The organism is Pseudophaeobacter sp. C1-32P7 (assembly GCF_041008775.1).
Lineage (GTDB): Bacteria > Pseudomonadota > Alphaproteobacteria > Rhodobacterales > Rhodobacteraceae > Phycobacter > Phycobacter gallaeciensis_A.
On record NZ_JAXGFR010000001.1, the window covers coordinates 171,779 to 287,121 of the forward strand.

100 protein-coding genes, 1 tRNA gene and 1 other RNA gene (2 of these 102 running past the window's edge) are annotated in these 115,343 nt (G+C 61.0%); 49 read left to right on the forward strand and 53 right to left on the reverse strand.

What is annotated here, in order from left to right; all coding sequences use genetic code 11:
- Both SM763_RS00820 and SM763_RS00825 read left to right on the forward strand, forming a co-directional pair.
- On the forward strand, positions 1–987 hold the 3' portion of the coding sequence (locus tag SM763_RS00820) for a trimethylamine methyltransferase family protein (protein ID WP_368997044.1). Its footprint begins 564 nt before the window's first position; the window shows 987 of its 1,551 coding nt (coding positions 565–1,551); its start codon lies beyond the left edge, outside the window; it ends in the stop codon at positions 985–987.
- A 121-nt stretch (positions 988–1,108) separates the two neighbouring features.
- Entirely contained in the window at positions 1,109–1,888 is a 780-nt protein-coding gene (locus SM763_RS00825; RefSeq protein WP_368997045.1) for a hypothetical protein, read from the forward strand.
- On the opposite strand, the gene SM763_RS00830 is transcribed toward SM763_RS00825, so the two are convergent.
- The 6 genes from SM763_RS00830 to pdxH form a co-directional block, all read right to left on the reverse strand.
- On the reverse strand, positions 1,875–2,618 hold the full coding sequence (locus SM763_RS00830; RefSeq protein ID WP_368997047.1) for a glycosyltransferase family 2 protein: 744 nt from the start codon (positions 2,616–2,618) through the stop codon (positions 1,875–1,877). The two genes, SM763_RS00825 and SM763_RS00830, sit on opposite strands and share 14 nt — an antisense overlap.
- 219 nt (positions 2,619–2,837) lie before the next feature.
- Complete coding sequence (locus tag SM763_RS00835) at positions 2,838–6,512, reverse strand: vitamin B12-dependent ribonucleotide reductase (RefSeq protein WP_368997049.1); 3,675 nt, start codon at positions 6,510–6,512, stop codon at positions 2,838–2,840.
- An 832-nt stretch (positions 6,513–7,344) separates the two neighbouring features.
- Positions 7,345–7,421 (reverse strand) — tRNA-Pro (locus tag SM763_RS00840).
- Between the two features lie 43 nt (positions 7,422–7,464).
- Positions 7,465–7,953, reverse strand: a complete 489-nt coding sequence (locus SM763_RS00845) for a DUF192 domain-containing protein (protein WP_370570437.1) — start codon at positions 7,951–7,953, stop codon at positions 7,465–7,467.
- A 4-nt stretch (positions 7,954–7,957) separates the two neighbouring features.
- Entirely contained in the window at positions 7,958–8,503 is a 546-nt protein-coding gene (locus SM763_RS00850; RefSeq protein ID WP_368997051.1) for a cold-shock protein, read from the reverse strand.
- A gap of 118 nt (positions 8,504–8,621) precedes the next feature.
- Positions 8,622–9,227 carry a pyridoxamine 5'-phosphate oxidase gene (gene pdxH / locus SM763_RS00855; RefSeq protein ID WP_368997053.1) on the reverse strand — a complete coding sequence of 202 codons (606 nt, stop codon included), beginning with the start codon at positions 9,225–9,227 and terminating at the stop codon, positions 8,622–8,624.
- A gap of 222 nt (positions 9,228–9,449) precedes the next feature.
- Here pdxH and fabI point away from each other — a divergent pair, with 222 nt between their 5' ends.
- The 5 genes from fabI (at position 9,450) to trpE (ending at position 15,802) form a co-directional block, all read left to right on the forward strand.
- Positions 9,450–10,253, forward strand: a complete 804-nt coding sequence (gene fabI / locus SM763_RS00860) for an enoyl-ACP reductase FabI (protein ID WP_368997055.1) — start codon at positions 9,450–9,452, stop codon at positions 10,251–10,253.
- Between the two features lie 157 nt (positions 10,254–10,410).
- Complete coding sequence (gene gpt / locus SM763_RS00865; protein WP_065270164.1) at positions 10,411–10,914, forward strand: xanthine phosphoribosyltransferase; 504 nt, start codon at positions 10,411–10,413, stop codon at positions 10,912–10,914.
- Between the two features lie 169 nt (positions 10,915–11,083).
- Positions 11,084–12,259: an aminotransferase gene (locus SM763_RS00870; protein ID WP_368997057.1), complete on the forward strand. Its 1,176-nt coding sequence runs from the start codon at positions 11,084–11,086 to the stop codon at positions 12,257–12,259.
- A gap of 156 nt (positions 12,260–12,415) precedes the next feature.
- Positions 12,416–14,260, forward strand: a complete 1,845-nt coding sequence (locus SM763_RS00875) for a peptidylprolyl isomerase (RefSeq protein ID WP_368997059.1) — start codon at positions 12,416–12,418, stop codon at positions 14,258–14,260.
- 30 nt (positions 14,261–14,290) lie between these two features.
- Positions 14,291–15,802, forward strand: coding sequence for an anthranilate synthase component I (trpE, locus tag SM763_RS00880; protein ID WP_274832169.1), 1,512 nt, complete (start codon positions 14,291–14,293; stop codon positions 15,800–15,802).
- Between the two features lie 82 nt (positions 15,803–15,884).
- Here trpE and SM763_RS00885 read toward each other — a convergent pair whose 3' ends face one another.
- Positions 15,885–17,441, reverse strand: a complete 1,557-nt coding sequence (locus SM763_RS00885) for a divergent polysaccharide deacteylase family protein (protein WP_368997061.1) — start codon at positions 17,439–17,441, stop codon at positions 15,885–15,887.
- Positions 17,442–17,635: 194 nt separating this feature from the next.
- On the opposite strand from SM763_RS00885, the gene SM763_RS00890 reads away from it, so the two are divergent.
- The 7 genes from SM763_RS00890 to lexA all read left to right on the forward strand — a co-directional run bounded on the left by SM763_RS00890 (position 17,636) and on the right by lexA (position 23,283).
- Entirely contained in the window at positions 17,636–18,217 is a 582-nt protein-coding gene (locus SM763_RS00890) for an anthranilate synthase component II (protein ID WP_065270159.1), read from the forward strand.
- Positions 18,214–19,236 carry an anthranilate phosphoribosyltransferase gene (gene trpD / locus SM763_RS00895; protein WP_368997062.1) on the forward strand — a complete coding sequence of 341 codons (1,023 nt, stop codon included), beginning with the start codon at positions 18,214–18,216 and terminating at the stop codon, positions 19,234–19,236. The genes SM763_RS00890 and trpD overlap by 4 nt, the downstream gene beginning before the upstream one ends.
- Complete coding sequence (locus SM763_RS00900; RefSeq protein ID WP_368997063.1) at positions 19,236–19,886, forward strand: uracil-DNA glycosylase; 651 nt, start codon at positions 19,236–19,238, stop codon at positions 19,884–19,886. Before trpD ends, SM763_RS00900 begins: the two co-directional genes overlap by 1 nt.
- Before the next feature lie 14 nt (positions 19,887–19,900).
- A complete protein-coding gene (trpC, locus tag SM763_RS00905; RefSeq protein ID WP_274828027.1) occupies positions 19,901–20,713 on the forward strand; it encodes an indole-3-glycerol phosphate synthase TrpC in 813 nt (270 codons plus the stop codon).
- Positions 20,713–21,183 carry a cyclic pyranopterin monophosphate synthase MoaC gene (gene moaC / locus SM763_RS00910; protein ID WP_065270156.1) on the forward strand — a complete coding sequence of 157 codons (471 nt, stop codon included), beginning with the start codon at positions 20,713–20,715 and terminating at the stop codon, positions 21,181–21,183. The genes trpC and moaC overlap by 1 nt, the downstream gene beginning before the upstream one ends.
- A complete protein-coding gene (locus SM763_RS00915) occupies positions 21,184–22,362 on the forward strand; it encodes a molybdopterin molybdotransferase MoeA (protein ID WP_368997065.1) in 1,179 nt (392 codons plus the stop codon). It begins immediately after the preceding gene.
- A gap of 228 nt (positions 22,363–22,590) precedes the next feature.
- A complete protein-coding gene (gene lexA / locus SM763_RS00920; RefSeq protein ID WP_368997067.1) occupies positions 22,591–23,283 on the forward strand; it encodes a transcriptional repressor LexA in 693 nt (230 codons plus the stop codon).
- A 101-nt stretch (positions 23,284–23,384) separates the two neighbouring features.
- On the opposite strand, the gene SM763_RS00925 is transcribed toward lexA, so the two are convergent.
- Entirely contained in the window at positions 23,385–25,397 is a 2,013-nt protein-coding gene (locus SM763_RS00925) for a ComEC/Rec2 family competence protein (protein WP_368997069.1), read from the reverse strand.
- A gap of 79 nt (positions 25,398–25,476) precedes the next feature.
- Between SM763_RS00925 and gltX the strand changes: the two genes are divergently transcribed.
- The 3 genes from gltX to SM763_RS00940 all read left to right on the forward strand — a co-directional run bounded on the left by gltX (position 25,477) and on the right by SM763_RS00940 (position 29,425).
- A complete protein-coding gene (gene gltX / locus SM763_RS00930) occupies positions 25,477–26,877 on the forward strand; it encodes a glutamate--tRNA ligase (RefSeq protein WP_368997071.1) in 1,401 nt (466 codons plus the stop codon).
- A gap of 128 nt (positions 26,878–27,005) precedes the next feature.
- On the forward strand, positions 27,006–28,301 hold the full coding sequence (gene gltA / locus SM763_RS00935; protein WP_065270151.1) for a citrate synthase: 1,296 nt from the start codon (positions 27,006–27,008) through the stop codon (positions 28,299–28,301).
- 251 nt (positions 28,302–28,552) lie between these two features.
- The gene (locus tag SM763_RS00940) at positions 28,553–29,425 is read left to right on the forward strand and encodes a calcium-binding protein (protein WP_368997073.1); all 873 of its coding nucleotides are present in this window, start codon (positions 28,553–28,555) and stop codon (positions 29,423–29,425) included.
- Between the two features lie 64 nt (positions 29,426–29,489).
- On the opposite strand, the gene SM763_RS00945 is transcribed toward SM763_RS00940, so the two are convergent.
- From SM763_RS00945 to SM763_RS00965, 5 genes are all read right to left on the reverse strand, one after another.
- Positions 29,490–30,266, reverse strand: a complete 777-nt coding sequence (locus SM763_RS00945; protein WP_368997074.1) for an enoyl-CoA hydratase-related protein — start codon at positions 30,264–30,266, stop codon at positions 29,490–29,492.
- Positions 30,267–30,380: 114 nt separating this feature from the next.
- Complete coding sequence (locus SM763_RS00950) at positions 30,381–30,821, reverse strand: cytochrome c-type biogenesis protein (protein ID WP_368997501.1); 441 nt, start codon at positions 30,819–30,821, stop codon at positions 30,381–30,383.
- A gap of 50 nt (positions 30,822–30,871) precedes the next feature.
- Positions 30,872–32,839, reverse strand: coding sequence for a heme lyase CcmF/NrfE family subunit (locus tag SM763_RS00955; protein WP_274833972.1), 1,968 nt, complete (start codon positions 32,837–32,839; stop codon positions 30,872–30,874).
- 79 nt (positions 32,840–32,918) lie between these two features.
- The gene (locus SM763_RS00960; RefSeq protein ID WP_368997502.1) at positions 32,919–33,512 is read right to left on the reverse strand and encodes a holin family protein; all 594 of its coding nucleotides are present in this window, start codon (positions 33,510–33,512) and stop codon (positions 32,919–32,921) included.
- A gap of 5 nt (positions 33,513–33,517) precedes the next feature.
- Positions 33,518–34,117 carry a holin-associated N-acetylmuramidase gene (locus SM763_RS00965; RefSeq protein ID WP_368997076.1) on the reverse strand — a complete coding sequence of 200 codons (600 nt, stop codon included), beginning with the start codon at positions 34,115–34,117 and terminating at the stop codon, positions 33,518–33,520.
- A 199-nt stretch (positions 34,118–34,316) separates the two neighbouring features.
- On the opposite strand from SM763_RS00965, the gene asd reads away from it, so the two are divergent.
- A complete protein-coding gene (gene asd, locus SM763_RS00970; RefSeq protein ID WP_368997078.1) occupies positions 34,317–35,207 on the forward strand; it encodes an archaetidylserine decarboxylase in 891 nt (296 codons plus the stop codon).
- A gap of 3 nt (positions 35,208–35,210) precedes the next feature.
- On the opposite strand, the gene SM763_RS00975 is transcribed toward asd, so the two are convergent.
- Entirely contained in the window at positions 35,211–35,633 is a 423-nt protein-coding gene (locus SM763_RS00975) for a PaaI family thioesterase (RefSeq protein WP_274828018.1), read from the reverse strand.
- 58 nt (positions 35,634–35,691) lie between these two features.
- Between SM763_RS00975 and SM763_RS00980 the strand changes: the two genes are divergently transcribed.
- The 3 genes from SM763_RS00980 (at position 35,692) to gluQRS (ending at position 39,021) form a co-directional block, all read left to right on the forward strand.
- On the forward strand, positions 35,692–36,480 hold the full coding sequence (locus tag SM763_RS00980) for an enoyl-CoA hydratase (protein WP_368997080.1): 789 nt from the start codon (positions 35,692–35,694) through the stop codon (positions 36,478–36,480).
- 339 nt (positions 36,481–36,819) lie between these two features.
- On the forward strand, positions 36,820–38,163 hold the full coding sequence (trmFO, locus tag SM763_RS00985) for a methylenetetrahydrofolate--tRNA-(uracil(54)-C(5))-methyltransferase (FADH(2)-oxidizing) TrmFO (RefSeq protein ID WP_368997082.1): 1,344 nt from the start codon (positions 36,820–36,822) through the stop codon (positions 38,161–38,163).
- Between the two features lie 15 nt (positions 38,164–38,178).
- Positions 38,179–39,021, forward strand: coding sequence for a tRNA glutamyl-Q(34) synthetase GluQRS (gene gluQRS / locus SM763_RS00990; RefSeq protein ID WP_368997083.1), 843 nt, complete (start codon positions 38,179–38,181; stop codon positions 39,019–39,021).
- Positions 39,022–39,027: 6 nt separating this feature from the next.
- Here gluQRS and hisI read toward each other — a convergent pair whose 3' ends face one another.
- Complete coding sequence (gene hisI, locus SM763_RS00995; protein ID WP_368997085.1) at positions 39,028–39,423, reverse strand: phosphoribosyl-AMP cyclohydrolase; 396 nt, start codon at positions 39,421–39,423, stop codon at positions 39,028–39,030.
- 58 nt (positions 39,424–39,481) lie between these two features.
- Between hisI and SM763_RS01000 the strand changes: the two genes are divergently transcribed.
- Both SM763_RS01000 and SM763_RS01005 read left to right on the forward strand, forming a co-directional pair.
- Complete coding sequence (locus tag SM763_RS01000) at positions 39,482–39,934, forward strand: iron-sulfur cluster assembly scaffold protein (RefSeq protein ID WP_368997087.1); 453 nt, start codon at positions 39,482–39,484, stop codon at positions 39,932–39,934.
- Positions 39,935–39,992: 58 nt separating this feature from the next.
- On the forward strand, positions 39,993–41,399 hold the full coding sequence (locus tag SM763_RS01005; protein WP_368997089.1) for a methyl-accepting chemotaxis protein: 1,407 nt from the start codon (positions 39,993–39,995) through the stop codon (positions 41,397–41,399).
- A 256-nt stretch (positions 41,400–41,655) separates the two neighbouring features.
- Here SM763_RS01005 and SM763_RS01010 read toward each other — a convergent pair whose 3' ends face one another.
- The 5 genes from SM763_RS01010 to sciP all read right to left on the reverse strand — a co-directional run bounded on the left by SM763_RS01010 (position 41,656) and on the right by sciP (position 47,736).
- Positions 41,656–41,778 (reverse strand): hypothetical protein, encoded by a 123-nt coding sequence (locus tag SM763_RS01010; protein WP_274831152.1) that lies wholly within the window; start codon positions 41,776–41,778, stop codon positions 41,656–41,658.
- A 149-nt stretch (positions 41,779–41,927) separates the two neighbouring features.
- Positions 41,928–44,018, reverse strand: coding sequence for an ATP-dependent DNA helicase RecG (gene recG, locus SM763_RS01015; protein ID WP_368997091.1), 2,091 nt, complete (start codon positions 44,016–44,018; stop codon positions 41,928–41,930).
- Entirely contained in the window at positions 44,015–46,267 is a 2,253-nt protein-coding gene (gene ligA / locus SM763_RS01020) for an NAD-dependent DNA ligase LigA (protein WP_368997092.1), read from the reverse strand. The genes recG and ligA overlap by 4 nt, the downstream gene beginning before the upstream one ends.
- Positions 46,268–46,559: 292 nt before the next feature.
- Positions 46,560–47,285 carry a response regulator transcription factor CtrA gene (gene ctrA, locus SM763_RS01025; protein ID WP_065273438.1) on the reverse strand — a complete coding sequence of 242 codons (726 nt, stop codon included), beginning with the start codon at positions 47,283–47,285 and terminating at the stop codon, positions 46,560–46,562.
- Between the two features lie 172 nt (positions 47,286–47,457).
- On the reverse strand, positions 47,458–47,736 hold the full coding sequence (sciP, locus tag SM763_RS01030) for a CtrA inhibitor SciP (protein ID WP_065273437.1): 279 nt from the start codon (positions 47,734–47,736) through the stop codon (positions 47,458–47,460).
- A gap of 147 nt (positions 47,737–47,883) precedes the next feature.
- Here sciP and mnmA point away from each other — a divergent pair, with 147 nt between their 5' ends.
- A complete protein-coding gene (gene mnmA / locus SM763_RS01035) occupies positions 47,884–49,029 on the forward strand; it encodes a tRNA 2-thiouridine(34) synthase MnmA (protein ID WP_368997094.1) in 1,146 nt (381 codons plus the stop codon).
- Here the strand turns inward: mnmA and lpxB are convergent.
- The 12 genes from lpxB to pyrH all read right to left on the reverse strand — a co-directional run bounded on the left by lpxB (position 49,026) and on the right by pyrH (position 61,465).
- Positions 49,026–50,183, reverse strand: coding sequence for a lipid-A-disaccharide synthase (gene lpxB / locus SM763_RS01040; protein WP_368997096.1), 1,158 nt, complete (start codon positions 50,181–50,183; stop codon positions 49,026–49,028). The genes mnmA and lpxB overlap by 4 nt on opposite strands.
- On the reverse strand, positions 50,180–50,971 hold the full coding sequence (locus SM763_RS01045) for an LpxI family protein (protein ID WP_368997098.1): 792 nt from the start codon (positions 50,969–50,971) through the stop codon (positions 50,180–50,182). The genes lpxB and SM763_RS01045 overlap by 4 nt, the downstream gene beginning before the upstream one ends.
- 4 nt (positions 50,972–50,975) lie before the next feature.
- On the reverse strand, positions 50,976–51,761 hold the full coding sequence (lpxA, locus tag SM763_RS01050) for an acyl-ACP--UDP-N-acetylglucosamine O-acyltransferase (protein WP_368997100.1): 786 nt from the start codon (positions 51,759–51,761) through the stop codon (positions 50,976–50,978).
- 5 nt (positions 51,762–51,766) lie between these two features.
- Positions 51,767–52,231 (reverse strand): 3-hydroxyacyl-ACP dehydratase FabZ, encoded by a 465-nt coding sequence (gene fabZ, locus SM763_RS01055; protein WP_368997102.1) that lies wholly within the window; start codon positions 52,229–52,231, stop codon positions 51,767–51,769.
- Positions 52,232–52,318: 87 nt separating this feature from the next.
- Positions 52,319–52,918, reverse strand: coding sequence for an OmpH/Skp family outer membrane protein (locus SM763_RS01060; protein WP_490363259.1), 600 nt, complete (start codon positions 52,916–52,918; stop codon positions 52,319–52,321).
- Positions 52,919–53,024: 106 nt separating this feature from the next.
- Positions 53,025–55,430: an outer membrane protein assembly factor BamA gene (bamA, locus tag SM763_RS01065; RefSeq protein ID WP_368997104.1), complete on the reverse strand. Its 2,406-nt coding sequence runs from the start codon at positions 55,428–55,430 to the stop codon at positions 53,025–53,027.
- 428 nt (positions 55,431–55,858) lie between these two features.
- The gene (rseP, locus tag SM763_RS01070; RefSeq protein ID WP_368997106.1) at positions 55,859–57,208 is read right to left on the reverse strand and encodes an RIP metalloprotease RseP; all 1,350 of its coding nucleotides are present in this window, start codon (positions 57,206–57,208) and stop codon (positions 55,859–55,861) included.
- 9 nt (positions 57,209–57,217) lie between these two features.
- Positions 57,218–58,387: a 1-deoxy-D-xylulose-5-phosphate reductoisomerase gene (dxr, locus tag SM763_RS01075; RefSeq protein ID WP_368997108.1), complete on the reverse strand. Its 1,170-nt coding sequence runs from the start codon at positions 58,385–58,387 to the stop codon at positions 57,218–57,220.
- A gap of 17 nt (positions 58,388–58,404) precedes the next feature.
- Complete coding sequence (locus tag SM763_RS01080; RefSeq protein WP_274836954.1) at positions 58,405–59,178, reverse strand: phosphatidate cytidylyltransferase; 774 nt, start codon at positions 59,176–59,178, stop codon at positions 58,405–58,407.
- Positions 59,175–59,933 (reverse strand): undecaprenyl pyrophosphate synthase, encoded by a 759-nt coding sequence (gene uppS / locus SM763_RS01085; RefSeq protein WP_368997110.1) that lies wholly within the window; start codon positions 59,931–59,933, stop codon positions 59,175–59,177. Before uppS ends, SM763_RS01080 begins: the two co-directional genes overlap by 4 nt.
- Before the next feature lie 9 nt (positions 59,934–59,942).
- Positions 59,943–60,506: a ribosome recycling factor gene (frr, locus tag SM763_RS01090; protein ID WP_065273426.1), complete on the reverse strand. Its 564-nt coding sequence runs from the start codon at positions 60,504–60,506 to the stop codon at positions 59,943–59,945.
- Between the two features lie 212 nt (positions 60,507–60,718).
- Positions 60,719–61,465: a UMP kinase gene (gene pyrH, locus SM763_RS01095; protein ID WP_065273425.1), complete on the reverse strand. Its 747-nt coding sequence runs from the start codon at positions 61,463–61,465 to the stop codon at positions 60,719–60,721.
- Positions 61,466–61,597: 132 nt separating this feature from the next.
- On the opposite strand from pyrH, the gene miaA reads away from it, so the two are divergent.
- From miaA to SM763_RS01125, 6 genes are all read left to right on the forward strand, one after another.
- Positions 61,598–62,476 carry a tRNA (adenosine(37)-N6)-dimethylallyltransferase MiaA gene (gene miaA / locus SM763_RS01100; protein WP_368997112.1) on the forward strand — a complete coding sequence of 293 codons (879 nt, stop codon included), beginning with the start codon at positions 61,598–61,600 and terminating at the stop codon, positions 62,474–62,476.
- Positions 62,477–62,601: 125 nt separating this feature from the next.
- Positions 62,602–63,423 carry a helix-turn-helix transcriptional regulator gene (locus SM763_RS01105; protein WP_274827999.1) on the forward strand — a complete coding sequence of 274 codons (822 nt, stop codon included), beginning with the start codon at positions 62,602–62,604 and terminating at the stop codon, positions 63,421–63,423.
- A 320-nt stretch (positions 63,424–63,743) separates the two neighbouring features.
- Positions 63,744–65,414, forward strand: a complete 1,671-nt coding sequence (locus SM763_RS01110) for an ABC transporter substrate-binding protein (RefSeq protein ID WP_274833938.1) — start codon at positions 63,744–63,746, stop codon at positions 65,412–65,414.
- A 137-nt stretch (positions 65,415–65,551) separates the two neighbouring features.
- On the forward strand, positions 65,552–66,598 hold the full coding sequence (locus SM763_RS01115) for an ABC transporter permease (RefSeq protein WP_274832137.1): 1,047 nt from the start codon (positions 65,552–65,554) through the stop codon (positions 66,596–66,598).
- Positions 66,599–66,613: 15 nt separating this feature from the next.
- Positions 66,614–68,050, forward strand: coding sequence for an ABC transporter permease (locus SM763_RS01120; protein WP_368997115.1), 1,437 nt, complete (start codon positions 66,614–66,616; stop codon positions 68,048–68,050).
- Between the two features lie 4 nt (positions 68,051–68,054).
- Positions 68,055–70,142, forward strand: coding sequence for a dipeptide ABC transporter ATP-binding protein (locus SM763_RS01125; RefSeq protein ID WP_065273419.1), 2,088 nt, complete (start codon positions 68,055–68,057; stop codon positions 70,140–70,142).
- A 53-nt stretch (positions 70,143–70,195) separates the two neighbouring features.
- On the opposite strand, the gene SM763_RS01130 is transcribed toward SM763_RS01125, so the two are convergent.
- The 3 genes from SM763_RS01130 to SM763_RS01140 all read right to left on the reverse strand — a co-directional run bounded on the left by SM763_RS01130 (position 70,196) and on the right by SM763_RS01140 (position 72,557).
- The gene (locus tag SM763_RS01130; protein ID WP_490363253.1) at positions 70,196–71,368 is read right to left on the reverse strand and encodes a cytochrome-c peroxidase; all 1,173 of its coding nucleotides are present in this window, start codon (positions 71,366–71,368) and stop codon (positions 70,196–70,198) included.
- A 132-nt stretch (positions 71,369–71,500) separates the two neighbouring features.
- Positions 71,501–71,875: a hypothetical protein gene (locus SM763_RS01135; protein ID WP_274833929.1), complete on the reverse strand. Its 375-nt coding sequence runs from the start codon at positions 71,873–71,875 to the stop codon at positions 71,501–71,503.
- Between the two features lie 163 nt (positions 71,876–72,038).
- Positions 72,039–72,557 carry a lytic transglycosylase domain-containing protein gene (locus SM763_RS01140; RefSeq protein WP_425537371.1) on the reverse strand — a complete coding sequence of 173 codons (519 nt, stop codon included), beginning with the start codon at positions 72,555–72,557 and terminating at the stop codon, positions 72,039–72,041.
- Positions 72,558–72,955: 398 nt separating this feature from the next.
- On the opposite strand from SM763_RS01140, the gene SM763_RS01145 reads away from it, so the two are divergent.
- Together SM763_RS01145 and SM763_RS01150 are read left to right on the forward strand one after the other, a co-directional pair.
- Entirely contained in the window at positions 72,956–73,474 is a 519-nt protein-coding gene (locus SM763_RS01145; RefSeq protein WP_065273417.1) for a single-stranded DNA-binding protein, read from the forward strand.
- Positions 73,475–73,577: 103 nt separating this feature from the next.
- A complete protein-coding gene (locus SM763_RS01150) occupies positions 73,578–74,657 on the forward strand; it encodes a site-2 protease family protein (protein WP_065273416.1) in 1,080 nt (359 codons plus the stop codon).
- Between the two features lie 57 nt (positions 74,658–74,714).
- Here SM763_RS01150 and aroB read toward each other — a convergent pair whose 3' ends face one another.
- Entirely contained in the window at positions 74,715–75,842 is a 1,128-nt protein-coding gene (aroB, locus tag SM763_RS01155; protein WP_368997119.1) for a 3-dehydroquinate synthase, read from the reverse strand.
- The gene (locus SM763_RS01160; RefSeq protein ID WP_274839217.1) at positions 75,842–76,435 is read right to left on the reverse strand and encodes a shikimate kinase; all 594 of its coding nucleotides are present in this window, start codon (positions 76,433–76,435) and stop codon (positions 75,842–75,844) included. The genes aroB and SM763_RS01160 overlap by 1 nt, the downstream gene beginning before the upstream one ends.
- 81 nt (positions 76,436–76,516) lie before the next feature.
- Between SM763_RS01160 and SM763_RS01165 the strand changes: the two genes are divergently transcribed.
- From SM763_RS01165 to SM763_RS01195, 7 genes are all read left to right on the forward strand, one after another.
- Positions 76,517–76,666, forward strand: coding sequence for a hypothetical protein (locus SM763_RS01165; RefSeq protein ID WP_197492328.1), 150 nt, complete (start codon positions 76,517–76,519; stop codon positions 76,664–76,666).
- Entirely contained in the window at positions 76,656–78,218 is a 1,563-nt protein-coding gene (locus tag SM763_RS01170; RefSeq protein WP_368997121.1) for a hypothetical protein, read from the forward strand. The genes SM763_RS01165 and SM763_RS01170 overlap by 11 nt, the downstream gene beginning before the upstream one ends.
- A 1-nt stretch (position 78,219) precedes the next feature.
- On the forward strand, positions 78,220–79,179 hold the full coding sequence (locus SM763_RS01175; protein WP_368997123.1) for a site-specific tyrosine recombinase XerD: 960 nt from the start codon (positions 78,220–78,222) through the stop codon (positions 79,177–79,179).
- Positions 79,180–79,279: 100 nt separating this feature from the next.
- On the forward strand, positions 79,280–80,590 hold the full coding sequence (locus SM763_RS01180; protein WP_065273411.1) for an HlyC/CorC family transporter: 1,311 nt from the start codon (positions 79,280–79,282) through the stop codon (positions 80,588–80,590).
- A gap of 58 nt (positions 80,591–80,648) precedes the next feature.
- Positions 80,649–82,271 (forward strand): MFS transporter, encoded by a 1,623-nt coding sequence (locus SM763_RS01185; protein WP_065273410.1) that lies wholly within the window; start codon positions 80,649–80,651, stop codon positions 82,269–82,271.
- A gap of 111 nt (positions 82,272–82,382) precedes the next feature.
- Positions 82,383–84,800, forward strand: a complete 2,418-nt coding sequence (locus SM763_RS01190; RefSeq protein WP_368997126.1) for a GcvT family protein — start codon at positions 82,383–82,385, stop codon at positions 84,798–84,800.
- A 144-nt stretch (positions 84,801–84,944) separates the two neighbouring features.
- Positions 84,945–85,529 (forward strand): nucleotidyltransferase family protein, encoded by a 585-nt coding sequence (locus SM763_RS01195; protein WP_274827987.1) that lies wholly within the window; start codon positions 84,945–84,947, stop codon positions 85,527–85,529.
- 153 nt (positions 85,530–85,682) lie between these two features.
- Here SM763_RS01195 and SM763_RS01200 read toward each other — a convergent pair whose 3' ends face one another.
- The 9 genes from SM763_RS01200 to SM763_RS01240 all read right to left on the reverse strand — a co-directional run bounded on the left by SM763_RS01200 (position 85,683) and on the right by SM763_RS01240 (position 99,811).
- Positions 85,683–88,769 carry a Hint domain-containing protein gene (locus tag SM763_RS01200; protein WP_368997128.1) on the reverse strand — a complete coding sequence of 1,029 codons (3,087 nt, stop codon included), beginning with the start codon at positions 88,767–88,769 and terminating at the stop codon, positions 85,683–85,685.
- Between the two features lie 752 nt (positions 88,770–89,521).
- Positions 89,522–91,957 (reverse strand): DUF3772 domain-containing protein, encoded by a 2,436-nt coding sequence (locus SM763_RS01205; protein ID WP_368997130.1) that lies wholly within the window; start codon positions 91,955–91,957, stop codon positions 89,522–89,524.
- Positions 91,954–92,988, reverse strand: coding sequence for a cysteine synthase A (locus SM763_RS01210; protein ID WP_065273405.1), 1,035 nt, complete (start codon positions 92,986–92,988; stop codon positions 91,954–91,956). Before SM763_RS01210 ends, SM763_RS01205 begins: the two co-directional genes overlap by 4 nt.
- Positions 92,989–93,069: 81 nt before the next feature.
- Complete coding sequence (locus tag SM763_RS01215; RefSeq protein WP_274836924.1) at positions 93,070–94,194, reverse strand: NUDIX domain-containing protein; 1,125 nt, start codon at positions 94,192–94,194, stop codon at positions 93,070–93,072.
- A 33-nt stretch (positions 94,195–94,227) separates the two neighbouring features.
- The gene (locus tag SM763_RS01220) at positions 94,228–94,668 is read right to left on the reverse strand and encodes a TrgA family protein (protein ID WP_065273832.1); all 441 of its coding nucleotides are present in this window, start codon (positions 94,666–94,668) and stop codon (positions 94,228–94,230) included.
- Between the two features lie 162 nt (positions 94,669–94,830).
- Positions 94,831–96,267: a cryptochrome/photolyase family protein gene (locus SM763_RS01225; RefSeq protein WP_368997132.1), complete on the reverse strand. Its 1,437-nt coding sequence runs from the start codon at positions 96,265–96,267 to the stop codon at positions 94,831–94,833.
- 30 nt (positions 96,268–96,297) lie between these two features.
- Entirely contained in the window at positions 96,298–97,521 is a 1,224-nt protein-coding gene (locus SM763_RS01230) for an aminotransferase class V-fold PLP-dependent enzyme (RefSeq protein ID WP_274833904.1), read from the reverse strand.
- A gap of 177 nt (positions 97,522–97,698) precedes the next feature.
- Positions 97,699–98,691 carry an acryloyl-CoA reductase gene (acuI, locus tag SM763_RS01235; protein WP_368997506.1) on the reverse strand — a complete coding sequence of 331 codons (993 nt, stop codon included), beginning with the start codon at positions 98,689–98,691 and terminating at the stop codon, positions 97,699–97,701.
- 16 nt (positions 98,692–98,707) lie between these two features.
- Positions 98,708–99,811, reverse strand: a complete 1,104-nt coding sequence (locus SM763_RS01240; protein ID WP_274867552.1) for a dimethylsulfoniopropionate demethylase — start codon at positions 99,809–99,811, stop codon at positions 98,708–98,710.
- Positions 99,812–100,019: 208 nt separating this feature from the next.
- Between SM763_RS01240 and SM763_RS01245 the strand changes: the two genes are divergently transcribed.
- The 6 genes from SM763_RS01245 (at position 100,020) to SM763_RS01270 (ending at position 104,308) form a co-directional block, all read left to right on the forward strand.
- Positions 100,020–100,757: a FadR/GntR family transcriptional regulator gene (locus SM763_RS01245; protein ID WP_368997134.1), complete on the forward strand. Its 738-nt coding sequence runs from the start codon at positions 100,020–100,022 to the stop codon at positions 100,755–100,757.
- 53 nt (positions 100,758–100,810) lie between these two features.
- Positions 100,811–101,163, forward strand: a transfer-messenger RNA (tmRNA) gene (gene ssrA / locus SM763_RS01250).
- Between the two features lie 88 nt (positions 101,164–101,251).
- Positions 101,252–101,716: an ester cyclase gene (locus tag SM763_RS01255; protein ID WP_368997136.1), complete on the forward strand. Its 465-nt coding sequence runs from the start codon at positions 101,252–101,254 to the stop codon at positions 101,714–101,716.
- A 158-nt stretch (positions 101,717–101,874) separates the two neighbouring features.
- Complete coding sequence (locus SM763_RS01260; RefSeq protein WP_065273398.1) at positions 101,875–102,321, forward strand: ester cyclase; 447 nt, start codon at positions 101,875–101,877, stop codon at positions 102,319–102,321.
- Positions 102,322–102,410: 89 nt separating this feature from the next.
- A complete protein-coding gene (gene chrA, locus SM763_RS01265; RefSeq protein ID WP_425537293.1) occupies positions 102,411–103,712 on the forward strand; it encodes a chromate efflux transporter in 1,302 nt (433 codons plus the stop codon).
- 122 nt (positions 103,713–103,834) lie between these two features.
- On the forward strand, positions 103,835–104,308 hold the full coding sequence (locus SM763_RS01270; protein ID WP_274833897.1) for an SspB family protein: 474 nt from the start codon (positions 103,835–103,837) through the stop codon (positions 104,306–104,308).
- Between the two features lie 140 nt (positions 104,309–104,448).
- Here the strand turns inward: SM763_RS01270 and SM763_RS01275 are convergent, their stop codons facing one another.
- Entirely contained in the window at positions 104,449–105,072 is a 624-nt protein-coding gene (locus SM763_RS01275; RefSeq protein ID WP_368997138.1) for a hypothetical protein, read from the reverse strand.
- 198 nt (positions 105,073–105,270) lie between these two features.
- On the opposite strand from SM763_RS01275, the gene fumC reads away from it, so the two are divergent.
- Genes fumC through SM763_RS01290 form a run of 3 tightly spaced genes read left to right on the forward strand, consistent with a single transcriptional unit; the run spans position 105,271 to position 107,068 of the window.
- The gene (gene fumC, locus SM763_RS01280; protein ID WP_368997140.1) at positions 105,271–106,665 is read left to right on the forward strand and encodes a class II fumarate hydratase; all 1,395 of its coding nucleotides are present in this window, start codon (positions 105,271–105,273) and stop codon (positions 106,663–106,665) included.
- Positions 106,665–106,841 (forward strand): DUF4169 family protein, encoded by a 177-nt coding sequence (locus SM763_RS01285; protein WP_065273394.1) that lies wholly within the window; start codon positions 106,665–106,667, stop codon positions 106,839–106,841. Before fumC ends, SM763_RS01285 begins: the two co-directional genes overlap by 1 nt.
- Positions 106,838–107,068 carry a ribbon-helix-helix domain-containing protein gene (locus SM763_RS01290; RefSeq protein ID WP_274827974.1) on the forward strand — a complete coding sequence of 77 codons (231 nt, stop codon included), beginning with the start codon at positions 106,838–106,840 and terminating at the stop codon, positions 107,066–107,068. Before SM763_RS01285 ends, SM763_RS01290 begins: the two co-directional genes overlap by 4 nt.
- Here SM763_RS01290 and SM763_RS01295 read toward each other — a convergent pair.
- From SM763_RS01295 to SM763_RS01305, 3 genes are all read right to left on the reverse strand, one after another.
- Positions 107,053–108,420, reverse strand: coding sequence for a cytochrome P450 (locus SM763_RS01295; protein WP_368997141.1), 1,368 nt, complete (start codon positions 108,418–108,420; stop codon positions 107,053–107,055). The two genes, SM763_RS01290 and SM763_RS01295, sit on opposite strands and share 16 nt — an antisense overlap.
- Complete coding sequence (locus SM763_RS01300; RefSeq protein WP_368997142.1) at positions 108,417–109,709, reverse strand: hypothetical protein; 1,293 nt, start codon at positions 109,707–109,709, stop codon at positions 108,417–108,419. The genes SM763_RS01295 and SM763_RS01300 overlap by 4 nt, the downstream gene beginning before the upstream one ends.
- Before the next feature lie 70 nt (positions 109,710–109,779).
- Positions 109,780–110,532 carry a cytochrome c biogenesis CcdA family protein gene (locus SM763_RS01305; RefSeq protein ID WP_368997144.1) on the reverse strand — a complete coding sequence of 251 codons (753 nt, stop codon included), beginning with the start codon at positions 110,530–110,532 and terminating at the stop codon, positions 109,780–109,782.
- A 93-nt stretch (positions 110,533–110,625) separates the two neighbouring features.
- On the opposite strand from SM763_RS01305, the gene SM763_RS01310 reads away from it, so the two are divergent.
- The gene (locus SM763_RS01310) at positions 110,626–110,859 is read left to right on the forward strand and encodes a sulfurtransferase TusA family protein (RefSeq protein ID WP_274827971.1); all 234 of its coding nucleotides are present in this window, start codon (positions 110,626–110,628) and stop codon (positions 110,857–110,859) included.
- Positions 110,860–110,907: 48 nt separating this feature from the next.
- Here SM763_RS01310 and SM763_RS01315 read toward each other — a convergent pair whose 3' ends face one another.
- The 3 genes from SM763_RS01315 to SM763_RS01325 form a co-directional block, all read right to left on the reverse strand.
- Positions 110,908–111,315, reverse strand: coding sequence for a DUF4440 domain-containing protein (locus SM763_RS01315; protein WP_368997146.1), 408 nt, complete (start codon positions 111,313–111,315; stop codon positions 110,908–110,910).
- Between the two features lie 58 nt (positions 111,316–111,373).
- Positions 111,374–114,430, reverse strand: a complete 3,057-nt coding sequence (locus tag SM763_RS01320) for an Rne/Rng family ribonuclease (RefSeq protein WP_368997148.1) — start codon at positions 114,428–114,430, stop codon at positions 111,374–111,376.
- 609 nt (positions 114,431–115,039) lie between these two features.
- Positions 115,040–115,343 carry the end of a sigma-54-dependent transcriptional regulator gene (locus SM763_RS01325; RefSeq protein WP_065273386.1) on the reverse strand. Its footprint extends 1,034 nt past the window's final position, so 304 of the gene's 1,338 nt are visible here — the last part of the coding sequence; its start codon lies off the right edge, out of view; the stop codon is at positions 115,040–115,042.

Below are 115,343 nucleotides of genomic sequence, written 5' to 3' on the forward strand. Positions count from 1 at the left end.
ACCATCTACGCCTGCTGTTCGGGAACCTTCAAACACATCGGCACCTCGTTCACCGACGCGAGCTTTGTCGCGCCCGCCGTTGAGATGCTGCACATGATCGCAGGTGGCGAGGAGAAATGGCGCGAACGCCCCTTTGTTTCCAATTCCAACTGCTTTGTGGTGCCGCCGATGAAATTCGCCACTGAAAGCTGTCTGGTGATGGAGGAGTGCATTCGCCATGGCGTTCCTGTCTTGCTGCTGTCGGCGGGAATGGCCGGGGCCACTGCGCCATCAACCATCGCGGGCGCGATAGTGCAGGCAGTGGCAGAATGTCTGGCAGGACTTGTTTACGTCAACGCCGTAAGCCCCGGACATCCTGCGATTTTTGGCACCTGGCCATTCGGGCTCGACCTGCGCACCGGCGCCATGACCGGCGGATCGGGTGAACAGGCGCTGCTGACGGCAGGCTGTGCGCAGATGCACCGGTTCTACGGGCTGCCCGGCGGCGCGGCGGCGGGGATTGCGGATTCCAAACTACCGGACATGCAGGCGGGATGGGAGCAGATGTGCTCCAACGTCATGGCCGGCCTTTCCGGCCTCAACATGGTCTATGAGGCCGCCGGAATGCACGCGTCGCTGCTGGGGTTCTGCCACGAATCCCTGATCCTTGGCGATGATCTGATCGGCCAAGCCCTGCGCTGCGTGCGGGGGATCGAGGTGACAGATGAAACCCTGGCGCTTGATCAAATCGCCGAGGTTTGCCTTGGTGGCAGTGGTCACTATCTTGGAACGGCGCAAACCCTGTCACGGATGCAGGCCGACCATGTCTATCCAATCCTTGGGGATCGCACCTCCCCCAAGGAGTGGGAGGAAAAGGGGAAGCCGGATCTGTTGCACAAGGCACGAGAGCGGAAGGAGGAGATCCTGTCACGCCGAAGCCCGGCGCGCCTTCCCCCGGATCTGGACCGGGTCATAAGGGAGCGGTTCCCCATCCATTTGCCCAGTTGACACAGCGCGAGCACCTGGGGGTCTCAGGCATTCCGGTGCTCGCACCTAGTGTTGGGCTGTCGAATGGTCCATATAGGGGAGCGTCCGCTGCGGAGAAAGCAGCGCCCTGTTGGAGCATACGATGACACCTCCCTCCCAATTATCCGCAATCGTGACCATCCACGATCAGGACCTTCTTCTGCAGTATGAAGCTGAGAACAAATTCCAAACGATTGGGTGCCCTGTCACCTATATGTTCGTAGGCAAAGGGCCGGTAGATAAGGTTCGCGCCATGGATCGCGTCATCATTGCCCGGGAACAGGCTGACAATATTGAGGATTACAAATTCCTAGTAGACTTCACGTCTTGGTACGCCTGCATCAATAACGCTGTCCCCCTAACGGAATTTGTCGCGCTGATTCAATACGATGTAACCGTAAGCGAAAGTTTCTCCAGCAACACGCTGTCCCAGCTTCAAACCGATCCAGACGCGGTGCTGGGATATAGCCCTGCCCCCATGGCAGATCGGAATTTTATCCGTGACAACATGGGTTACGCGCCCCTGCGTGAGGCCGTGAAGAAGGTGTATGGGTTTGACATCAAACCGATCCTGCGCAGCCACATGGCCTCAGCATCCGACAAGAACTGGCCTGCCACAAACAACGTGGCTATGCGCCGCGATACGCTGTCCGATTTCGTGCGTTGGTTTACGCCGCTTGGCCTTGCGATGGGAAACAGCCGCCCGTCCGGCCATGCGTTCGAGCGGGCCATCAAACTGTTTTGCATTTTGACAGGAAGGCACAACCTCTACGACCATGAGGTTTTGCAGCATTTCCAGATGAACTCCCACGAAACGCAGGATTTCAAAAAGGATACCGGGCGTCTGCACCAACTGCTGGCCCGAAACTCTAGAGAGCCTTGATCCTTTGGCGCAGGTATTCAAGATAACCTGAAAGGGATGTGGAGGCGGCGAATTTCTGGCGGACATAGCGCAGCTCTTTTTGGCGCAGCGATTTTGAGACGCTGGCGCTGACCTGCCCCTCATGTATCCGGTTCACCACCAGGGTCTGCGGCAGGATCACCGGATCGCCAAGCGTATCCCACAGCCGTTTGTAGAGGTCCACATCCATCAGCCAGATCAGGTTTTCATCAAACAGCTGCATACGGCTGCGCCGCATTGCCAGCACCGATGGGCTTGAGACGGTGTTTTTGCCAAACTGCAACTTCTCAGTCAGTCGCGGCACCATGGGGCGTTCAACCGCCCCGCCATTGCGGCTGATACCCGAGCCACACAACAGCCAGTCGCCCGCCCCATCCATCGCTTCAACAATATCACCCAAGGCACGGCTTCCATTCAGGAAATCGTCCTGAAAAAGCACTTTGACGATATCACCGGATGCGTGATCCAGGGCATTGTTCACATTGGCCGATGCCTGCCGTGGTGCATCGTGGTTCCAGATGTGGTGTATGGTCAGGCGATCCGAGAAAGCGGCGCAGACATCGGCCACCGCCGTGTCATCGGATTGGTCCGAGACGACAACCTCGAAATCGCGAAAGCTTTGCCCTGTCATGATCTCCAGCGACTGAGCCAGATACTCTGCACCCTTGCCCCCCATGCCATAGGCCGGAATGCAGATACTTATGGCAGGCATGGCGTTTCTCCGGGGCTTGGTGGACTGCACTCTTGGCCTAGCAAAGAGCCGCGCCAAGGCCAAGCGGCAGAACGGGGAAACGGATACCCCACAGGAAAAAGCCCCCTCCGATGCGGAGGGGGCGAGTTTCGCCAATCAGGCTCATTAGTGTACCGCCCGCGTTTTTTTGCCTGGGCCTTCTTGGCGTCCAGGGCGAGCGCACTCGCCCCCGATCTGGTCTCAGCTGCAGCCCGAAGTGGCGCCGCAGGTGTTGCATTTCATGCAGGTGCCGTTGCGCACCAGCGTGTAGTTGCCGCATTCACCGCAGGCCTCGCCCTCGTAGCCCTGCATCTTGGCCTTGGTGCGGGCGTCCATGCCGGTCACCGTAACCGAAGCCGTTTCCGTCACCGTTGCGCTTTCAGTCACCTCCGGCACCAGTGTTTGCAGCGCAGTCACCGGGTCAGCACCGGTGCCAAGCGGCGCGATCCCGTCCAGCACGGTCTGCCCGCCGTTCAGCACCACAAGTTCCTGCGGCAGACGCTTGCGCAAGTACCCGGTCGAGGAGATCTGCTTCAGCACCTCCAGCGAGCGGGTTGCGGCGCTTTCGCTCAGCTCGGTGACGTTGGAGACGCCCTCTTCCTCACCGCGGCCGATATCATCGAATGCGGGGCCTTCGGGTTTCACATGCGCGAGGTCGGTGCGATCCAGGTAGCTGACCGCCAGTTCGCGGAAAACATAGTCGAGGATCGAGGTTGCGTTCTTGATGCTGTCGTTGCCCTGCACCATGCCCGCCGGTTCGAACTTGGTGAAGGTGAAGGCATCGACGAACTCTTCCAGCGGCACGCCGTATTGCAGGCCAACAGAGACGGCGATGGCAAAGTTGTTCATCATCGCCCGGAAGCCAGCGCCTTCCTTGTGCATGTCGATGAAGATCTCGCCAAGGTTGCCGTCTTCATACTCGCCGGTGCGCAGGTAGACCTTGTGCCCGCCGACAACCGCCTTCTGGGTATAGCCTTTGCGGCGCTGGGGCATCTTGGTGCGGTGCGATTTCACCACTTCCTTGATGACCACTTTTTCGACGATCTTCTCGGCCAGGGTGACGGCCTTTTCCTGCTGGCTACCGCTTTCCAGGATCTCGGCCGCCTCATCGTCATCCTCGACCAGCGCAGCCGCCAGCGGCTGGCTCAGCTTGGACCCGTCACGATAGAGCGCGTTTGCTTTCACACCCAGCGACCAGGACAACTCATAGGCCTTCTGGCAGTCTTCGATGGTGGCATCGTTGGGCATGTTGATCGTCTTGGAGATCGCGCCCGAGATAAAGCTTTGCGCCGCCGCCATCATGCGGATGTGGCTGTCAACGCTCAGGTAGCGCTTGCCCTTCTTGCCGCAGGGGTTGGCGCAATCGAAGATGTGATAGTGCTCTTCCTTCAGGTGCGGCGCGTTCTCCAAGGTCATGGTGCCGCAGACGTGATCGTTGGTCGCCTCGATATCGGCCTTGGTAAAGCCCAGGTGACGCAGCAGATCAAAGGTCGGGTCGTTCAGCTTGGTCGCCGGGATGCCCAGAACACCGGTGCAGAACTCTTCGCCAAGGGTCCACTGGTTGAACACGAAACGCACATCAAAGGCGCTTTCCAGTGCGGCGTCGATCTTAGCCAGCTCGTTGGGGCCAAAGCCGTGACCGGCCAGCGAGGTATGGTTGATCCCCGGCGCATTGCCGATGGTGCCGTGGCCGACGGCATAAGCAACAATTTCTTCGATCTGGGCCGAGGTATATCCGAGCCCTTCCAGCGCGGCAGGCACCGAGCGGTTGATAATCTTGAAATAGCCGCCACCGGCCAGTTTCTTGAACTTCACCAGGGCAAAGTCGGGCTCGATTCCGGTAGTGTCGCAATCCATCACAAGGCCGATGGTGCCGGTCGGGGCAATCACGGTGGCCTGCGCGTTGCGGTAGCCGTGCTTCTCGCCCAGTTCCAGCGCCTCATCCCAGGCACCTGCGGCCAGATCGGTCAGGCGTGCATCGGGGCAATTCTTCAGATCGAGCGGCACCGGCGGCACCGCCAGCCCTTCATAGCCGGTTGTCTTCCCCTGCGCGGCGGTGCGGTGGTTGCGCATAACCCGCAGCATGTGGTCGCGGTTCTTTTCAAAACCGGGGAACGGGCCCAGCTCGGAGGAGATTTCGGCCGAAGTGGCATAGGCGACGCCGGTCATGATAGCAGTGAGCGTGCCGCAGAGCGCGCGGCCTTCGTCGCTGTCATAGCCGTAGCCCATGTTCATCAAGAGACCGCCGATATTGGCATATCCCAGACCCAGCGTGCGGAAGTCATAAGACCGCTGCGCAATTTCCTTGGACGGGAACTGCGCCATCATCACGCTGATTTCCAGCGTCAGGGTCCACAGGCGGCAGGCATGCATGTAGTCCTCGGCCTGGAACTCACCGCCCTTGAGGAAGGTCAGGAGGTTCAGCGAGGCCAGGTTACAGGCGGTGTCATCCAGGAACATATACTCCGAGCACGGGTTCGATCCGCGGATCTCGCCGTCTTCGGGGCATGTGTGCCAGTCATTCACTGTGTCATGGAACTGGATGCCCGGATCGGCACAGGCCCATGCGGCGTGGCCGACCTTCTCCCACAGATCACGCGCCTTGACGGTCTTGGCGACGCGGCCATCGGTGCGGTTGATCAGCTCCCAATCGGCGTCTTTCTCAACCGCGTGCAGGAACGCATTGGTGACGCGGATCGAGTTGTTGGAGTTTTGACCCGAAACCGAGGAATAGGCATCGCTATCCCAATCGGTATCATAGGTCGGGAATTCGATCGAAGTGTGCCCCTGCTTGGCGTAATCCAGAACCCGTTTGATATAAGTCTCCGGGATCGCGACCTTTTTCGCTTCGCGGATGGCTTTCTTCAGCCCCTCGTTCTTGCTCGGCTCATAGGCTTCTGCCTCCAGACCGTCCCATTCGCGGATCGCCGCAAAGATGCCGTTCAGCATCTGCTCGTGCATCTTCGAGCCAGCAACGATCGAGGCAACTTTCTGCTCTTCGATCACCTTCCACTGGATGAAATCCTCGATATCGGGGTGATCCGCATCGACGATGACCATCTTGGCCGCGCGGCGCGTAGTGCCACCGGATTTGATCGCGCCGGCAGCCCGGTCACCGATCTTGAGGAAGCCCATCAGGCCCGAGGATTTGCCGCCACCGGACAGAGGCTCGCCCTCGCCGCGCAGGTGGCTGAAGTTGGTGCCGGTGCCGGAGCCGTATTTGAACAGGCGCGCCTCGCGCACCCAAAGATCCATGATGCCGCCGTCATTTACCAGATCGTCGGACACGGACTGGATGAAACAGGCGTGCGGCTGCGGATGTTCATAGGCGCTGTCGGATTTGGTCAGCTTGCCGGTCTTGTAATCGACATAGTGGTGGCCCTGCGCGGGGCCGTCGATGCCATAAGCCCAGTGAAGCCCGGTGTTGAACCACTGCGGCGAATTCGGCGCCGCGCGCTGGGACGCCAGCATATAGCGCATTTCGTCGTAATAGGCGCGGGCGTCTTCCTCGGTCGAGAAATAGCCGCCTTTCCAGCCCCAGTATGCCCAGCCACCGGCAAGACGGTCAAAGACCTGTTTGGAAGAGGTTTCGCCAACAAATTCAACATCAACTCCATCGGGGACCGACCGCCACAGGAATTCTGGCACGCCCTTTTCCCGGACTTTCTTCAGGCGGGACGGAACACCGGCTTTGCGAAAGTATTTCTGGGCGATGACATCGCTGGCAACCTGGCTCCATTCAGCCGGAACTTCGATGTTTTCGAGTCGGAAGACAATGGTCCCGTCAGGATTTCGAATTTCGGATGTAGCCGAGATGAAATCGAGGTCCGCATATGCGTCCTGACCAGATTTGGTGTACTTCCGTTCGATCTTCATGCTCTGCCCCTTCGCATTAGCTCTGTCCCGTCTTTTTGTTGGCCACGTCGCGGCGCAGCCTTGCCATGAAGAAACACAGAAAACAGGCGGCAACTGCTGTCAGAAGCGTGCCAGGGAGCCCTACACCGGCCCCGGTCCTTGGAATCTCTACTAGTGTTTAGTCTTGTTGCAGCGCCCAAAGAACATACAAGATTTAGTGGCGAAGCAACCGGCACCCACAATTTGGCGTAATCACGCCGTGAGGGTCAACGCAAAATTTACCACTTAGATACCATTTTTTTGGTTGACCGGTGAAATCGGAAACGCCCGTGGTTCGCTTCATCGATTCACCGACTGCACCCGCGGGCTGACCGAGCCGCCAACACCACTTCGGCAGCCTAGAATTTTTTTGCGAAACACTAATGGTTTGCCGCAAATACCTTACTCACGGCCCCTTCACCACTTCCTCGGCGACTCCACTAACACCGGCGCGCGGTCCACTTCCGAGACATGACAGCGGACTTTTCGCGCCGACCTGCCACGTTGCACGAAGCGCACAGTCTATCTGCTGAAATCCTGTGCCAAGTTAGGCAAAACCCAGCTGCAGGTGGCGCCAGTTCGCGTCACATGGTTAATAATCGGTTAACACAAGATTTGGTAGCCACCAACATTTCGGGGTCACATTTTGCGCGATTCTAATCCTCGCCCCGATCACATCTAAGTGAGATCTGGATCCCTGATCGCCCTTTCAGTGAAACTGGCTGCTTGCACGCCCGCCTTGGACTTGACCGCCAAAGGACGTCACCCTGACCGGGCCAAACCGATCAGAGCTGGGATTTTTATAAGTGGAAAGTGGTCGGGGCGGCGAGATTCGAACTCACGACCCCCTGTACCCAAAACAGGTGCGCTACCAGACTGCGCCACGCCCCGGACCGTGCGCTTTCCTAGCGGTGTGAAACGGATTTGAAAAGCCCTAACAGGGCCAAACAGACGCATTAGAAGAAAAAACTTCGTGCCGCATCTGGGTGCCCGGCCCAATGCCATATCGGCGCGCCAAACCACCATTGATTTCCAGTACCGCAAACACCCGGTCGCCACCTGGAATGGGGGTCAGATCATGGGGAATGGCATTGGAATGCACCGACGTCACCACGCCGGTTTCATCGAGGAAAATGATATCCAGGGGGATCAGCGTGTTCTTCATCCAGAAAGCCGCCCTTTGAGGATGCTCGTAAACAAACAGCATCCCCGCCCCGCGCGGCAGGTCCTCACGGTGCATCAGCCCCATTGAACGGCTGTCGACAGTATCGGCAATCTCAACAGAGAAGGACGCCTGCCCCCAATCGCCGCGAAGATCGACACGATCCGGGGCGCAGGTCTCCTGTGCCTGTGCAATACCTGCACCAAGGCACAGCATTATGGCGGCACCCCAGCGGACAATTCCAGAGGCGCGCACCGACATGATCTTATTCTTCTTCGGATGCGGTTTCGGAAATGGCCGCTTCCCAGGCCTGGACCTCGACCGCCATGCAGCCCCGCCGACCGCTGATCGATCGCATGGCGATAGCCTCGCCCGGCTGGAGGTCAGCAAGACCCGACTGGCGCAACACCTCGACGTGCAAGAAGACGTCATCTCCGTAGCCGAACAGGTTGGCAAAGCCAAAGCCCTTGCCCTTGTCGAACCACTTCACACGCGCCGGGCGCAACGGAAGTGTTTTCAGCTCCTCGATATCCATATCGACAAAATCGCTGAGAACCGGCGCGTCATCCCGGGCCGGAGGCACGATTGCGACAACCTCCACAGCCTGAACGCCGCGCTCCGTCGCGTGGGTCAGAACGGTTACGCTGGACCCGTCCGCCACCGAGCTCTGCCCGAAGTTACGCAGGATATTCACGTGCAACAGGATGTCGGGACCACCCTCGTCGGACACAACGAAGCCATACCCTTTGGTCGGGTCAAACCACTTCACTATGCCCTGGATTTGCCTGAGACTGCTTTGATCGTCTGCCACTTATCTCGTCCACCGCGTCGTATTTGATTTCTCGATGCTTGATGCGCGATTTTCGCATATGAGTTCAAGTTAAAAAAATTCCCCATTATCACGAAAATGCTATTTTATGCTTAACCCATTAAGGGTTTAGCCGTACCACACTCCATTGGTCATCCGGCGTATTTCGGCGCCAGACAAATCGGTCATGCAGCCTGAAAGCCCCATCCGCCCAGAATTCAATTTCGCTAGGAACGATGCGAAATCCGCCCCAGAATGGCGGCCGGTCTGGGTTCGGGCCTTTCGTGGCCGTGATTTTTGCAACCTCTGCCATCAGGGCCGAACGGCTCTGCAATGGGCGCGATTGCTGCGAAGCCCACGCCCCGAGCCTGCTTTTCAGCGACCGGGAGTGGTAATACTCGTCTGCCTGCGGACCGTCTTCGCGTGTCACATGACCACGGACACGGATCTGGCGACGCAGGCTCTTCCAATGTAGCACGAAGGCGGCCTTGCCGGACTGCTCCAGCTCCTGCCCCTTGGCGCTTTCGTAGTTAGTGAAGAAGACAAAAGCGCCATCTTCGATTTCCTTGAGCAGCACCATGCGGACATTCGGCATGCCATCAGCATCCACCGTCGACAGCGCAATCGCATTCGGATCATTGAGCTCAGTCTCTTCGGCCTCCGCGAGCCATGCCCGCGCAAGTTCAAAGGGGTTATCCCCCGCAAATAATCCCGACCGCTCTGACATGGAAACCTCTTCTTAACTGTACGCGCCAATCTATGCCGCCTTGGTTGGGCATACAAGCCAAGGTGGCTGCGGATTTATGCGTATAAATATGTGCGGCCATGCAGGCCGACATCCAAAACGGGCCGCAAAACTGATAATGCGCCTCAACCGGTACTCTCTTGATGCAGCGGCCCGAGCATATTAAAGGTCCTTCAGTTCATATTTTACAGGCGGAGAACCTGCATGCCCAGTCAACTGCTGTCCGGCAAACGTGGCCTTATCATGGGCCTGGCCAACGACAAATCCATCGCATGGGGGATCGCCAAGGCCTGCGCCGATGCCGGTGCCGAACTTGCCTTTTCTTACCAGGGCGAAGCCCTGAAAAAGCGCGTTGGCCCGCTCGCCGAACAGCTGAACAGCTCCATCGTTCTGCCCTGCGATGTATCCGACGAAGCCTCGATTGACGCCTTGTTTGAGAGCCTCGAAAAAGAATGGGGCAAGCTGGACTTTGTCGTGCACGCCATTGGTTTTTCTGACAAAAACGAACTGCGCGGCCGCTACGTTGATACCAGCCGTGACAATTTCCAGATGACCATGGATATCTCGGTCTACTCCTTTACGGCTGTTGCCCGCCGCGCCGAGAAACTGATGTCCGAGGGCGGCTCGATGCTCACCCTGACATATTATGGTGCCGAGCAGGTTATGCCTCACTACAATGTGATGGGCGTTGCCAAGGCCGCGCTCGAAGCATCGGTCAAATATCTGGCCGAAGATCTTGGAAAAGACGGCATTCGCGTAAATGCGATTTCCGCTGGTCCGATCAAAACGCTGGCCGCCAGCGGAATTGGCGACTTCCGCTACATTATGAAATGGAACGAATACAATTCGCCGCTGCGGCGAAATGTTACAACCGAGGACGTCGGCAAATCCGCTTTGTATCTTTTGTCGGACCTCGGATCGGGCGTGACCGGGGAAAATCTGCACGTGGATGCTGGTTATCACGTTGTCGGCATGAAAGCCGTGGACGCCCCCGACATTACCAAATAAACGATCCGCCCCGGGCCTGTGCTGTTTTTATTTTGAATGGTGCGCCCGGGGCTATATCAACGACGCACTCGTCAGACCAACACTGGTATCGTGCCTGCTTTGCCGCCCGGCACATGACACCGCATCAGACGCTACAATTGCCGGAGCAAATCGCAAGATGACCGACCGCCTGCCGCACGAAAAAGGGTTTCACATCAGCTGGGATCAGATCCACCGGGACAGCCGCGCGCTGGCCTGGCGGCTGGACGGTCAGGGACCTGACGGTGGCGCATGGCGTGCCGTGGTCGCGATCACCCGTGGCGGCATGGCCCCCGCGATGATCGTCAGCCGCGAGCTGGACATCCGCACCGTCGATACGATCTCGGTGAAATCCTACCACCACCAGGACCAGGGTGAGGCCGTGGTGCTGAAAGCACCCGACGCCGAACTGATGGGTGATGGCGAAGGTATCCTGATCATCGATGATCTGGTGGATAGCGGCAAAACCCTTGAACTTGTGCGCCAGATGTATCCCAAGGCGCATTTTGCCACGGTTTATGCAAAACCGAAGGGCCGCCCGATGGTGGACACCTTTATCACCGAGGTCAGCCAGGACACCTGGATTTTCTTCCCCTGGGATATGGCGCTGCAATACGTCGAGCCCTATCGCGGCAAGGACTGACGCCGCCCCGCCCCGTGCGCGGGACGGACCGCAGCCGATTTTCAAAACACCCTGAATGCGCGCCCCTGTTGGAGGCGCGCTTTTTCTTGAGCCTGCCGCGAGGGCGTGCCACAGATAAGGCCCGAATACGCCTGCCCTGGCAGGGCCTTGCGACAACAGGATTGACTGCATGCATATCTCCCGCTCCGAAGCGACCTTTTGTTCTCCGATCGTCGAGTCCCGGCGCTGGACCGAAGGGGTCACTTTTCCGCCGTCGCGCCCCCTGATCAACGTCAGTCAGGCCGCCCCGGCAGATCCGCCGCCCACGGGCTTGCGGCAGGCCATCGCCGATGCGGCCCTGAATGAAACCGACGCGCATCTATATGGCGCCGTTTTGGGCCGCAGCGAGCTGCGTGCAGCACTGGCGGCACAGATCTCGGAGCATTATGACGGCACCGTTGGCGCAGCGCAGGTCGGTATTACCTCTGGCTGCAATCAGGCCTTTGCCGCTGCCATCGCCGCGCTTTGCGGCGAAGGGGACGAGGTGATCATCCCGGTGCCTTGGTATTTCAATCACAAAATGTGCCTCGATATGGCAGGTGTCACAGCGGTTCCGCTGCCCGTAGGTGCTGATATGATGCCGGATCCGCAGGCCGCGGCCCAGTTGATCACACCCAAGACGCGGGCCATCACGCTTGTCACCCCCAACAATCCCACTGGCGCCGAATACCCCTCGGGCCTCGTGAAGGCCTTCTTTGATCTGGCCCGCAAACATGGGCTGGCACTGATTCTGGATGAAACCTACCGCGACTTTGACAGTCGCGAAGGGGCGCCGCACGACCTGTTCCGGACCCCGAACTGGGACGAGACGCTGATCCATCTGTACTCCTTCTCCAAGGCCTATCGGCTGACCGGTCACCGGGTTGGAGCGATCGCGAGTTCTGCAGAGAAATTGTTCGAAATGGAGAAGTTTCTCGATACGATAACGATCTGTCCTGTACAGCTTGGACAGATCGGGGCGCTTTGGGGACTTGAAAACCTCCAGTCCTGGCTCGCGGGGGAACGGCTGGAGATTCTGGACCGCAAGGCGGCGATCGAAGAGGAATTCCCCCGCCTTGCCGAGAAGGGATGGAAGCTGTTGGGCTGCGGTGCCTATTTCGCTTATGTGGAACACCCCTTCGAGGAAGCCTCGTCCGAGCTGGCCAAAAAGCTGGTGCAGGACGCGTCGGTCCTGATGCTGCCGGGCACGATGTTCATGCCCGAAGGCGATCCGGCAGGCAGCAAGCAATTCCGCATCGCCTTTGCCAATGTCGACCGGGCCGGGATCGTCTCCCTGTTCGACCGGCTTTGCGCGTTTCACCCCTAACGCTACGCTGCGCCATCCGAAACCAACAAGCCCGGCACAAGATCTTGCTCCTGTACGGGCGGCAGCGTATGCAGAACACGATTATGACACAGGCACCCTGCCCGCAGCGCCCATCCGGCGCAAAGGGAGCGGGCAACAGGTACGAATGAGGGCACAATGGCCGCAGGCATGAAAAATCTTTCCAGAACCTTTGTTTGGATCCTGATGGGGATGCTGATCGTCGGCCTTGCCGGTTTTGGTGCGGTCAATTTCACCGGCTCGATGAGCGCGGTTGCCCTGGTGGGCGACGAAGAAGTCACCGTCGACGCCTATGTGCGCGAGTTGCAGCGCGAACAACGCGCCATGCAGGCCCAGACCGGTCAGGCAATGCCGATGTCGCAGCTGACCGCAATGGGTTTGGATCAGATTGTGCTCGGGCGGCTGATCACCCTCGCCGCCATTGACAATGAGGTCAGCAAGCTGGGCATCTCCATCGGGGATGAAAACCTGCTGTCCGAACTGACCAAGGTCTCCTCGTTCCAGGACTCCAGCGGCCAGTTCGACCGCGAGACCTACCGCTTTACCCTCGACAACGCCGGTTTCACCGAAGCCGAGTTCGAAGACGATCTTCGCCGCGAGGCCTCACGCACGCTGGTCCAGGGCGCCATCATGTCCGGCACCAAGATGCCCGAAGTAATGAGCGACACGCTGGTGTCCTATATCGGCGAGCGCCGCAGCTTTTCCTACGTGCAACTGTCACCCGACGATGTGCTCCTGACGCAGGAGATGCCCGATGACACTGCGCTGCGTGCCTTCTATGACGACAATATCGCGGATTTCACCCTGCCGGAAACCAAATCCCTGACCTACGCGCATCTCAGCCCCGACATGCTGCTTGACACCGTTGAGGTCGATCAGGAGGCGCTGCGTGGCCTTTATGAAGATCGCGCCGATCAGTACCTGATCCCGGAACGCCGTCTGGTGGAACGCCTTGTCTTTGCGGACAATGACAGCGCCGCAAGCGCAAAGGCGCAGCTTGACGTGAGCGGCACGACTTTTGAGGTCCTGGTGCAGGATCGCGGTTTGGCCCTGTCGGACGTGGATATGGGCGATGTGACCGAAGCTGACCTCTCGGATGCTGGCACCGAAGTATTTGCTGCAGAGGTCGGCGATGTTGTTGGCCCGCTGCCATCGGATCTTGGCCCAGCACTCTACCGGGTGAACGGCCGCCTCGAAGCCCGCGAAACCAGTTTTGAAGAGGCCGAAGCCGAGCTGCGCGCCGAATTGGCGGCAGACCGCGCCCGCCGAGTGATTGAGCAGCAAGCCGAATCCATCGAGGACATGCTGGCTGGTGGCGTCACGCTGGAAGAACTGCCGGATCAGACCGACATGCAGATTGGCACTCTCGGCTGGACGGGACTCAACGCCGAAGGCATCGCAGCTTACGACGGATTCCGCGAGGCCGCAGAGGCCGTGACGGTTGATGATTTCCCGTCGGTCGCCTTCCTGGAGGATGGCAGCCTCTTTGCCCTGCGGCTCGACGAAGTCCTGCCCCCGCGCCCCGAGCCCTTCGAAGACGCTCGGGACAAGGTACTTGCCGCCTGGAACGAAAATCGGACAGCAGAGGCCGTAAACAACCTGGCACAGGATCTGCTGAAACAGACCGAGGCAGACGGAGCCTTCCCCGAAGGCTACGACGTGCAGACCGAGACGGCGCAAACCCGCACCGCCTATATCGACACCACCCCGGTCGAGATGATGATCGAGGTCTTCGATATGAACCCGGGCGAGCTGCGCACCGTGTCCGGTGAAGGCTCCACCGTCGTGCTGCGTTTGGACGAGGTTCTGCCTGCCGAGGACACCAGCGAGGAAATGCAGATGCTGGCCAGCGCGATGCAGACCCAGCTGGATCAGGCATTGTCGCAGGCGCTGTTCGAAGCCTTCGCGCAGGACGCACAGCTGCGCGCCGCACCGCGTGTTGACCAACAGGCCCTGAACGCGGTTCAGGCCAATTTCCAATAAGCGCGCATAGATCAATCAAGGCACCTGACGATGGCTCTGACCCCGGATTTCGACACTTTCGCCGCCGCCTATGAGGCGGGAGAGAACCAGCTGGTCTATACCCGGCTGGCGGCTGACCTCGACACGCCCGTGTCGCTGATGCTCAAGCTGACGGGCGCCCAGAAGGACGCCTTCATGCTGGAATCGGTGACCGGCGGCGAGGTGCGCGGCCGTTACTCGATCATCGGCATGAAACCCGATCTGGTCTGGCGCTGCCGCGGCACGACATCCGAAATCAACCGCTCGGCCCGCTTTGATCCCGAGGGTTTCGAAGCGCAGACGGGCGCGCCGCTGGACAACCTGCGCGCGCTTCTCGCCGAAAGCCGCATCGACCTGCCCGACGACCTGCCGCAGGCCGCGGCCGGGCTGTTCGGCTATCTTGGCTATGACATGGTCCGGCTGATCGAACATCTGCCGGACGTCAACCCCGACCCCCTTGGCCTGCCCGACGCGGTCATGATGCGCCCTTCGGTGGTCGCGGTTCTGGATGGCGTCAAAGGCGAGGTGACCGTGGTCTCCCCGGCCTGGACCGGAGATGGAAAATCGGCCAAGGCCGCCTATGCGCAGGCCGCCGAACGGGTGATGGACGCGGTGCGCGATCTGGAGCGCGCCATGCCCGCCGAAACCCGCGATCTTGGCGATGCGCACGAGGTGGCCCCGCCGGTCAGCAACTTCAGCAAATCCGGCTACATGGAAGCGGTGGAAAAGGCCAAGGAATACATCCGGGCGGGCGACATTTTTCAGGTGGTTCCGGCGCAGCGCTGGAAGCAGGACTTCCCGCTGCCGCCGTTCTCGCTTTACCGCTCTTTGCGGCGAACCAACCCGTCGCCGTTCATGTTCTATTTCAACTTCGGTGGCTTTCAGGTAATTGGCGCCAGCCCCGAAATTCTGGTCCGTGTCTTTGGCAAAGAGGTCACCATCCGCCCCATCGCAGGCACCCGCCCGCGCGGCGCAACACCGGAAGAGGACAAGGCGCTGGAGGCCGATCTTCTGGCCGACAAGAAAGAGCTGGCAGAACACCTAATGCTGCTGGATCTGGGTCGCAACGATACGGGCCGCGTATCAAAGATCGGCACTGTGCGCCCGACGGAAAAGTTCATCATCGAACGCTACAGCCACGTGATGCATATCGTATCGAACGTGGTGGGTGAGCTGGACGAGGACAAGGACGCGCTGGATGCGTTTTTTGCGGGCATGCCGGCGGGCACGGTGTCCGGCGCGCCAAAGGTGCGCGCGATGGAAATCATCGACGAGTTGGAGCCAGAAAAACGCGGCGTATACGGCGGCGGCGTCGGCTATTTCTCGGCCGGGGGCGACATGGATATGTGTATCGCCCTGCGCACGGCCATCGTGCAGGATCAGACGCTCTATATTCAGGCCGGTGGCGGTGTGGTCTATGACAGCGATCCCGAGGCCGAGTATCAGGAAACCGTGCATAAATCGAACGCGATCCGCCGCGCTGCTGCCGATGCCGCGCGTTTTACCGGCAGCCGCAACAGCTGATAACATCAAAGCGCTCCGGGGCGCGGGGACGCATAAGCAACCCCGTGCCCCCGGGCTCTGCCCCGTGCGTGTCTATTACGGGTTATTCTGCCGTTGCAGCCAGATTGGCGCGCAGACTCGCCGAAACCGGCGCCAGCGCCACCCGGCTGGCCCGGTCCTGCAGCCCCCACAGCAACAGTGCTGAAATCGTATCGGGCTGCAGCCGCCCCAGCATGATCACTGCACCTTCCTGACCGGCCCGGAAGGCCGCCTGATCCAGAAAGCGGCGAATGGCACGCGGGTTCTGACCGGCGCCATCGAAATCCCGGAACACCACGCCGGACGGCACGCCGTCGCGCAGCGCCAGTTTCTGCACGGTATTAAGGCCGCTGTTCTGCAGCACCAGCCCGTATCCCCCGGTCCGCGCCACATCCGACACCTGATCCGCCAGCGGCCTGTTGCCCTGCACGCCAGTCTCGACGCCTTCCAGAATTCCCAGCGCCTGCGGCACCCGGTCCAGCCAGACCTCCATCGCAGTCTCCGCGTCCTGCGGCATGGCTTCGCGCGGCAGATCCGACAGGATCAGCACCTCAAAGCCCGCCGCCCGGCGCGCGGCCATTTTCTCAGTTGCCTTGGGATCTTCGGGATCGATAGCGAAGCTCAGCGGATAGGGGAAATCGACCAGCGCCTCAGCGCCGACGGATGTTTCATCATCGATGAGGACAATCGACATCAAGGGCCGCCCATCGCTGCCAGCGAAGGGTTCTGAATAAGCATCAAACGGCTGCTGCGTGGTTTCAGCGCCCGCCGCAGAGGTCTCTTCGCTGTCGCGTTCGGTCAGCGGCACCACGCGGGTTCCGATCTGCGGCGATTGCGACGCGCGGCTTCCGTCTGCGGTTGGCAGCGCGGCGATCCGACCATTTTCCGGCGCATCTTCCGTCTCGGCCTCCTCGGCGGGCGGCATGTCTTCTTCCGGCTCCGCTTCGATTACCTCAGGCTGCTCAGGCGCGGGTTCGGGGGTGGAGAAGGCAATCACCGGCGGCGTGGTCGGATCCGGGGCGCTGCCCAGTTGCGGCACCGGCACCGTAGCGCCTTGCTCCAGCTGAACCGTCTCGGACGCGCCCTGCGGCGCCGTCATTTCAGGCGCGGTGCCAGGCGCCGGGCTGTCGGTCGGGCTCTGCCCCACCTCTGCCGTGGTGTCCGGCGCCTCGGGTGTCGGCGCCGGGGTCATGGACACCTCGACACCGTCGTCGCTCTCTGCTGTTTCGGGCAACATTGCAGGCTCAGCGCCGCTAGCAGCTGTTTCCGCCTCGGACGGGGCCTCTGGCACATCCGGCAGATCGGCATCGCCAGAGCCGCGCACATCGCCTGCGGGTCCGACTTCGGGACGGGCAGCCGGTTCGGTATCCAGAGAGGTCAGGTCATTGAGGTCATCCGCAGGTGCCGTTTCAGGTGCTACCGGCGCGGCCTCGACCAGATCGGCGTCGGGTTGCGGCGTCTCTATGGGCGCCAGCGCGCCCGATTGAGGCACAGTGGCCTTTTCCGGTCCCGTGGCGCTGACGTCGACCTGCCGCGGCAGCGGGGTCGACAACGACCACATGGCAGCGCCGCACACCGCCACCAAAGCTCCGATACTCACGCCTCCCAGAAAGCCACGCATGCCCGCTCGCCCTTTATCCTTGTGTCCGGCCTGGCCGTCAGGACCAGCGGGGCGACACCCTGTCGCCACAGCCCCGCCGAGCCTTCAAAAACGCGCCGCGCTCTTGACGCTGCCTTGCAAGCCTGAACATGTATGTCGCAACAACTATACTGCGGCGCAAGCCCTGCCCGCCACCCATAAAAGAGCCTGCCAAGATGTTGCTGCTGATCGACAACTACGATTCCTTTACCTACAACCTTGTGCATTATCTGGGCGAGTTGGGGGCTTCGATGGAAGTACGCCGCAACGACGCGCTGGATGTCGAGGCCGCTCTGGCCCTGCGCCCCGCCGGGATCCTGCTGAGCCCCGGCCCCTGCGATCCGGATCAGGCCGGGATCTGCCTACCGCTGACCCTTGCTGCGGCAGAGGCCGGTATTCCGCTGCTGGGCGTCTGCCTTGGCCACCAAACCATCGGACAGGCCTTTGGCGGCAAGGTCGTGCGCTGCCACGAAATCGTGCATGGCAAGATGGGCGCAGTGCATCATCAGGGCAAAGGCGTCTTTGCCGGGGTGCCCTCTCCGTTCCAGGCGACGCGCTATCATTCGCTGGTGGTGGATCGCGACAGCCTGCCCGACTGCCTTGAGATCACAGCAGAGCTCGAAGACGGCACCATCATGGGGCTGCAACATCGGGAGTTGCCGATCCACGGGGTGCAATTCCACCCTGAATCGATTGCCTCCGAGCACGGCCATACCCTGCTGAAGAACTTCCTGAATGAAATGAAGGTGCCCGCATGAGCGACCAGATGAAGCCGCTGATCGACGCCGCAGCCGACCGCCCGCTGACACGGGCCGAGGCAGAACAGGCCTTTACCCTGCTGTTCGAAGGCGAAGCGACCCCCAGCCAGATGGGCGGGTTGCTGATGGCCCTACGCACCCGCGGCGAAACTGTCGATGAATATGCTGCTGCTGCCGCCGTGATGCGGTCGAAATGCAACCCGGTGAAGGCGCCCGAGGGCGCTATCGACATCGTCGGCACCGGCGGAGACGGCAAGGGCACGCTCAATATCTCGACCGCGACCGCATTCGTGGTCGCCGGCGCGGGCACGGTTGTCGCCAAACACGGCAACCGCAACCTCAGCTCAAAATCCGGAGCGGCAGATGCGCTGGGGCAGATGGGTATTCAGGTTATGGTCGGCGCAGAAGTGGTTGAAAAATCACTAAAAGAGGCCGGAATTGGCTTCATGATGGCCCCCATGCACCACCCTGCGATCGCCCATGTCATGCCCACCCGGCAGGAGCTTGGCACCCGAACGATCTTCAACATCCTCGGCCCGCTCACCAACCCTGCGGGCGTTAAACGCCAGCTGACCGGGGCTTTCTCCCGCGATCTGATCCGTCCCATGGCGGAAACACTTGGGCAGCTTGGCTCTGAACGGGCCTGGCTGGTGCATGGCTCGGACGGGACCGATGAGCTCACCATTACCGGCGTTAGCTGGGTCTCCGCGCTGGAAGAAGACGGCGGCATCCGCGATGTGGAACTGCACCCCGAGGACGCGGGCCTGCCGGTCCACCCGTTCGAGGATATCATCGGGGGCACGCCGGAAGAGAACGCGATTGCCTTCCGGGCGCTGCTGGACGGGCAGCCTTCGGCCTATCGCGATGCCGTCCTGCTCAACAGCGCCGCCGCGCTGGTGGTCGCCGGAGACGCCGAAGACCTGCGCGAAGGCGTCGCCAAGGCGGCCCACGGCATCGACAGCGGCGCTGCACGGGACAAGATCGCAACCGTCGCGCGGATCACATCCGGGGGCAGCTGATGCCCCTGCCCGATGGTCTTGGCGCCTGGTCCGACCTGCCGTTTTTTCAGCGTGACTGGCCCGCAATCGAGGCTGCGCTTAAGGCAGAGACGCAGCGGGTTCTGCCCCCTGCGGCGCAGCGTTTTGCTGCGCTGGAGCTGACCCAGCCTGCAGACACCCGTGTCGTAATATTAGGGCAGGATCCATATCCAACCCCCGGCCATGCCCATGGGCTGGCCTTTTCCGTGGAACCGGATGTCGCGCCCCTGCCCCGAGCCCTTGGCAATATTTTCAAGGAGTTGCAAAGCGATATTGGTGCAGTGCCCGCCACGGGCGACCTGCGCAGCTGGGCGCGGCAAGGGGTGCTGCTTCTCAATACCGCGCTCAGCGTACCGGCGGGCGCCGCGAACGGGCACAAGGATCTGGGATGGCTATCCCTGATCGAGGAGGTGCTGGCGCGCACATCGCAGCGCCCCACGGCCTATGTGTTTTGGGGAAAACAGGCACAAAGGCTTGAAAAACACCTGAATCCGGGCGATCACCTGATCCTGAAGACCGCGCATCCCTCGCCGCTTTCGGCGCGGCGCGGCTTCTTCGGATCCCGGCCGTTTTCGGCAATAAACACATGGCTGCGCGCGCGCGGCGAAGCGCCCATCGACTGGGCCAGCTGACTGGAGGCAACGCGATGACAGAAAACGTGCTCGACAAGATCAAGGCCTACAAGCTGGAGGAAGTGGCCGCCGACAAGGCCGCCGTGCCGCTGACCGAGGTCGAAGCCATGGCTCGCAATGCGTCCCCCGTGCGCGGATTTGCAAATGCGCTGCTTGGGGCGAGCCGCGAAGGCTACGGTCTGATCGCCGAAATCAAGAAAGCCAGCCCCTCCAAAGGATTGATCCGCGAGGATTTCGACCCCGTGGCGCTGGCAGAGGCTTATGAACAGGGCGGCGCCACCTGCCTGTCCGTGCTGACCGATACGCCCAGCTTTCAGGGCGCCAAATCCTTTTTGACCGAGGCGCGTGACGCCTGCAGCCTGCCCGCGCTGCGCAAGGATTTCATGTATGACACCTATCAGGTGGCCGAGGCACGCGCGCTTGGCGCCGATTGCATCCTGATCATCCTTGCCTCTGTCAGTGACGCGCAGGCGGCCGAGCTGGAAGACTGCGCCACCGAATGGGGCATGGATGTTCTTCTGGAGGTGCATGATGCCGAAGAACTCGAGCGCGCTTGCGCGCTTAAATCGCCCCTGATGGGAATAAACAACCGCAATCTCAAGACCTTCGAGACCACTCTGGACACCACGCGTGAGCTGTCGCGCATGGTTCCCGCAGATCGCACCATCGTCTGCGAAAGCGGCTTGTTCACACCGCAGGATCTGTCGGACATGGCGCGCTATGGCGCCCGCAGCTTCCTGATCGGGGAATCCCTGATGCGCCAGGAGGACGTGGCCTCCGCAACCCGCCACCTGCTCGCCAATCCCCTGACACCGGGAGCGATGTGATGCCCCTGACGCATTTTGACGGCAAGGGCGACGCCCATATGGTCGATGTCTCGGACAAGGCAGTGACCGCGCGCATCGCCACCGCCGAAGGCCACATCACCATGGCCCGGGAAACCTTTGATATCATTTCCGAAGGTCGCGCAAAAAAGGGCGACGTTCTAAGCGTCGCCCGGCTGGCTGGCATCATGGGCGCCAAGAAAACACCCGAGCTGATCCCGCTCTGCCATCCGCTGCCGGTGACCAAGGTCGCGGTTGAGCTGACCTTGGATCCCGACCTTCCGGGCGTGCGCATCGAAGGCACCGTCAAGACTACCGGCCAGACCGGGGTTGAGATGGAAGCCCTGACCGCGGTGTCGACTGCGGCGCTCACCGTCTATGACATGGCCAAGGCCGTGGACAAGGCGATGGAAATCGGCGGCATCCGCGTTACGCTGAAAGATGGCGGAAAATCAGGACGGTACGAGGCTTAAATGATCTCTGTCAGCGAGGCACGCGCGCATCTTCTGGAGCTGGTTTCCCCGCTTGGAACCGAACTGGTCCCTCTCGCTGAGGCTGCGGGCCGGGTTCTGGCCGACGACGTCGCCGCCCGCCGGGATCAACCGCCCTTTGCCGCATCGGCGATGGACGGGTACGCGGTAAAATCTGCCGAGGTCGAACTTCACGCCATGTTCAAGGTGATCGGCGAAGCCGCCGCCGGCCACGGATTTGACGGCACCGTCGGCGCGGGTCAGGCGGTGCGTATCTTCACCGGCGCACCGATCCCCGACGGAGCCGATTTCGTCGTCATTCAGGAAGACGTCACCGCAAAAGGTACCCTGATCACCATCACCGACGCACCCGGCGACAATCCCAACGTTCGCCCCCGCGGTGGTGATTTCAAAAACGGCCAGACCATCTCGGCGCCGCGGCTACTGACACCATCTGACATCGCCCTTCTCGCTGCGATGAATATTGCCGAGGTCCCCGTTGCCCGCAAACCCGATATCGCCCTGATCTCCACCGGGGATGAATTGGTGATGCCCGGCAGCACTCCTGGACCGGATCAGATCATCGCCTCCAACACATTTGGATTGAAGGCAATGCTGGAGGGTCTGGGCGCACAGGTCCGGATCCTGCCCATCGCGCGGGACACCCACAGCTCTCTGCGCACCGCCTTTTCGCTGGCCGAGGGCGCTGATCTGATCGTCACCATCGGCGGCGCCTCGGTTGGGGATCATGATCTGGTTGGCGAGGTTGCCGCCGACCTTGGCATGGAGCGGAGTTTCTACAAGGTGGCGATGCGCCCCGGCAAACCGCTGATGGCTGGCCGCCTTGGCACCTGTGCCATGGCCGGACTGCCAGGTAATCCAGTGTCGGCCATGGTCTGCGGCCATATCTTCCTGGCACCGATGGTGCGGGCGATGCTGGGGCTGCCGCCCTTGCAAGAGGTTATTCTCTCCGCTCCGCTGGCGGCACCGCTGGAACAGAACGGTCCGAGAGAGCATTACATGCGCGCCACCCTGACGGAGGACGGGCAGATCCGCGCGTTCGAGCGGCAGGACAGTGCGCTGCTGACGGTACTGGCAGAGGCCGACGCCCTGTTGATCCGCCCGCCGCATGATCCGCCCCGCGAGATCGGCGAAACAATGTCCTATCTGCGCTTGATCTGATGTTTCCGGCGCCGGGACGGCTGCCGTATCCCAACCGTCTCTCAGGTTGACCGCTCCTGCGGTCTGCCCGCGCGCCACACGCCCCTTGCCCCTTGTGACACCCCGGCCGTTCGGTGCGTCGCCACAACGCCACCGGGAAATTCGCATGGGGTCCGTTGACACAAAACGGGAACATGACTAGAACAAAGGGAAACATGGCAAAGCGTCATAGGGCGCAGAGGGGCGGACATGCTGACCAAGAAGCAATTGGATTTGTTGGAATTCATTCACACGCGTCTGCAAAAGGACGGTGTCCCGCCCAGCTTTGATGAAATGAAGATCGCACTGGATTTGCGGTCGAAATCCGGCATCCACCGCCTGATCACTGCTTTGGAAGAACGCGGTTTCATCCGCCGCCTGGCCCACCGCGCCCGCGCCATCGAAATCCTGCGTCTCCCTGACAGTATCAGCGGCGGATCCACCGAAACGGGCACGGATCGCTCCGCCAGTGCAGATGCGGGACCGGCTGCGGCCAACACCGACCGAGCGATTGGCTCCGCAATGGACTTGCCCGTCATGGGGCGCATCGCTGCAGGTGTGCCGATCGAGGCAATCAGCCAGATGGCCAGCAAGGTGACCGTGCCCAGTTCGATGCTGACCTCATCCGGCAGCCACTACGCCCTTGAGGTGCGCGGCGACTCGATGATCGACGCGGGGATCAACAACGGCGATATCGTGGTGATCCGCGAAACCGACACGGCGGACGATGGCGACATCGTGGTCGCCTTGGTTCAAGGCCATGAGGCCACACTGAAAAAGATCTATCGCCGCAACGGCGCGATTGAACTGGAGGCCGCCAACCCGGCTTATGAAACCCGCGTCTACCCCTCCGATCAGGTCGAGGTACAGGGGCGGCTGGTTGGCCTGATCCGCAGCTACTGACCGCCCGCACCGCTGTTTGGTGGGCGGAGTGTCGGCCAGTTGTCATATGCGGCGGACACCGGCCCGGTTCGGATGAGCCTTACCAATCGCGGTCAATGGCCCTAGCGGGTCCAGATGCGCTGCCCTGACAGGTCCCTTGCCGTGGTCAATTTACCTTGCTGATCGATCGCAATACTGCCCATACGCCGCAATTGCTGTAGCCCCAAAATGATGCAGCCGCCCTCCGGCTTCAGATCAACCGTCGACACCAGAACCTCCCCCTCAGCACATGAGGTCAAACGCTCGGCAGCCCTGCTGCCTACCGCATGCACCAGAGTGTAGGGACCAACCCTGGCGCGGCGAAGGCTCGGGTCGTTGACCTGAGACCGCCAGCGGTTTGCTGCAATGACCTGTCTGACGGGATCACCGTCATTTTCCAGCCAGACCCGCGCCGCAAAGCCCTGCCCCTTGCTGCGGGACAAGGCCCGGCCCTCTGGCCCCATTACCCCGACCAAGCCGCCATTCGATGAAATCAACGCCAGCGGCCGCGTGTCTTGCGACCAAAGCGCGAAGGCCAGGGCAATCGGCATCACCCCGAGAAGGCGCAAACGCCCCTGCCAGATCAATAGGAACACCCCGCCGACCGAAAGCGACGGCAACACCCACTGCCCTGGCTGCATCACCGTGCCCTCTGCTCCCGGCAGCTCCGCAACCGCGCGGGCGACGGTCAGGATCCAGTCAATGCCCGCTCCCATCACCGCCAGACCGAAGCCCTCCAAACCGAGGGGCAGCAGGCAAAAGGACAGAACTGCGGCGGGCACCACAACAAGGCCCATCACCGGCACCGCGAGCAGGTTGGCCAGCAGCCCATAGTGCGACAGGGTGTTGAAATGCGCCGCGCCAAAGGGCGCCGTGGCCAGCCCAGCCACCAGCGAGGACAAAACCAAGGCGGCCACAGGGCGCAGCCATTTTGGCCCGAGGGTAAGACCGCCATCCCGGATCGCCCCAAACACCCCCACCAGCGCGGCCGTGGCAGCAAAGCTCATCTGGAAGCCCGGGCTGAGCAGCGTTTCGGGGCGCCGCAACAGAACCAGAACCGCAGCAATGGCAACCGCGCGCAAGGATATCGCCCGCCGGTCCAGCAGCACCGCGACAAACATCACCGCCACCATGATAAAGGCCCGCTCGGTTGCGACATTTCCCCCGGACAGCGCCAGATATGCCCCCGCCGCCAGCAAGGCCGCAGCCGCTGACAGTTTCTTCACGTTCAGTCGCAGTGCGATGGGCGGCACCATGCACAAGGCAAACCGTAAAGACGCAAAGACAAATCCGGCCACCAGCCCCATATGAAGACCGGAAATGGCCAGCAAATGCGCCAGATTGCTGGCTCGCAAATCCTGCAACGTTGACTGACTGACACCGCTGCGGTCGCCGGTGGTGATGGCGGCGGCGATGGCGCCGGTCTCGCCGGGCAGCCGCTGCCGCAGCGCCAAAGACAGGTCCCGCCGCAGCCCGGCCAGCGTTGGCCCCGGCGGGCCGGGATCAAGAGTCAGCACGGCAACGCGGGTGTAGCCATTCGCGCCCAGTTGCAAAAACCAGGCATGGCGCCGGAAGTCGAAACCGCCCGGCTCAGCCGGGCCCTGCGGCGGCATCAGATGTGCGGTGGTGGCCACCCTTGCGCCGGGACCGGGCAACCCGCTCTCCACCGGCACCGAGACACGCACCCGCGCAGGCGTTCTACTCGGCGCTACCTGCTTCAGCCGCACCTGATCCAGCGTAAGACGCAGCATATCGCGCGCGGAGCGGTCGATAGTGGCGACGCGCCCCTCCACAGGACCGTAGTAGCGAAAGCCGAGTACTGGAGCCGCCACAGAATGGGTCCGCCACCCCGCAACCATGAACCCAAGAACACAAAGAAGAACCGCCCCTGCCAGCAATCCGCTGGCGCTGCCCCGCAACGAGAAAGCAGCGCACACTCCACCAAGAACCAGAGCGCAAAGATAGGTCACCGCCTCCGGCTCGACCGGGAGCGCAAAAAAGACCCCTATTCCAAGCCCCAGAAACACCGGCACCCAGGCCAGCAAATGTCCCCTTTGAACCTGTAGCAGCTGGTCCAGGATAGGCATCATACGCATGCTTGCTCCTGACCCTTCGGGTGGGTAGACAGGCAGAAACGCTACTCCTCTTATGGTTTCCAAAAGGTAAATCACCTCCATGTCCAAACCGGTCGTCACCCGTTTCGCCCCCTCGCCCACCGGCTTTCTGCATATCGGCGGCGCCCGCACCGCGCTGTTCAACTGGCTGTATGCGCGCGGACGCGGCGGTAAATTCCTACTCAGAATCGAAGATACCGACCGGGAGCGTTCCACCCCCGAAGCCACCGCTGCCATCCTGCAGGGGCTGGACTGGCTGGGCCTGGATCACGACGGTGAGGTGATCAGCCAGTTCGAACGCGCCGACCGTCACGCCGAGGTTGCGCATCAGCTGCTGGCCGAAGGCAAGGCCTACAAGTGCTTTGCCACCCAGGAAGAAATCGCCGCCTTCCGCGATGCCGCCCGGGCCGAGGGAAAATCGACGCTCTACCGCTCGCCCTGGCGCGATGCCGATACCTCCACTCATCCGGATGCGCCTTACGTGGTGCGCATCAAGGCGCCGCAGGAGGGCACGTCGGTCATTCGTGATCAGGTGCAGGGCGATGTTTCGATCCGCAACGATCAGCTGGACGACATGATTCTGCTGCGGTCCGATGGCACGCCTGTTTATATGCTGGCCGTGGTCGTGGACGATTACGACATGGGCGTCACCCATGTGATCCGGGGCGACGACCATCTCAACAACGCCGCCCGTCAGATGATGATCTACGAGGCGATGGGCTGGGACATTCCGATCTGGGCGCACATCCCGCTGATCCATGGCCCCGACGGCAAGAAACTGTCGAAACGCCACGGCGCCCTTGGCGCGCAGGAGTATCAGGCCATGGGATATCCCGCGGCTGGCATGCGCAACTATCTAGCCCGTCTCGGCTGGAGCCATGGCGACGATGAGTTCTTCACCGACGCGCAAGCACGCGAATGGTTCGATCTGGATGGAATCGGCAAAAGCCCGGCCCGGTTTGATACCAAAAAGCTGGAAAGCCTCTGCGGGCAGCATATCGCCGTTAGCGATGACGCTGCACTGCGGCAGGAGATCGAAGCCTATCTTGCCGCAGCCGGTGAGCCTGCCCTGACTGACGTTCAGTCAACTGATCTTGAACGGGCCATGTACTGCCTGAAAGATCGCGCCAAGACTTTCCCTGAACTTCTTGAGAAAGCGCATTTTATCCTGACGGCACGCCCCATCGAACCGGATGCAAAGGCGGCCAAGGCGCTGGCATCTGTATCCGATAGTATACTGAATGAATTGACGCCGCAGTTGCAAAGTGCTAGCTGGACGCGTGACGATCTGGAGGCGCTTCTCAACCAATTCGCGGAAGCACAGGATACCAAGTTCGGCAAGCTGGCCGGCCCGCTGAGAGCGGCCCTGGCGGGCCGGGCGGTAACGCCTTCGGTGTTCGATATGATGCTGATTTTGGGCCGTGAGGAAACATTGGCCCGTTTGACCGACGCTGCAGGCTGATCCCGCCTCTTAACCCTTGGGTAAGTCTGCTTCGATACGACCTCACCTGCGCAGTCCACGCGCAGGTGCTGCCTGCACGAAGCCCGGATTTCTCCGGGTTTTCGTGCCTGTAACAGGAAGGGACATCTATGACCGATACCAATAAGACAGCCCAGCTCAGCCTGAATGGCGAAACTTACGAGCTTCCCATCTTCTCTCCGACAGCCGGGCCCGATGTTCTCGACATCCGCAAACTCTACGCGCAGGCCGGTGTCTTCACGTACGATCCGGGCTTCACCTCGACCGCAAGCTGCGACAGCACCATCACCTTCATCGATGGTGGCAAGGGCGAGCTGCTGCACCGTGGCTACCCGATCGACCAACTTGCAGCCAATTCGCACCACCTCGAAGTCTGCTACCTGCTGCTTTACGGTGAGCTGCCGACCGCTGCTCAGCTGGAAGATTTCGAAGCGCGTGTGACCCGTCACACCATGGTGCACGAGCAGATGCACAACTTCTTCCGTGGTTTCCGCCGCGATGCGCACCCGATGGCGACCCTGGTTGGTGTGGTTGGCGCGATGTCCGCCTTCTACCACGACTCCACCGATATCGCCGATCCGTGGCAGCGCGAGGTCGCCTCGATCCGCCTGATCGCAAAACTGCCGACCATCGCCGCGATGGCCTATAAATATTCGATCGGTCAGCCCTTCGTCTATCCGCGCAACGATCTGGATTACGCCGCGAACTTCCTGCACATGTGTTTCTCGGTTCCGGCCGAAGAATATCACGTCGACCCGATCCTGGCCCGCGCCATGGACCGGATCTTTATCCTGCACGCGGACCACGAACAGAACGCTTCGACCTCGACCGTGCGTCTGGCGTCCTCTTCCGGTGCAAACCCGTTCGCCTGTATCGCAGCTGGTATCGCCTGCCTCTGGGGTCCGGCCCATGGCGGCGCCAACCAGGCTTGCCTTGAGATGCTGAAAGAAATCGGGACCGTCGACAAGATCCCCGAGTTCATCGCCCGCGCCAAAGACAAGAACGATCCGTTCCGCCTGATGGGCTTTGGTCACCGCGTGTACAAAAACACCGACCCGCGCGCCAAGGTTCTGAAACAGTCCGCGGATGAGGTTCTGGAACTGCTCGGCGTCGAAGACAACCCGCTGCTGCAGGTTGCCAAGGAGCTGGAACAAACCGCGCTCAACGATCCTTACTTCATCGAGAAGAAACTGTTCCCGAACGTCGACTTCTACTCGGGCATCATCCTGGAGGCGATGGGCTTCCCGACCTCGATGTTTACGCCGATCTTCGCGCTGTCGCGCACCGTCGGCTGGATCTCCCAGTGGAAAGAGATGATCGCAGACCCACAGAACAAAATCGGTCGTCCGCGTCAGCTGTACCTCGGCGAAACCGCCCGCGATTACGTGGATATCGAGAACCGCTGATCGGCATAACAGCCTTGATTGGACGCCTCGCACCTTCTGGGTGCGGGGCGTTTTTTTGGGCGTGGCGGTCACCTCCGGCTTTGCGTGCAAAGGCGAAAAAACTCCTGCTCCGACGAATTTCGGGTGCCCACATGAGCATTGTCGCTAGACGGGAAACGGTGGTAAAAGTTTGTTTTCTATTAAAAATTGACTTATCCACCTCTCGGGATTAATTTTCTATAAGTTGTATTAAACAATTTCAGGACGACCCTATGATTGCCCTTTTCGCGCTTGTTTCTCTTGGCCTTTTTGCCGGGCTGATCATGGACTCCAGCGATGATGGAGATAACCTGCCCGATGACGATCTCAGCGATCTGCCCTCTCCCCCAGGAAATGGTAACACGACCCCACCGGGCGAATTGATCGAAGGCAGCAGCGGGGATGACTCGCTTACAGGCACTAACGCAGGTGAATCCATCGCAGGACGCTCCGGAAATGACGAAATCGACGGTCGTGGGGGAAATGATCGTCTGTTTGGCGATAGTGGCAGTGACACGTTGGTGGGAGGCTTTGGCAACGATTTGGTCTCCGGCGGCGACGGCAACGATCTGATGACCGGTGCCGAAGGCAATGACACCATCTTTGGTGGTCAGGGAAATGACGGAGTCATTGAGGGTCAAGGGAGCGACACTATCAACGGAGGAGAAGGCGATGACGTCCTATGGGTCAGCCGTTTTGATCTGCATCCCTCCGGCGCCATCCGGGCCGATGTCGATACCAGTGGCGATGCCGTGAATGGCGGCGCCGGGGATGATCTTATCCTCTTTGGCCGCGATGATACCGTGACTGGCGGCGACGGCGCAGATGAATTTTTCGCCGGTCGTTGGCTGGAAACCACCGAGGCTGCCACCATTACTGATTTCGAGCCGGGCGAGGATCAGATCGTCTACGGTTTCAATCCCGAAGACGGCCCACCACCGCGGTTCTCTGTCTTCAATCAAGAGAATGAGGATGGGGGCAGCGATGCTATCGTCCTGGCAGACGGGGTCGAGGTCCTACGGGTTCTGGATCAGGATGGACAGTTCGATCCAGACCGCCATATCCGGCTGTTTGCCGATGGCGCTAGCGCGAGACCTACGATCTGATAACTGAAATGAAAAACCCCCGCCGGAATAACCGGCGGGGGCTTCCTGTTGCATAAGGCTGTCTTCAGCGCCCTTCGAACTTGGCTGGGCGTTTTTCCATGAAGGCAGTGACGCCTTCCAGGAAATCGCGGGTCTTGCCGCATTCGCCCTGCAGCTGCGCCTCAATCGACAGTTGTTCGGCCAGGCTTTTATCATAGCTGCCCCGCATCGCGGTCTTGATGGCGCCAAAGGCCTTGGTCGGACCCTCCGCCAGATAGGCAGCCCGCGCCCGCCAATGGGCATCGAACTCTGCATCCGGCACCGCTTCCCAGATCATGCCCCAGTCGCTGGCCTGCTTGGCCGTGATCTTGTCAGCGAACAGGGCCGCGCCCATTGCCTTGGCCAGCCCCATCTGGCGCGGCAGGAACCAGGTGCCGCCCGCATCCGGCATCAGGCCGATCCGGGCAAAGGCCTGCAGGAAATAGGCGCTCTCGGTCGCGATTACCACATCAGCTGCCAGCGCCAGATTGGCCCCTGCCCCGGCCACTGGACCGTTGACCGCCGCCATGGTCGGCACCGGGCAATCATAAAGCGCCTCAAGCATCGGCGTGTATTCGTCGCGCAGCGTCCGCTCCAGATCCAGATCGCCAGAGCCGGAGGCATCGCTCAGATCCTGCCCCGAGCAAAAGGCGCTGCCAGCGCCGGTGAGGACCACAGCGCGTGCCTCGCTCGCGGCCTGTTTCAGGGCATGGGTCAATTCGGCCCGCATCTGACCAGTCAGCGCGTTCATCTTGGACGGGCGGTTCAGTGTCAGGATCGCCAATCCGTTCTCAAGCGAATATTGGATTTCTTTATAGTCCATCAGAGGGCCTCGTCTGTCGTCTCTCGGGACCCCGCGGCCCAGTGGCGCCACAGAGCGGATGTGATTTCAGCCATGGTGGCGTAAAGCATTGCGGTCGAAAAGCCGGACCCGGCGTCACTCGTCCAGAATTTTCCGCAGCCGGTCTTCTTCTTCGGGGCTAAGGCCCGCCTCTGCTGTTCCGGGCGCCCTGGCCCGCCCACGCAGATACCCGGCGCCAAGACCAAGGGCCAGCAACAGCATCAGCGGACCCGCCGCCCAAAGCAGCCAGTTCGCACCCGTGGTGGTGGGCCGCAGCAGCACGTATTCGCCATACCGGTCGACCACGAAATCGATCACCTCGGTATCGCTGTCCCCGGCCACCAGGCGCTCGCGCACCAGAAGCCGCAGATCCCGTGCCAGATCGGCGTTGGATTCATCGATATTCTCGTTGCGGCAGACGAGGCAGCGCAGGTCCTTGGACAACTCGCGCGCGCGTCCCTCCAAAACCGGATCGGATAGGACCTCATCCGGCTGGACGGCCAGTACAGGCGTCGCAGGCAGCGCGACACCCCCCATGAGGGTGATCACCAGAACCTTGGCAAACCGATTGAGCATAGCCGCGCCCCTCATTCTGCGGGCACCTTGGCCGCGCCAGCGCCCTTGCGGGCCCCGGCCGCCACGCGGAAACGCCGGTCGCTGAGGCTCAGCATGCCGCCAAGCGCCATCAACAGACAGCCACCCCAGATCCAGTTGGCCAGTGGTTTGATATAGGTCCGTACGGTCCAGCCACCATCCGCCTGCTGATCCCCGATCACCACGTAAAGGTCACGCAACAGCCGGTAGTCAATTGCGGCCTCTGTCGTCGGCATCTTCGCCACCGGATAGGTGCGTTTTTCAGGATGCAGCACAGCAACATCCGCGCCATCCTTAAAGATGCTGACGGTGGCCATGGTGGTGAAGTAGTTCGGCCCCCGCGCGCGGTCGACCGCATCCAGGACCAGCTCGTACCCGCCAACAGTGAAGGGTTCGCCAATTTTGGCAACGCGGATGTCTTCCTCTTCCCACGCCGTCAGACCGGCAATGGCAAAGATGGTGATCCCCAGCCCTGCATGGGCCACGGCCTTACCCCAGTCAGCGCGCGGCAGGCGCAGCAATCGACCGAACTGCCCGTCCCTGCCGGTGCGCGACCACAGATCGGCAGCAGCGCCAAAGACCACCCAGGAGCCGATGAACAACCCGATTGGCCCCAGACCGGACCGGCCAGTCTGCATCGCCCAGGCCAGCACGCCCAGGGCAACCGACAGCACCAGCACATAGCGCAGGTACCAGACCGTCTGCCCCAGCTTACCGCGTTTCCACGGCAGCATGGCGCCAACCGGCAGGATCATCCCCAGAAGGACCATGAAGGGCGTGAAGGCCGCGTTGAAGAAGGGCGGCCCGACGCTCAGTTTGCGGGCAAAGGCCATTTCGGCAACAATCGGCCAGAGCGTGCCAAAGAACACCACAAAGCAGCTCACGGCCAGCAGGATGTTGTTGGCCACCAGCGCGCCTTCGCGGCTGACGATGCCAAAGACGCCCTTGGCCTGCATCTGCTGGGCCCGCGCCGCGAACAGCGTCAGCGCTCCGCCGGTGAAGAAGGCCAGGATGAATAGAATGAACACGCCGCGTTCCGGATCGTTGGCAAAGGCATGTACCGAGGTCAGCAGCCCCGAGCGTACGATAAAGGTCCCGATCAGCGAGAAGCCAAAGGCGAGGATGGCCAGCAGGATGGTCCAGCTTTTGAGTGACTCACGTTTTTCCACCACGATGGCCGAATGCAGCAGCGCTGCCGCCAGCAGCCAGGGCATGAAGCTGGCGTTTTCCACCGGGTCCCAGAACCAGAAGCCACCCCAACCCAGCTCGTAATAGGCCCACCAGGATCCCAGCGCGATGCCGATGGTCAGGAAAATCCAGGCGGCCAGCGTCCAGGGCCGCACCCAGCGTCCCCAAGCGGCATCAATGCGCCCCTCGATCAGGGCTGCCACGGCAAAGGAAAACGCCATCGAAAGCCCAACATAGCCGAGGTAAAGGAATGGCGGGTGAAAGGCGAGGCCCGGGTCCTGCAGCAGCGGGTTCAAATCCTGCCCGTCAAACGGCGGCGACACCAGCCTCAGGAACGGGTTCGATGTGAACAGAATGAAGGCAAAGAAGGCAACGCCAATGGCGGCCTGAACCGAAAGAACCCGCGCCTTCAGCGTCTGCGGCAAGCCGCCGCCAAAGACCGAGGCCACTGCGCCGAACAGGCTGACAATCAGCACCCAGAGCAGCATGGAGCCTTCGTGGTTCCCCCAGGTGCCCGAGATCTTGTAAAGCATCGGCTTGGCCGAGTGGCTGTTGAGGGTGACAAGCCGGAGGGAGAAATCCGAAGTCACAAAGGCCCAGACCAGCGCCGCAAAGGCAAAGGCGGTAAAGAAGAACTGCGCCTGTGCCGCAGGTTCGGCGACGGCCATCCAGCCGGGCCAGCGTTTATGGGCGCCGATCATGGGAACGACCATCTGCACGATGGCAACCAGAAAGGCGAGGATGAGGGCGAAGTGACCGAGTTCTGTAATCATACCTCTGTCTATAATCTTTCACCGGGGCGGCGCCAATGGCATTTGGCGCGTCCAGCCGCCGCAGGAGGCGATTGCGCGCTTACTCTGCGGGGTCGGCCTGCGACAGCCTGAGCTGGCTTTGCTTCCATGCCGCCAGCGCCCGGTTTTCGGCTTCCGCACTCGCCGCCAAGTGTCCTTCCTGCTGCATAGAAGGGGCGTCTTGAACGGACGGCGCCTCACCACCCTGCAAAGACGCAAAACTTTCTGCGCCTTTCGGCATGCGCGCCGCGACTTTCGCGAGGCTCCGCTGGAACTCCTGGCTTTTGATCTGATGACGCGCGCCAAAATAGAACGAGACGATAACCCCCAGCAGCCACCACAACGGTTCGGGCACGGCCGCCAGCCCCTGCATCCGGGCTGCAAACCATGCGGGGTTGGCCATTGCGCTCACCATCAGCCCCACTGTCCCGAGCGCCAGCAGCGGTCTTGGCAGCCGGTTGATCCCATCCATCACCCGGTCAAACCCGCTGCGCCGTTCAGCGCGGAATTCTGCGGCGAACTGCTGCAGCGCCGCGCTTTGCGCCCGGCTGGCGCGCTCTGCACCGGCCTCCGCGTTTTCACGAAAAACCTCAACTGTTTCACGCAACACGTTGCGATTACGTCCAAACAGCAAGCGAACCAAACCTGTGATCATCGTTTTTATCCCTGCCACGATGCGACCCGCCGGGCAAAGGCCTGCCGGTCCATGTGGTATTTTTTGCTGATGAAGGTCTCGGCGCGACGGATCCATCCGCCCTTGCCGCCTGCGCGGGTCCGGGCGTATTTGCGGCTGGCCGGGCGCCGGTCTGCCAAGTCGAAATAGTAACTGCGCCGGGCAATGCCGTAGGCGTCGCGCAGGCTGCCGCCATCTACCTGCGCCGCCGCCGCAGTATGCGGCCCGATGACCCCGTCCACCGCCAAGTCAAATCCCATCTCCCGCAACAGCCCCTGCAGGATCCGCACCGCGTTGGCGCCGGAATTGACATACATATCGAACACCGATGCCTGGAGCGCCTCTGGCAAGCGGGCGATCCCCGGACGTTCAAAATAACAGCGGACGAAGATATCCTCCGCCTGCTTTCGGCTCAGCGCCTTCACATCCGTGGCGTTGACCTGTCCGTCGCCGGTGACATCAATTCCCAGCCGTTTCAGGGTCCCGATCGTGACCCCGTGTTTGGTGGCCCCACCGGGATCACCGATATCATTCACATAACCGCCTTCGCGCTCGACGATCTCTTCGGCAATCTGTCTGACCTGCATCCGGACACTCTTTGCTGTTTAGTGGCAAAGTGTTGCACCAAACAGCTGAGGTCCCGTTACCCTGGCGTCCGCGTGTGAGGCAACGGTCTGGCCCTGCGGCCCTCCGCCGCCGTTGCATTCCGCCCTTGAGCCTTCTGCGCGCACTCTGCTACCTCATCGCCATGGGCCAGACAGGCCGGACAAGCGACAAGGCGGATAGATGACGAATACTCCGATCAAGGTGGTCGACCGGGCAAGCGGCACGGTTTTCGACGAGGTGATCCTTGGCGAGAAATGGATCCGCTGGGCTTATCAGGACGCAGGCTCCAACCTGCTGGAGCGCGCACTGTTCCGATCCTCTTTGGTTAGCCGCCTGTTCGGGCTGTGGTTCGACTCGCCCCTTTCCCGGCGCAAGATCGCCGCGGTCATCGAGGAACTGTCGATTGACATGGACGAGGCCCGCGATCCAGTCTCCAGCTTTCGCTGCTTTAACGATTTCTTCGTGCGGCACCTGAAACCGGAAACCCGCCCCTATAGTGATGAACTGAACGACATCGTCTCCCCGGCGGATGGTCGCGTCTTGGTGTTCCCTGAACTGGAGGAGGACGTTTTTGTCCCGGTCAAAGGGCACCCGATGTCAATCCGCACCATGCTGCCCGGCCTGCACGAGCGGTTTCTGGGCGGTGCCCTCGCCATTGTCCGCCTGTGCCCCGCCGATTATCACAGGTATCATTTTCCGACCGCAGGCCAGATTACCGAAACCCGCGACATTCCCGGCGCGCTGCATTCGGTGAACCCCATCGCGCTTGGCGCCGGGCCGGATGTTTTTGGTGACAACAAGCGCAGCCTGACCCTGATCGACACGGACACGGCGGGCACCATGTGCTTTGTCGAGGTCGGCGCCTTTGGCGTGGGGTCCATCGTCAACACCCGCACCAGTGGCCGGGTCGAGAAGATGGACGAAAAGGGCTATTTCAAGTTCGGCGGCTCCACCGTCGTCGTAGTCTTTGAACCCGGGAAGGTCCAGTTCAGCGACGATCTGATCACCAACAGTTCCAAAGGCTTGGAGACCCTTGTGAAAGTCGGCGAACCTCTGGCGCGCGCCCTCTGACCCCTATTTTTCCGGCGGAATCGAGTAGGTCATGGTGGAGCGCGCCACCATCTTGTCCGAACCTTCCGAATACATATGCACATCGCCAACAGCGAGCGCGCGGCCCAGTTTCAACAGAGTTCCTTTGGCGATCAGATCGACACCCGCCTCGGGCTTGCGCATGAAATCAAGCGAGCAATTGGTGGTCACCGCCAGTGCCTTGCGTCCCAGCCGGGATAGTACCAGCCCGTAGACCGTCACATCAGCCAGCGCGAACATCGAAGGGCCAGACACAGTGCCGCCCGGCCGCAGGTGCCGTTCTGCCGTCAGCAGCCGCATGGTGATCCCTGCCTCGGACAGTTCATCCACGGCGAAATCATCCGCCACCTGCGGAAAGATCTCCGCCATATAGGCGGTCAGCCCCGCCGCATCAAAAGCCAAAGCCATGCTTTTCCTTCTCCCTTGTCCGCCATAGAGTTGCCCCAAACAGGGTCAGGAGGACAAGATGACAATTCTGGAACGTCGCGACGCAAATGCGATCGCACATCTGCGCATGAACGCACCCGAGCGGCTGAACGCGCTGTCGGATGAGATGCTGGCCGCCCTGCAAGAGCAGATCGACGCCTTGAAAAACGACAGCACAATCAAGGCCGTTGTACTCTCTGGCGAGGGCAAGGCCTTCTGCGCCGGGCACGATATCCGACAGATCAACGCAGGGCGCGCGGCCGAGGATGGTGGCAAGGCCTATTTCGAGGGCCTTTTCGCCCGCTGCACCAGCGTGATGCTGGGTCTGCAACGCCTGCCACAGCCGGTAATTGCCCAGGTGCATGGGATTGCGACTGCCGCCGGCTGTCAGCTTGTCGCCTCTTGCGATCTGGCCGTGGCCGCGCAGGGCACCCGGTTCGGCGTCAATGGTGTCAATATCGGTCTGTTCTGCTCAACCCCCATGGTGGCCCTGTCTCGCAATATCCCGCGAAAACATGCCTTTGAACTGCTGACCACTGGCGAGTTCATGTCCGCCGTCCGCGCCGCCGAATTGGGTCTAATCAACAGAGCGGTGCCCGAAGAGGACCTGGAAGCTGAAACGCTGAAGATGGCAGAAACCATCGCATCAAAACTCGGCTCGGCCGTGAAGATCGGCAAGGAAGCCTATTACCGTCAAATCGAAATGCCCCTGGATGAGGCCTATGCCTATACCAGCGGGGTGATCGTCGAAAACCTGATGCATCGCGACACAATCGAAGGCCTCAACGCCTTTATCGAAAAGCGTCCGCCCAATTGGGAAGACAACTGAGTTTTCCGAAAATTTAAAACAAGTTTAGCCTTTGTTTACGATTGACCAGATATTGTTTCCATATCCGGTCTTTCAATAAAGGCAGGATAATGGCAAAGGTTGGGCACCGGTCACAGACCGGTCACAATTTTGGGCCGCTGCGTCGGAAGGTCCCTCCAACCGGGTCTCTCTCCCCGGTCGACATTCCCGCCGCAGTGGCCCCAAAATTCTCCCCTGCACAATACCGATTCCAATGATCAGCAAACGGGTGCGTTGTCGGCCGCCTTGCATTGCGCGCCATCGCTGCCCCCGACGCATGTCATATTGCGCAATGGCCATCCCTGCCCTATGTGGCACCTCATGACACAAGAATTGCATATCGTGGGCGGCGGCATGGCCGGGTCCGAAGCTGCCTGGCAGGCGGCGAACATGGGCGTAAAGGTCGTGCTGCACGAGATGCGGCCCAAGGTCGAAACCTTTGCCCACCAGACCGGCAACCTGGGTGAGATGGTCTGCTCCAACTCCTTCCGATCCGATGACGATGAACAGAATGCCGTCGGCCTGCTGCATTGGGAAATGCGCGCCGCCAAGGGTCTGATCATGACCACGGCGGATAAGCATCGCCTGCCCGCAGGCGGCGCCCTGGCGGTGGACCGGGAACCCTTTGCCGAAACCGTGACCGCCCAGCTTAAGAGCCTTCCGAATGTCTCTGTTTCTTATGAAGAAATCACAGAGCTTCCCACCGAAGGTCACTGGATCTTTGCAACCGGTCCGCTGACCTCCCCCGATCTCGGCAAGGCGATCCAGGCTGAAACTTGCGCCGAGGCGCTGGCGTTCTTCGATGCCATTGCGCCCATCGTCTATGCCGAGAGCATCGACATGTCCAAGGCCTGGATGCAGTCGCGCTATGACAAGGGCGAAACCGAGGAGGAGCGCACCGCCTACCTCAACTGTCCGATGGACAAGGAACAATACGAGGCCTTCATCGACGCGCTGCTCGCCGCCGACAAGACCGAGTTCCACGAGGGCGAAACCGCTGGCTATTTCGACGGCTGCCTGCCGATTGAAGTGATGGCCGAACGCGGCCGCGAAACCCTACGCCACGGACCGATGAAGCCCGTTGGCCTCACCAACCCGCACCAGCCCGACATCAAGGCCCACGCCGTGGTGCAGCTGCGCCGGGACAATGCTTTGGGGACGCTGTTCAACATCGTCGGCTTCCAGACCAAGATGAAATACGGCGCCCAGACCGAGGTTTTCCGGATGATTCCGGGGTTGGAAAACGCCAGTTTCGCACGGCTTGGCGGCATCCACCGCAATACCTTCCTCAACTCTCCGACCCTTCTGGACAGCCAGATGCGCATGAAGTCGCGGCCCAATATCCGCTTTGCCGGGCAGATCACCGGCGTCGAAGGCTACGTGGAAAGCGCCGCTATGGGCCTGCTTGCCGGTCGCCTGGCCGCTGCGGAGATCCTGGGCAAGCCCCTTACCGACGTGCCGCAGGACAGCGCCATGGGCGCGCTGATCCATCACATCACCGGCGGCGCCGAGGCCAAGACGTTCCAGCCGATGAACGTGAACTTTGGCCTGTTCCGCCCGGTGGATGGGCTGAAAGGCGGGCGTCGCGGCCGCAAGGACCGCTACAAGGCCTATACCGACCGGGCCAAAGCCGCCTGGACCGAATGGCTGCAGCAGTTTTCCTGAACCGCGAGGGGCGCAATGACATTTCGCACCCGTTTTGCGCCCTCGCCCACCGGCCCGCTGCATCTGGGCCATGCCTATTCCGCGGTCATTGCTCACGACATGGCCCGCGCCGCCGGAGGCGCCTTCCTGCTGCGCATGGAGGACACCGACCTGCAACGGTCGAAACCGGAATGGGACGCGGCCATTATCGAAGATCTGACCTGGCTGGGCCTTCGCTGGGACGAGCCTATTCTGCGCCAGTCAGAGCATCTGAACGACTACAACAAATACCTCGAAACTTTTGAAAGTATGGGGCTTTTATATCCCTGCTCCTGCAGCCGCGCAGATATCCGCGCCGCCCTATCCGCACCGCAGGAGGGTGTCAGCCACGACGTCTATCCCGGCACCTGCAAGACCCGCCCCATGTCGGATCGCAAACCGGGTGATGCGCTGCGGCTGCATCTTGACCGCGCGCTTTCCCGCCTCAAAGGCCAGAACGTGACCTTCGAAGAAACCGGTGCGGCGCATAAGGGCACGCACCATCTGGACCCTGAACGTGCCCTAAAGGAAATCGGCGATGTCGTTCTGTCGCGCAAGGGCGAAGAGATCGTCGCCTATTTCCTGGCCTCGGCGCTGGACGACGTGCATCAGGAGATCACTCATGTGGTACGGGGCGAGGATCTGTTCGACTTCACCCAGCTACAGGTCCTGCTACTGACGCTGCTGGAGCTGCCCGTCCCCATCTACCACCATCACCGCCTGATCCGTGACGAGGCAGGCAAGCGCCTCGCCAAACGCGACGATGCCCGAGCCATCGCAAAATACCGCGCCGAAGGCGCAACACCGCAGGACATCCGCCGCATGGTGGGCCTTGGCTGAGCGCCCTCAGACCATGGGCGCCATCAATTCGACCTCTTCCCCTTCCCGCACAGCGGTATAGAAACAGCTGCGCCGGTTAGTGTGGCAGGCCGGTCCGGTCTGGCGCACGACAGCAAGCAAGCAATCCCGGTCACAATCCAGTCGCAGATCCACCAGTTCCTGCACGTGGCCTGAGCTTTCACCCTTGACCCAGAACGACTGCCGCGAACGCGACCAATAGGTTACCTTGCCCGTCTCAAGCGTGCGCGCGACACTTTCGGCGTTCATCCAGGCCATCATCAGTACCTCATGGTTGTCGTGGTCCTGCGCGATACAGGGGATCAGCCCGTTTGCGTCGTAACGCAGGCTTGCGGGATCAAAGGACTGTGTGGTCGCGCTGGACATGGCAAAAACCTTTTGCATCTGAAGCTTCGCTCCCTATGTATGAGGAACTCCACCCAAGGGAAACCCCGAGGCCCGCATGTCCAGCGAAACCGATCTGATCAAACTCTATTCTTCCCGCATTCTGGCCCTTGCAGCGGATATTCCGCATTTAGAGCGTCTGGAAGATCCTGATGTCACAGTGAAAAAACGCTCGCCTCTCTGCGGGTCGACGGTGACCGTCGATCTGAAGGTCGAGGATGGCAAGATCACCGATTTCGGCCAGGACGTGAAAGCCTGCGCCCTGGGGCAAGCCGCGGCATCGGTTGTCGCGGATCACATTATCGGCTGCTCGCTGGAGACGGTGGGAAAGGCCCGCAACCAGCTGAAAGCGATGCTGACCGAAGGTGCCGAACCGCCGCAAGCCCCCTTTGACGAGCTTGAGGTATTGGTGCCCGCCCGTGAGTTCAAGAATCGCCATGCTTCGATCATGCTGGCGCTGGATGCGACGCGTGAGGCGCTTCAGCAAGTTGCTAAGGAAGAGTGTACTTAACGATAATTTTATAACATTTGGGCTACTTGTTGACTGTAACGAGTAAACGGGTCCCTAAATGCTGCAAAAACAAGACACTCAGGCGCCATCAGTCGCGGACGCCAATCTGAACGATCTTGCCGAAATCTCTTCCCAGCTCGGTTTTGAAATTGTCGACATTGCCGGGTTCCTGGACATGATCGAGAGTAAATCCAAAACCCAGCTCGAAGATCTTGACCAATTGGACCGAGGCGCCGCGCGGGTTGTCAGATCGAATGCGCAGGTCATGGAGACCGTGGGTGCCGTCTCTCTATCAACCCAGAAAACGCTGGAGTCAGCCAGAGAGTCCGTAGCCCTCGTCCGCGAAAGCAGCGGCCGCAGCCAGGAGGTTGCCGAATGGGTGCAGGATCTCAACAGCCGGACCGAGGACGTCAGCAACACCGTCGACGCTATGCGCAAGGACAACGAGATCATCACTTCGATCGCGGCGCAGGTGAACATTCTGGCCATCAATGCCAAGATCGAAGCGGGCCGCGCAGGCGATGCCGGGCGGGGATTTGCAGTCGTTGCAGAGGCGATCAATGATCTATCCAAACGCACCCAACGCGCAGCACGGGAGATCAGCACAAATATCGAAACGCTTTACAGCTGGATCCGGACTCTGGACGAAGAGACTGAGACGATATCCAAATCCGCCAAGCAAATCCTGGACCGCGCCCGAGATACCGACGCGTCGCTGGCTGGCATTGAAAAAGACGCCCAGAACGTGAACAGCGAAACCGGCCGGATTCTGACCGATGCCACGACCGTGCGCGACGCGATGGAGGCGTGTTTTCCCAACATCAACCGGATCAAGCATTCTGTTCAGGACACCACTGCCGACATTCAAAATACCCACCACCGTGTTGAAAATCTTATTCTTTCCTCTGAACGCCTTGTTCAGGGCACGGTCGCTCTTGGCGGCCAATCCGGGGACAAGATTTTCATCGCATTTGTCACCGACATGGCGGCCCAGATTGGCAGGCTATTCGAAGAGGGCCTGACCAGCAGCCGGATTTCGCAGGCAGATCTGTTCGACCGGACGTATGTTCCAATCCCCAACACCAATCCGACACAGGTCATGACCCGTTTCACCAAGTTCACCGACAGCGTCCTGCCGCCGCTGCTAGAGGCCGCCCTGGATCTGGATCCACGCGTGGTCTTTTCCGCAGCAGTGGACGTCAACGGATACCTCCCGACCCACAACAAGAAATTTTCCAAACCGCAAAGCGCGGATCCTGACTGGAACATGGCCAACTGCCGCAACCGGCGGATTTTCGATGATCGCGTCGGGCTCAAGGCCGGACGCAACACAGGTCCCTTCCTGATGCAGGTTTACCGGCGCGACATGGGCGGCGGCGACTTCGTCATGATGAAAGACCTGTCGGCGCCCATTACCGTGGGTGGTCGCCATTGGGGTGGTCTGCGGATGGCCTTTACGACCTGAAGCCCAATTACACGGATCCCCGAAACAGACGAAAACCCCGCGCAACTATATATTTACGCAATGAAAAAAGCCGCCACACATCCGGGCAGATGGTGGCGGCAACTCTGGTTCTTCATGCGGGACGGGTCATGCTTTCCGGCAATCAGGCAAGGCCGGACGGGGATGGGTACAGGCAGGTGTTCCCCTCATCGGTTCGGGACAGGATGCAGTGCGACCACCATGAAGAGCCAAGATCAAATTCAGGATTGTCTCAGGCTTAGAAAGATCCCGGAAGGTGCAGCGCCGCCACCAGCATGACCGTAAGGGCGCCCGCACCAATCGCGTCCTGCAGCAGGGTGGATTGGGCGTTTTGAAGGGTCGTTTTCAACTGTGCAATCATTATCGTTCCTCCGGTCTGTTCGCTGTGTTTGCGCTTGGGCGCGTCTTGTTGCCTCTTTGTTCTCATTTTACGAACAGCATGTAAAGAACTTTATGAGAACATTTGCGAACTTTTTGGAACAAAACCGATTTCAGTAGGAACGAAACAGGTTAACCCACTGAAATTAAACGGAACGCCTGATCCTGCTTCATCAACCACAGCAGAACGCGTGCGGCCTGCCCCCGGGGGCCGGTCAGATCGGGGTCTTTGGCCAGCAGCGCACGCGCATCGCTCTGCGCCACGGCCATCAGCGGGGCCTGCCGTTCCAGATCGGCAATCCTGAACCGCGGCAGACCGGATTGGGCTGTGCCGATCATGTCCCCGGCACCGCGCATCTCCAGATCGGTTTCGGAAATGCGAAAGCCATCCTCGGTTTCGCGCAGCACCTCCAGCCGCCGGCGGGCTCCCTCGCTCAGCGGTGGCTGGTACATCAACAGGCAGGTGGATTCGGCGCTGCCACGCCCGACCCGCCCCCGCAGCTGGTGCAGTTGGGCTAGGCCAAAGATTTCGGCCCGTTCGATCACCATGATCGAGGCATTGGGCACGTTGACGCCCACCTCGATCACCGTGGTCGCCACCAGAACCTTGGTCTCACCGCGTTGAAAGGCGGCCATGGCCGCATCTTTTTCCCCAACCGGCATCTGCCCATGCACGAGACCCACCACGCCTTCGCCAAGGGCGGCGCGCAAGAGCTTGAACCGTTCTTCTGCAGCTGTCAGGTCCATGACCTCGGATTCGCCAACCAAGGGGCACACCCAGTAGCACTGCCGCCCTTCCTCAATGGCGTGGCGCAGGTGGCTGACAATCTCCTCGGTCCGTTCCGTGCTGATCACAGCCGTCTTGACCGGCTTGCGGCCCGGAGGTTTCTCATCCAGCACCGAAACATCCATATCCCCGTACTGCGCCAGAGCCAGTGAGCGCGGAATGGGAGTCGCGGTCATCACCAGAACATCGGCGCCCATGCCCTTTTCTGCCAGTTCCATACGTTGACGAACGCCAAACCGATGCTGTTCATCTACGATGGCCAACCGCAAATCTGCAAAATGAACATCCTGCTGGAAAACCGCATGGGTCCCGACCAGAATCTGGATATCACCTCGCTGTAGCGCTGCAAGCTTGGCCTTGCGCTCGGCGCCCTTGTCGCGGCCGGTCAACAGTTCCAGAACCACGCCTGCTTCTTCGGCCAGGGGGCGCAGCCCGTCGTAATGCTGCTGCGCGAGGATGCTGGTCGGGGCCATCATCACACCCTGCCCGCCTGCCTCAACCGCAACCAGAAGCGCCATCAGCGCCACCAGCGTCTTGCCCGCGCCCACATCGCCCTGCAGCAGCCGGTTCATCCGCTTGTCCGAGGCCATATCGGCGGAGATTTCCTCAATCGCGCGGGTCTGCGCCCCCGTGGGGCGATAAGGCAACGCCGACAGGACACGGGACTGCAAACGCCCGGTGGCCTGACTCTGGATGCCACCGGATTTGCGCTCCGATTGGCGGGCAATCGCCAGCGTCAGCTGATGCGCAAACAGCTCATCATAGGCCAGGCGCGCCCGTGCCGGTGCATCAGGGGACAGATCCTCCTGCCCTTGTGGCTCATGCGCCGTGGTGATCGCATCGTCCCATGAAGGCCAGGCTTCGCGTTTGACTTGCTCGGGGTCGATCCATTCGGGCAGTTCCGGCGCCAGATCCAATGCGCCGCGCAGCGCCTTGAACATGGTTTTCTGCGATACCCCATGGGTCAGGTGATAGACTGGCTCGAACTCGGGAATCGTCGCGGCTTCGGCCAGTGGCACCATGTGATCGGGATGCACCATCTGCGCGATACCGTCGAACAGCTCCAGCTTGCCCGACACCAGACGGCGCGATCCCTCGGGGCATTGCGCCTCCAGATAACGGCTGCGTCCGTGAAAGAACACCAACTGAAAATCCGTCTCCGCATCCGTCACCGTAATACGGTAGGCGCCCCCGCGATTGCGCGGCGGCCTATGGCCGCCGATGGTAACCTCAACCGTGGCAACGGTCGGCAGTTCCAACCCGGAAACCGTATCGCGACGACGGCGATCCTGTACCGAGTATGGCAATGAAAACAACAGGTCACGCGGCGTTTCTATATGGATATGCTCCAGATTTTGGGCCGTCTTCGGCCCAATCCCTGGCAGTTTCTCCAGCCCTGAAAACAGGGGAAACAGGATCTCGGGACGCCCGCTCATGACTGTTCTATCAGCTCCAGCCAGCTGTCTTCATCCAGAACCTTGATCCCAAGATCTGCCGCCTTGGTTGCCTTGGAACCGGCCCCGGGCCCCGCCACAAGGATATCGGTTTTCTTGGAGACCGAGCCGGAGACCTTTGCCCCCAGTGCCTCAGCCCGCGCCTTGGCCTCGGCCCTTGTCATCTTTTCCAGCGTTCCAGTAAATACCACCGTTTTGCCGGACACCGGGCTTTCGGCGGCGGGCGCATCCGGGGCGATGATCGTCAGATGTGCCGTCAACCGGTCAATCGCGGCGCGTTCCTCAGGGTTGGAAAGGGCGTCGGACAGAGACAGGGCCAGAATAGGTCCTATCCCGTCGGCGGCGACCAGATCGTCCCAGGCCGCCTGCGCTGCCTCGGGCACGTCGCAGGCGCTGACCGCAGCGGCACGGGTATCGGAGATCCGGGCGCGGCGCCCTTCCTCGGCGGCGGCGATGCGTTCGGCCTCTTCCGCCTCATCCGCCGCCCGATGCGCCAGCGCCGCCGGACGCGCGGTATCAAGCGCCGAAACCAGTTCACCCCAACCGCCGTAATGCAGCGCCAGATCGCGGCCACCGACCTCGCCGACGTGGCGAATACCAAGGGCAAAGATGAACTTGGCCAGTGGGATCTGTCGCTTCTCATCAATGGCATCAAACAGGTTGGCGGCCGATTTTTCCCCCCAACCTTCGCGGTTTTTCAGCTGCTGCATGCCAGAGCCAAAGCGGTCCCGCAGGGTAAAAATATCAGCCGGTTCGCGGATCCATTCATCGCCGTAGAATTGTTCGACCTGCTTGTTGCCCAGCCCATCAATATCAAAGGCCGCGCGAGAGACGAAATGTTTCATCTTTTCAACAGCCTGCGCGGGACAGATAAGGCCACCGGTGCAGCGGCGCACAGCGTCGCCCTCTTCCCGGATCGCTTCGGATCCGCATTCCGGGCAGATATGCGGGAATGCATATGGCTCTGCACCCTCGGGCCGCTTGGTGAGGTCCACATCCGCCACCTTGGGGATCACATCACCAGCGCGGTAGATCTGCACCCAATCGCCGATGCGGATGTCCTTGCCGCCACGGATTTCTTCGCCTTTGGAGTCAAAGCCGCGAATGTAATCCTCATTGTGCAGTGTCGCGTTCGAGACAACCACCCCGCCCACGGTCACCGGGGTCAGCCGCGCAACGGGACTGAGCGCACCGGTGCGGCCAACCTGGATGTCGATGGCTTCAAGCCGGGTCCAGGCCAGTTCGGCGGGAAACTTATGCGCAATCGCCCAGCGTGGCGTGGTGGAGCGGAAACCCAGCCGCCCCTGCAGCGCCATGTCATTCACCTTGTAAACGACACCGTCGATATCGTAGCCCAGCGTGGCCCGCTGTTCCTCGATGCTCCGGTAATGCGCAATCATCTCGTCCACAGTGGGGCACAGCCTGGTCAGGGGATTGATGGTAAAGCCAAAGCTTTCCAATCGTTTCATCGCCTCGAACTGCGTTTCCGCAAGAGGTTCAGAGAGCTCACCCCAGCTATAGGCAAAGAATTGCAATGGACGGGAGCGGGTAATTTCCGGATCCAGCTGACGCAAGGACCCTGCCGCCGCGTTGCGCGGGTTGGCAAATGTCTTGCCGCCGCGTTCTTCCTGCCGGGCGTTCAGGGCGGCAAAAGCCGCATGGCTCATGTAGACTTCGCCGCGCACCTCCAGCACTGGGGGCGCATCTACGATCTGCTGCGGAATATCGGCGATGGTGCGGGCGTTTTCGGTGACGTTCTCGCCCACCGTTCCATCACCGCGGGTGGCGGCCTGTATCAGCACACCGTTTTCATAGCGCAGAGAAAGAGACAAACCATCGATTTTTGGCTCGGCGGTAAAGCTGAGCGGAGTATCCTCGGACTGACCCAGGTATTTTCGAATACTGCGGGCAAAATCTTCTACATCACTGTCTTCAAACGCATTTCCCAGCGACAACATCGGCACGCTATGCGCCACCTTGCCAAAGCCAGAGGCTGCGGGCGCCCCTACGGCCTCAAGCTGAGACGCCTCGTCCTTCAACACCGGAAATGCTTCCGTCAAAGCAACATACCGCCGCTTCGCCGCATCGTATTCGGCGTCCGAAATGATCGGCGCATCTTCCTGGTGATACGCAAGATCGGCGGTTTGCAGTTTCTCCTGCAAGGCCAGGAATTCCTGGCGGGCGTCTTCTTTGGAAAGACTCTTCGGATCGCTGTCTTGGCTTTGTGTCACGCGTTTGCCCCGTCTTGCTTCAGACTAGGTGATAGGCCGCAGAACCTGCCACGTCCAGAGAAGCAAGAGGGCTTTGGCGTCCCATCAAACACAAAAAATCCCGCCGCAGCGGGTTGAGCCAAGGCCCGTACAGAACCTTACTCACGAAAATCAAAATTGGCATGGTGCGCACATGGTAAATGGCGCAGCCGCATGGTTAACGACACATGCCTTTAGTTAACAGCACATGCCATTATGATTGAGGGCAGATATCTGCCCCCAACAAAGAGTTACAATTCGAATGGGTCGCCGATCAGGCGCCGACTGCCATCCGTTGTTCGGCACCGCCACCGAGTTGATCGTCCTGCGGATCGCGCAGCACATAGCCCCGCCCCCAGACCGTTTCGATGTAGTTTTCACCGCCTGTTGCAGTGCTGAGTTTCTTTCTCAGCTTGCAGATGAAAACGTCGATGATTTTCAGTTCGGGCTCGTCCATCCCGCCATAAAGGTGGTTCAGGAACATTTCCTTGGTCAGGGTGGTCCCTTTCCGCAGGCTGAGCAATTCCAGCATCTGGTATTCTTTGCCGGTCAGGTGAACGGCCTTGCCGTCAACCTCAACGGTTTTTGCATCCAGATTAACCGAGATCTTGCCGGTCTTAATGATCGACTGGGAGTGACCTTTGGAGCGGCGAATGATCGCGTGGATCCGTGCCACCAGTTCCTCACGATGGAACGGCTTGGTCAGGTAATCATCAGCGCCGAAACCGAAGCCTTTGATTTTATTGTCTGTATCATCAGCACCAGACAGGATGAGAATGGGCGTCTCAATACGTGCCATGCGCAATTGGCGCAGCACTTCGTGCCCGTTCATGTCCGGCAGTCCCAGATCCAAAAGGATCAGATCGTAATCGTAAAGCTTCGCCAGATCGATGCCTTCCTCGCCCAGATCCGTCGTATAGACGTTCAGGTTGGCATGGGTCAGCATCAACTCAATGCTTTTTGCAGTTGTAGGATCATCCTCAACAAGAAGAATGCGCATGTTCGTTTTCTCCGCCTGTATCCTGTTTCCCTCAGGTCGCTGTTAACCTTGCTGGAAAATAGTTAATGCCCCGTTACCATGATCGTTAAAACTCAACATCAAATCAACCGTTCGGTGTTGTTTTAGCACAAAATGGCACTGGGTAGGCGGAGCAAAAGGTTAGTATTAAGCACTAAGGCTTACGAAATTTCTTCAATTGGGTGGTTTTCAACGCTTCTTCGCCGTGATCGGCAACCGCAGCAACCCAGCTGCGGAATTCTTCTTCACTGAGACCATAAAGACGCAGTGCTTCCCCTTGTGGCAGCAATCCATAAAGAACGCCCCTCACCACCGAGGCCTTGCGCGAGGCAACCCAGCGTTTTGTCGTTTTGGGCGGAAGGTCTGCACGGGTCATAACGGAGCCGTCCGGCAAGGTCACCGCCCGTGGTCCATCTACTTTTTTCAAGAACATTGCTTTATCCTTGTGAGGATCTGCGTAATTAGCTTCGTGAGCAGGTTTCCCCCATTGTCCTTAATGGCGCGTGAACCACACACTTGAGAGTCGTTAGGATTTTCCTATATTCTGCAACGCCTTTCCCTTGAACTAAGGAGTCGCCCTATGGCGCTGGATACCGATGGCCCGCTGAATTCGCTTGGCTTTGCCAAACCGCCCTCGGAAACGCGGGTGGTTGTTGCCATGTCCGGCGGCGTCGACAGCTCTGTTGTTGCTGCATATTTGGCCGATCAGGGCTATGACGTGGTGGGCGTCACGCTGCAGCTTTATGATCACGGGGCGGCGCTGGCGAAAAAGGGCGCCTGCTGCGCTGGGATCGACATCCACGATGCGCGGCGAGTCGCCGAAGAGCGCGGATTCCCGCACTATGTTCTCGACTATGAGAACATTTTTAAGGATGCGGTTATCGATGAGTTTGCCGACAGCTATCTGGCCGGGGCGACGCCAGTGCCCTGCATCCGCTGCAATGAACGGGTCAAATTCAAGGATCTTCTGGAGACCGCAAAGGATCTGGAGGCCGATTGCATGGCGACGGGTCACTATATCCAGCGCAAGATGGGCCCCAACGGCCCCGAGCTGCATTCGGCCGAGGATGCTAACCGGGATCAGAGCTATTTCCTTTTTTCAACAACGCCAGAACAGCTGGACTATCTGCGCTTTCCGCTAGGGCATCTGCCCTCCAAGGATGCCACCCGCGAGATTGCCTCCCGCTATGGGCTGGCGGTGGCCGACAAACCCGACAGTCAGGACATCTGTTTCGTACCCGATGGAAACTATGCCAGCGTGATCGAGAAACTGCGCCCCGGCGCGGCTGATCCGGGAGAGATCGTTCATGCGGATGGGCGCGTTCTGGGCCAGCACACCGGGGTGATTCACTACACCATCGGCCAGCGCCGCGGCCTTGGCATCGGTGGCCTCAGCGAGCCGCTCTATGTGGTGCGGCTTGATGTGGACAAGAAACAGGTGGTCGTCGGCCCCAAGGACATGCTGGCCACCCGAATCGTGCCTGTGCGGGAAATCAACTGGCTGGGCGACGAACCCTTTACCAGTCGGAAGGAATGGCATGTCGCGGTAAAGGTCCGCTCGACCCGCCCCCCGCGTGAGGCGATTATCCGTCCGCTGTCCGAAACCACGGCCGAGGTTGAGCTGTTGACGCCCGAAGAAGGCGTATCGCCCGGACAGGCCTGCGTTTTCTATGACACCGAAAGCAGCCGCATCTTTGGAGGCGGCTGGATCTGGCGCGGCTACTAAAGGCCCGCCAGAACCGCGCGGGCGGCGCGCAGGCCCGGCGCCTCCCCGCCCTCGCCCAGACGCTCCATGGTGAGCCCCATGGCGTCCTGCTGCGCCTCAGGGTTGGCACGGACATCTGCCAGCGCCCCGGCGATCCGCGACGGGGTGCAATCTGGCCCAAGGCATTCCGGCACAACGCGGGTTTCGCTCACCAGATTGACGAGTGTGACCGTATCAATCAGGGCCATGCGCTTCATGATCTGCCAGGTCAGCCATTGGAAGCGATAGGCGATCACCATGGGGGTGCGCGCGGCGGCTAGCTCCAGCGACACGGTGCCCGAAGCTGCAAGCGCCAGATCCGCCGCGGCAAAGGCCGCTCGTTTGCGCGCCTCGGCAACAGCCGGGTCAAGACCGGTCGGGTCGAGCAACACAGTGCCCTGTGGCCAATCCTTGGCGTGCTGGCGCACCAATTCAGCCACCGGACCGGCGGTCGGCACCACGATTCGGTATTCGGGATAAGCCGCCGCGAAATCTCCCAGCGCCGCGCCAAAGACGGGCGCCAAGCGCCCCACCTCTGACCGTCGTGATCCCGGCAAGGCCAATAGGATCGGCGCATCGCCAAGCTCACAGGTCTGACGCAACGCGGCGATCTCTTCTGCCGTCGCCTTTGGCTCTGCTACTACGGGATGGCCGACAAAATCGCAGTCCATCCCGGCGGCTTCCATATAAGGCGGCTCGAACGGCAGCAGCGCCAGCACGTGATCGATACAGGTGGCCATCTTCTGCGCCCGGCCCGGTCGCCAGGCCCAGACGGACGGCGCCACATAATGCACGGTACGGATGTCGCTGCCCTGTTTCACCAGCCGCGCCACGCGCAGCGAGAAATCCGGGCTGTCGATGGTGATCAGCACATCCGGCCGCATGGCGATCACCGCATCGGCGGTTTCACGGATACGCCGTTTCAGATGGCGGTACTTCGGCAGCACCTCTGCGAGGCCCATCACCGACAGTTCCTGCATCGGAAACCGGGATTGCAGCCCCTCTTGCGTCATCAGCGTTCCGCCGATTCCCTCGAAGGAGACACCGGGGGCCAGTGTTTTCAGCCCCTGCATCAAGGCCGCGCCCAACCTGTCTCCCGAAGGCTCCCCCGCGAGGATGAAAACCCGGAGGCTCATGCCGCGTCGCGCAGCCACAGGAACAGGCCCAGACGGTCACAGGTGGCAATCACCGCCTCCTGCTCCAGCACGATCACGCCTCCGGCCTCCAGCACGATACCAGAGAGACCGGCTGCTGCGGCCTTTTCCACCGTCGCAGGCCCGATGGTGGGCAGATCGGCGCGCCGATCCTGTCCTGTCTTCGGCGCCTTGACCATCACACCGCCCTGCCCGTCCGGGCGGCGGATCAAGGTATCAAGCATCCAGTCGGTGCCAAAAACCGTTTCCACCGCAACCGCCTGCCGCGACCGGACAGCACAGGACTGGCCGATGTCCGCGGCGCTCATCGCTGCGACAATCTCCGCCCCACGGGCCGCGTCCGCCTTGTCCAGTTCACCGGGCTGGATTCGGGTCGGAATGCCGGGCTGCATCAAAAGATCCGGTGCCACGTCATGCGTGGCCCGCACCGCAAAGCCTGCTGTTTCAAAAAGCTCCATGATCGCCCGCAACGCACCGTCGTCCCCGGCGCCGAGGGCGGCCTGAAGCACCGGCACCATCGGCAGGGTCTCGGCATCAATGGCCGCAGGATCGATCATCGGGCGCGTCACTGCACCAGCCAGACAGATCTCCTGCACACCGGCTTCTTTCAACCGCCCGAGGAAACTTCCCAGCTGTTCCAGCCGAAAGGTGATTTCCGGATCAACCGAATCCGGTTCGGAGCCAGCCATGGCGCAGACCAGCGGCCGTTCGGGCAGGCGATTGCAGATTTCCAGCGGCAGCGCTCCCTGCCCCGCGATCAGCGCGATCATGCGATCATCCTCCTGGCGTCAGAAACGACCGGTCGCTTGCGCCGGTGATAAAGGCGATGATTTCCTGCACGTAGACGCTGTCAGTCTCATCCCCGAGGCGCTTTGCCCGCTCCTGAAAGGTGCCCTCGCCCTGCGCCAGCATCTGAAAGCCCGCCCGCAAGGCAGTGATATCCGCCCGCGACACACCGCGGCGTTTGAGACCAACAAGGTTCAGCCCGTCCAGCTCTCCGCGCGGGGCCTGTACCAGCCCGTAGGGAATGACGTCGTTGGTGACCATGGTCACAGCACCGATGATCGCGCCGCGCCCGATGCGCACCCATTGGTGGATGCCCGAAAGGCCGCCGATGATCACATCGTCCTCGATCACGCAATGGCCTGCGACGGCGGCAGAATTGACCACGATCACCCGGTCTCCGATCTGCGCATCATGGGCAATGTGACAGCCCGCCATGAACAGCCCGTCATCGCCGATGCGGGTCACCCCGCCGCCACCTTCGGTGCCCGCATTGATGGTCACATGTTCACGGATCCGGTTGCGCGCGCCGATCACAGTCCGGCTTTTCTCTCCCTTGAACTTCAGGTCCTGCGGGATCTCACCGATCACAGCAAAGGAAAACACCGTCGTCTCTGCGCCGATCTCGGTTTCGCCGGTGATCACCACATGAGATTTCAGAACCACCCCTTCGCCAAGGGTAACATCCGCGCCGACAATGCAGAACGGGCCGATCTCGCAGCCCTCCCCGATCGTGGCGCCCGGCTCTATCACCGCAGAAGGATGGATCAGGCTCATCGCGATCAATCCTTCTGAATATCAACCATGGCCGAGAATTCGGCCTCGGCCGCTGTTTCCCCATCGACCGAGGCAACGCCCTTGAATTTGAAGATCTTGCCGCCCTTCTTGCCACGCAGGGTTTCGACATGCATGTCCAGAACGTCGCCAGGGATCACCTTGCGGCGGAATTTGCACTTGTCGATATTCATGAAGTAGATCAGCAGGTCGGTGTCGACCATATCCATGCCCACGCCCAGCATGACGCCGGCGGTTTGCGCCATCGCCTCGACGATGGTCACACCGGGCATGATCGGCGTGCCAGGAAAGTGGCCCTGGAAATGCGGCTCGTTCATGGTGACGTTCTTGATCCCATGCGCCGAGGCGTATCCGTCGATTTCGATCACTTTGTCGACCAGCAGGAACGGGTAGCGATGCGGCAGAATGCGCTGGATCAGGTGAATATCGGCACTTTTCAGATCGGCGGTCATGGCGGGTATCCCGTTTTTTTATATGTCCTGCGTCACTACCAAGCGGGAACGATCTGGGCAAGCGCGCCGCGCCCGTGAGGACCTGCCTCAGGGATCGGAGGACTGGTTGTCCAGATCCGAACCGTCGCCAAGAACGGCATCGATGCGTGTGATCGCAAGATCGGTCACATCCGCAGCCTCCGAGCTGAGGAAAACCGAAGAGTTATCCAGAATGGCACCAGCGCCGCTATCGCGCATGATCCCCTGCAGGATCGGCAGGGAGGCTACAAAGAACTCCCGGCGGGCCGTTTCGCCCATCTGAGTGATCTCGCGCAGTTTCTGATCCTGCGTGCGGCGGGTCTCCTGGACTTTTTTGTCAAAGGCATCGGCAAGCGCGCGAAAGGCCTCTGGCTCCATCGCCGGTCGCCGCTGCGTCAGGTCTTGCTCTTCGGCGCGCAGTTCCGCTTCGATGCGGCGGTTCTCGGCTGTCAGAACTGCCCCTTCGGCCTCCAGTTCACGCGTGACGCGCTGACCAAAGGCACTTTCGGAGAAGAGCCGGTCTGGCTGAATGGTCAGGATACCGCTTTGCGGCGCGCCGATCTGCATCTCCTGGCCGAGAGACAAGCCATAAGGTGAACCAACACCCACATCTGCGGCCTGCGCCAGCCCCCTTTCGGCGGGCAGACCCAGCATCAGCGCAGCACCCATAAGCAGCGCGGTCACACGTGGCCTGCCACGCAACAGACTAAGAGGCGCCAACCAACCGGTCGGCGCCCACTTTGCGGTACAAGTTGATCTTGCGCGCATCACCGGGTCAGAACCGGGCCTGCAAGGTCAGATCGAAGCTTTGCTCCTTGTCAAAATCTTCTTTCTTGACAGCATTGGAGAAGTTGAACCGCAGCGGGCCAAAGGCCGTCGTCCAGAGGACGGAAAAGCCTACCACGTGCCGGAAAGACCCATTGCGGCCCACAACGAAACCACCGCTGGCTGGTGTGTCCACGTCTTGCAGGCCCCAGAGGTTGCCCACATCATAGAACAGACCACCACGCAGCCCCAGTTCTTCGGGCAGGCCTAGCGGGAATTCGGCATCGAAACGTGCCACGGCATAGACGTTACCGCCAAGGAAGTCGTCATAGCTACCGCCATCGGCACGTGGCGCGGTATCACGCGGACCGATGCCGCCGGGCTCAAACCCGCGCATAACGCTGGGGGTCAGAACAAATCGGTCGATCGACCGACTGTTGTCGTTGCCCATCCAATGCAGCGATCCAGTTTCCAGGGTCGCCCGCAGCGTGACTTCCTCGTTGAGGATCTTGCGCTGCGCGACCAGTTTGGCCGTGGTCCTGAGGTATTCGCTATCCCCGCCAAGTCCCGCATAATCAGCGCCCACCTGCACGGTGAAACCACCATTCGGGTCAAGTCCGGTCAGACGGCTGTCATAGGTATATGTGAACCCAAGAGAACTGGATGTCTTGCTGCCCTGATTGATCTCGCTGGTCACCACAGGTCCAGCCACAGGGTAGGTCCCTCCGACAAAGCTAACGTCATCGCGGCGGATCATCTCGCTGTCGGCCCAAGTATAGCGCACTTCCAGCGAGGTATCTTCGGTCAGGTTGAACGTCAGCGCCGGACGGAAGAACGCGCGGGAGGTGTCGTATTCCGCGTAGCTGGAATCCGTTTCGGACACGCCAAGGTCCAGATCGAACTTCAGATCACGCCCCAGCAGGTGCGGCTCGGTAAAGCCAATACCAATTTTTTCCGACTCCTGCGCGGTCGCAATCGAGAACGACAGGCGCTGGCCGCGACCGAGGAGGTTGTTCTCGGTCAGGCCGACATTCACCCCGAAACCGTCGTTGACGGAATAAGCGCCACCCAGGCTCACCGAGCCCGTCGGTTGCTCTTCGACATTCACATCCACAACCACCTGGCTTTCGGAACTGCCTTCGCGGACATCCACATCCGATGTGGCAAAGAAGCCAAGCGCGCGGATTCTCTCGGCGGCATCTCGGATTTCACGCGGATTAAAGGGGTCGCCTTCGACCGAGCGGAACTTCTGGCGGATCACCCGGTCCAGCGTTGTCGTGTTGCCTTCGATATCGATGCGTTCGACGAAGACACGCGGCCCGCGCACCATCGCGAATTCAACATCCAGCGTCAGATCGCGGTCGTTGCGGGTCACCCGCGGCTCAACGCGCAGGAAATCAATCCCCTGACGCGTTGCCAGCGTTTCCAGCATCTCGATGGAACGTTCAACAATCAGCGGCGAATAGGTCACGCCCGGTTTGACTTTCAACGCAGAGCGGTAGAGGTCAGCATCGGCCTCAGCGATTTCGCTGGTCACCGAGATATTGCCGAACTCGAACTGCTGGCCTTCGGTGACATCGACGACCAGATAGACGGCGTCACGCTCCCGAGTGACTTCGGCGTTGGTGCTGTTGACCCGGAAATCCACATAGCCGCGCGACAGGTAGAAATCGCGCAACACCTGCCGGTCAAACTGCAGGCGGTCCTCGATCAGAGTGTCCTTGTTGATGAAGGTCCGCAAGAGACCAGCCTGCTTGGTTTCCAGAACCCGGCGCAGACGCCGATCCGAATAGACCTTGTTGCCGACAAACGAAACGCGCTCGACTTCGATGGTGTCGCCTTCGGCAATCTCGAACACCAGATCGACACGATTGTCGCTACGGCGGATGATGCGCGGCGTCACCCGCGAGGCCAAACGTCCCTGCGCCCCATAGGCGGCAGCAATGGTCTCGGCGTCCCGTTCGGCCTGCGCGGCGCGCAACACGCGGCGTGGCGCGGATTCGATCAGCTCGGCCAGCTTGTCATCCTTGATCCGCCGGTTACCTTCGAAATTGATCTGGTTGATCGTCGGGAACTCGGTGACCTTGATGATCAGAGAGTTGCCGCTTGGCACCAGCTCAACGGTTTCAAAAACACCGCTGTCAAGAATACGCTGATACGCGTCATTCAACTGGCCAGCGCTGACCGGTTTTCCCCGTTCCAGCGCCGCATAGGACACGATCGTATCCGATTGGATGCGCTGATTGCCCTCCACCCGGACCGAATTGAACTGGTAGCTTTGCGCCGATGCGAAACTGGGCGTCAGGACAAATCCCAAGGCAACAGCCAATACGGCGCTCGATACGCTTCTATACAGTATATTGGTGCGTTTTGTGCGCACACCGCAGGATGTACCCACGACCTTCCCCCGAACCATCAGTCATAATCCGATTTTTTAAGCAGCTTTTAACTGTGCGTACCGGGTTTACTGACCGTTGTCAAAACTAAGAAATCACTCCGGGGCATGAAGATGCGCACAGACTGAGCACGGGTGACCGACGCGTTGCGCAGCGCAAACGCCGCATCCCCATGGTTTCAAAGGGATCCGAACCAAGCACCTGCAGTCAGAGCGAGAAAAATCGTCACGACAGACAGTGCGCGATCCCAATTCAGGCGCATCAAAAGACCAAGACCATTATCCGTACTCATCAGAGCGTGCATGGTGACTTCCTTTCCCCAGTCGATGCCGCGCGCAAGGCTGCGCTGCGGGCGTAGCAGATTGAGAAAGGGTTAATGCCCGAATATGGCGACAGTTGGGCACCTGCCCCTTCCAGGAGGCGGGCGCCACAACAAGTGTGTTAAATTTTAGCAGAAAAGATCGTTGCCGAGTGCAAAGACCATCAACGACAGAATCATCGCAATGCCAAGGGTCATCAGGATGCGCATGACACCATCACTGGGCGGACGCCCTGTGACCGCCTCATAGGCGTAGAACACCAGATGCCCCCCATCCAGCGCTGGCACCGGGAAGAGGTTCAACAGGCCAACAGCCGTCGACAGAACCGCGATGAAACGGATGAAGCTGACCGCGCCCTGGCTTGCCATTGCGCTGGAGGTTTCCGCGATCCCGATGGGCCCTGATAGATTGCAGGTGCTGATGGCGCCGGTAATCATATGCGTCAGGCCCGAAATCGACATGTCGATCACCGACCAAACCTGCGACGCCCCTGCTACCAGGGATTCGCCGACGCCGCCCACTTCGGTTGCGGGCTCAAAGGCCTGACCGCCGACCACACCAATCCGCCAACGGGTCGCGAAACTTCCGTCGGACTGCGGCTCATCCGTGCGACGCGGTGCCAGCGCAAGCTCCAACTCCTGCCCTTGCCGCCAGACATCCAACAGCAGTACGCGGCCATCGGCCTGTTCGACGGTCTGCTTAAGCTGATCGAAGGCAAAAATCGGTTCTCCATCGACGCCGGTGATGACATCACCGGCCTGAAGCCCGGCATCCGATGCAGCGCTGCGCGGCGCAACGGCCCGCACATGCGGCGGCGATAGGAACGGGCCTTGAACCGAGACCAGCTGACCATCCCGGCGCACCTGATACTCCATCGGCTGCACCATCGGCAGTTGGTCGCGGAATTCCCCCCAGGACATGGCTCCGGCCTCGTCCGGAATGGCAACGCCCTCGATTGCGACCAATTCGTCGCCTTCGAGCAGCTGGTTTTCGATACCGGGCAGCGGCACCAAGGTGCCGATAGCCAGCGGATCGCGCAGGGTTCCCTGCGTCATCGCCAGAACCGAGAAAATGATCACTGACATCACAAAATTGAACACCGGTCCGGCAGCAACCGTAGCGCTGCGCGCCCAAAGCGGGGCACCATGCATGGTCTGGCGTAGGCGCGTCGGATCATTGGCCGCCGCCTTCATCGCGGCGCTGTCCTTGCCCGAAGCCGCGTCTGCATCGCCAAGGAATTTCACATATCCCCCAAAGGGCAACAGCGCGATCTGCCAGCGGGTGCCGCGCTTATCGACGCGGCTGAACAACACAGGACCAAAGCCCAGCGAAAAAACCTCCGCATGGATTCCAGAACACCGGCCGACGATGTAGTGGCCGTATTCATGCACCGCGACGATCACCGAAAGCGCGACAACAAAACTGGCGATAGTGTAGAGAAAGCCGCCAAACTGCGGGAGTAGGGTCACGATATCCAAGTTCTTACCTTATCTGCGTTCCGCTGCGGCGCGCTCTGCCTCTTGTCGAGCGAGATGGTCAATCTCAGTGACGTTATCAAGGGTCATTGCGGAATCAATAAGGCCGCTTTGTGCCTCCATCCGCTCCAGAACCGCGGCCGTTACCTCGGCCATTTCGGTGAACCCGATCTGTCCCGCGATGAACAGATCCAGCGCCTTTTCCTTGGCTGCGTTGAAGACGGCGCCCATCAGACCGCCGCGCTGCATTACATCAAAGGCTTGCTGTAGCGCCGGGTACCGCGCCGTATCCGGAGCCGTGAAATTCAGCTGACCGATTTCCGCCAGATCGAGCCGCGCAACCGGCAGATCCTTTCGCTCGGGCCAGTGCAGCGCGTATCCAATGGCATGGCGCATATCTGGTGCGCCCAGATGCGCCATCAGCGCACCATCGCGAAAGCCAACCAGCGCATGCACCATCGATTCGGGATGCACCAGAACCTCAATCTGTTCTGGCGCGACACCAAAGAATTCTTTGGTTTCAATAACCTCTAACGCCTTATTGAACATTGATGCGCTGTCGATGGTGATGCACTGCCCCATGTCCCAGTTTGGATGAGAGGACGCCTCGGCTAGGGTTGCCTTTTGCAGATCTTCCAGCGGCCAGTCGCGGAACGCGCCACCGGATGCGGTGATGATGATCCGCTCAACTGCTGAAATCTCTTCACCGACCAGCCCCTGAAACACCGCCGAATGTTCGCTGTCCACCGGCAAGAGCCGGGCGCCATGTCGCAGCGCGGTCTGCATCAGAAGGCCACCGGCACAGACCAGCGATTCCTTATTGGCCAGCGCCAGCGTGGTGCCCTGCTCCAGCGCCTTGAGACCCGGCGCAAGACCGGCGGCGCCAACGATGGCCGACATGATCCAGTCCGCCGGACGGGTTGCCGCCTCGATCAGGGCAGCCTCTCCCGCTGCGGCCTCCACGCCACTGCCCTCCAGCGCGGCGCGCAGATCCGGCAGGCGCTCCTCATAGGCCGTTACCGCAATATCAGCCTTGAGCGCGATGGCATCCGCCGCAAGCCGGGCAATATTGGCACCGCCCGTCAGTGCCACTACGTCATAGGCGCGCAGATCGCGCCGGATCAGGTCAATGGTGTTCTGCCCGATCGAGCCGGTGGCGCCGAAGATAGAAATTTTACGCATGGTCATGCCCTACAAGGCTATCCCAGAAATGTCACGAAGATCAGGAAGGCCGCCGCCGCCCCGAGCATCCCGTCGAACCGGTCAAAAAGACCACCGTGACCGGGAATAAGCGCGCTGGAATCCTTGACGCCGGTCTTCCGCTTCAGAGCGCTTTCCGCGATGTCGCCCGCTTGGCTAGCCATCGACATGACAACCGACAGGACAATCGCGCCCATGCCCAGCCCCGAGGCTTCGCTGAAAAAGGCCCCGACAATCGCCGCAGCGATCCAGCCAGCCGAAGATCCGGACCAGGTTTTCTTGGGGCTGACACGCGGCCAAAGCTTTGGCCCGCCGATCATCTTACCGGCAAAATAGCCTGCTACATCGGTGGCGACGACAACGCCGATCAGCCACAACAGCCAAGGGGCCCCCATTTCATTGCGCAGCCATACAAAGGTAAAGCCGGCGCAAACGATCCAGAGACCAAACAAGCCAAAACGCAGGCGGGCAGCAACGGGCAGTTGAAACATACCGCCAAGAATAGGCGAAACCAGCAAGGGCATACCCCAGACCGGCGGCAGCAGGGTCGCGCCCAGCACCGCAATGGCTGACATTGCCCCCAGTTGCAGCGCCTGTCCGGTCTTTTCGGGCGTCAGCATCCGGACAAGTTCCCAGATCATGCCACCGCAAGCGGCAGCGATGAGCAGCGCAAACCAGATGCCACCCAGCCAGATTTCCACGGCGCCTACGACAAGCATGACGACCGCGGACAGCAAGCGCGGCATCAGGTCGGACCAGCGTCCCGCGCTCATGTCTTCACCGCGCCAAAACGTCTGTCACGGGCGCCATAGCCCCGGCACAGGCGCCCCAGTTCTTCGGCGGTGAAATCCGGCCAGAGCGTGTCGATGAACTCATACTCCGCATAGGCAGACTGCCACAGCAGGAAGTTGGAAATCCGCGCTTCGCCGCTGGTGCGGATCACCAGATCGGGATCCGGCAGCACATGGGTATCGAGGTATTTCGGCAGGGTTTCCTCGTCCACATCGTCAGGAGATAGTTTTCCAGCCGCAACATCCTGCGCCAGCCGTTTCGTGGCGCGGGCCACCTCGTCCCGCCCACCATAGTTCAGGGCAATTGTGAGATTGGTGCCGTCATTACCTTTGGTTTCCTCTTCCAACTGATCCATCAACTGCATCAGCTTGGCATCAAGCCGCACCCGGTCGCCGATGAAGCGCACCCGCACATTGCGCGCGGCCAGCGCCTTCATCTCCTTGGAGATATAGCGGCGGAACAGGCTCATGAGGCCCGCGACCTCGACCTGCGTCCGTTTCCAGTTCTCGGTCGAAAAGGCAAATATGGTCAGATACTTGATGCCCAGGGACGGACAGCATTCGACGATTTCCCGCACCCGTTTGGCGCCTGCGTGGTGCCCGAACAGACGCGGGCGGCCACGGGACTGTGCCCACCGGCCGTTGCCATCCATGATGATGGCAACATGGCGCGGGCCCTGCCCCGTGCCGTCTTCGGACGCGCCCTCGGAAGGCGCCGTGTCGGTATTGCTGACCATATCCGGGCGTCAGACCTGCATGATTTCGGCTTGCTTGTTTTCCAGCGCCTCGTCCACGGCCTTGATCATCGCGTCGGTCAGATCCTGAACTTCGCTTTCCCAGAACTTCTGGTCGTCCTCGGACATCCCATCAGCCTTGGCCTTCTTGATCTGATCCATGCCATCGCGGCGTACGTTGCGCACCGACACACGGGCGTGTTCAGCGTATTGGCCGGCAACCTTCGTCAGCTCGCGGCGGCGTTCTTCGTTCAGCTCCGGAATCGGCAGCATGATGATGGTGCCGTTCAGCTGCGGGTTGATACCAAGGCCGGATTCCCGGATCGCCTTTTCCACTTTACCAACAAGGGATTTATCCCAAACGTTGATCGTCACCATGCGCGGCTCCGGCACGTTGACGGTGCCGACCTGGTTGATCGGTGTCATCGAGCCATAGGCATCTACCATCACCGGATCCAGCATCGAAGCCGAGCCACGGCCGGTTCGTAGCGAGGCAAACTCGGTGCGCAGGTTGGCCATAGCGCCATCCATGCGACGTTTCAGATCGTCGGTATCCAGTTCAAAATCATCAGACATTCTGCTCTCTCCCCTGACTTGAGGCGGTCTTTACACCGCTCATAAGCGATTGATGCAAGATTGTATAGCAATCTCGGCCCGCTGACGGCCAGTCTGCCCGATGGCCGCAGCTAGCCACAGCGTTAATACCGGCTCGCAACCACTTGCATAAACGAAAAGACGCGCCTCCTGCCGGGACACGCGTCTTTTGCCATTTTCAAACCAACTGCGGTTCAGCCCTGAACCTTGGTGTAGGTGCCTTCGCCAGCCAGAATACCGCGGAACCCGCCTGGCTCATCCAGCGAAAAGACAATGATCGGCAGGCTGTTGTCGCGCGCCAGAGCAATCGCCGAGGCATCCATCACGCCCAGGCGTTTGGCCAGCACATCGTCATAGCTGACGGTGTCATAGCGCTTGGCGTCGTCGAACTTCACCGGATCCTTGTCATAGACGCCATCGACCTTGGTGCCTTTGAAGATCGCCTCGCAGGCCATTTCATTGGCACGCAGCGTCGCCGCAGTGTCGGTGGTGAAATAGGGGTTACCGGTGCCGGCCGCGAAGATGCAGACCCGCTTCTTCTCAAGGTGGCGCACGGCGCGGCGGCGGATATAGGGCTCGCAGACCTGATCCATCGGAATGGCGCTGATCACCCGGGTGAAGACGCCAAGCGATTCCAGAGCGGCCTGCATGCCAAGGGCGTTCATCACGGTCGCCAGCATCCCCATATAGTCAGCTGTGGTGCGTTCCATGCCCTGCGCAGCGCCGGACAGGCCCCGGAAGATATTGCCGCCGCCGATAACCATGCAGATCTCGACGCCCATGTCGTGTACTGACTTCACCTCTTTGGCGATCCGCTCCACGGTCGGCGGATGCAGGCCAAAGCCCTGATCCCCCATCAACGCCTCCCCAGAGATTTTCAGCATGACACGTTTATAGGCAACGGCCGAAGTGGCGGCCGGTGTTTCGATTTCTTGGGGCATGTTGCGCTCCGGAATATGACGGGGTTAATTTGCGCCGCAAAATGAAGCAAATCACCGGCAGGATCAATGCAGGCCAGGCGCCTTTTCTTCCCCGGAGCATAACAAATCCGCCCTCGGTGAGGACAGGCTGACATGACAGAACTTCGCATCGATCCGGATAGGCCCGTTCTGATCGCTGGCCCGACGGCCTCAGGGAAATCCGCGCTCGCGCTGGAAATTGCGGAAAAACAAGGCGGTGTGGTAGTCAATGCCGATGCCAGCCAGGTGTTCGACTGTTGGCGGATCGTTACCGCCCGCCCTTCTGTCGAGGAAGAGGCCCGCGCGCCGCACCGGCTTTATGGGCATGTGACCTATGATGCGCCCTATTCCGCCGGTCACTGGCTGCGGGAGGTGGTGCCGCTGCTGTCAGGAACGCAGCGGCCGATCATCGTCGGCGGAACCGGCCTTTATTTCAACGCCTTGACCGAAGGTATGGCTGAAATCCCGCCCACACCTGCAGAAGTCCGGGCCGAGGGCGATTCGATGTCGCTCGAAGACTTGCTGTCGGCGCTTGACCCCCAGACCGCGGCCCGCATCGATGTGCAGAACCGTGCCCGCGTGCAGCGCGCCTGGGAGGTGCTGACCGCAACGGGACGGGCGCTGGCCGATTGGCAGGATGACACCCCGCCGCCGCCCCTGCCGCTTGACGCCTGCTGTGCGTTGGTGCTGGAAAGCAGTAAGGACTGGCTGGAGGCACGCATCCGCAAACGGTTCCGCGCCATGCTGGATCAGGGCGCCATGGATGAAGTCGAGGCCATGCGAGATCGGTTCGATCCCAACCTGCCCTCCTGCAAGGCGATCGGCGCGCCGGAACTCATGGCCTATGCCACTGGCAGAATGACGCTGGAGGAAGCGGAGGAAAGCGCCGCGATTGCCACCCGCCGGTTCGCCAAACGGCAGCGCACCTGGTTCCGTGCCCGCATGGAGAAATGGCGGAAAATCTCCCCCGAGATCGGCTATCAGCTCAGCTAAACGGCAGGTGCAGGTAAGAGGCACAAATTTATCAATTTTTAACCTTCTTCGGCAGGAACTTGCCAGAATCACATTTTCATGCGCTGTTACATCGATAAAGTTTAAGTAAATCTATGTAACATCTCATGCCATTCGACCCGAAACCAGCCGAAGATCTTCACGTTTCGCCGCTTTCGCGTCTCTACCCGGACGGTCCTTGGCAAACAGAACTCGCGCATGATCGCGCCGAGCATGTGCTGATCTGGATCACACGCGGACAGGGTCGTTTTCTGATGGATGGGCACCGGCGCGGGTTTGGCGCGCATACGGCGCTGTTCTTTCCGGCCGGCAATCTGTGGTCAGTGGAATTCGGACGCCAATGCCTGGGTCAGGCCCTGATCGTGCCTGCCACCGCGCCCGTGTCGATGCCGCCCGAGCCGCTACACCTGAAGTTCAACGACCCGGTCGAGCAAGCGCGTCTCAACAGCCTGCTTGAGGCGGTGTCGGTCGAACAATCCACTCATCCTGCCTTGTGGCGCCGGGCCATGCAGTCCTACACCGATCTGATCAGCATCCAGCTGCGTCGTCAGCCCCCCTCCGGCCCCCTGCCCCCGGTGAAACCAAACGCCGCGCGGCGCCTGTCACAGGCCTATTGCAAGCGGGTGGTAACCTATTTCGACGAACACGCCAGCATGGCGGATCACGCCGCTGCGCTGAACGTGACGCCGACCCACCTGACCCGTGTCTGCAAGGCGGAAACCGGTAAGACTGCCGCCACGCTGCTGACAGAGCGGCAGCTTCACGCGGCCCGCAGCCTGCTGATTTCAAGCGATCTGGCCATGCGCGACATCGCCGCCCAACTGGGGTTCGGCAGCGCCGCCTATTTCACTCGCTTCATCACCCAGCACACCGGTGAGACACCAAGCGCCCTGCGCAAGAAGGCGCGCAAAGCCGCTATTCCCCAGTAACGTTCCAGCCTCTGCCCGCGACCTGCCGTCGTGAGTCGGCCCAGGCCCCCGTTTGCACCTCAACCCTGCGGAGAACTGGGCACTTCTGCCCAGTCCTGTGGCGCGACCCGCGGCGAATATACGAAAACGACGCAAAAAAGGTCGCTTTTCTGCCGTATTCCGCCGAATCTGTGCATTGACCTAAGCCGCCTTATGAGGCCGAATAGGTGCGTGAGACGGCGAAATTCAAAAATAGCACCTTTCCGGACCGCAATCCGGACATACCATCGCCACCTCGAGGCAGGACCAAGCGTCCTGTTGGTGCAAACAGGGAGATCCGTATGAACAACGATACCACCACCGGCGCGCCGATCCACTGGGCCGCCCAGATGCATGCCGAGGAAGTCAAAAACGGCAAACTGAGCCGCCGTGAATTCCTGGCCCGCTCCACCGCACTGGGCGTCAGCGCCGCAGCCGCCTATGGGCTGATCGGTCTGGAGACCCCGGTGCAGGCCGCTGCACATGCCCAGAAGGGTGGCACCCTGCGTATGCAGATGGAGGTCCGTGCGCTCAAGGATCCGCGCACTTTTGACTGGACCCAGATCGCGACCTTTACCGCCGGCTGGCTGGAATATCTGGTCGAATACAACAGCGACGGCTCTTTCGGCCCGATGCTGCTGGAAAGCTGGAGCGCCAATGCCGATGCGACCGAATACACCCTGAACGTCCGCAAGGGCGTCAAATGGAACAACGGCGACGATTTCACCGCCGAGGACGTGGCTCGCAACATCGCCGGCTGGTGTGACAAGAGCGTCGAAGGCAACTCGATGGCAGGCCGCATGGCATCGCTGATCGACGAAGCCACTGGCAAGGCCGCAGATGGCGCCATCACCGTGGTGGACAGCCACACCGTGATGCTGAAGACCAACACGCCGGACATTACCATCATCCCCGGCATGGCGGACTATCCCGCAGCCATCACCCATGCCAGCCATGACGCCGCAACCATGCTGGAGAACCCGATCGGTACCGGTTACATGCTGCCCGAGAGCATGGAAGTCGGCGTCAAGGGTGTGCTGGTGCGCAACGAGGACCACGAGTGGTGGGGCTACGCCGCTGGTAAGGGCGGCCATCTGGACCGCATCGAGTTCATCGACTACGGCACCGATCCGGCCGCCTTCCTGGCCGCCTTCGAGGCCGAAGAAATCGACATGAACTGGGAGTCGGTCGGTGAATATGTCGACATCTTCGACAGCATCGGCCTGACCCGATCGGAAATCCCCTCCGGCTTTACCATCGTCATCCGCCCGAACCAGCTGGCCGAAGTCGATGGCATGAAGCCCTATGCTGACAAGCGCGTGCGCCAGGCCCTGGCCATGGCAGTCGACAACAACGTCTGCCTTGAACTGGGCATGTCCGGCTACGGCATCCCGGCAGACAACTGCCACGTCGGCCCGATGCACCCGGAGCACGACCCCAGCGTCACCCGTATCCCCTATGACCCCGCCAAGGCCAAGGCCCTGATGGACGAAGCAGGCATGGGCGATTACGAACACGAGCTGCTGTCGATCGACGATGACTGGCGCCGCAACACCACCGATGCGGTGGCAGCCCAGCTGCGCGATGCAGGCATCAACGTGAAGCGGACAATCCTGCCCGGTTCCACCTTCTGGAACGACTGGGTGAAATATCCCTTCTCCTCGACCAACTGGAACCACCGCCCGCTAGGCACTCAGGTTCTGGCACTGGCCTATCGCTCGGGCGAGGCCTGGAACGAAAGCGGCTTTGCAAATGCCGAGTTCGACGCGCTGCTGGCCGAGGCCAACTCGATCGCAGATGCCGACAAGCGCCGCGAAGTGATGGGCAAACTGCAAGCCATCATGATCGACGAAGGCGTCACCATCCAGCCTTACTGGCGCACCGCCATGCGTCACCACCGGGATACCCTGGTCGGTGTCGACAAGCACATTGCGGACCTGCCCCAGCTTTACAAGTGGGCTCTAAAAGCCTGACCTGGACCTGCACGGGCCGCGCATCGCGCGGCCCGTTTCCGCTGGACCCGTAGCACAGCCAAAAGACAGGGCGCATCCGCGCCTAGCAAAAGCGCATCGGCATTGAACCGGGCGCGTAGCCACCAATGGGGGCATCCATGGGACTGTTTATCCTCAGACGCGTCGGGGTCATGATCCTGACGGCGCTTTGTCTGACCTTTGTCGTGTTCTTCATGACAAACCTCTATCCGAACCTTGAAAAACTCGCCAAAACGCAAGGCAACTTCCGCATGTCGGACGAAGCTGTGGCCAGCTGGCTGGAAAAGGGCGGTTACCTGCAATCCACGCCAAAGAAATACATGGAATGGATCGGCCTCGCGCCGTCTTACCAGCACACGGCTGAGGATGGCACCATCACCGGTCGCTGCATCACGCCGGGCATGGATCCCGCCGAGGCGCCGCGGTTCTGCGGCATCCTGCAGGGCTATTGGGGCTATTCCACGGTGTTCAAGGATGAGGTCAGTTCCATCATCGCCACCCGCCTGTCGCTGACAGGCACGCTGATGTTCTGGGTCATGCTGGTCATGGTGCCTTCGGCGCTGATCCTTGGCGTTCTGGCGGGGATGAAGGAGGGCTCTGCCACCGACCGGACGCTGTCGACCTTTGCCATCACCACCACGGCGACACCCGAATATGTCTCGGGCGTCCTGTTCATCGCTATTTTCTCGTCCTCTGCCGTGGGCCTTAAATGGTTCAAGGGCACCGCGACCAGCGCGATGGAAAGCCCGAACATCGAAAATTTCCTGCTGCCGGTTCTGACCATCGCCCTTTATGGCATGGGCTATATCGCCCGCATGACCCGCGCCTCGATGACCGAGGTGATGACGGCGCAATATATCCGCACCGCACGGCTCAAAGGGGTGAGCTTTCCCAAGATCGTCATGAAACATGCCCTGCGCAACGCGCTGATCGCGCCCTTCACCGTGATCATGCTGCAGTTCCCCTGGCTCCTGAACGGCGTGGTGATCGTTGAGACCCTGTTCAACTACAAGGGCTTTGGCTGGACGCTGGTACAAGCCGCTGGCAACAACGATATCGAACTGCTGCTGGGCGTCTCGGTCGTCTCGGTTCTCGTGGTGTTGATCACGCAGCTGATCTCGGACATCGGCTACGTCTACCTCAACCCACGCATTCGCATTTCCTGAAGACGGAGAAAGACTATGGAACCACTCAGCTGGACCGGATCAATCGCCTTTCTCAACCCGCTTCTGTTTGCGGCTTTGGGACTACTGGCAATCTCGATCCTTCTTTGGATCATCATAGGCGCGGTCACCCCCGAGGAACGCGCCATTACCAACGCAGGCGGTACGCTCAGCCTGTCGGCCGCGCCGCAGGGCCTTGCCGCGCTGGCCGTGCGCTTCACCTTCCTGGCCTCGGCCGTCATCCTTCTGGCCTATCTGCTGCTTGGCCTCGTAATGGGCACCGGCGCGGGCATCATCGGCGCCCTGTCGCAGCAGATGCTGCCGGTCTGGATCGCCCTTGTGGTGCTTTATGCCGTTTCCATCACCTTCAAGCGGCGTCTTGGCCTTTATGGCAAGCTGTTTGACAGCCCCATCGGCATGATCGGCTTTGGCCTTGTCATGTTCTGGGTCTTCACAGGTTTTTTCGCGGCCTTTGACATGCTGGCAACCCATGATGCTCTGTCGCAGGCCTCGGGCATGAAGAACAAGGTGCCCGGAACGCCCCTGCGCGGCGCCGAAGAGGGCGAGTTCCAATGGTATCTCCTTGGCGGTGACAACCTGGCGCGGGATGTCTTCAGCCGAATGGTCAAAGGCTCCTGGGAGGTGGTGAAAATTGCCCCGCTCGCGACGACCTTTGCCTTCATGGTGGGGATCACCCTGGGTCTGCCTGCCGGATACTATGGCGGCAAGCTGGACACATTCCTGTCCTTCCTCGCCAACCTGATCCTGGCCTTCCCGGTGATCCTGCTGTTCTACCTGATGGTGACGCCCGAGATCGTGGAGACCGGCCTGCCGCAGTATATGGCGGTGGTGCTCTTTGCCTTCCCGATGGTGTTCTTCGGGGTGCTGCTGAACGCCCGCTACCGGACGCAGCCCAAGAAAAACTTCATCATCCTAGCTGTCGTTCTGGCGCCGCTGTTCATCCTTTACATGTCGCTGATCAATGCCAAGGGATCCAAGATCGATTTCTGGCCGGTGGATCTGTTCGACATTCCGGGCGGTATCCTTGTGGTCTTTGTCTCGGTGGTCTTCGTGAACTCACCCACCGTGTTCCGCATCGTGCGGGGCCTTACGATGGACATCAAGACCCGCGATTACGTGGCCGCCGCGCAGACCCGGGGTGAGCGTCCCTGGTACATCATGCTGTGGGAGGTTCTGCCGAACGCCCGCGGGCCGCTGATCGTCGATTTTTGCCTGCGCATTGGTTACACGACCATCCTTCTCGGGACTCTGGGTTTCTTCGGCCTTGGCCTGCCGCCCGAAAGCCCGGACTGGGGATCGACCATCAACGAAGGGCGCAAGCTCTTGTCGATCTACCTGCACCCGGCCCTGCCCCCCGCCATCGCTCTGCTGAGTTTGGTGCTGGGTCTGAACCTGCTGGCCGATGGTCTGCGCGAAGAAAGCCTGAGGGATTGATGACATGAGCAAGCTTGAGCAAACCGATGGCCCGATCCTGGAAATCGACCGCCTGTCGATCTCCTTCTTCACGCGGCTGCGCGAAATCCCGGCGGTGATGGATTTTTCCGTCTCCGTGATGCCCGGCGAGGCGGTTGGCCTTGTGGGCGAATCCGGCTGCGGCAAATCCACCGTCGCCCTTGGGGTGATGCAGGACCTTGGCAAGAACGGCCGCATCGTGGGCGGCTCGATCAAGTTCAAGGGCCGCGACCTGGGAGAGATGAGCGTCGAGGAGCTGCGTGACATTCGCGGCAACGAGATCGCGATGATCTATCAAGAGCCGATGGCCAGCCTTAACCCGGCGATGAAAATCGGCAAGCAGCTGATGGAAGTGCCGATGATCCACGAGGGCGTCAGCGAAGAGGAAGCCTATAAACGCGCCCTCGAAGTTGTCACCGACGTGCGCCTGCCCGACCCGGAGCGGATGCTGAACAGCTATCCGCACCAGCTGTCGGGCGGCCAGCAGCAGCGGATCGTCATCGCCATGGCGCTGATGTCGAAACCGGCACTGCTGATCCTGGATGAGCCCACCACCGCGCTTGACGTGACGGTGGAGGCAGCCGTGGTCGAACTGGTCAAGGATTTGGGCAAGAAATACGGCACCTCGATGCTGTTCATCTCGCACAACCTCGGCCTTGTTCTGGAAACCTGCGACCGGCTTTGTGTGATGTACTCCGGCGAAGCGGTCGAGCGCGGCAGTATCGAAGACGTCTTTGACGAGATGCAGCATCCCTATACGCAGGCGCTGTTCCGCTCGATCCCGCTGCCGGGCGCCGACAAGAACGCGCGCCCGCTGGTGGCGATTCCGGGCAACTTCCCACTGCCGCACGAACGCCCGCCGGGCTGCAACTTCGGTCCGCGCTGCGATTATTTCGAAGCGGGCCGCTGCGATGCGGGCGACATTGCCATGGCCGATGTGCCCGGCAATGACCGCCACGCCACGCGGTGCCTGAAGTTCCAGGAAATCGACTGGAACGCGCCGATCACCGTAGCCGACAAGAAGGAAAAGACCGCCCCGGGTGAGGTTGTCCTCAAGATCGACAAGCTCAAGAAATATTACGAGGTGGCCGCGAATGCCCTGTTCGGTGGTGGCGCCAAGAAAGTGGTGAAGGCCAATGAAACGCTGAGCTTCGAGGCCCGCGAATCCGAAACGCTGGCCATCGTCGGTGAATCGGGGTGTGGCAAATCCACTTTTGCCAAGGTGCTGATGGGGCTCGAAACCGCCACCGACGGGGATATCCTGATGGATGGCCAGAACATCGAACAGACCCCGATCGAAGAACGCAACACCAAGACGATTTCGGACGTGCAGATGGTGTTCCAGAACCCCTTTGATACGCTGAACCCGTCGATGACCGTCGGACGGCAGATCACCCGGGCGCTGGAAATCTTTGGCATCGGTGACAACGACGCGGAGCGCAAGCAGAGGATGCTGGAGCTGCTGGATCTGGTGAAACTGCCACGCGCCTTTGCCGACCGCATGCCGCGGCAACTGTCCGGCGGGCAAAAGCAGCGCGTCGGCATCGCCCGCGCCTTTGCTGGCGGTGCACGCATCGTTGTGGCGGATGAACCCGTCTCGGCACTGGATGTGTCGGTGCAGGCGGCGGTGACCGATCTTCTGATGGAGATTCAGCGCAACGAGAAGACGACGCTGCTGTTCATCAGCCACGACCTGTCCATCGTGCGCTATCTCAGCGACCGGGTGATGGTGATGTATCTCGGCCATGTGGTGGAGCTGGGGACGACCGATCAGGTCTTCTCGCCGCCCTATCACCCCTATACGGAGGCCCTGCTGAGCGCGGTTCCCATCGCCGATACATCGGTGGAAAAGGAGCATATCGTTCTCGAAGGCGACATCCCGTCAGCGATGAACCCGCCATCAGGCTGTCCGTTCCAGACTCGCTGCCGCTGGAAGAGCGAAGTTCCCGGCGGTCTCTGTGAACGCGAGGTCCCCCCGGTGCGCGACATGCAGGGCGGACATCAGATCAAATGCCACCTCAGCGATGAGATCCTTGAACGGATGAACCCGGTCATCAAGATCGCGGCCGAGTAGCCACTCTGATCACACCCAAAGCGGCGCCCGCGTTCATCACGCGGGTGCCCTTTCTATTCCAGATACTCTTCGTAGCGCTGATCGGTCAGCGTTTTCAGAAACGCAACCAGGGCGTCAATGCGCCGGTCATCCAGCGCAGGCCCGTGGGTGAGCTCGGTGGTCGACAGGGTGCCTGCAACCGGCGGCGGCCCCCAGGGTTTTCCGGTTTCGGGATTGATCTGCGCGGCGTCCGATTTGCTGTTGTAGCGATTGTAAAAGGCAATCACCGTGCGCAGCTCCTGAAACACCCCGTTGTGCATATAGGGGCCGGTCACCGCCACGTTTCGCAGTCCCGGCGTCTTGAACTTGCCCCGTTCTGCCGGATCGGTGACAGCCGGGTTGGCAAGCAGCCCGTCGTCAATGGTACCGGCGGCAACGCCGTTCTCGGCCCGCCCCAGAACATTCTCAGGCACGCCGATATTGTGGTAGCTGTAGTTCGTAAAGGTTTCCTGCGGATCCATCGCGCTGCGCTTCAGCTGGTGGCACTGGTTGCAATTGGTGAACTGCTCCGAGAAGAACAGGATACGGCCCAATTCTTCTTCCTTGCTAAGCTGCACCTCACCGCGCAGGAAACGGTCGTATTTACTGTCGAACGGCGCAAAGATGGCGGTTTTTTCATAGGCCGCCAGCGCCTCGGTCATCGCCGCATATCCGGCCTCCGGATCCTTCAGGACATCGGCGCCGAAGTTCTGCTGAAAGGCTGTGACATAGCCCGGCTCCTCCTTCAGGCGCGCAACGAGCTGCGCCTTGTCACTGAGCCCCATCTCAATCGGGTTCAGCGGCGGCCCCGCGGCCTGCTCTGCCAGATCCCGGGCGCGCCCGTCCCAGAACATCCCACCGGCCCAGCTTCCGTCTTCCTTCTGGTGAAATGGCGGCGTAAAGGCCGCGTAAGCCGCGCTTGGCGCGTTGCGGTCGCCCAGCGAATGCCCGTCATCCCCCAGCGAAAACGCCCCATCGGCGAAACGCCGCGGATCGGTAAAGCCGTATTCCGCGTCGTGGCAACTGGCACAGGACTGCGTGCGGTTCTGCGACAGCATCGGATCGTGAAACAGAGCCTCTCCCAAGGTCTCAACCGGCGTCAGCTCTGCATCCTCGGCCAATGCAGAATGCGGCGATGCCGCGACGACCAGCAAGGTAAGGCAACGGGCAGCGGCGCCCATGCGCCAGATAGGAGAAATCGTCATCATCAGGGCCTTTGGATCCGGGGCAGTCCCCACGCGAAGTACCCGACAGCTATAGCCCCGACCTTGATCAAACGCAATTCCCGACAATAAAACTAGGAAAAGGCCCACCCCGATCATGGGGCGGGCCGATACTGGTTAACTCAGCAACAGAACAACGATCATCAGAAGGTTCATTGAGGCGAACTGCATCAAGCGCGGGAAACGTTTGCTTTTCCACGCCGCGAACAAGGCCAGCGTGACCGACAGGGTCAGACCAGCCAGCGACAGGGTACCAAACACGAGACCGACCGCACCGCTGCCCGGCCCCCAGGGCGACTGTTCGAAGGACATGCCGATCAGGCCAAAGCCAATCAGTATTCCCACGATGGCCCCGGCAAGGGTAACACCGACACTGCGGGCGCTGGCACGCTGCCGCGCGCCAAGGACGCTGTCGACGATCTCGCGGCTGGGACCCGCCGACGGGGTCCAGTGCATACGGTCAAGGCGATCATCAAAACTGTAGGCTGTCACGGCAAATCCTCCTGAAACTGCTCGCATTTTTCAGGGGGAATTCGGGCAGCTTCGTGGCGGAGAAAAGAAGTTAACGCGACATTTACCAAGTTTACCGAGGCGTTAACACGGTCGTGATCCGGGCCGCCCCAAACGGGCGCGGTTCAAGGCGTTGCGTAAGCGGTCAGCCGCCCCAGATCGTTTTTACATAGGCCTGGGTTTCACGGTAAGGCGGCACGCCGCCGTGTTTCTGAACTGCCTCGGGGCCTGCGTTATATGCAGCCAGTGCCAAGCGCCAGGAGCCGAACTTACGGAATTGGCGCGCCAGGTACCGCGCGCCGCCTTCCAGGTTTTCCTGCGGGACAGCGGGATCCACCCCCAGCGACCTGGCAGTCTGCGGCATCAGCTGCGCGAGCCCCAGCGCCCCCTTGTGGGATTTCGCGCCGGGGTTCCAATTGCTTTCCTGCTGTACCAGCCGTAGGAACAGATCCTCGGGCACGCCGTGTTTGCGCGCTGCGGCGCGCGCCATGGTCATGAATTTCCCACGGTATTTTCCGGTATAGGGCAGACTGCCATACTGGCCCGTTTCGAATGAGGACCGCGGCAACAGACGGCTGGAGTTCTCGTATTGTTGCGCCGCACGGCCATCCAGAACCTTGGTATGGGCGGCGAACAGGCTGCGCTGGTTCTTGGTCGAGAACATGTCGGCGGTAGCGCCAGTCGCCAATAGCGAAACCCCGGCAGCCGCAGCAAGGCCACGAGCGTTCATTGCATAGACATTGATCAAAGCGGTCTTAAACGTGGCTTGCCCAAACATAGCGGCCCTCAACTCTGTTACCGTCGCGATCCGTTTTCCGACCGGCGAGACTATAGCGGATCTTAACTAAATTGAAAGCGTCAGCGTGCGGCGAACAGATTCTGGTGGGAGGCTGCCCGACCGAAAACCTGCGAAAACCCCCGTCCCGCGGCCAAGAAGGTTGCTTTCATCAGAGCTTGCGGGTCTGTACTGTGGCCCAAAATCCGGGCGCGCTCAGATTCGGTTCTGACACCAGATGCCCATCCACAGACAAGAACATCCAATAAGAACAAGGACAGGACCAAATGGCCGGCTCAGTCAACAAAGTCATCCTCATCGGTAACCTGGGCCGCGACCCAGAGGTGCGGACCTTTCAGAACGGTGGCAAGGTGTGCAACCTGCGCATCGCCACCTCTGAAACCTGGAAAGACCGCAACACCGGTGAACGCCGCGAAAAGACCGAATGGCACAGCGTTGCCGTCTTCAACGAAGGTCTGGTGCGCGTCTGCGAGCAATACCTGCGCAAGGGCTCCAAGGTCTATATCGAAGGCCAGCTGCAAACACGCAAATGGCAGGATCAAAACGGTCAGGACCGTTATTCCACCGAAGTCGTCCTGCAGGGCTTTGGCTCCACCCTGACCATGCTGGATGGCCGCGGTGAAGGCGGCGGTGGCGGCGGCCAGGGTGGCGGCAGCTACGGTGGCGGCGGCGGATATGGCGGTGGCGGCGGTGGCTACGACAGCGGACCCCAGGGCGGTGGCTTTGGCGGCGGCGGTCAGGGTGGCCCCTCGCACAATATCGACGACGACGAGATCCCGTTCTGATCTAACGATTCTGACGCGTGATATCACCCTGGCGATACAGCCTCGGTGATATCCTTCTGATGATCCTTGCCCGATCCGCACAGGCTGCAAAAGGAATGACGCGATGACATGGTCTTTTTCTCTCGGCCGCCTCTTTGGCTCAGAGGTCAGAGTTCATGTCACCTTCTTCCTTCTTCTGGGGTGGATCGGGCTATCTGCCTACAGCGAACAGGGCCTGCCAGGCGCCATTGAGAACACCGTTTTCGTGCTGGCGCTGTTTGCCTGTGTTCTGGCCCATGAATTCGGCCATGCGCTGATGGCGCGGCGCTACGGCATTGCTACCCCCGACATCACCCTGTTGCCCATCGGCGGTCTGGCACGGTTGGAACGGATGCCGTCCAACCCCTGGCACGAGATCGCTGTGGCCTTTGCCGGGCCTGCCGTCAACATTGCGATCTGGGCCATTCTGGTGGTGATTGGTGCGGGCCGCTGGGATCTGGCGAGCCTGGCAGATCCGGCGCAGGAGTTTTCCGGCTGGAATTTCCTGGGCCGTTTGGCGCTGGTGAACCTGATCCTTGCAGTCTTCAACCTGATCCCCGCCTTTCCGATGGATGGCGGCCGGGTGCTGCGTGCTGCGCTGTGCCTGAAGATGGATCGGGTCAAGGCGACCCGCATCGCCGCCATCGCCGGGCAGATCGCCGCCATGGGGCTGGCATATCTCGGCCTCACCTCTGGCAACCCGGTATTGGTGCTGGTGGCGGGCTTTGTCTTCATTGCCGCCAATGCCGAAAATCAGGACGTGGCGATGCGCGCCGTGACCAAGCGGTTCATGGCCCGCGATGCCATGATCACCAGTTTCGAGGCGCTGCGCCCTGAGGACACGCTGGAGACGGCCTCTGCCGCAGTCATCCGCACCACCCAGCATGAATTCCCGGTTCTGGATGCCACAGGCCGCCCGCTGGGTTTTGTGACGCGCGGCGATCTGTTCGCCGCCATCGCCGCAGAAACCCCGCGCATGAAGGCGGTTTCCATGCTGATGACAAATGATATCCCCTCGGTCCCGCTGACTGCCGGGCTGGAGACCGTTCTCGACGCCCTGCACAAGGGCGCACCTGCCGTTGTCGTCACGACAAAAACAGGCGCTCTTGCAGGCTATATCACCTCGGAGAACATCGGGGAGATGATGGTGGTGAAAGGCCGCTAGCCATAGGCAGACGACCTGTAACAGGACGGGGGCCAACAGCCCCCATTCCCCGAAAGGTTACGCCTGCTCGACCTGACGCAGGGCCAGCGCATCCTCCAGCACGGCCAGCACCGTCTCGCGCGGCACATCTGCCGTCACAAAGGCCTTGCCAATGCCGCGCGCCAGAACGAACCGCAGCTGGCCGGCGACCACCTTCTTGTCCTGCCCCATCAGGTCCAGCAGCGCCACAGCGCCGGGCAAATCGCCGGGAATATCCGACAGATCCGCCTTCATCCCCATCGCCTTCAGATGGGCGCGGACCCGGCTGGGGTCTTCCTGACTGCACAGCCCCAGACGCGAGGACAATTCGAACGCAAGCGCGCAGCCGATGGCAACGCCTTCGCCATGCATCAGACGGTCGGAATAGCCGGTCGCCGCCTCCAGCGCGTGGCAGAATGTATGGCCAAGGTTCAGCAAAGCGCGATCGCCCTGTTCGGTCTCATCGCGCACGACGATATCGGCCTTCATCTGGACCGAGCGGGCCACCGCTTCGACCCGGGCCGCCATATCGCCCGCCGCCAGTGCCGGGCCGTGTTCTTCAAGCCAGTCAAAGAACGCAGAATCGCCCAGCAGACCGTATTTCACCACCTCGCCATAGCCGGACAGGAAATCCCGCGCGGTCAGCGTGCCCAGCACCTCGGTATCCGCCAGCACCAGCGAGGGCTGGTGAAAAGCGCCGATCAGGTTCTTGCCCTGCGGCGCGTTGATCCCGGTCTTGCCTCCGACCGAACTGTCGACCTGCGCCAGCAGGGAGGTCGGGATCTGCACGAAACGCACGCCGCGCCGCAGGACGGCTGCAGCAAACCCAGCCAGATCCCCGATCACACCACCGCCAAGGGCAATCACGATGTCAGAGCGTTCCACCTGCGTCTCCAGCAGCCATTCGACGGCGCGCGAAAACTGCGGCCAAGCCTTGGTACCTTCGCCGGGCGGCAAGGCCAGCGCATCCATTTCGATGCCTTCCGCCGCCAGTCCGGCCCGCAGGGTATCAAGGTGCCTGGCCGCCACGTTTTCGTCGGTCAGAACCGCAACCCGGGGGCGGTTCAGCAGCGGTTTGATCCGCTTGCCCGCCTCCTGCAACAGGCCGGGGCCGATCACCACATCATAGGCACGCTCGCCAAGGGGTACGTGAACTGTGCGCTGCATTATTCCGTCCATTCCAATACGTCTGGCCGCTCCTTAAGGGCTTCAAGCACCCGGTCGACCATTGTTTCAATCGAAGCCTGCCCGTCGGATTTCACCGTCAGGTCGGCCTTTTCATAAAATGGCACCCGCGCGTCATAAAGCTCGCGCAGGGTGGCCTTGGGGTCACTGGTACGTAACAAAGGGCGACTGTCCCGGTGGCGCACCCGGTTCCACAGAACCTCAAGGTCCGCCTGCAGCCAGACCGACACACCGCCTTCGGTGATCAGGGTGCGATTCTCTTCGGACAAGAAGGCGCCGCCCCCGGTCGACAGCACACCGCGCTCTTCTTCGAGCAAGCGAGCGATGACCTGACGTTCCTTCAGCCGGAAAAACGGCTCCCCATCGCGCGAGAAGATCTCCGGGATAGACATATTGGCCGCAGCTTCGATTTCATGGTCGCTATCCAGAAACGGCACATCCAGCCGGGCAGCCAGCGCCCGGCCCACAGCGGTCTTGCCCGCGCCCATCATCCCAACCATGACGATCGTCTTTTTCAGCCTTCCCGGTGTCGGTCCGACGGTCACAGTTTCTTCGGTTTGCTCTTTTTCGCTCATTCTTCAGTGAATGACGTGATATTGCCGAAAAGGCCATATATAACTTGAGCAAAACACAAAGAAGCAGGCAGCAGGGACGCAATGGCAAGTTTGATCAAATATCTATTTTATATTGTTGTTCTGGCCGCGATCGGCCTGGTGGGATACGCCTATGTCGGCCCGTGGTTCGGCGCTGATTTCAGCGCCCCGACAGAGGAGATCCGCAAACCGGTGGTCCTGCATGCCGACTAGGCGTTCTTCAGGACCTCTCGCCCTTGCCCTTGCGGCGATATTTACGGGCGCTGCGGGCGCCTCTCCGCCACTGGCAGAGGAACCGCTGACGGTGATCGACTGGCTGGGACAGACCCAAAGCCAGGTATTGCCGGATACAGTACTGCTGGAGCCGCCAACCGCGGGAAGCGCCGCGCGGCCGGAAATCTCGGTAACCCCGCTTGAGGCACTGTTGCCCCCGATCGGGCTCGTAACACCTTCTGCCACCGGGCTGCCAATCGACCTTTGGCGCGGCAGCGCTCCGCAGGACATTGCACGGCTGCTGCGCGACGTGCCGGTGCATAACAGCCCGGCGATGCAGTCGCTGCTGTTCACTGTCATTCTATCAGAGAGTCGCCCCTTGCCCGGCGGCGCTGACGCCATTCTGCTGGCCCGCCTCGACCGGCTGATCGACCTCGGTGCCATCGACCCGGCACAGGCGCTGGCCGAACAGGCTGGACCGTCGGAAACACGCGCTCGATTCGACCGCTGGTTCGACAGCACGCTCCTGACCGGGGATGAGGACCGGGCCTGCGCCGCGCTGACCGCTGCACCCTATCTGGCGCCAGATTATAGCGCGCGGATCTTTTGCGCGGCCCGGCGCGGCGACTGGCCGACTGCGGCGCTGATGCTGGAATCCGCCCATGCGCTGGAGCTGCTGGATCCACCGGCGCTGGCCTTGCTCGACCGGTTCCTGAACCCGGATATTTTCGAAGGAGCCGCACCGCTTCCGGCGCCAGACAACCCTGATCCCCTGACCTTCCGCCTGTTTGAAACTATCGGAGAACGGCAACCGACGGCGCCCTTGCCGCGCGCCTTTGCCGCTGCCGATCTGCGCGACATTGCCGGTTGGAAGGCCCAGCTTGAGGCGGCAGAGCGGCTGACCCGTGTCGGGGCGCTTAACCCCAACCAACTGCTTGGCCTGTTCACCGAACGCAAACCTGCCGCCTCCGGCGGTATCTGGGACCGGGTCCGCGCCCTGCAGACCTTTGAAACCGCGCTGCGCGGAAATCGGACCGATCCGGGCGCCTCTACGGCACTGGATGACGCCCTTCAGTCTGCCTGGGAGGCCGCGCAAGCCTCTCGGATCGAAGTCGCCTTTGCCGATCTTTTTGCCGACGATCTGGGCCGCGCACGCCTGCAGGGAGAGGCCGCCGAACTGGCCTGGCGTATCCGGCTCTTGGCGCGAAGCTATGAACTCGCGGCTCATAATCCGCCGTCGCGCTCCGCCGAAGACCTGTTTCTGGCTGCTTTGGCACAAGGCCGCCCAGCAGAGGTGCAGCCCCCTTCCGATCTGGCGGCCTCCATCGCGACCGGTTTTGCTGCCGACGCAGAAATGCCTGTCTCCATCGCCCGCCTTCTGGACAACGGCCAGCTGAGCGAAGCGATCTTGCAGACCATGGAACTCTTTGCCCATGGCGCCGATGGCAACCTGGGCGATCTCAGCGCCGCGCTGGTTGCACTACGGGCGATGGGGCTTGAGGACACCGCGCGCCGGGCGGCGCTTCAGCTCTTGCTGCTCGTCAGGCACTGATATGGATGCCCCGCGCGATGATCTGCAATGGATCGCGACCTTCCTTGATGCTCAGGCAGCGGATCTCGGGGCGGCGCGCAACACGCTTTTGGCCTATGGCCGCGATCTGAAGGATCTGGCGGGCTGGATGGCCCGGCGCGGTATTTCCTTTGGCGCGGCCAGTCAGGATGACATCGAATCCTACCTGATTGCCTGCGACGCCGAGGGCCTCTCTCGCGCCACCCGCGCGCGGCGTCTCTCCGCCATCCGGCAGATTTATCGCTTTGCCTTCGAAGAAGGCTGGCGCACAGACAATCCCGCCATTCAGATCAAAGGGCCGGGGCGCAGCAAATCCCTGCCAAAGACGCTGGAGGTGACCGAAGTCGACCGCCTGCTAGAGGCCGCGCGTCAGACTGGCCGCACACCCGACGACCGGCTGCGCAACACCTGCCTGATGGAGTTGCTCTATGCCACCGGCATGCGGGTGAGCGAACTGGTCTCGCTGCCGGTCAGCGCCGCACGGGGCGATCCGCGCATGCTGCTGGTTCTGGGCAAGGGCGGCAAGGAACGCATGGTACCCCTGTCGCCCCCGGCCCGCGATGCGCTGGCCGAATGGCTGCAAGCCCGCGATGCCGCCGCTGCCGAGGTTGAAAAACAGGGCAAGCCCGCCTCACGGTTTCTGTTCCCCTCGCGCGGCAAGGAAGGGCACCTGACCCGGCACCGGTTCTACCTGTTGATCAAGGAATTTGCCGTCACCGGTGGCGTGTCGCCGCAAAAGGTGACGCCGCACACGCTGCGCCACGCCTTTGCCACCCATCTACTGGCCAATGGCGCCGATCTGCGCGCCATTCAAGCGCTGCTGGGGCATGCCGATATCGCCACGACCGAGATCTATACCCATGTGCTGGATGCCCGGCTGAGCGAGCTGGTCCTGCAGCACCACCCCCTGTCCCGCAGCAAGCAGTCCGGTGACGACGAATAGTCCGCGCCAATAGGCACCGCACGGAAGCGCCCTGCCCCTTGAACGAAACCGGCAGGACGCCCATAACCATACAAAATCCTTCTGATAAACTGGACCCGACATGGAAACCGATCCGACCACTCTGGACAGCGCATTCTGGCTTAGCGCCGGATCCATTGCTCTGCTGCTCGTTCTTTCGGCCTTCTTCTCTGGCTCCGAAACAGCCCTGACCGCCGCCTCGCGCGGGAAGCTCCGCACCCAGGCCGACAAGGGCGCACGCGGCGCCCGCAGCGCCTTGGCCGTGACCGAGGACAGCGAGCGGCTGATCGGCTCGGTTCTGCTGGGCAACAACCTCGTCAATATTCTGGCGACCTCACTGGCGACGGCGCTGTTCACCCGCGCATTCGGCGAAGGGGGCGTTGCCCTGGCTACCCTGGTCATGACTCTGCTGGTTCTGATCTTTGCCGAGGTTCTGCCCAAGACATACGCGATTTCCAACGCCGAAAAGGCCGCATCTGCCGTAGCCCCGGTGATCGGCTTTCTGGTCACCATACTGGCCCCGGTCGTTGGTGCCGTGCGGCTGCTGGTGCGCGGTGTCTTGCGCCTCTTCGGAGTTCAGATCGACCCGGACAGCCACATCATGGCGGTGCGCGAAGAGATCGCAGGTGCCCTGCAACTGGGCCATTCCGAAGGCGTCGTGGAAAAAGAGGACCGCGACCGTATCCTCGGCGCGCTGGATCTGTCCGACCGCTTTGTCGAAGAGATCATGCTGCACCGTTCCCATATCGAGATGATCGACGCCAATTCCGACCCAGAGGTCATTCTGGAGCAATGCCTGACCTCGCCCCATACCCGACTGCCCGTGTTCAAGGATGAGCAGGAAAACATCATCGGCGTGGTGCATGCCAAGGATCTGCTGCGCGACATGTATGCCCAGATCGGTGGGCCGGATGGCGATGCCGCGGCGTTGCGCAACTTCCAGATCACCTCGGTTGCGAAACCGCCCTATTTTGTACCGGAAACCACCACGCTGGACGACCAGATGCGCCAGTTCCTGCGCATGCGCAGTCATTTCGCCCTGGTGGTGGACGAATATGGTGCCTTGCAAGGTCTCATCACGCTTGAGGACATCCTTGAGGAAATCGTCGGCGAGATCACCGATGAATTCGACCCGGCGGAGCAATCCCTTGCCAAGAAGACCCAGGACGGCAATTTCCTCGTGGAGGGCGCCACGACCATTCGCGATCTCAACCGCGCCACCGAATGGAACCTGCCCGATGATGAGGCGAACACCATCGCCGGTCTTGTGATCCATGAGGCACAGATGATCCCCACCGTTGGACAGGTGTTTTCCTTCCATGGCTTCCGGTTCGAGGTGACTGGCCGTGAAGGCAACCGGATCACCGACCTGAAGGTGCGCCCGCTGACATGACCCAGAGCCAGCGCAGAAACGGAGGCGATAGCCCCGCCTCCCGGACCGGACGCAGCCCATGACCCGGGCGTGGCGGTGGATCGACAGTATCTTCGTGGATCTGTCCCGACAGATGCGCTGGTCGTTCCTACCGCCTCTGTTGATCTATTTCGCCTATGGGGCGCAGGGCATCACCTCGGTTGCCGGGGCGTTTTACGTCAAGGAATATCTGGATCTGCCCGCGGCCTTCCTCGCCGGGCTCAGCTTTTGGGTGGGTATTCCCTGGGCGCTGAAAATGCCCATCGGGCATCTGGTGGATCTGATCTGGCGCTGGAAATACCTGCTGATCCTTCTGGGTGCGGCGCTGATGGCGTCAAGCTATGGGATCATCGTGGCATTGTTGACCCTGCCCGAGGTTATGCAGGCCATCATGCCGGTCAATGCCTGGTATGTAACCGCAATCATTCTGGCGCCCTGCGGTTTTGTGCTGCAGGACGTGGTCGCCGATGCCATGTCTGTCGAGGCTGTCCCCCACCGGGACGCCGACGGCACGTTGCTGGCCGAAGAAGAAACCCGCGCACTGCACACAACCATGCAAACCCTGGGCCGTATCGCCCTGATCGGCGGCTCCAGCGCGGCGGCGGCGCTGAACGTTCTCTTGTTCGAAGGCGCCGAAGCCCTGCCACAAGCCGAAAAGGGCGCGCTTTACGCCCATGTCTATACGCTGGCGCTGCTGGTGCCGGTGCTGTCCCTGTCCGGGGTCGCGCTTGCCCTTGTGCAGCGCTTGCGCAGGACTGCCGATCTGCGCCGCGCCGGACTGCCACAGGCCGAGATCCGCACCCGGCTCGATCCGCCGCGCGATCCGGTGGATGTGAACTGGTGGTATTTCATCGGCGGCGGCGCCTTTGTTGCGCTGTCGCTCAGCGTCGGGCTCAGCGATCTGGCCTATGGGCAGGAAATCATCTTTGCCGGATCCATGGCCATCGTCCTGCTGCTGATGCGCCAGTTGATCGCGGTGCTGACGCCAGCCCAGGCCCGCGCGCTGATTGGCACCGCGATCATCATTTTCGTGTACCGCGCCAAGCCCCTCAGTGGCCCCGGGGCCAGTTGGTTCGAAATCGACGTTCTGGGTTTTGATCCTCAGTTCTTTTCGGTGCTGTCGCTGATCGCTTCGCTGCTGACACTGGTCGGCATGATCGTTCTGCGGCCAATGATGGCCAACCACACGATTGCCTGGATCGTGATTTTCCTGACCTGCAGCGAGGCCCTGCTGAGCCTGCCGAATCTGGCGCTTTACTACGGTGTCCATGAATGGACCTCGGCGATGACCGGTGGGGTCGTGGATGCCCGTTTCATCGCACTGGTGGACACTGCAGTGGAGTCGCCGCTGGGACAGGTGTCGATGATCCCGATGCTGGCATGGATTGCCCGCAACGCGCCCTCGGGGCTGAAGGCGACCTTCTTTGCGGTGATGGCCTCCTTCACCAATCTGGCGCTTTCGGCTTCCAGCCTTGGCACCAAGTACCTCAACCAGATCTTCGTGGTCACGCGTGAGGTCACAGATGCCGATGGCACCGTCGTGACTGCCGCCGATTACACTCAGCTCGGGCCATTGTTGATCACCGTTGCCGTGCTGACGCTGGTCGCGCCCCTGATCGCCATTGTCATCATCCAGAACAGCCGTTTCCGCAGCGAAGACTGACAGTTCCCCTCTCCTCCGATCTGCCAGCGACATGAGATGTCGCTTTTTCACTGGACTACTGTTCACTTCTGTCCAGAATGGCCGAAACGCAGAACGCCAGGGAGCACAATCATGAAGACCACAACGCGCGTGGCAGTCATCGGCGGCGGAGTCGTCGGCTGTTCGGTCCTTTATCACCTGACCAAACTGGGCTGGTCTGACGTCATGCTAATCGAACGGTCTGAGCTGACCTCGGGTTCGACGTGGCACGCAGCAGGCGGCTTTCACACGCTCAATGGCGACACCAATATGGCGGCGCTTCAGGGCTATACCATCAAACTCTACCGCGAGCTGGAAGAGATCACCGGCATGTCCTGTGGCTTGCACCACGTCGGCGGCATTACCCTGGCCGATAACCAGGAACGCTTTGACATGCTGAAGGCCGAGCGGGCCAAGCACCGCTTCATGGGGCTTGAGACCGACATCATCGGCCCCGAAGAAGTGAAGAAACTGTCGGAGGTCACCAATACCGACGGCATCCTTGGCGCGCTTTACGATCCGCTCGACGGGCACCTTGATCCCTCCGGCACCACCCACGCCTATGCCAAGGCAGCGCGCATGGGCGGCGCCACTATCGAAACCCACTGCAAGGTAATCGAAACCAACCAGCGCCCCGACGGCACCTGGGACGTGGTCACCGAAAAGGGCACCATCCACGCCGAACACGTGGTCAACGCAGGCGGACTTTGGGCGCGCGAAGTGGGCGCGATGGCCGGGGTTTATTTCCCGCTGCACCCGATGGAGCACCAATATATCGTCACCGACGAAGTGCCTGAAATTGCGGCCATTATCGACGCGGGTGGCGAGCACCCGCACGTCATGGACCCGGCCGGCGAAAGCTACCTGCGCCAGGAGGGCCGTGGCCTTTGTATTGGTTTCTATGAACAACCCTGCAAACCCTGGGCGGTGGATGGCACGCCGTGGAACTTTGGCCACGAACTGCTGCCCGACAATTTCGACAAAATCGAGGACAGCATCGCCTTTGCCTATCGCCGCTTCCCCGCGCTGGAGCGCGCCGGGGTGAAATCGGTGATCCATGGTCCCTTCACCTTTGCCCCCGACGGCAACCCGCTGGTTGGCCCGGTGCCCGGCATGCGCAACTACTGGTCCGCCTGCGCCGTCATGGCCGGCTTCTCCCAAGGCGGCGGTGTTGGCCTGATGCTGGCGCAATGGATGGTCGAAGGTGAATGCGAACGCGATACCTTTGCCATGGACTGTGCCCGTTACGGCGACTGGATCACGCCGGGCTATACCCGTCCCAAAGTGATCGAAAACTACCAGACCCGGTTCTCCGTCTCCTACCCGAACGAGGAACTGCCCGCCGCGCGTCCTTTCCGAACCACACCGATGTACGATATCTTCGACAAGATGGGCGCGGTCTGGGGCCAGCAATACGGCATGGAAGTGGTGAACTACTTCGCCGCAGAGGGTGAGCCGCGCTACGAGACGCCCTCTTTCCGCCGCTCCAACGCCTTTGACGCCACCGCGCGTGAGGTCAAGGCCGTGCGCGAAGCGGTTGGGATCAACGAGGTGCATAACTTCGGCAAATACCGGGTCACCGGCCCCAATGCCCGCGCCTGGCTGGACCGTGTCATGGCAGGCCGGGTGCCGCAGCCGGGCCGGATCAGCCTGACGCCGATGCTGTCGCACAAGGGACGTCTGATCGGTGATTTCACCATCTCCTGCCTCGATCAGGAAACCTACCAGCTGACCGCTTCTTATGGCGCGCAGGCCTATCATATGCGCTGGTTCCAGCAAAACGCACAGGAAGGCGTTCACGTCGAGAATATCTCGGACCGGGTTAACGGCTTCCAGATCGCCGGCCCCAAGGCGCGCGAGGTGCTGCAGGCCTGCACGCGACAGGATATTTCCGACATGAAATTCCTGGACGTGCGCCGGATGAGCGTCGGCATGGCAGACTGCGTGGTGCAGCGGGTCAGCTACACAGGTGACCTCGGCTATGAGATCTACTGCGATCTGCCCAGCCAGCGTGCCCTGTGGAATGTGTTGTGGGAGGCAGGCCAGCCCCATGGCATGAAGCCCTTCGGCATGCGGGCGATGATGTCGCTACGTCTGGACAAATTCTTTGGCGCCTGGCTGCGGGAATTCTCCCCCGACTACACCGCCGCCGAAACCGGTCTGGACCGCTTCATTTCCTTCAAGAAGGACGTGGACTTCATCGGCCGCGCTGCTGCCGAGGCAGAACGCGATGCGGGTCCTGCGCGCAAGCTCTGCGCCTTTGAGGTTGATGCGGATGACGCCGATGTCACCGCCTATGAACCGATCTGGCTGGATGGCACGGTTGTCGGCTTCTGCACCTCGGGCGGCTATTCGCATCACGCCGGGAAATCCATCGCGCAAGGGTTCGTACCGACCGGCAAGGTGGCCGAAGGGCTGGAGGCCGAGATCGAAATTCTCGGCAAGATGCACAAGGCCCGCCTGATCACCACGCCGCTGTTCGACGCCGACGGCGCCCGCATGCGCGGCTGACCAGTGATCTGAAACGCATTTCGCCTCCGCCTGTTCCCGGGCGGGGGTGACGCAGGCGCCAGAAATCTCTGGCTTTATGGGCACAATGCCCACAAGATCCCCAAACGGCTGGCAGGTGACAGAGCAGCCACGGGGGAACGTTCCATGTCCAACATTGCTATCCTTCTGCTTGCGGCAGGCGCGTCGTCCCGTATGGCTGGGCGCGACAAGCTGAGCGAAGATGTGGAAGGCCAGCCCCTGCTCGCTCTGATGTGCCGCCGCGCTGCGCTGACCGGATTGCCGGTCTACGTTACCGTCCCGAACGAGGCACACCCGCGCACCGGTCTGACCGGTACGGCAACGCCCGTCCCGGTACCGGACGCGGATGAAGGCATGGCCGCCTCGATCCGGCGCGGAGTGACAGCCCTGCCGGAGACGACCGAAGGGGTGATGATCGTGCCCGCAGACATGCCCGAGCTGGAAACTCAGGACCTGATGCACATGGCAGCGCATTTCCATGGCGGCGATGGCCCGATCCTGCGTGCCACTGCCGAGGACGGCCAGTCCGGGCATCCGGTGCTCTTCCCCAAACGTTGTTTTGCGGATCTTGAGGCGATCACCGGCGATCAGGGCGCCCGTGTGCTGCTGAAGCAGGACAAGGTACAATACATCGCCCTGCCCGCCCGCCATGCGACAACGGATCTGGACACGCCCGAAGCCTGGGCCGCCTGGCGTGCCGCGCGGGTTTGAAGGCCCACCCTCGGACGCCCACCCCAATCCGAAAGACCACCTGACAACAAGAAAGGCAGGACCCAGCGGCCCTGCCCCTCCCCCGAAGCCTCGGTCTGCAGTGGTTCACGGGTCCTCTTCCGCAGCTTCCCCCCGGTGCTACGGACGGACCGTTCAGTAAACCAGCAGCCGCGCTTCGTGTTTCTTCAACGACCGGCGCGCTGACGTATAGGCCTCGCGGCCCTCGACAGTCTGCAATTCGGGGAACAGTTCCAGCACCTCGTTGCGCTGATCCCCATCCAGACCACGCAGGGTCAGATCACCGGGCTGGAAACTTTCGGTCCAAGCACCATCCGACAGAACCACCTCGTGCTGGTCGAACATGAAGTGGATGTAGGTCACCGCAGTGGTTTCCACCACGTCCACCCCTTCAAGGCCGGTCAGATGCTTCGCCGCGACCAGAACCTCGCGGTCCTCGAAATAAAGCGCCGTTTTGTCGTTGGCGACCAGTACCCGGTGGTTCGGACTGACCATCATGTCGCGCTCCGGCAGACCATTGCCAAGCGCACCCTGACGGATCAACACCGGTTGCAGATGCGCGGCGTCCTTCAGTTCGGCTTCGGTCAGGCTACGGGCTCCGATCCAGCGGATTTCCTGAATGCCGTTGTCGCGTGTGATCACCCGGTCCCCGGCCTGCAGATCCTCGACCTTGCGCTCTCCATCAGGGGTCGCGATCAGGGTGCCCGGCGTGAAACAGGGAATGATCCGCTCGATCTCGCTATAGGTCATGGATCCAATCACGGAGTCCGCGCCATCCAGCAGGTTGATGGTGCCCGAATAGCTGTTGCCATCGGCGTCCAGCGTGCGGCTGGTGATTTCAAAGTTCTGACCGGTCAGATCCAGCGTGTCATAGTCATCGCCAGTGGAGCCACCATCGACCACATCGCCATCGGATGCACCGATGAACAAGTCGCGGTCGGCGCCGCCACTCAGCGTGTCGGCCCCATGGCCGCCGGTGATCACGTCGTTGCCGGTGCCACCGGTCACCTCGTCATCATCGATACCCGCATCAATGGTGTCGTCGCCTTCACCACCGGAAATGACATCGTCGTCGTCCTGGCCGTAGATCAGATCGTTGCCAGCACCGCCTTCGATGGTGTCCATGCCATTGGTCGGATCAGGATCAACAGGGCGCCCATCAGCGCCATCGTCCATGATGTTGAGCCCATCCGGGAAGGCCGGATCAAGACCGCCGTAAAGGGTATCGTCCCCATCGCCCCCCAGCAGAACGTCCGAGCCCTCACCGCCGATGATCATATCGTTGTCGGCGCCGCCATCGACCGTATCGTCGTCAATGCCACCATCGATGCTGTCATCACCGCTGCCACCGGAGATCAGGTCGGCGTCATCACCAGTGGTGATGGTGTCATTGCCTGCGCCACCCGCAACGGTATCCATGTCATCATAGGGATCGCTGTCCGCCGGGATCGGCGGAATGTTCGGCGTGGTGCCGGTGTAGCCCGGGAAACCGCGATCCGGCAGCGGTGTCGGCTCGTTGCCAGAGGTGTCGATGACATCATCGCCGTCGCCGCCATCGACGCTGTCAGACCCGTCACCGCCGGTCAGGCTGTCGTCCCCGCCATTGCCGATGATCACATCATCACCGTCGCCGCCATCAATGGTGTCATTTCCCGGCACGATCGGCGCGGTGGGATCGGTGGCATCGAAATAGACGTCGGAGACGTCGATGCCACTGTTGTCATGTCCATCCTGCGTGTGGCTGATCACGATCGAAGATACCGGTCCCGGTATCGTCACCAACAGGGAAATGTCCGGATCGACATCGCTGGCATAGGTGCCGTCAACCTTGACCTCGGCACTGTCATCGCCCGGTACGGCATCCGCATCCGACAAAGTCAGCGCCGGTCCGCCCGAGAGATTGACGATTGCCGGGTTTCCGTCGGCGTCAAATGCGCTGACCTGTACCGAGCCGTCGCCATCGATATCGTTGATACGGAAGGAAACATTTCCAACCGGGTCAGAAAAGTCGAGCTGATAGGCCGCGTTGTTTCCGTCGCCGTCCAGTTCAGACGCCATGCCACTGTTGGCATCGGCAGCACTGCCATCGGTGTCGATATTGCCAACAAACTGCGTGGTGTCGCTGAATAGCGTCTCAGAACCTGAGGTCTGAGACAGCACGGAGAAGTCCACGGTGACCGAACCTGTATCCTGCGAAAAGCCGCCGCTCAGATCGTCCTGCGGATCAACGGCGCCACCGTCATCCGGGTCCGGAGCCAGATCCCACTGGAACACCTCGCGGCTGCTGGGACCGGCGCCCGGCGCATCGGTGTCACCCTCCAGCACGTCATCGCCTGCGCCCCCGCTAAGGCTGTCTGCCCCAGAGCCACCATGCACGGTGTCGTCCCCGGCGCCCGCTTCAACGGTGTCATCCCCGGCTGCGGCGTTGACCAGATCGTCATCCGGGCCATCTGCCGGGTTAATCGCATCACCGGCGTCGATCCGGTCGCCTTCTGGATCACCGGTATAGGCCGTGTCGATCAGGTCGTCCGTCGCTCCACCTTCCACAATCCCGTCCAACTCACCGGCAATCACGTCTTCATCCAGCACGGCCACATAATCAATCAGACCGTTAAAGGACGCAGACCCGTCCCCGGCGGCGCCGATGGAGAAACTGTCATCGCCGTCGGCGGTAACATCCAAAGACAGGCCAGCCACATCATCCCCGGCGGTGGCAACCGTACCTTGAGTGGTGTTTTCCACCACCATCGTCTGGCCCCCATCGGTCCAGCTGTATTTCACGGTCAGCACATCGCCATAGGTGAAAAAGCCCGGGTCCGTCGTCAGCAGCACGGAGGCGCCGCCATCGGCATGCGCGACCTCGACCGACCCATCGGCGGTGACCCGGATTTCGAAATTCTCGCCATCGGCATCGCCCGACGTTTCCAGACCGCGGCTGACAACGGTTTGGGAGTCAGAGGCCGGGACCTCATTCGGCTGGAAGGTGCTGATAAGGGTGCCTTCGGTCAGATCGAAGGGGCCATCATTGCTGCCATCGACAGAGAATTGCGTGTTGCTGCCATTTCCGAGCATCCAGCCGCCAGCGTAGGTGGTGGAGGGAGACCCCGTCCCATCCTGCGCGATGCCATCGCCCAGACCGGTGTCCTCAGTGGTATAATCCTCGCGGAAGTCCCACAAACCAATCAGATTTGCCGAATACGGGTTGTCGAAATTCTCAGCCATCACATTCTCCTCTTCGGCACGCGCTCGCACCAGAAACTCTGGACGCCGGAGCGACCGAATACCAAATAACCATGCCGCACAGATCTGCCGACATCGCCAATACCCGATCATGTAGGGGGATGCGGCCTATTCTACCGCCGCCGTATTCCGCACAGCCCGAAAGGCGTGCAGGTCAACAATGCACATTCAACGACACACTCACTGCCAGGCAGACGACAGCAAATACCAGAGCGAACAGAACCCCAGTGCCGAATTTCGGCGTACTCAAAAACAGCCCCCCAGATGGGCTCAATCGAAACTACCCTAGGCCCTGAAACCAACAAAGGAAAAAATCGAAAGAAAATTTAAACGATTTGTAGAAACTCAAAGAAACGCGCCCTCTTTGAGTTTGTAACGTTGAAAAACTGTTTCCAAGCTGGAGTATATCAACGACGGCAAGGGCTTAACTTGCAACGAGCATTCGAAACAATCCGGCACCTACCGCCATTATTGTGTGCAAAATCCACTCAATACCCAGCCTTCTGTTTCTCTGCTCATAGCAATTTTTGTCTGTTTGAAGCGCCAAACATCCGAGCAGCCGTACCGGGCCAATTTCTCGAATAATCACCCAATTTGAGGTAATCACTAGAAACAAGCGCCAATGTTGCTGCGTACGAAACAAACAGCCGCGGCAATCTTAACGAATCAACTATTCGCCGCCGCCCGCGACGCCGCATCGCGCAAGGTTTTACGGGCACGTCAGGCGCGCCCGCTCAATCCTCTCCGTCGGCTTGATCGGGGTCGAGATCCTGAAGATCTGGTTTAACCTGATCGTCGACCGCCGAACGAGGGGCAGCCGGACCGGAAGGCTGCGATGTCGCGAGAGCCTCGGGGTTGCGGATCCAGATATCACGCTGCGAGAACGGGATCTCGATGCCCTCCTCGTGGAACCGGCGAGCGATCTCGTAGTTCATCTCGGATTTGACTGAGAGCACCCAATTCACATCCCGCAGAATGGCGCGGATTTCAAAATCGAGACTGTCAGCACCAAAGCCCTGGAAGATCACACTGGGTGCCGGGTTCATCAGAACCAGCGGATTGGCCTTGGCAATCTCCATCAGGATACTCTCAACCTTGCGCAGGTCCGTGCCATAGGCCACCCCGACCGGCACGATCACGCGACCTACCGTGTTGCCACGCGTATAGTTGGTCACAGTCCCGGTGATCAGGTCAGAGTTCGGGATGATTACATCAGAGCGGTCAAAGGTCTCAATCCGGGTGGAGCGCACCGAGATGTCCCGCACGTAGCCCATCAACCCGCCAACCTCGATCCAGTCGCCTTTGGAGATCGGGCGTTCGATCAGCAGGATGATGCCCGATACGAAATTCGACACGATGGTCTGAAGGCCGAAACCGATCCCGACAGACAGGGCACCGGCAACAATCGCCAGCGAAGACAGGTCCAGTCCGGCCAGGGAAATCGCCACCACAGCGGAAATGAATATCCCCGCATAGCCAAGCCCCGAAACAATGGCATTCTGGCCGCCCGGATCGATCTTGGTCTTTGGCAGCAGAGAATTGCGCAGGCTACCCTGCACCAGCCGGGTCAGCGCATACCCGGCGGCGAATACGATTGCAAAGCTAAGGAAAGCGGTCGGAGAAATCCGCGTATCGCCAATCGAAAAGCCCGCAAGGAACCGAGACCACAGCTCCGTCAGGTCGGCAACACGGGCCCCCCAGACAATGGCCAAAATCGGCAGCGACAGCGTCACCAGCAGGAAGCCAGAGATCACCGTGAACAGCGAATCCTGCGCGGTCTGCCCCTTGCCGCTAAGCCAGCCGTAAACATCGCCAATGAAGCGTTGCAGCACCAGCATTGCCGCGAGGATCGCAAGCGTGGAGATTGCCGGATAAATCAGCGCCTCGGCCGCACTGGTATAGCCGACTGCAGCCACCAGCGGCGACACGATCCCCAAGGTATAGGCGCCACGTCGCACGACGGACCGTATCCGCCCGACATTTGAAACAGCTGGCGCTCCTGTGTCGTCGTCCTCGCTCTGCTGGGTCTCGGACGTCTCGGAGATGGCCGTTAGCCGCTGTACCCGCAACATCACAAGCGCGGCAAAGACGATCAGCGGGAAGCCCAGCACCGCATGGGCCTCGACCGAGATCCTTTCGATCTGCTCAAAACGGATCAGCGCATCCTTCAGCACCAGCAACACCGCCAGAAGATCCAGCATCAACCGGGCCTGCTGGTGCCGGTTGTCGGCAACCGGGATCAGGCTGCTGCCGTCGCGCGGCTTGAAGACCTGTTCGCCCAACCAATGGAAGGACAACAGCAAGAAGGCCCAGACCGGCACGTAATCCGTCAGCAGCGAACCGCGCAGCCCGAGAAGACCGGACAGATCGATTGCAGCGGTCAGCAACAGGATGCCACCGAACGGCAGCAGAACTTCCAGCAAGGAGACCACGAAACTCCAGACGCCGGTGCCACCGCCGCCATATTGGCGCAAATGGCTGCCCGCAGCCCGTGCCCAGGGGCGTCCCCGCAAGAGCAGAAGCCCGGACAACAGCAGCAGCAGCAAAATCGCCGGCAGGTTGTTGCTGATCCGCTCCCGCGTAGTGTCATTGCCCAATTGGAAAGCGGTTTCATGCCACACCGCCATTCCGGCATCGGACAGATCGGCCGCTGCCTCGGGCCAGTATTGCGGGTTCAGAGGCGACGGCCCCCGTTCCAGCAATCGTTTGGTGCGCCGTTCGCGAATGATTTTGTCGATCTCTGCAATCAAGCCGTCGGCGCGGCTGTAAGCCTCTTCAGAAACCACCCGTGGAACCCGCAAGGCATTCAGCTGATCTCGGAGGCTTGCCCGCAACTGGGCGATATCCTCGGCCTCGGTTTCGCCCTCTGCCGGAGGCGGGCCAAGCGCCTCCAACTGACCTTCCAACGTGCGAATCCGGTCAGCGTTGTCGGTGCCTGAAGACAGAAAGGTTTGCCGGAATCTGGCCAATTCGCTTCGCAGCTGTTCCAGCGCAGCGTTGGAAGCCCGGTTGGCATCGATAACCTGTTCCGCACGCGTCGCGGTTTTCTGCCATTCGGCAGACATGGCCCGGATCTCTTCCGTGCTCTGTGCAGACAGCGGAAGGGCCAGGCCGATCAACAGGATCAGCCCAGCCCCCCAAATGCGCAGCAAGTCAGCTATGCGTTTCATACGTCCTCGAATACACCCGGGATGGAGGCAGGAGCGTGAGTCATCCAGTCCGGCACCGGCAGGCTTTTCTCACGCAGGAAATCGGGGTTGAAAAGTTTCGACTGATAGCGCGTGCCATAATCACACAGCACCGTCACGATGGTTTTGCCCGGTCCCATTTCCTTGGCCATGCGTACGGCGCCCGCGATGTTGATCGCCGACGAACCGCCAAGCACCAGACCTTCGTTATGCAGAAGATCAAAGACAAACGGCAGCGCTTCTTCGTCCGGGACCTGATAGTTGAAATCCGGAGTGAAGCCTTCAAGGTTCTTGGTGATGCGTACCTGACCGATGCCTTCGGCAATGGAGGAGCCCTCCATCGCGATTTCACCGGTGGTGTAATAGCTGTAAAGCCCGGCGCCCATCGGATCGGCAAGACCGATCTTCACGCCCTTGGGCTGCAGCGCCTCGGCGACACCGGCCAGCGTACCACCCGAGCCGACAGCGCAGATGAAACCATCGACCTTGCCGTCGGTTTGCTGCCAGATTTCGGGGCCGGTGGTTTCCACATGGGCCTGACGGTTGGCAACATTGTCGAACTGATTGGCCCAGATCGCACCATTGGGTTCGGTCTTGGCCAGTTCCTTGGCCAGACGCTCGGAATAGCGCACGAAGTTGTTCGGGTTGCGATAGGGCGCCGCCGGAACCTGCACCAGTTGCGCACCGGCAAGGCGCAGCATGTCCTTTTTCTCTTCGGACTGGGTTTCGGGAATCACGATGACGGTCTTGAACCCCATCGAGGCCCCCACCAGCGCCAGACCGATCCCGGTGTTGCCCGCGGTGCCTTCAACAATGGTGCCGCCCGGCTTCAGCTCGCCGCGTGCGATGGCGTCGCGGATAATATAGAGCGCCGCACGGTCCTTGACCGACTGGCCGGGGTTCATGAACTCCGCCTTGCCCAGAATTTCACAGCCGGTTTCGTCGCTGACGCGGTTCAGCCGGATCAGTGGCGTATGGCCGATTGCATCGGCCAGATCACGTGCAATGCGCATAGTATCCCTTTCGATCTTTCCCTACAGACTTAGCCAACCGCCCCTCCGATCACAAGGCGCGAAGCCACAACTGTGCCCCGCTCAATCGATGTGCGCGCGAAGCCTGTCCCGGTGCCGGGCCAGCCAAAGCGCTGCCGTTACCAAAGGCATGTCCTGATAGGTATTCCTGTCCACCGCATCGATAAATTCAGAGAACGAAATGACTTTACTGCGGATGTCCTCGTGTTCACTGGCCAGCCCGCCGCCACCTTCGACCGTATCAAGATCGGCAAGCCCCACAAAAATGTGAATGAATTCACCTGAAGCGCCGCTTGAGGGGTAGACCTCGGCCACACGCTCCAGCTGGGTGACGGCTACGCCCGCCTCTTCCTGTGCTTCGCGCCGAGCGGTTTCTTCCGGCGTTTCACCGGGGTCGATCAGACCCGCCACCGGCTCCCACATCCAGGGGCGTTTTTCCCCGGCAATATAGGTCGCGGCGCGGAACTGCTCGATCAGCAGTACCTGATCGCGGACCGGATCATAGGGCAGAACCACCGCCGCCCGTCCAACCAGCGCCACGCCCCGGTTCACCACCGGGCTGAAGCTGCCATCGTAGCGGCGGAACTGCAGATCCATCTCTTCCATGGCGAAAAAATTCACATAGGCACGTTTGTGGCCGTGCACCCGCACATCCCGCGCCAGATCGTGGGCCGGATCCTCTGGCCGGGCCTGCGCCGCCAACCAGGACGCGGCGCGGCGGCGGATCGAGGGGAAGATCCGGGCGATCTCCTCAGCCGATTTGCAACCGCGCAGGTCCATGACCTCCTCGGCAGCGCGCAGTGACAGCGCGCCCCAATCTGCGATCCACTCATCCAGATCCCAAAGCTCAGTGGTATCCCACATACCGGGCGCGGGGAAATATACCTCTGCATGCGCAGGCTCTCCCCCCTCCAGGCGCACCTCCACCTGTTTCAGCGCATAATCGAAACCGCCTTCATAGAAATTGAGCGCGTCGAGATCCTGCTGCGTCACACCGCGCAGCAGCAGCCCCGGCGCAGAGGCGCCTTCGCAGGCCTCGATGGCGGGAAAGGGCTGGTCCCTGACCTGCCGCACTGCGTGATCGGCAAGCTGCGCCTGCCGCGCATCAAGACTTTTGGCGCTGCGTCCCAGAACGCATTCCAGCAGCGGCACATAGCGCAGCGTGCCGTATAAAAAGAGATCAGCCACAAGGCGCTCCCGTTATGAAGTGAAAATTGACAGTCAGCGCCAGCGGTTGTGAGCGTTCTCGGTGGCGAGGCCCGCCAGAACCCCGCCGATCACCAGCGCCAGCAGGACATGCGGCACCGCCATGACAAAGAAATAATCCAGCGAAATGGTGAAGATCGCAGTCAGCGCCTCGAACGGCCCGTCAAACCGGTGCCGCATGGCCAGCCGGAACATCTCCCAGACGCCCTGCACGAACAGCCCCCAGAACACCATCACCGCCATGCCGGTGATCCCGTTGTTGATGGCGGGCACCAGACCATGACCAGCCCGCCGCCCCATCAGGATCCAGCCACAGACAACCCCGATGGCCATGTTCACATAGGTGAAATAGCCAAAATCGGTACCCTCGGGCATCAGGGGCATGATCATGCCCGAAACAACAAAGGCAAGCAGCGCCATCGACAGGGCTGCGATCAGTCGTGCTCCGTTTGGCATCCCGGCGGGTTCCGTTCCTGTTGTGGCGGTCGCCCCCAAACGGCCACCGCATCCTGCATTGACCAGCAATTTCGCCGGTTCCCGCCTCGCAGACAAGGGTGCCGGGAACAAGTTCTGCCACCATGCGCAACTGGGCAACAAAGCTGCCCTGCCCGGCGTCACTCAGCCTGCTTTCTGTCCGGCGCTACGGTGCTGCCCATAGGCCTCCAAAGCCCGCTCCCGCCCCGCTTTCAGATCGATCAGGGGCCGGGCGCGCATCTGGTCCGGCGACAGGCCCCAGCTGAGCGGCGCCGCATCAAAAAAGCTGGTGGCGCTTTGCGGCGGTGTGCGCTGACCTTCGGCGATCCATCGGCGGATATAACGGCGATCTGCATCGAACTTGTCGATCTGGCCTTCCGGATTGTAGATGCGGAAGAACGGCGCCGCATCCGGGCCAGAGCCCGCGGTCCATTGCCAGCCCATCGCATTGGCGGCCGGATCCCAGTCCACTAGACAATCCGCAAACCAGTCCATCCCGACCTTCCAATGCACCATCAGATGTTTGGTCAGGAAACTTGCCACTATCATGCGCGATCTGTTGTGCATCCTGCCGGTGACATACATTTCCCGCATGGCGGCATCGACAAAGTCATAACCGGTCTGCCCCCGCTGCCAGGCCTCCACATCCGGGGTGATCTCGCTGGACCAGCCAAAACCGTCCCATTCTGGCCGCCAGTTTTCCGTCAGGATCTGCGGGCTGTGATACATCAGGTGGTAGGCAAACTCGCGCCAGACCACCTCTTTCAGGAAATGTTCCGCGCCTTTCCCGCTGCCTGCCATCGCGCGCTGGCCCAGCTGCCACATCCGGTGCGGGCTGATCTCACCCCATGCGAGGTTTTCCGACAGGTTCGAGGTTGCATCCTCGGCTGGGTAATCACGGCGATCCTTGTAGCGGGCGACGGCCTCCTCAAGGAACCCGTCAAGACGGTCCAGCGCCGCTTGTTCGCCAACATTGCAGTGCGCCCGCACGATATCGGCGCCGCGCCGCATCGCCGCGCCCATCTGCCAATCCGCCACCGCATCGCTGTCCGGCCAGCTCTCCGGCGCGGACAGCTTGCCCGGCTCGGGCAGCAAATCGGCGGGCTGGCGATCGCGAACGGCTTTCCAGAACGGGGTGTAGACCTTGAACATGCCCCCCGCCTTGGTCTCGACCGTCCAGGGTTCAAACAGCAGCCGCCCGCCATGGGATTTTACCGCGATCCCGGAGGCCTTCAGATCCTCCTTGATCGCCATATCCCGCGCGATGGCCTCGGGATCATAAAGCCGCGACCAGACGACGCTCCCTGCCCTGGTCTCATCAATCACCTGCCGCAGAACCTCTTGCGCATCGCCGCGACGGAAGATCAGCCGACTGCCCCGCGCGGACAGCGTTTCGGCGAGTTTCTCCAGCCCAAGGCCAAGACGGAATTTCGGCGCCGCGCCCAGCGCCTTGTCCTGCGCATCCAGAATATAAAGCGGGATGACAGGCGCGCCGCTGTTCACGGCCGCCGTCAGGGCCGGGTTATCCGCAAGGCGCAGATCGCGCCGGATCCACCAGATCACCGGGGCATTGCTGGTCATATGTCTGAAAGTCCTGTGCTGCCATTCTCGTTACAGCACGCGATCTAGGGCCTCGATCAGCTGCGTCACCTCATTTTCGTTGGTGTAATGGGTAAAACTCATCCGAAGGACACCCTGTTCCGGGTCCACCCCCATCGCCGAGAGCGCCCGCACCGCGTAGAAATCCCCGCCGCCCGCCATGATACCATGCCCGGCCAGTTCCTCTGCCAGCCCAGCGCCAGACCGGTTGACGGCAACAGCCACGGTCGGCGCGCGCACGGCGGCGTCGCTTGGCCCGATGAGGCGCAGATCGTTGCGGTCCTTCAGCGCATCCAACAGCGGTTGCAGCAGTTTAACCTCGTGGTCACGCATCAGATCGTGCACGAACCCGGCGCGCGCTGCTGCGTCTTCGGTAGGGCCGCCGTGATGATCGCACAGGGCGTCGATATAATCCGCCATACCGGCGCTGGCCGCGACCTGTGCGTGATCGGGTCCCGCAGGGGTGAAGCGCTTGTAGAGAACGTCGCCGTTGAAATAATGCGCCTGGTTCGGAAGGATTTCGCCCAGCGCCCGGCGGATGACCATGATCCCCTGATGCGGACCATAGGTCTTATAGGCCGAGAACAGGTAAATGTCCGGTCCCAGCTCCCCGACGTTGGGCAGCCCATGCGGCGCGTAGGACACCCCGTCGACGCAGACAAAGGCCCCCGCTGCATGGCAAAGCGCGGTGATCTCGGTCACCGGGTTGATCTCTCCCACCACGTTCGAGCAATGGGGAAAGCAGACGAGGCGCACGTTTTCGTCCAGGAGCGTCTCCAGATCCGCCGGATCCAGATGACCAGTGGCAGGATCGATCTTCCACTCACGGACCTCAATGCCCTCTTCGGCCAGCCGCCGCCAGGGACCGGTATTGGCCTCGTGATCCTGATTGGTGACGATGATCGCCTCCCCCGGGGAGAGGAATTGCCGGAACGCCTGCGCCAGAACATAGGTGTTCTGCGTGGTCGAAGGGCCAAAGCTGACCTCATCGGTATCCACCCCCAGGATTGCCGCAAGCCGCTGCCGGGCCTCGTCCATCTCTGCCCCGGCCAAGGTCGAGGCCTCATAAGGCGCATATGGCTGCACCTTGCGCTGGGTGTAATAGCGCATCAGACGATCAATCACCGGCTTGCAGGTATAGGAGCCGCCTGCGTTCTCAAAGAAAGCCTGCCCTTGCAGCGTGGGTTCGGCAAAGGCCGGGAATTGCCCGCGTACAAAATCAATATCCAGCGCCATCTGTCATTCCCCTGCTTTTCTGTTCGCAAAAGGGATGCAGATCTTGCCGTGCAAGGTCAAGCGCCGGTACGCGGTGGAACCGTCCTGCAGCGTGAGGCGCCAGATGCGTCGCCAAAAGAAAGAGCGCGCAGTATCAGCCCTGCGCGCTCCCTTCGTCTCAGAAAAACGGTGTTTCCGTTACCCGTTCACATCCACCACGACGCGGCCTTTGACCTGCCCTTTGAGGATGTCTGCGCCCAATTGCGGCAGATCCTGCAGAGTTGCGGGCTGGATCATCGCCTCCAGTTTGTCCATCGGCAGATCGGTCGCGATCCGCTCCCAGGCGCGCAGGCGGTTGTCATAGGGCTGCATGACGGAATCGATACCCAGCAGGTTCACCCCGCGCAAAAGGAAGGGCACCACAGTTGCGGGCAGGTTCGCACCACCAGCCAGCCCCACCGCCGCAACGGAGGCACCGTATTTCATCTGCCCCAGCACACGTGCCAGCATCGCACCGCCGACCGCATCAACGCAGCCTGCCCAGGTTTCGCTTTCCAGCGGGCGTTTGACCGTCTCATTGATTTCTTCACGGGCCACGATCTGTGTCGCGCCAAGGCTGCGCAGGTAATCCGCGGTCTCTGGACGGCCGGTCACGGCCGCGACCTCATAGCCGAGATTAGCCAGAATCGCGGTTGCAACTGAGCCAACCCCACCGGCGGCGCCTGTCACCAGAACCGGACCGTGGTCCTTTTGCAGCCCGTGATCCTCCAGCGCCATGACCGCCAACATAGCGGTGAACCCAGCGGTTCCCACTGCCATGGCCTGACGGGTTGTCAGCCCTGCGGGCAGCGGTACCAGCCAATCAGCGCGCACACGGGCCTTTTGCGAATAACCGCCCCAATGGGCCTCTCCCACGCGCCAGCCGGTCAGGACCACCTTGTCCCCCGCCTTGTAACGCGCATCCGAAGACGCCTCGACCGTACCGGCAAAGTCGATGCCGGGAATATGCGGGTATTTGCGGACCAGACCGCCACCAGGGCCGATGCAGAGCCCGTCCTTGTAGTTCACGGTGGAATAGTCCACCGCCACAGTCACCTCGGCCTCGGGCAGGTCATCAAGGCTGATCTCCTCGACCGCCGCAGATGTCTTTCCGGTGTCTTCGTCCTTATTCACGACCAATGCATTGAACATCATGCTTCCCCTCGTTTCACATCCAGAATTTCTCGCGCACGGTGGCCGTGCGCATACCGTCGGGTGTTTCCACCTCAAGTCTTGAGCCCGCATCCCAATGAGTCATACGGATCATACCGATCGCCACATTGGTGCGAAAATCGGGCGACCACGCCGCCGAGGAAATCCGCCCCGCCGGACGACCGCCTGCAAACACCGGCCAGAACTGAGTACAGGGTGGCACGGCATCGCCGTCGATGGCAATCGGGCGGATCTGCTGCACCGGCCCTTCCTTGGCCACCCGCAACAGCGCATCCCGGCCGATACAGCCAATCGCCGTATGAGTATTGCAGAAGCGGCCCAGACCGCATTCATGCGGCGTGTTGTCGTCGGTCATGTCGTTACCGTAGCTGAGCAATCCACCCTCGATCCGTTCGATCAGGTTGGGACAGCCCGCGCGGACCTCAAGATCCTCACCCGCCTCGAACAGCTTGCGCCACAGTGGCATGCCAAATTCGCTGCCCTCCACGTAGATCTCGAACCCGCCCTGTTTGGAATACCCCGAGCGCGCAATGACCAGATCATGACCCTGGAACTGATAGACCCCGAAGCGGAAGAAGCGGATATTGCGGATGCTTTCACCAAAGACGCGCACCATCAGCTCCTCGGCCTTTGGTCCCTGCACGGCCAGCGGTGAGACATCGGGTTCGTCCACCAGCACATCCAGACGCCAGCCATTGGCGATCCCCTTGACCCAGTAAAGAAGGTCGCTGTCCGCGATGGAGATCCACCAGCGGTCCTCGGCCAGCTTAACCGCCACGGGATCGTTCAGCATGCCGCCGGTTTCATCGACGATGGGCACGTAGAAACACTGGCCTGCCGTCATCCCGCGCAGGTCGCGCGGGGTCAGCATCTGCATCAGCCGCCCGGCATCGGGACCGCGCAATTCAACCTGGCGCTCGCAGGCCACATCCCAGACCTGAACATGGTTTTTCAGATGATGGTAATCCGCCTCGACGCTTTCGAAAACCGTGGGCAGCAGCATGTGGTTGTAAACGGTGTAGGCGCGCACTCCGGCCTCTTCCACACCTTGGGAAAACGGGGTGCGCCGCAGCCGACGCGACGGTGAAATCAGTGCCATTGCAAATCCTCCCTGGCAAGGCGCGTTGCCCAGTAGCCTGCGGTCCTCCTCATCCTTACCGGAACAGGGTTTTTACGCTTCACCCAAGGGTCGGAAACCGCGACTCAACGCTTGTTTCCCAAATGTCAGACTTTTAAATGTCTGACAAATGATTTTTACAGCCCCTCACGATATGGTAATGACGCCGGATATCGACAGGACAGTACCCATGAAAATCGACCCTTCCAGTTCCGACGACCTCTCTGTGCAAATCGCACAGGCAATCAAGGACGCGATTATTGGCGGTCAGCTGATCGTCGATGAACGACTTCCTTCCGAGGCCGAACTGGCCGACCATTTTCAGGTGTCCCGCCCGACCGTACGCGAAGCGTTGAAACGGCTTGCGGCGCAATCGCTGATCCGTACGCAGCGCGGCGCCACCGGCGGCGCCTTCGTCAACCGATTGAGTTTTGAGGATGCCTACCCCCAGCAGGTGACCACCTCGACCCTGCTGCTGTCGATGAATGCGGTCAGTTTCGACACAGCCTGCGAAGCGCGTTATGCGCTGGAGCGCGCCTGCGCGCCCTTGTCGGCCCAGCGGCGCACAGCCGATCACCTGGCCACGATGCGCGCCGAGATGTTCCGCCAGTCCCAGCCCGGCCTGACCGATGAAGCCTTCTGCGCCTCGGATGTTGCCTTTCACCGGGCGCTCGTCGATGGCGCGGGCAATCCAGTACTGTCCTATCAGCTGGCTGGCGCAGTCGAGGCGATGCAGCCGCTGATGAACATGATCACCTTCACCGCAAGGGACCGTGCACGTATCGTGGATTTGCACGGACGCATCGCGGATGCCATCGAATCCGGTGACGGCACCGCTGCCAGCGAAGGCCTCAGTGATCTGGAAAAGGAAACGCGCAAGCTGGCCTCGGATGTCTTCGCCGCACGTGCTGCGGCGGTCTCTACCTGACGCCTGATCGCAGGTAATTCGGCCCACAAAATTCGCACGGTCTATCCGATTTGCCCCTTTAACTCCGCCCGGTCAGCACCTATGTTCTCACTGTTCCCTCGTGGAACTATGGACATAAACGCGCTCGTAATAAGCGGATCGGACCCGGGGGCGGTACCCGGCGGCTCCACCATATATCCTTCGTTTGGGGATCATGGGGCCGAAACAGGATCGACGAACGTCTAAAGGGGTTAGCTTTGTCTCGGCTGTCTGCCACCGTTATCGGCGAAACTAGTACAATTGCAAACGACAATCGTGCTCCGGTTGCTCTGGCTGCGTAAGCAGTTCGAGTCGAACCGACTTTAAGTCCTAGCGCCTAGCCGCGTTAGGCGGGGTTCGCAGGTACCTGGCAACAGAAACCTGCACTTTTCCCCAGCTTTCTCAACGATCACAGGCACCCGTATAGGTTTTATTCAGACTCTGGGCGCATCCTATGCGCAAGACGGAGAACTGTGATGACCAACGCTCAACGCTTGCGAAACTGGTATACCGAGGTCTGGGAAAAAGGAAACCTGGACGCGATCACAGATTTCATTGCACCGGACACCATCGCCAAGGGAATCGTTCCTGAAATGCAGATGGGAATCGATGATTTCCGAGACCTTATCATGACCTTTCAGGCCCAGGTCGGGCGGTTTGAAGTGGACCTGCCCAAAGTGATCGCCGAAGGCGACTGGGTTTCAGCCTTTCTCGTCGTACGCACCTCAAGAACCGACACGGGCGCCCCGCTTGAGGTTTCAGGGCAGGTCATGGCCCGGTTCGAAAACGGCAGGATCGCCGAAGCCTATAATCACGTCGACTATATCTGCCTGCTGGAGCAATTGGACCTGTTGCCGCCCGACACGATCCCGATCTGCATGACCGGGCAGCGGCTCGATTGGGTCAGACAGACACCCCACAGCCTCGCCACGGCGCATTAGACCGCCAGCCTCGCAAACAAGCTCAACCCTACTCTTTCTCACTAGAAAATATACACACGTAAAAGTGGTTGATTCGCAGCCACAAGCCCTCTCGACTTCACTGTTGGTAACAAGTACCGGATTGACACTTCAACTCTGACCAACCGAGACCCCAACGAATGACTCATCAGACAGGCAGCGTTCTTGAGACTGTAAAGCAATGGTTTCACGAGCTTTGGGAAGAGGCGGACACGGCCGCCATAAATGCCCTCTCTAATTCTGGCACCACGATGCAGGGAGCGATATCAGAGCTGGCTGCGCCACAGAACTATGGCGAAGTGGTCACCGCGTTGAATGACCTGCTAAAGAATATTCACTTCGAATACGCCTATCCTGTCGAGCAGGGGGAGTGGGTTGCAGTAAAGTTGATCGTGCAGGCGCAATCCGCCGCAACTGGGGATGACGTTCGCTTTACCGGGCAGATCATCGCCCGGGTCAAAGAAGCAATAGTGACAGAACTTATTGCAACCATAGACTACATGAAGATGTTCGAGCAGCTTGGCCAGCTGCCCGAGGATTCCCTCCCGATCTGCCTCACAGGCGAGCAATTGATCTGGGCTCAGTAATCCCTCCACAGCCTAAGCTAGTTTTTTCTGTCTCCGCGGGCGCGGCTGCCCTATAGGCATGCAAGACCCTGCCCCGATCAGCCGCGGAGATCGACTTGTCTGCCAGTTTCACGCCCGACCGCCCGGATCTGCGCGATCTGTTCCGCGTTTTTCTTCGTATCGGCCTGCTGAGCTTTGGCGGCCCCGCCGCCCAGATCGCCCTGATGCATCGCGAACTGGTGGAGCAGCGCCCCTGGCTTAGCGAAGATGAATTCCTGCGCGGTCTCTCCTTCTGCATGCTGCTGCCCGGCCCCGAAGCGATGCAGCTGTGCACCTATACCGGCTGGCGCCTGCGCGGCACCTTTGGGGGGATTCTGGCCGGATTGCTCTTTGTGCTGCCCGGCGCCGCAGTTATCGCCGCATTGGTCTGGCTTTACGCTGCCTTTGGCACCGTGCCGGGGGTTCAGGCCGCCTTTGCCGGGATCAAGGCAGCAGTCATCATCGTGGTTCTGCAAGCCCTGTGGCGGCTCAGCAAGAAGGCCCTCAGCAAAGGCTCCGACTGGGCTCTCGCCGGTCTCGGCTTTGTCGGATTGTTTTTCCTTGGCCTGCCCTTTCCCGTTGTCGTCCTGGGCGCAGGCCTGTTTGGTCTTGTGAAAGGCCAGACACCGGCAGCGGAACCGGCAGAAGTCACAAAGGGACACGGGCCACAATCGCCGCTGCGGATCGCTGCCTTCTGGAGCATTCTCTGGCTGACGCCGCTGGCACTGCTGCATTTTTCCGGCTTCGGCTTTCTGGCAGACATTGGCTGGTTCTTTGCCAAACTCGCCGTGGTAACCTTTGGCGGCGCCTATGCGGTGCTCGCCTATATGAGCCAGACCGTGGTCGAGCAGCATGGCTGGGTCACCGCCGGGCAGATGATCGACGCGCTGGGTCTTGCAGAAACCACCCCCGGACCGCTGATTCTGGTCACCCAGTTCATCGCAATGCTGGCCGGGCTGACGACCGGCGGGATGCCCGTGTTCCTGGCTGCCGGGGCGGTGGCCCTCTGGGCGACCTTCGTGCCCTGCTTCCTGTGGATCTTTACCGCCGCCCCCTATGTGGAGCGCCTGTCCCAGCATCCCCGCCTTGGCAGCGCGCTAAAGGCGATCACCGCTGCGGTGACCGGTGTCATCCTCAACCTGTCGGTCTGGTTCCTGCTGCACGTCCTGTTCCGCGACCTGCCGCAGACACAGGTCGGGCCGCTGTCCTTTGTGGTACCGGACTGGAGCAGCCTTGACGCCGAGGCGCTGCTTCTGACAGCAGTGGCAGCGGGCGCGGCCATCGCGCTGCGCGGGCGGCTGCTCTGGCTTCTGGCGCTTATGGTTGTGGCGGGGCTCGCAGTTGCGGCTGCACCCGATCTGCTGCTCCCGTAATCCCTGTGCCAGAGCGGAAAATGCCCCCTCCGGTCCGTTGTTTTTTTAACAAATCGGTTCCGGTAACTATTTCGTTTCCCGGAGAATCCCCTATGCTAGGGGAAAAGAAAAGGGGTCTCAGCGTGTCCCGAGAAATCGACTACGGTAACCTGATGCATTCCGCCATGCGCGGCCTGATCCGCACCGTCCTGCAGGATGTGGCGGACAACGGTCTGCCCGGCAATCATCACTTCTTCATCACCTTTGACACCCGTCATCCCGATGCCCAGCTTGCCGACTGGCTGCGCGAACGCTACCCGGAAGAAATGACCGTGGTGATGCAGCACTGGTATGACAATCTTGCCGTCGATCAGGATGGCTTTGCCGTCACGCTCAATTTCGGTGAAACGCCAGAGCCGCTCTATATTCCTTACGACGCGATCAAAACCTTCGTGGACCCCTCCGTCGAATTCGGCCTGCGGTTCGAAACCGCCGAGGACGACGTCGAGGACGAACAGCCCGAAGACACCACCGCGCCCGAGGAAGATACGACCACGGACGAGACGGCGGAGAAAACCGACGCCGAGGTGGTATCGCTGGACAGCTTCCGCAAGTAACCGCCGGTCGCGGCCCGCCGGATCTCCAGAAATCCAGATCGTGAAGTACGGCTAAATCTCTTGCACGTCACGGGTGCCGTCTCTTCAGATACCCCGAATAAGGCTTTTGTCCGTTTAAACGATCAGCCGTCGGCGCGGCGTTAGTCCTGACGTTTCAGAAAGGTCGAAACCATCCGGGTCGGCTCACCATTGCGATGGACCACATATTTCAGATCCAGCCCCCCTTTGACCAGGGTGCGGTCGTATTGCTGCATCTCGTAATCGCCGTTCGGCGCGATGAACATTGAAAACACCGTAAAGGTATCTCCGGCAATCCGGCTCCAGACGTAGGGATCGCCTTTCATCGGATCCATCTGGACGGCATGGCCAAAGACGTTCTGCTCCATCGCAGCGGCAAAAATCCCCGAACGATCGCTGTCCACGAAACTGATCTCATAGGTTTTTGCCTTGCGGTTGCCGCCCCCTTTGATGGTGACGGTGCTCCATTTGACGGTAAATCCCTTCTTGGCCTCAGCAATCGTCACGCTCATGTCCCGCAGCTCGCTCTCGCCGTTGGCATGGGTGACGATCACCGACCCGGTGTAGGCCCCGACAAACGGCGCGATATCCGCAATAGCCGCCTGCGCAAGCAGCAGAACTGCGGCACAAAACATCGCAGCCTGAAGCATGACCCAGCGGAGCCATGCCACACCGTCACGTACGGCCGGAAACGCCCTGACGCGGGCAACGGCTGATGGTCTGGAGGGGGCAGAATAATCGGGCACTGGCGTTCCTTGTCTACAGATGAGCGAAAGTATCTTCCGGTGACTTTAGCTTATTTCGGGGCGCAGGCAATCCGGCGCGCCCATTTGTCCCTATACCCGCGCGCGCGTTTCCCTATGATGCGCGCAACTGGCCGATTGCGCCTGACCCGGGCGTCGGCTAAACGGCATGCAACGGCATACGAGACGGAGAGAGACAAGATGTCCGATACCCGCACCGAAACAGACAGCTTTGGTCCGCTGGAAGTTCCTTCCGACAAATACTGGGGCGCGCAGACGCAGCGTTCGATCATGAACTTCCCCATTGGCTGGGAAAAACAGCCCGTCGCCATCTTGCGCGCGCTGGGCGTGATCAAGAAAGCCTGCGCCATGGCCAACAAGGCCTCTGGCAAAATGGACGCCAAGATCGCCGATGCGGTGATCCAGGCCGCCGGTGAGGTGATCGAAGGCAAGTTCGACGACAACTTCCCGCTGGTTGTCTGGCAGACCGGCTCCGGCACCCAGTCGAACATGAACTCGAACGAGGTGATCGCCAACCGCGCGATCGAGATCCTCGGCGGCGTCATCGGCTCCAAGGATCCGGTGCACCCCAACGATCACTGCAACATGGGCCAGTCCTCGAACGACACATTCCCCACCGCGATGCATATCGCCACCGCCATGTCCGTACGCGACGTGCTGGTGCCGGGCCTGACCAAACTGGCCGAAGGGCTGGAAAAGAAGTCCGAAGAGTTCAAGGACATCATCAAGATCGGTCGCACCCACACCCAGGACGCGACCCCGCTGACATTGGGCCAGGAATTCTCTGGCTACGCGCATCAGATCCGTCAGGGTCTGGCACGGGTCGAGGCCGCGATGCCCGGTATCTATGAGCTGGCACAGGGCGGCACCGCCGTCGGCACCGGGCTCAATACCCAGAACGGCTGGGGCGAAACCGTAGCGGCCAACATGGCCGAGATCACCGGCCTGCCTTTGGTGACCGCACCGAACAAGTTCGAGGCACTGGCCGCGCATGACGCCATGGTGTTCCTGTCCGGCGCGCTCGCGACCATCGCAGGCAGCTGCTACAAGATCGCCAACGATATCCGCTTCCTCGGCTCTGGTCCGCGTTCGGGGCTGGGTGAGCTGATCCTGCCGGAAAACGAACCCGGTTCCTCGATCATGCCCGGCAAGGTGAACCCGACGCAGGCAGAGGCGCTGACACAGGTCGCCGCTCACGTCATGGGCAACGACGCCGCGATCAAGTTCGCGGGCAGCCAGGGCCATTTCGAACTGAACGTCTACAACCCGATGATGTCCTACAACCTGCTGCAGTCGATCCAGCTGCTGGGTGATGCGGCGGACAGCTTTACCGAGCGGATGCTGATGGGCATTCAGGCCAACGAGCCGCGCATCGAAAAGCTGATGAAAGAGTCGCTGATGCTGGTCACCGCTCTGGCGCCGACCATCGGCTATGACAACGCCACCAAGGTCGCCAAGACCGCGCATAAGAACGGCACCACCCTGAAGGAAGAAGCCATCGCGCTCGGCTTTGTGGATGAAGCCACCTTTGACGCTGTGGTGCGCCCCGAAGACATGATCGGGCCCAAGGCCTGATGGCGGAACCGGTCAATCTGAACCGGTTCAGAAAACAAAAAGCGCGGGCCGAAAAAAAGGCCCGCGCTGATGCCAACGCTGTGAAATTCGGCCGCAGCAAGGCTGAGAAACAGCTGGACCGCAGTCGGCGTGACAAAAGCGACCGCCAACTTGACGGTCACAAGTCCGAAGAATGAGCAACCGTCCCAAGAAACACTCCCTGACCCTGCGCGGGCACCGCACATCGGTCTCGCTGGAGGATGAATTCTGGACCGCCTTCCGCGCCATAGCCGCCAAGGAAGGCCGTGCAATCAACGACTTGGCCGCCGACATTGATGAAGAACGCGGAACAGAATGCGGGCTGGCCTCGGCCATCCGCCTGCACGTTTTGCGCCACCTGCAGGCGCATCAGACCGGGGACTGACCCCGCCGCTCCAGCCGCAGCCAGATCCCATTCTTTGCCCGCACCGTTAGATGTGCAACCGGCACAGGCTCCTTGCCTGCCACCGGCGCCACCCGGAAATGGCGCAGCAGCATCGACAGGATCAACGGCCCTTCGACCATGGCAAAGCCAGCACCGGTGCAGACCCGGGGACCAGCCGAGAACGGCATATAGGCTTCACGTTGACACTTTTTACCATTCTCGGTTTGCCAGCGCTCCGGATCAAAGCCATCCGGGTTGTCCCACAGCCGTTCGTGGCGATGCAGGTGCCAGGGGCTGAGCACCAGTTGCGACCCTTTCGGCACTTCGCGGTCGCGGAAGCGTTCGGGGCACGTCGCCTCGCGTACCATCATCGGCACAGGCGGATAGAGCCGCAGCGCCTCGCGGAACACATCGCGGCTGATGCGCAGGCGGGATACTGCGGCGAAACTGTCGTCCTCAAGCGCGGCGGCTTCCTCGGCCACCCCTTCCTGCCACTCTGGATAAATCGCCATCAGATAAAGCGTCCAGGCCAGCGCCGAAGCACTGGTTTCATGCCCGGCCAGAAAGAAGATTGCCACCTGATCGACCATTTCCTCGGTCGAAAAGCGCGCCCCGGTTTCCGGGTCGGCAGTGGTCATGATCTTGGTCGCAAGGTCCTGCGGCGCGGTTCCGGCAGCGATTTCGGCTGCGCGCTCATCCGTCAACTGGGTAATCAGGGCGCGAATTCGCGTAGCATTTTCCCGCGTTCCCTTGCGAAAGAAACGCGGCATCCAGCGCGGCACCGGCACAAAGGCGGCGAGATTCAGGATTGGCTGGCTGCGCTGGTAGTCCCGGAAGCGGGAAAACACCTCGGCGGCAACCTCGTGCTCGATGGGGATGGAAAATAGCGTGCGAAAAATCACATCCGCCGCCACATGCGAAGTGACTGCTTCGATCTCCACCTCCCCCTCCTGCCCCTTGAGGCGCGCGGCAGCGGCTTCGGCAGCGGCACGCATCGCCGGGAAGGTCTCTTTCAGACGCCCGCCTTCGAATGCCGGGTCGATAATCCGGCGCTGGCGCTTCCAGACTTCGCCGTTGGTCAGGAACACCGAATTACCCAGCAGCGGCTTCAGCCCCTCGCTGATCCGGTCCGATTTCGGGAAATCGTCCGGGCGGTCCTTCAGCACCGTTTTCACCAGATCCGGCTGGTTCAGCAGGAAGGACCGGAAGAAGGGCGTGCGGAACTCCGCCATCCAGGCCCGGTAAAGCCGCGCGGGCTGCGCCGACAGGATGTCCTTGCGAAACAGCCTCACATAGCGCCAGAGCGATACCTTGTCCGGCCGCGCGGGCGGTTTGGGCGGTAGAGGCGTCATGGTGCTGTCACCGAGGTATAGCCCGAGGTCGGCGCCTCGATCCGGGATTTCGACGCAGGCCGCCCCTCGTAACGCTCCGCCAGCGAGATGGGGCCTGCGGTGATCTGAAAGTAGTCATAGTCACCGGGCCGGTCAAAGGCGCAGAGATACTGAAAATGCAGCCGGAAGAACCGCCAACGCAGCTCTTTCCAGCGCTCTGGGCTCAGCGTTTGTGTAAAGGCCGCCGAAACGACCAGTGGCCAGCGTTTTTCATCTGGTGCAACGCCGCTGACGCAGACCGGATCGCACAAGGCAAAGGCGCAGCCATCCCCCGGCGCGCTGACATCTACCCAAGAAAGTTCCGGACTGACCGACAGATACCGCAGATCGCCGCGGAGCCGGTCGGCCTTTGGCAGGAAGGAAACCATCGGCACCACCTGACCAAGGCTGAGAAACCCCAACGCCGGGCGCGCCGCGGGCAACCCTTCGCGCAACAGATCCGCCAGCACCGAAACACCAACATGGGCGCCGGAGGAGTGGCCAACGACCAAAACCTCATCCACTGTGTTCTCTTCGATGGCGCGGCGGATCAGCTGCCGGAACTCCGCCATGCGCGCCTCCAGCTCGGGCGGGTTGGCCCCGCGCGAGGCTGCGGAATAGGCGTAATCATGCATCAGGTAATAGGCAAAAAGCTTACCATCGCGCGCCTTGAACCAGCGCAGCAGTGCAATTGCAGTTAAAATCAGCGCCGCAATGAATGCCACCGCGCCGATGACCGCCGCTGTCTGAGGCCCGGCCACGGAGTTGAGTGCCCATTGTGCGAGCCGGTCGATTGCACCCCCGGCAATCGCGCCGAGAACCAGCGCCAGCAGCAATTGCATCAGCAGCATGCCCACCGGATAAAGCGCCGCAATCACCGGCCCCTTGCGCAGACGCATCAGGCGGAAAAGCGCGCCGGTCGAAATATAGATCCAGGCCGTGCGCGCCAGTTGCAGATATGTCGCCGGGATGGAGGCCGCCATGCTGCCCCGCACGATGTCGGACCAGACCAGAACCTCCACATCGGCCGTCACCTCGCCTCCGTCAACCTCGGCCTCTACGTGCCAACCATAGGGGCCGTTGGACTGTTTCGGGCGCTGCGAGATCTGATAGCCGGAGATCGCCGCCTGCGCGGCGCTTTCGCTGCGGTACAGCTCGCGATAGCGGCGGGGGTGGATGGGATCGTAACCGGGGATGTAAAAAACCTGTCGGCGGCGCACTGTTGCACCGCCGATGGATTGATCGCAGTCCTGCCTTGCCGTTCTGCCCATTCCGGCCTCATCCGATTTCACTCGAGATTAGCGGCGGATCTGGGCAAGAGTAAGACCCCGGCGGCGGCTCTTAGCCAAGTGTTGCAAGCGCGGGGAATGTTTCCAGCAGCCACCAGGAGAAGGTGGAGAACAGACCGGTCACCAGCATGATCCCAACCACGAGCAGAAGGCCGCCCATCACCTTTTCGATGAGCCCCATGTGGCGCTTCATCCGGTTCATCAGCGCCATGGAACGGTTAAGGAAAATCGCCGCCAGCAGGAAGGGAACGCCCAGTCCCAGCGCATAGGCGCCGAGCAACAGCGTGCCGCGGCTGACCGAGGCCTCAGAGGCCGCCAGCGACAGGATCGCGCCCAGCTGCGGGCCGATGCAGGGAGTCCAGCCAAAGGCAAAGGCGAGACCAAGCACATAGGCCCCGATGGCGGACCCACCGGATTGCCCCGCTTCCATCCGTGCTTCGCGGTCGAGGATCGGAATGCGGAAGACCGACAGGAAGTGCAGGCCAAAGACGATCACGACAACGCCGGAGACCTTGGCGAACAGCTCCTGATTTTGCAGGACGAAGGCGCCAAAGGCCGAGGCGGTGAACCCCAGCAGCAGGAACACCGTCGACAGCCCCAGCACAAAGAACAGTGCCGAGACGATCACCTTGCGCCGGGCGGTTGCCGTGCCTTGCATCTCTCCGATGGTGACGCCGCTCATATAGGCCAGATAGGGCGGCACGATCGGCAACACACAGGGCGACAGAAAGCTGATAAGACCAGCCGTCAGCGCCACGAACATGGCAGGAATCAGTCCTGCGTCGATGATTTCAATTCCAAACATAGCCTTCATTTAGACCAGCGCAGATCAAAGGTCACTGGTACCTGCGGTCACATCCTTGTGGACAGGCTGTGAGAGGCACCTTATCTGCAGGATATGACTGACGAAAACACCACTCTAGATGCCATCGGGTTGCTTTGCCCCCTGCCCGTTCTGAAGGCCCGCAAACGGCTGAAGGCGCTGGCCCCGGGCGATACGCTGACCATGCTGGCCGATGATCCTGCGGCCATTATCGATGTGCCGCATTTCTGCGCCGAGGCCGGGCATGAGTTCCTTGGCCAAAGCGACGGGACCGGTCACCAGATCTACCGCATCCGAAAAGGCGGCTGAGATCCCTATTTACATGGGGCGAAAGCCAGGTCCACGCACCTGAACAGGTCAGTTTGTCTCTCTCTCGAGACCAAGCGCCGGAGTGTCCTGGCTGAAGGTATTGACCCAGCCTGCATCAGTGCGCTGCCAGATGGAACTGACGTACATCACCTCTTCCACCTCCTTACCGCAGCGGCTGTAGAGTGCGCGGTAAGACAGGAGTCCGTGATCCGGCCCCAGCGCCCTGACTTTTGCCTCCGAGATCTCGTAGCGGTCAATCGACGCACCAGCGCTGATCTGCGCCACGTGATCCTCCCGGCCCGCAAAGCCGTCCGGGTAAACCCCCAGAAAATCCGCACTTAGCAAGGCGGCGTCTGCTGCACTGTCGCCGGTCTGCAGCGCCTGCCAAACCCGCGCCTCACACTCCAGCAGTGCGTTCAGTAGCTCTGTGTCGCTGTGCGGCCGCGTCTTTGCCATGGCGATCCCCTCAGTAATGAAAAAGGGGCGGACCCTGTGGCCCGCCCCGATATCAGTATCAGCTTCCCAGTGACCACCAGCCGCGGCGCTTGGGCTTGGGCGGGGCTTCCGGTTCAGGCGCGGGCGCAGGTTCAGCTGCGGCCACAGCCACCTCGGGCTCCTTGGTTTCCGGTTCTGCTGTCTCGGGGGCCGTAGCTTCCGGCTCAGCGGGTTTCTCGGCCTCTTCAGGCGCAGCGGTCTCCGCCTCGGCAGGTGCAGTTTCGGCGGCCGCCTCTTCTGCCGCCGGTTCCACCTCAGGCGCGGCCTCCGGCTCAGCAGCAGCAGTTGCCTCGGCGGGGTCTACCGCCTCGGGCTCTGCCGCGGGCGCAGCCTCAGCGGCATCGGGTGCAGCTTCCGCTTCGGCAGCTGCTTCCGCAGGTGCTTCGGCAGCAACAGCTTCTTCTGGCTGCGACGCGGGGCTTTCGGCCTGCTCGGGCTCTGCGGGTTTCTCTTCGGTCACCGCATCTGCAGTCTCGGCCTCTGCAGCCTCTGCCGGTTTATCGGAAGATTTTTTGCGGCTGCGGCTCTGGCTGGTGCGGGTGCGACGGGTGCGTTTGGCAGGCTTCTTCTCTTCCTGCTCAGCGCCCTCTTCCGCGCCTTCCGCCTTGGCCTCGGCTGCGTCAGCGGGCTGATCAGACTTGGCGTCCTGCGCCGAACCGTCTTCCGTAGACTTGTCACCCTCCGCAACTCCAGCAGACTGGTCTTTATCACCTTCGGACTGATCGCCGTTGTTCTCCCCATTGTCCTGATCCGAGGATCCGGACTTGCGCCGCCGCCGACGACGACGCTTGCGCTTGGGTTTGTTCTCACCATCGCCTTCGGCCTCGGGCTGGGTCTTGTTGCCCTCGTCGCCAGAGGTTGTCTCCTCTGCTTCCGCAGCCTCACTTTCGTCGGCATCGATCTGATCCATGATCGAAGTATCAACAGAGACCACGGGCGATGCGGCCACCGGAACAGTGCGCGATGCGGTTTTGAACTTCTCCAGCTCGAAATCAGGGCTGACCAGATGCGGGTGGCCCTCGATGCGCACGGAGAGACCGTAGCGCGCTTCGATCTGCGCAATATGTTCGCGTTTCTGGTTCATCAGATAATTGGCGATGGCCACCGGGCATTTCACCAGAACCTCGCGCGAACGACGGCGGGTGCCTTCTTCCTCGATCTGACGCAGGATCGACAGAGCCAGCGAGTCATCCGAGCGGATAAGGCCGGTGCCATGGCAATGCGGGCACGGCGCCGTTGTCGCCTCGATCATGCCGGGGCGCAGACGCTGACGCGACATTTCCATCAGGCCAAAGCCGGAGATGCGGCCCACCTGAATGCGGGCGCGGTCGGTCTTCAGCTTATCCTTCATGCGCTTTTCGACCGCGGCGTTGTTCTTGCGCTCGTCCATGTCGATGAAGTCGATGACGATGAGGCCCGCAAGGTCACGCAGACGCAACTGGCGCGCCACTTCCTCGGCGGCCTCCAGGTTGGTCTTGAGCGCGGTTTCCTCGATCGAGGCTTCCTTGGTCGCCCGGCCGGAGTTCACGTCGATGGCCACCAGCGCCTCGGTCACGCCGATCACGATATAGCCGCCGGATTTCAGCTGCACCGTCGGGTTGAACATGCCCGCCAGGTAGCTTTCCACCTGGTAACGCGCAAAGAGCGGCAGCGTCTCGTTGTAGTTCTTCACGTTCTTGGCATGGGACGGCATGATCATCTTCATGAAGTCCTTGGCGATGCGGTAGCCGCGCTCGCCCTCTACCAGAACCTCGTCGATCTCGCGGTTGTAAAGATCACGGATCGAGCGTTTGATCAGGTCGCCCTCTTCATAGATCTTGGCCGGTGCGATGGATTTCAGCGTCAGCTCGCGGATCTGTTCCCAGAGGCGCTGCAGGTATTCATAGTCGCGCTTGATCTCGGCCTTGGTCCGTTTGGCGCCAGCGGTGCGCACGATGAGACCCGCGCCCTGCGGCACGTCCAGTTCGGTTGCAATATCCTTCAGCTTCTTGCGGTCGGCGGCATTGGTAATCTTGCGGCTGATGCCGCCACCACGGGCGGTGTTGGGCATCAACACGCAGTAACGGCCTGCCAGCGACAGGTAGGTGGTCAGCGCCGCACCCTTGTTGCCGCGCTCTTCCTTGACGACCTGCACCAGAAGAACCTGGCGCACCTTGATGACTTCCTGAATTTTGTAGCGACGCGGACGCGGCTTGCGCGGCGGACGGATGTCCTCGCTGTCATCCTCGTCTGCGACGGATTCGATGGTCTCATCTTTCGAGGTCGCGTCAGACTTCGCGGTGTCTTCTTTGTCGTCCTCGTCCTTATCGTCAGATTCATCTTGTTCGGCAGACTCAGCCTTGTCGACTACATCACCGTTGTCCGCACCGGCATCCTCGGCTGTGCCAGCATCGGCGGCCGCATCATCGCCAGCCGCTTCTTCGGCGCTGGTAGCCTCTGCACCGTTCTGATCGTCCCCATCCGGCTCTTCAACTGGGGTTTCCGCAACGGTCTCCATCGGCGAGGTGCCCTCGGGGACCTCGGCAAGCTTGTCATCTGCAACGCCATCTTCGGCGTCCAGATCGATGGTTTCCATACCCGCGATTTCAGCCTTTTTTGGGCTGTCTTTTTCCGGGGCCTGGGTGGACGCCTCATCACCATTGTCCTGCGGCGTGACCTCTTTGGTCTCCACCGCATCACCGGCGTTCGCCTTGGCAGCCTTGGTGCGCGAAGACTTGCGGCTGCGCGAGCGCGAGCCACGGGACGGTTTGCTCTCTTCTTCCTCGTCGCGGGCGCGCATCGCCTCGGCGTAGGCGCGCTCTTCTTCCATCAGCGCCTCACGATCGGCGACGGGGATCTGGTAATAGTCCGGATGGATTTCCGAAAACGCGAGGAACCCGTGGCGGTTTCCACCGTAATCGACAAAGGCCGCCTGAAGCGAAGGTTCGACCCGTGTTACTTTTGCGAGATAGATATTGCCGGCAAGCTGGCGTTTGTTTTCGGATTCAAAGTCGAACTCCTCGACCTTGTTTCCATCAACCACCACGACGCGGGTCTCTTCCGCGTGGGTGGCATCGATAAGCATCTTCTTGGCCATGTTTCCTTGGTGCACCTGCCCAGTGCAAACAAAGCCCCTCCTCTTCCGGGGGGCTGCGCGTGTTTTGGGTGGTGTCTTGTCAGGGCGATTTCAGACTGCGCGCCGCAGGTCAGGGTCCCGAAACATGCGTCCGGCCCTTTGTCCTGTATGCTCTTCGCTCTCGCGCGCGTCATCGCGGTTCTTCTCCGACAGGTGGGATATCCCGAACCCTGCCATGTTATTCCTTCCCGGTCGTGCCGGAAGAGGTGCTAGGCTGCCCCTTCACAAGGGGCAAATCGGTCTGCCTCAGCTTTCTCGGTTCTTTCCGGACAAAAGCATGAGACAGCGAATCTCATAAGGCTGGATGCGAAAGAGGCATCCTTTTCCTGTATTTTCAGCATAAGGCCTGAAACCGGGAAATGACAATGGCCATTCGGCACGGGCATTGCTGAAAGTGTAAACTATTCTTCCTTAGACGGTATTGGTTAACAAATCCCCGAAAAACTGCGGTGTTTTTCCGCAAAAAAAGCGACCTGAATGGAAAACGGCGCCGGTGCATCCCAGCGCCGCATCGATGTCGATCAAAGCCAAAACCTGCCTCAGCCAGGTTGCAGTCCAAGCCTGCAGCTGTCAGCTCAGGTATTCTGAGCGCTGCAATCCGTATTTGGCCATCTTCTCATTCAGAGTCCGGCGCGGCAGGCACAGCTCCTCCATCACCGAGGCGATGGAGCCCTTGTGGCGGCGCATGGTGTTGTCGATCAACATGCGTTCAAAGGCTTCGACGTATTCCTTCAGGGGCTTACCTTCGGTGGTCATCACCGGCTGCATTTCCTCGTGATCGGACATCAGCAGGGATGCAATCGTGCCAGATCCGCGCCGGGATTGCAGAACCGCTCGTTCGGCCACATTGATCAGCTGGCGCACGTTGCCCGGC

Excerpts from the sequence above, each read along its gene's own strand:
- SM763_RS00825 (WP_368997045.1), top strand. The coding sequence starts at position 1,109 with ATGACACCTCCCTCCCAATTATCCGCAATCGTGACCATCCACGATCAG.
- SM763_RS00830 (WP_368997047.1), bottom strand. The coding sequence starts at position 2,618 with ATGCCTGCCATAAGTATCTGCATTCCGGCCTATGGCATGGGGGGCAAG.
- SM763_RS00835 (WP_368997049.1), bottom strand. The coding sequence starts at position 6,512 with ATGAAGATCGAACGGAAGTACACCAAATCTGGTCAGGACGCATATGCG.
- SM763_RS00845 (WP_370570437.1), bottom strand. The coding sequence starts at position 7,953 with ATGTCGGTGCGCGCCTCTGGAATTGTCCGCTGGGGTGCCGCCATAATG.
- pdxH (WP_368997053.1), bottom strand. The coding sequence starts at position 9,227 with ATGTCAGAGCGGTCGGGATTATTTGCGGGGGATAACCCCTTTGAACTT.
- fabI (WP_368997055.1), top strand. The coding sequence starts at position 9,450 with ATGCCCAGTCAACTGCTGTCCGGCAAACGTGGCCTTATCATGGGCCTG.
- gpt (WP_065270164.1), top strand. The coding sequence starts at position 10,411 with ATGACCGACCGCCTGCCGCACGAAAAAGGGTTTCACATCAGCTGGGAT.
- SM763_RS00870 (WP_368997057.1), top strand. The coding sequence starts at position 11,084 with ATGCATATCTCCCGCTCCGAAGCGACCTTTTGTTCTCCGATCGTCGAG.
- SM763_RS00875 (WP_368997059.1), top strand. The coding sequence starts at position 12,416 with ATGGCCGCAGGCATGAAAAATCTTTCCAGAACCTTTGTTTGGATCCTG.
- trpE (WP_274832169.1), top strand. The coding sequence starts at position 14,291 with ATGGCTCTGACCCCGGATTTCGACACTTTCGCCGCCGCCTATGAGGCG.
- SM763_RS00885 (WP_368997061.1), bottom strand. The coding sequence starts at position 17,441 with ATGCGTGGCTTTCTGGGAGGCGTGAGTATCGGAGCTTTGGTGGCGGTG.
- SM763_RS00890 (WP_065270159.1), top strand. The coding sequence starts at position 17,636 with ATGTTGCTGCTGATCGACAACTACGATTCCTTTACCTACAACCTTGTG.
- trpD (WP_368997062.1), top strand. The coding sequence starts at position 18,214 with ATGAGCGACCAGATGAAGCCGCTGATCGACGCCGCAGCCGACCGCCCG.
- SM763_RS00900 (WP_368997063.1), top strand. The coding sequence starts at position 19,236 with ATGCCCCTGCCCGATGGTCTTGGCGCCTGGTCCGACCTGCCGTTTTTT.
- trpC (WP_274828027.1), top strand. The coding sequence starts at position 19,901 with ATGACAGAAAACGTGCTCGACAAGATCAAGGCCTACAAGCTGGAGGAA.
- moaC (WP_065270156.1), top strand. The coding sequence starts at position 20,713 with ATGCCCCTGACGCATTTTGACGGCAAGGGCGACGCCCATATGGTCGAT.
- SM763_RS00915 (WP_368997065.1), top strand. The coding sequence starts at position 21,184 with ATGATCTCTGTCAGCGAGGCACGCGCGCATCTTCTGGAGCTGGTTTCC.
- lexA (WP_368997067.1), top strand. The coding sequence starts at position 22,591 with ATGCTGACCAAGAAGCAATTGGATTTGTTGGAATTCATTCACACGCGT.
- SM763_RS00925 (WP_368997069.1), bottom strand. The coding sequence starts at position 25,397 with ATGCGTATGATGCCTATCCTGGACCAGCTGCTACAGGTTCAAAGGGGA.
- gltX (WP_368997071.1), top strand. The coding sequence starts at position 25,477 with ATGTCCAAACCGGTCGTCACCCGTTTCGCCCCCTCGCCCACCGGCTTT.
- gltA (WP_065270151.1), top strand. The coding sequence starts at position 27,006 with ATGACCGATACCAATAAGACAGCCCAGCTCAGCCTGAATGGCGAAACT.
- SM763_RS00940 (WP_368997073.1), top strand. The coding sequence starts at position 28,553 with ATGATTGCCCTTTTCGCGCTTGTTTCTCTTGGCCTTTTTGCCGGGCTG.
- SM763_RS00945 (WP_368997074.1), bottom strand. The coding sequence starts at position 30,266 with ATGGACTATAAAGAAATCCAATATTCGCTTGAGAACGGATTGGCGATC.
- SM763_RS00950 (WP_368997501.1), bottom strand. The coding sequence starts at position 30,821 with ATGGGGGGTGTCGCGCTGCCTGCGACGCCTGTACTGGCCGTCCAGCCG.
- SM763_RS00955 (WP_274833972.1), bottom strand. The coding sequence starts at position 32,839 with ATGATTACAGAACTCGGTCACTTCGCCCTCATCCTCGCCTTTCTGGTT.
- SM763_RS00960 (WP_368997502.1), bottom strand. The coding sequence starts at position 33,512 with ATGATCACAGGTTTGGTTCGCTTGCTGTTTGGACGTAATCGCAACGTG.
- SM763_RS00965 (WP_368997076.1), bottom strand. The coding sequence starts at position 34,117 with ATGCAGGTCAGACAGATTGCCGAAGAGATCGTCGAGCGCGAAGGCGGT.
- asd (WP_368997078.1), top strand. The coding sequence starts at position 34,317 with ATGACGAATACTCCGATCAAGGTGGTCGACCGGGCAAGCGGCACGGTT.
- SM763_RS00975 (WP_274828018.1), bottom strand. The coding sequence starts at position 35,633 with ATGGCTTTGGCTTTTGATGCGGCGGGGCTGACCGCCTATATGGCGGAG.
- SM763_RS00980 (WP_368997080.1), top strand. The coding sequence starts at position 35,692 with ATGACAATTCTGGAACGTCGCGACGCAAATGCGATCGCACATCTGCGC.
- trmFO (WP_368997082.1), top strand. The coding sequence starts at position 36,820 with ATGACACAAGAATTGCATATCGTGGGCGGCGGCATGGCCGGGTCCGAA.
- gluQRS (WP_368997083.1), top strand. The coding sequence starts at position 38,179 with ATGACATTTCGCACCCGTTTTGCGCCCTCGCCCACCGGCCCGCTGCAT.
- hisI (WP_368997085.1), bottom strand. The coding sequence starts at position 39,423 with ATGCAAAAGGTTTTTGCCATGTCCAGCGCGACCACACAGTCCTTTGAT.
- SM763_RS01000 (WP_368997087.1), top strand. The coding sequence starts at position 39,482 with ATGTCCAGCGAAACCGATCTGATCAAACTCTATTCTTCCCGCATTCTG.
- SM763_RS01005 (WP_368997089.1), top strand. The coding sequence starts at position 39,993 with ATGCTGCAAAAACAAGACACTCAGGCGCCATCAGTCGCGGACGCCAAT.
- SM763_RS01010 (WP_274831152.1), bottom strand. The coding sequence starts at position 41,778 with ATGATTGCACAGTTGAAAACGACCCTTCAAAACGCCCAATCCACCCTG.
- recG (WP_368997091.1), bottom strand. The coding sequence starts at position 44,018 with ATGAGCGGGCGTCCCGAGATCCTGTTTCCCCTGTTTTCAGGGCTGGAG.
- ctrA (WP_065273438.1), bottom strand. The coding sequence starts at position 47,285 with ATGCGCATTCTTCTTGTTGAGGATGATCCTACAACTGCAAAAAGCATT.
- sciP (WP_065273437.1), bottom strand. The coding sequence starts at position 47,736 with ATGTTCTTGAAAAAAGTAGATGGACCACGGGCGGTGACCTTGCCGGAC.
- mnmA (WP_368997094.1), top strand. The coding sequence starts at position 47,884 with ATGGCGCTGGATACCGATGGCCCGCTGAATTCGCTTGGCTTTGCCAAA.
- lpxB (WP_368997096.1), bottom strand. The coding sequence starts at position 50,183 with ATGAGCCTCCGGGTTTTCATCCTCGCGGGGGAGCCTTCGGGAGACAGG.
- SM763_RS01045 (WP_368997098.1), bottom strand. The coding sequence starts at position 50,971 with ATGATCGCGCTGATCGCGGGGCAGGGAGCGCTGCCGCTGGAAATCTGC.
- lpxA (WP_368997100.1), bottom strand. The coding sequence starts at position 51,761 with ATGAGCCTGATCCATCCTTCTGCGGTGATAGAGCCGGGCGCCACGATC.
- fabZ (WP_368997102.1), bottom strand. The coding sequence starts at position 52,231 with ATGACCGCCGATCTGAAAAGTGCCGATATTCACCTGATCCAGCGCATT.
- SM763_RS01060 (WP_490363259.1), bottom strand. The coding sequence starts at position 52,918 with ATGGGTGCTGCGCTGATGCTGGGTCTGCCCGCCGAAAGGGGGCTGGCG.
- bamA (WP_368997104.1), bottom strand. The coding sequence starts at position 55,430 with ATGGTTCGGGGGAAGGTCGTGGGTACATCCTGCGGTGTGCGCACAAAA.
- dxr (WP_368997108.1), bottom strand. The coding sequence starts at position 58,387 with ATGCGTAAAATTTCTATCTTCGGCGCCACCGGCTCGATCGGGCAGAAC.
- SM763_RS01080 (WP_274836954.1), bottom strand. The coding sequence starts at position 59,178 with ATGAGCGCGGGACGCTGGTCCGACCTGATGCCGCGCTTGCTGTCCGCG.
- uppS (WP_368997110.1), bottom strand. The coding sequence starts at position 59,933 with ATGGTCAGCAATACCGACACGGCGCCTTCCGAGGGCGCGTCCGAAGAC.
- frr (WP_065273426.1), bottom strand. The coding sequence starts at position 60,506 with ATGTCTGATGATTTTGAACTGGATACCGACGATCTGAAACGTCGCATG.
- pyrH (WP_065273425.1), bottom strand. The coding sequence starts at position 61,465 with ATGCCCCAAGAAATCGAAACACCGGCCGCCACTTCGGCCGTTGCCTAT.
- miaA (WP_368997112.1), top strand. The coding sequence starts at position 61,598 with ATGACAGAACTTCGCATCGATCCGGATAGGCCCGTTCTGATCGCTGGC.
- SM763_RS01105 (WP_274827999.1), top strand. The coding sequence starts at position 62,602 with ATGCCATTCGACCCGAAACCAGCCGAAGATCTTCACGTTTCGCCGCTT.
- SM763_RS01110 (WP_274833938.1), top strand. The coding sequence starts at position 63,744 with ATGAACAACGATACCACCACCGGCGCGCCGATCCACTGGGCCGCCCAG.
- SM763_RS01115 (WP_274832137.1), top strand. The coding sequence starts at position 65,552 with ATGGGACTGTTTATCCTCAGACGCGTCGGGGTCATGATCCTGACGGCG.
- SM763_RS01120 (WP_368997115.1), top strand. The coding sequence starts at position 66,614 with ATGGAACCACTCAGCTGGACCGGATCAATCGCCTTTCTCAACCCGCTT.
- SM763_RS01125 (WP_065273419.1), top strand. The coding sequence starts at position 68,055 with ATGAGCAAGCTTGAGCAAACCGATGGCCCGATCCTGGAAATCGACCGC.
- SM763_RS01130 (WP_490363253.1), bottom strand. The coding sequence starts at position 71,368 with ATGATGACGATTTCTCCTATCTGGCGCATGGGCGCCGCTGCCCGTTGC.
- SM763_RS01140 (WP_425537371.1), bottom strand. The coding sequence starts at position 72,557 with ATGTTCTCGACCAAGAACCAGCGCAGCCTGTTCGCCGCCCATACCAAG.
- SM763_RS01145 (WP_065273417.1), top strand. The coding sequence starts at position 72,956 with ATGGCCGGCTCAGTCAACAAAGTCATCCTCATCGGTAACCTGGGCCGC.
- SM763_RS01150 (WP_065273416.1), top strand. The coding sequence starts at position 73,578 with ATGACATGGTCTTTTTCTCTCGGCCGCCTCTTTGGCTCAGAGGTCAGA.
- aroB (WP_368997119.1), bottom strand. The coding sequence starts at position 75,842 with ATGCAGCGCACAGTTCACGTACCCCTTGGCGAGCGTGCCTATGATGTG.
- SM763_RS01160 (WP_274839217.1), bottom strand. The coding sequence starts at position 76,435 with ATGAGCGAAAAAGAGCAAACCGAAGAAACTGTGACCGTCGGACCGACA.
- SM763_RS01165 (WP_197492328.1), top strand. The coding sequence starts at position 76,517 with ATGGCAAGTTTGATCAAATATCTATTTTATATTGTTGTTCTGGCCGCG.
- SM763_RS01170 (WP_368997121.1), top strand. The coding sequence starts at position 76,656 with ATGCCGACTAGGCGTTCTTCAGGACCTCTCGCCCTTGCCCTTGCGGCG.
- SM763_RS01175 (WP_368997123.1), top strand. The coding sequence starts at position 78,220 with ATGGATGCCCCGCGCGATGATCTGCAATGGATCGCGACCTTCCTTGAT.
- SM763_RS01180 (WP_065273411.1), top strand. The coding sequence starts at position 79,280 with ATGGAAACCGATCCGACCACTCTGGACAGCGCATTCTGGCTTAGCGCC.
- SM763_RS01185 (WP_065273410.1), top strand. The coding sequence starts at position 80,649 with ATGACCCGGGCGTGGCGGTGGATCGACAGTATCTTCGTGGATCTGTCC.
- SM763_RS01190 (WP_368997126.1), top strand. The coding sequence starts at position 82,383 with ATGAAGACCACAACGCGCGTGGCAGTCATCGGCGGCGGAGTCGTCGGC.
- SM763_RS01195 (WP_274827987.1), top strand. The coding sequence starts at position 84,945 with ATGTCCAACATTGCTATCCTTCTGCTTGCGGCAGGCGCGTCGTCCCGT.
- SM763_RS01200 (WP_368997128.1), bottom strand. The coding sequence starts at position 88,769 with ATGGCTGAGAATTTCGACAACCCGTATTCGGCAAATCTGATTGGTTTG.
- SM763_RS01205 (WP_368997130.1), bottom strand. The coding sequence starts at position 91,957 with ATGAAACGCATAGCTGACTTGCTGCGCATTTGGGGGGCTGGGCTGATC.
- SM763_RS01210 (WP_065273405.1), bottom strand. The coding sequence starts at position 92,988 with ATGCGCATTGCACGTGATCTGGCCGATGCAATCGGCCATACGCCACTG.
- SM763_RS01220 (WP_065273832.1), bottom strand. The coding sequence starts at position 94,668 with ATGCCAAACGGAGCACGACTGATCGCAGCCCTGTCGATGGCGCTGCTT.
- SM763_RS01225 (WP_368997132.1), bottom strand. The coding sequence starts at position 96,267 with ATGACCAGCAATGCCCCGGTGATCTGGTGGATCCGGCGCGATCTGCGC.
- SM763_RS01230 (WP_274833904.1), bottom strand. The coding sequence starts at position 97,521 with ATGGCGCTGGATATTGATTTTGTACGCGGGCAATTCCCGGCCTTTGCC.
- acuI (WP_368997506.1), bottom strand. The coding sequence starts at position 98,691 with ATGTTCAATGCATTGGTCGTGAATAAGGACGAAGACACCGGAAAGACA.
- SM763_RS01240 (WP_274867552.1), bottom strand. The coding sequence starts at position 99,811 with ATGGCACTGATTTCACCGTCGCGTCGGCTGCGGCGCACCCCGTTTTCC.
- SM763_RS01245 (WP_368997134.1), top strand. The coding sequence starts at position 100,020 with ATGAAAATCGACCCTTCCAGTTCCGACGACCTCTCTGTGCAAATCGCA.
- SM763_RS01255 (WP_368997136.1), top strand. The coding sequence starts at position 101,252 with ATGACCAACGCTCAACGCTTGCGAAACTGGTATACCGAGGTCTGGGAA.
- SM763_RS01260 (WP_065273398.1), top strand. The coding sequence starts at position 101,875 with ATGACTCATCAGACAGGCAGCGTTCTTGAGACTGTAAAGCAATGGTTT.
- fumC (WP_368997140.1), top strand. The coding sequence starts at position 105,271 with ATGTCCGATACCCGCACCGAAACAGACAGCTTTGGTCCGCTGGAAGTT.
- SM763_RS01285 (WP_065273394.1), top strand. The coding sequence starts at position 106,665 with ATGGCGGAACCGGTCAATCTGAACCGGTTCAGAAAACAAAAAGCGCGG.
- SM763_RS01290 (WP_274827974.1), top strand. The coding sequence starts at position 106,838 with ATGAGCAACCGTCCCAAGAAACACTCCCTGACCCTGCGCGGGCACCGC.
- SM763_RS01295 (WP_368997141.1), bottom strand. The coding sequence starts at position 108,420 with ATGACGCCTCTACCGCCCAAACCGCCCGCGCGGCCGGACAAGGTATCG.
- SM763_RS01300 (WP_368997142.1), bottom strand. The coding sequence starts at position 109,709 with ATGGGCAGAACGGCAAGGCAGGACTGCGATCAATCCATCGGCGGTGCA.
- SM763_RS01305 (WP_368997144.1), bottom strand. The coding sequence starts at position 110,532 with ATGTTTGGAATTGAAATCATCGACGCAGGACTGATTCCTGCCATGTTC.
- SM763_RS01310 (WP_274827971.1), top strand. The coding sequence starts at position 110,626 with ATGACTGACGAAAACACCACTCTAGATGCCATCGGGTTGCTTTGCCCC.
- SM763_RS01315 (WP_368997146.1), bottom strand. The coding sequence starts at position 111,315 with ATGGCAAAGACGCGGCCGCACAGCGACACAGAGCTACTGAACGCACTG.
- SM763_RS01320 (WP_368997148.1), bottom strand. The coding sequence starts at position 114,430 with ATGGCCAAGAAGATGCTTATCGATGCCACCCACGCGGAAGAGACCCGC.